This is a genomic window from Sphingobacterium olei (genome assembly GCF_005048855.1).
GTDB classification, from domain to species: Bacteria; Bacteroidota; Bacteroidia; order Sphingobacteriales; family Sphingobacteriaceae; genus Sphingobacterium; species Sphingobacterium olei.
This window is the reverse complement of sequence record NZ_SUME01000002.1, coordinates 230,687-346,029: the sequence shown is the minus strand read 5'-3', so window position 1 is coordinate 346,029 and position 115,343 is coordinate 230,687. Positions and strand designations below refer to the sequence as shown.

The following is a 115,343-nucleotide window of genomic DNA, read 5'->3' as shown; positions in this document are numbered from 1 at the left end:
GCACGTCCATATTCTGAGTAGAGTCGATACGTATTCTGAACTGGGATCGGACACTATGAGACTGATTGTTGCTCATGGATCGAGAAGTACGGGTCGTTTCCCTCACTTCTCCATTCGACTGGATCTGTTTATTAAAGCTGTCTCTCTCGTTGCGGTTGCTGTTATCATTTAAATTATAGTTCGCATTTACATTCAGCTTTCTGTCAAAAAATTGATTTTCATAGTTCGCGCCTATTGAGGTGAAGACAGGTTCGCCCTGTATCTGATTATTCATGCGTAGGTTTCCTTCTCTGCCCGATGCACCCATATTGTTCGTGTTGGCGGTTACGCCCATGCGTTCTGTTCGGTTGAATTTGGCTGCAAAAAGATTGCCTGCATAAAGATTATCAGTGCCATATAAAGCCTCCAGATTACCAAATACACCCTCTCTGGCCTCTTCTTTGAGCACTACATTGACCGTTTGTAATCGTACACCGTCGTCAATGCCCGTAAGCTCCGCCTGTTCTGATTTTCGCTCATAGACCTGTACTTTGTCTACTGCATCTGCTCGCACATTTCGGATAGCAATCTTAGGATCATAGCCAAAGAATTCCTCCCCATCAATCAGTACTTTCGAAACAGACTTTCCTTGAGCAGTGATAGCGCCATCCGCAGATACAGTAAGTCCGGGTAACCTTCGGAGTAAATCTTCCAGCTTTGCGTTCTTTTCCGTTTCAAAACTTCCCGCATCGTATTCAATCGTATCTCCTTTTAAGGTAATAGGTAATTTCTGCCTAACGATTACCTCTTCGATAAGATTCGCCTGTGAACTGATTTTAATACTTTCGAGATTAAGATCTTTATTTTCTAACTCTATTTTTTGAGAATAGACTTCAAATTTAGGATAAGAAACCAAGAGCAAGTAAGATCCGGGTGCTACATTCTTTATTTGGAATTTCCCGTTTTCATCCGCCCGTACGAAGTACTTCATGATTGAATCTTGATTTAACAGAACGACCGACGCATTGGCTAACGGGCCATCATCAGCTTGGTCGGCGATCTTTCCTGAAATGGCCACCTGACTTATGGCAACGTGCCCTAAGAATAGAAATATGAAAAATGCGAAAATTCTTTTCATTGAATTGGTTGATATCTTTCCAAAGATAGAAGGAGAAGTATTAAATAGTGTTAAATGAATTGCAACATTTTCATGATTTTTACTTCGGTAAATTACGAATTATGTGTATTCTATTGGGTATTCGTGAATGCTAAGCATTTTATCTAAGTTTGCATCAAAATTGAAATAATGACATTTGAAGAATACCTTACTTACTTTGAGGCTATATTGACAAATCCGGCAGATCACCCTACTTATGCTGATCCTGAATATCTAAGCTATACAAAGTTGAACTGGTCCAGAATGAACCGTTGGTTGAAAAAGTTTGAAGCAAATACACATGCGAAATCTATTATCCATACTATTCAACAGCCACAGCACTGGATTTTAATTACAGAGCCGTGGTGCGGCGACGCAGCACATTCCGTCCCTCAAATTTATAACATGGTAAAGGATAATCCACATATACAATTGGATCTCCAATTGCGGGATTCTCCACCATTATTGATTAATGATTACTTGACGAATGGAGGGAAATCTATTCCAAAGCTTGTGATCCGTAATGCAGCAGACGAAGATTTAGCCACTTGGGGACCAAGACCCGAAAAAGCGGATGTCCTTTTTCAGTCTATGAAATCTGAGGAAAAATCTTTTAATGAAATAAAAGAAGCCTTACAACGCTGGTATAATGAAGATAAAGGACAGGAAATTCAGAATGAGCTCGTAGCGTTATTGGTAACCGGTAACTAGTTATTGGTGACTTGTTTTTTGTCGTGTTTTATTACTAAATTGGTCTCATATTAGATCAAGGGTTATGCATATAGAAGAGCTTCACCAATATTGTTTGGGAAAAAAGGGTGTTACCGAGGAGTTACCTTTTGGTCCGGATACGTTAGTGTTCAAAGTCGTGGGAAAAGTATTCTTATTGGTGGGACTGGATCAGATCAATCAGTTGTCTTTTAATGTCAAATGCGATCCAGAATATGCTATAGGACTGCGACAGCAATATGAACAGACTGTTGTACCGGGGTATCATATGAATAAAAAGCATTGGAATACAGTATATGCAAACCGCGAGCTTGATGATGAATTCTTAAAAAAATTGATCGATCACAGTTATGATTTGGTTGTAAAAGCACTACCTAAAAAATTGAAGACTGAAGTTGAAAAATCTAATTAAGTTTAAGGATGAAATTAATTGTAACTTTTATGCTCATTGCCTGCATCGTACACGTAAAAGGGCAAACCCCTGGCGAACTTATTTTGATCAGCGATCAATTTTCGTTTACGGAAGGACCGGCCGTTGATTCCAAAGGAGATATCTATTTCACGGATCAACCAAATAATAGAATTTGGAAGTATACTACTGAAGGCGAGCTAGCTGTTTTTCTAGAACCAGCTGGACGGTCAAATGGATTATATATCGACAAAGAAGATCATATTATAGCTTGTGCTGATGAGAAAAACGAATTGTGGAAGATAGCTCCCACGGGCAGCGTAGAAGTGTTACTGGAGCAATACAACGGAAGAAAATTCAATGGGCCCAACGATGTATGGATTTCTCCCGCCGGAGAGTATTATTTCACCGATCCCCATTATCAACGCGAGTATTGGATCCGTAAGGGGAAAGAAATTGAAGAAGAAGCTTTATACTTATTGAAGGAAGGAGTACTGACCCAGGTGGATACAGATTTCATTAAACCTAACGGAATCGTAGGCACGCCGGATGGAAGACTTCTTTATGTATCCGATATCCGAGCAGATAAGACGTATGTGTACGATATAGATGAAAAAGGAACCCTTGTTAATAAGAAACTGTTTTGCAGTCAAGGTTCCGATGGGATGACCATTGACCGTAAAGGCAATGTCTATTTAACAGGTAAAGGCGTAACAGTTTATAATGTCCAAGGCCAAAAAATACACGATATCGACATACCGGCAAATTGGACGGCTAATGTATGTTTTGGGGGGAAAGAAAAAGAATATCTGTTTATAACTGCATCGGAAAAAATATTTAAGATTTATCCCGATTGGTTATAATAGGGACTGTCCCGAATATTATGTGTTTAATATATTAGTCCCCAAAAGATATTGGTATCTGCACATTGTCGTTATATCATGTTTAGCAGGTCAAGTGGGTGATGTATGATATGGTCTGCGCCATTTTCTCTGAGTTCTACTTCTGATCTAAAACCCCAAGTTGCCCCCACAGCAGTCACACCTGCACATTTTGCTGTTATCATATCTACTGAAGAGTCTCCAATATAATAACAGTCTTCTTTACCGACATTTAATACTCGGAGCGTGTCGAAAACAATGTCAGGATCAGGTTTGGCCGGATGATTATCTCGATGACCTAAGACAAGGTCAAATTGAATTGTTGAAAAATAATGGTCGACGAGGTGTACTACAGCCTCGTGATATTTGTTGGATGCCACGCTGATCTTAAATCCGTGGTTTTTTAAGGCATGCAATAATGGCACAATATCATCGTAGGGCTGTGTCATGTCTTTAGCGTGCAGGTTATAATATCTTGTAAATTCCACTTTCAACCTGTCGATTGTTTCATCATTTCTAGACGCTATTGGTAAAGCCCGTTCGACTAGTGTCCGTATTCCGTTACCTACAAACATTTTATAATCTGAAGTAGGGTGTGTTGGAAAATCATGTGCTTTTAAGGTGTGATTGCAACTTGCAGCCAGATCGTCTAGCGTATTGATCAGTGTTCCATCTAAATCAAAAATGATAAGTTTCATATGTATATATAAAGTCACTTCGTCAACTTAAAAGCATAGCAATTCCAACATTGCATCTAGCAATGCGATGAGCGTATGCATAGAAAGCACGTAAAAATAATCGTCTTTACAATCACACACGCGAAAAGGACCGATATTTAGGGATGTTATTCTATCCGGTCGATCAATCCCGTAATGGTGTTAAGTACACGAGTCCTATCGGCTTCTGTATTCATGTCAATTCCACAGAATGTGCTCCCGTTTATTGACGAATGTATAGTGAGGTAATAAATTCCACTTACAATCAATGCCAATAATGGAGGGACATCCGTCTTGAAATCCTGTTGGCCAATAAAATCATCGATCATTTTGTTTCCGATGTCTTCCCGGTCCCGGGCAATTTTTTTCAACGTTTCATTGCCTTCACTTAATTCCCAGATCAATAGCTGCTTTAATAGATCACTGTCATAAATAGATGAAAATTGTTGGGTCAAGATATCTTTGACCGTCTCTTTGTTCATCTCTTTCGGAACTTCCATTTTTGATAGCCAAAAATCGTTTCTGCGGAGAAATTCTGTAAGCAATCCTTCTAGATCTCCAAAATGGAAATAGATTAATTTTTTATCTACATTCGAAGCTTCACATATCGGAAGCACCTTTAACTCCGTAAAACCTTTTTCCGTAAGTACTTTTTCTACTGCGTTTAGTAGCTTTGATTTAGTGATTAAAGATTTTTTTGTTTTCTTGTTCTCAATCATGTGTTAAAGATATATTAAATTTCTGTTTTAGCATATCAAAACTGTTAAGAGTTTTGTCTAATTGTTCTTTGGTATGGGTAGCCAATACGCTCATCCGGATACGGCAATCTTTCATGGAGACGGCCGGGTACATAATTGGATTGGTGTATACACCCATTTTTAATAATTCAGAACCTACCTTACAGGTTTGTTCCGGGGCCCCTATTTTTACGGGTATGATGGCTGATTCGGTATTGCCGATGTTAAATCCAAGAGAAGTCAGTCCATTTTTGAAATACCGGATATTAGCCCAGAGTTGGTCTCTCCATTGCGGTTCTTCATCGATCAGTTCTAAACATTTTACCACCCCCGTTATGGCAGGAGTAGCTGCGGCCGAGAATGCGTACTGCCGTGATTGAAACTGTAAATATTGAATCACTTCAGGCTGTGCGATTACAAACCCACCGACGTTTGCCAACGATTTGCTGAAGGTGCCGGAGATAATGTCGATCTTTTCCAAGAGTTCATGATTTTCGGCGATCCCTCTTCCAGTACGTCCAAATACGCCTATGCCATGGGCATCATCCATCATCAGGAGTGCCCCGTACATTTTACATAGTGCATATATCTCGCTTAGTGGAGCAATGTCGCCATCTTGTGAGTACACACCATCGATAATAACCATTTTTGTTCTGTATTTGTCTTTTGATAACTTAAGAGCAAGTTCTAACGATTCTAGGTTATTGTGCATAAAGCGTTTTGTATTGGTACCCATAAGCCCTTCATAAACGCTGGAGTGTACTGCCATATCTACGATAGCAATATCTTCTTTTTTTAACAAAGCTAGTAAACTGGCGCTGTTTGCGGTAAAGCCCGTGGTAAAGGCGAGTGCTGAACCTGTCGATCTGTTAAAAAAACGACAGAGCTTTTCCTCTAATTCTCGGTGGAAGGAATAGTAGCCACCAATCAAGGGTGAAGCGCCTGAACCCACCCCATATTTGTCTATCTGCTGGATGACATGGGCTTTCACTTTCGGATGCTGTGTGAAGCCTAGGTAATCGTTGCATACAAAACTAATGTAATTCCCCTGTTCTATATGGTTTCCCCCCCGGAGCACCACTTCTGAATGACACGCTGAAGCGATTTCGAGCCTGTAGTTCATGGCTTCGGTTTTCCCCAGATAATTTAAGAATTGTTGGTGCATGAGCATTCTTTCATGAAAACTCGAACCTTGAGGATTTTCAAAAGTCTTGAAGGAGTGTTCTTTAAGGGATATGTTCATAATATATGTGGTTATTGAGATCGTCCTCTAAAATAAGATATTTTTATTTAATTTCAAATGGGTTTGAAAGTAAAATAAAAATAACGAGGAGAAAGAGCGTACAGCGCACAAACTGAAATTCATATTAATTGTTCATCATTGGCTTCATTACAAAAAAATAACTATTCCAATGGGAAAACAGTAGGACCGTAGCTATATAACCGAATTCGGTTCCAGTCGGACTCATCCAATTCGTCGCGGTGTGCTAGTACAATCTCCTCTGGTATCTCATAATCCATGCCTTCCGTATACGCAATGTATCGGAATGCGTGGTGTTTCCAGGCCTGAAAAAGTATTCCAGCCGTTAGCTTTGCATAGAAGTGGCAATAGAGTGTCTGTTCCAGCATTTCGCGGTCGTCTGTTTTTATTAACGGAATTGCTATTTGTTCAAGATATGTACAAAATTGTATAAATTTTGCTTCTTCCAGCTGTTTGTCAAAATAATGAATTACGGTATCTATAAAACTTCTTTCGGGTCTACCGTTGAAAAGTTGTAGGGTTCCGTGTTTAAGAAGACAATAGTGTTCCTCGTCGTGTTCAGAAGCTTTATTTCCTTTTCCCGCTCTAATGTCGACCATCGTGTTCTGTCCTAATAAGGTCATTAAAATCCCAAAGTCTGCCGACGTTTCTAAAAGTTTACATCCTGTTGCCCGTGATTCACCTAGATCTGTTGTAGTCTTTTTTTTAAAGGCAACGATTTGTTTTCTTTTGAGTTCGTCTATAGGTCTTCGGTAGAAACTATTGATATGTAAAAAGACCGTTCCAGAGCAGGCTGTTTGTATCGTGCCGAAGCCTTTTTCATTATTAAACCAATTTATAGCTCCGAGTATCATCTTTTGTTTTCTATTTTATTTACGTGTTTTCTTAAAGCACACTGCGAATGAAGTGTATTCGACGCTGTTGTACAAGTCTTTCTGTCGGATGCAGGCGCAACCCATTTACTTACAAAAGTCTTAAATTGTACAACAATCAGACCAACAGATATTTTTTGATCTTGGCCGATTCCGAAGATAGAAAGCCTTAGCTTTGTGATAAAAGCATGATACGGAGGACTAGTTGTCCTTATCAAGGAAGTTTGCCATAGTGTTGTCCGAGGATTCATTTCTAATAATTGCGGATTATCCGCCTGTTAATAATTGCAGGCTAATTATGCTAACCTTTGATTTCCAAGAAATTTTGAGTCAAGGTACAGAAAATTTCCGTTTTCACCAATTATTTTATGTGCAAGTGATTAGTTCGTAATAATTACTCATATTTTTTTATTCAAGAGTAGTTATTGTAACGGGCATTTTGGAATGCATTGTATTTATGCCGATCTATCGGTAGTTGTTTTTTAAAGCAAAAAATCTCCGGTTTTCGCCAGAGATTTTTATCTAACCAGAAGAACACACTTATTTTTTAAGTGCTTCTTCGTATCTTTTGCTTACTTCCTTCCAATTAATTACTGTCCATATTGTACTTAAGTAATCCGGTCTTTTGTTTTGGTATTTTAGGTAATAAGCGTGTTCCCATACATCTATACCTAGGATCGGAGTTCCTTTTTCTTCGACTACATCCATTAAAGGGTTGTCTTGGTTTGGTGTAGAGGAGACGAAAAGCTCGCCGCCTTTGCTTACGGATAACCAAGCCCATCCCGAACCAAATCTGTCTGCACCAGCTTTGCTTATTTGTTCCTTCAAGGCATCCAACGAACCGAATGTGGCAGTAATCGCTTTAGCCAATTTTTCAGAAGGCTGCGTGTTCTTCTCTGGCGTTAGTATGGTCCAAAAAAGCTCATGGTTATAATGACCGCCGGCATTATTTCTTACCGCCGGGCTGTTCGTAGAAATCTTGGATAATATAGCGGTCAGGTTTTCTTTTTCCAAAGGGCTACCCGTTAATGCTTTGTTGAGATTAGCCGTATAAGCAGCGCCGTGTTTCGAATAATGAATTTCCATGGTCTGCGCGTCGATTGCGCCCTCTAAGGCGTTGTATGAATAAGGTAAGGGAGCTTGTTTAAATTGTGCTAGAGCAATCTGTCCAGAAAGGAGGGTAGCAAATAAAATGGTGGTTTTAACTAATTTCATGTTTCTAATTATATTTTATATGATAAAGATAAGGATACTTAAATCAAAAATTCAAGAACATTTTCCCTTACTTCCAGAGCAAGCGGGTTTTTCAATGGCAGTACTAGTTCGTCATCTACATGCATATGTTTACTCTCGCTATCGATTGATAAGGTTTTAGCTTTAAAAGTTTTCCAGTCAAATGTTGCCTTTTCGTTGGTTATCAGCTCTTTGATATAGCGAGCAAAGTCTTCACGCTGTTCTTCGTTTACAATTACCACATCAAAAACTCCATCATCGGTTTTAGCGTCGGGGGATAGAATCAGATTTGGTCCTATCGATTGTATATTCATCACTTCCAATAGAAGAGATTTACCTTGGTACACGCTATCATCTGCCTTTATCCAATAGCGGGTTGCTTTTGCGGATAAAATGATGTCATGCAGCACCTCGAGAGCAAGCTGTAGTTCGTCTCTTGCCGTTTTAACATGGCTCATGTCGATAGTTTCCATTTTTTTGATCAGTTTCGGAAAAACACCATATCCGGCGCCTTCCAAAAAGAAATCCGTTGTGTCGGCATTTTTAATGACGCCGATATCAAATTTTTGGAGCTTAGCTTTCTTCCAGTTTTCAATATGATGTTTCGAATCGAGCCCCCGGTTAATGCCCAAAGTTTTGCATAAGTTGTTGGCGGTACCCATCGGGAGCAAGGCTATAGGTATTTTTTTGTCGAGCGCATTTCTTTTCACAAGTTCTTTTACAACTCTTCTTACGGTGCCATCTCCACCGGCTACCACGGCAAGATCGGCTTGGTCTAGCTGTTTTTTCCAGTTATCTTCCTTTTTGACAGAAAAATAAACGCACCCAAAACCTGCCGCTTCAATAGATTTAACAAGATCCGATTTCAAATGATCCTCTTCTCCGGCTCCCGGGTTATGTAATAAAATTGCCTGTTGCATAGATAGAATTTATACATAAACAATTACCTGGGGTCATTTGTTGTTAGTTATATAAAATATTTATCTGCTTAAAAACTATGAGGATCTTAATAACAAACGATGATGGTATTTATAGCCCAGGAATTGCGTCCCTCGCAAAAGTGGCTAAAAAATTTGGGGAAGTACGGGTAGTCGCGCCGGATGTTGAGCAATCTTCCATGGGGCATGCCGTTACACACTCACGCCCATTGAGCTATAAAAAATCACCGATAGAATTTAAAGATATCGAAGCGTATCGGGTAAATGGCACACCGGCCGATTGTGTAGCCATGGGCATGCATCTGTGGAGCAATGTTGATATAGTACTTTCTGGAATAAATATGGGCCCGAATCTTGGAAATTCCATGTGGCACTCCGGTACATTGGCCGCCGCTAAGCAGGCCGTACTTTTTGGAATCAAAGGTATTGCATTGAGTACACCTGTGGGTAAAACTGAGCCCGACTTCGAGTCGTTAGAACCTTACGTCGAAAAAACATTGGCGCTTTTACTACAAGACAAAGCACTGGCTTTGTATAATGTTAATTTCCCGCCAAATCCAACGGATATTGTGTGGACTAGGCAATCTGTCCGGTTGTATGATGGTACGATCGTGCCAGGTACCGATCCTATGGGGCGGAAACATTATTGGTTTACCGTTTCACCATTAGAGCCAGCGGATGAAGGCACCGATCGCTGGGCTGTCGAAAATGATATGGTTTCCATTACCCCGTTGCGTCTTGATCTTACCCATGAAGCAACCCTGAGAGAGAAATTAGCGAATAGGTAGTGTCTTTTTTTGATGAAAAATAGCTACCTGTCTCTGTTAAACGGTATCGACAGATACCGCGAATACAAATTGAGACAATTAATCAATTTATTGATACATATATGCAATTTTTTGTAGCAACTGAGCTATAAATTTGAGTATCGTATTTTGTAACAGCCAAATTACAAAAAAGTAAACCTAGTGCATATTTAAAGGAATTATTAATAATATTTATTACCGAAATTACTATAAACCAACAATTATTATAAACCAAAACTAAACCAATTTTTTATGGAAAGACTTAAAGAAAAGTTGCTGTTTTTTACACTTTTTCTACTTGCTCCTGCTCTTGCATTTTCTCAGAAGCAGATCACTGGCGTTGTCAAGAGTGCAACCAATGGAGCGCTTATGCAAGGTGTAAGTGTCCTGAAAAATAAAGTCCCATCTGTGGTAACAAATGCCAATGGGGAATTCGTCATTACAGCCAATGTTGGCGACAGCCTGACGTTCACCTCTGTTGGTATGACGCCGATAAGTCAGATCGTCGATCAACGAAACATCTTGGAAATAACGATGTACGAAGATGGTAGTAATATTGACGAGGTAACGGTCGTTGCTTTTGGAACACAAAAGAAATCTTCAGTTGTAGGGGCAATTACGACGGTGAAAGCCGCCGACTTACGAATTCCAGCCTCCAATCTGACTGGATCTTTTGCAGGAAGGATACCCGGTGTAATATCTTATCAAACATCTGGAGAACCCGGGGCCGATAATGCGCAATTTTTTATACGCGGTGTCACTACATTTGGATACCAAACTTCTCCACTAATCCTTATCGACGGATTCGAATCAACTACAGATGTCCTTTCTAGACTACTACCCGATGATATTGAGAGCTTTTCCATCTTAAAAGATGCTTCTGCGACAGTACTTTATGGGGCCCGCGGAGCAAACGGTATCATTATGATTACAACCAAGGCGGGTAGAGAAGGGCCTGTACGAATGAATGCCCGGGTAGATGTGAATACGGCTTCTCCGACGAAGATGGTTGATATGATCGGGGGAATAGACTACATGAGGTTGTATAACGAAGCCCGTGTGACCCGGAGCCCCGTTTTAGGACCCTACTATACGCAACAGAAAATCCAGTCGACTATAGACGGCGAAAATCCGATGATTTTTCCCAACGTGGATTGGTTTAATACCTTGTTCAAAACGTCTACTACGAATACCAAGGCCAATGTAAATCTTTCTGGCGGCGGTCAGGTAGCGACTTACTACGTGTCAACGGGTTTCGATAAAGAAACAGGCTTGTTAAAGGTAGATAACAGAAATAACTTTAATAACAACATTGACATCAACAGGCTATTTATCCGGTCGAACGTGATTCTAAAGCTGACCAAAACAACTACCTTAGATACCCGGATCCAGGGAAGATTTGATCGGTATACCGGTCCTTACCAATCGGCAAGTAATATTTTCAGGATGATTATGAACAGTAATCCGGTCGATTTTCCAGCTGTTTATGAGCCTGATCCGGCCAATGAATTTACCGATCATATTCTTTTTGGAAGTACTTCTGTAGCGGGGAACGTGAAAGTGAATCCCTATGCCGAAATGGTGCGTGGTTATGAAGATCGAAATGAAAGCAGCATCGTTGCGCAGGCAACACTATCCCAAGACCTTGGATTTCTTACCGAAGGCTTGAAAATTCAGGGTAAGGCTTCCGTTAGCACCTGGAGTAGATACGCCAGTACCCGTACCTACTTTCCATTTTTCTATGACTTAGAAAATTATAATCAGATTACTGGAGCCTATACGCTATATCCATTGAATCCTACTACAGGCCAAGCTTATTTAGGCGACGTCATTCCGGGAAGAGATGCAAATGGACATTATTATTTCGAAGCCCGATTGAATTGGAACCGAACCTTTGGATCGCATAATGTGGGGGTCATGACAGTAGGGATGATGGAAGAAAAGTTACTGACAGCAGGAAACAGTACATCGATTTACGAAACCTTGCCAGAGCGTAATATGGGTAATTCCGGGCGCTTAACATATGACTACGACAATCGGTATTTTGCTGAAATAGCCTATGGCTTTAATGGCTCAGAGAAATTTACCGGTGAGAAAAGATATGGGTTCTTCCCTTCCTTCGGCGGTAGCTGGATGATCTCTAACGAAAAGTTCTGGGAGCCGTTGAAAAGTGCCATCAGTACATTCAAAATTAGAGGAACCTGGGGGTTGGTGGGTAATGATGCTATTGCGCAACGTTCGGGCCGCTTCTTTTACCTCTCCGATATTGCCCTTGGTGGCGGGGCATACCGCTGGGGCACGAGCTTCATGAATGCCTATACGGGTTTTAATGTCAATAGATACGCTAACCCGGACATTACTTGGGAGCAATCTGAAAAATGGAACCTCGGATTAGAGATGAATTTTATGAATGAATCGCTTAAGTTTACGGGTGATTTCTTCAAAGATATCCGGAGCAAGATCTACATGAATAGAGAGAACTTTCCTGCTTCCGCGGGTTTAGAAGCCAGCGTGAGTGGAAACGTTGGGAAGGTTAGTTCACAAGGTTTCGACGGGTCCATTGATTACCAGAAATTCTTTGGGACGGATTTATGGATCTCCGGACGTGCAAATTTCACCTATGCCGTTAATAAATTATTAGAATTGGATGAGCGTGACTATCCAGATACCTACCTGAAAAGACAAGGACAAAACATTAACCAACAATGGGGGTTATTGGCCGAACGTCTTTTCGTAGACGAATATGAAATCTTAAACTCACCTAAACAAGATTTTGGCGAATACATGGCAGGCGACATTAAGTATAAGGATATCAATGGCGATGGTATCGTTAACGACAATGACCGTGTAGCGATGGGGTATCCTACTGTGCCAGAGATTCAATATGGCTTTGGTATGTCCATGGGTTATAAGAGTTTTGACTTTTCCTTTTTCTTCCAAGGAAATAGAAATGTCTCCTTCTTCATCAATGCTACAGACGAATCGAATTCCGGTACAGGATCTTATGGTATTGCACCTTTTGCATTTAGAAGAAATGCATTATCCATTATTGCCGATGATTACTGGAGTGAGACCAATCCAAATATTCACGCCTTTTGGCCTCGGTTATCGACAGAACCGCTCGCCAATAATACGAGGCAATCGTCGTGGTGGTTAAGAGATGGGTCATTTTTAAGGATGAAATCCTTAGAGATAGGTTTTAGTCCCAAAACACTTAAGCGAATTGGTATAAATCCTGGAAGCCGTATCTATTTCAGTACGGAGAATCTTTTTGTGATCAGCCCCTTTAAGCTTTGGGACCCTGAAGTGGGACGAAATGGATTAGGTTATCCACCAAATAGGAGATTCAATGTAGGGATTCAATTAACGTATTAATAATAAAGAACCAAAAAGATGAAAGCAATTACATACATACTACTGGCTACCATGATAACATTGGGTTCTTGTACAAAGTACCTCGATGTGGTGCCCGATAATACATTAAAACTAGAAGATATTTTCAATATCAAGATTGATGCGTACAATGCACTGGCAAAAGTGTACAGTTACCTGCCAAACGATGAGCGCACACATGTTACGTCATGGACCCTCGGAGATGAATGGGTGGGGCGGTTAGATCTGAACAACAATAATGGCGACCTCCGGGCGATGCGGATCATGCGTGGTCTACAGTCTCAGTCCTCTCCACAACTTGGATATTGGTCTGGTACACAGGGCGGTAAACCCCTTTATGAAGGGATGCGACAAGCAGATGTGTTTTTAATGCACATCGACAAGGTTCGCGATATGTCCGATGGCGAAAAAGCCGATTGGAAAGCCCAGGTGAAATTTCTGAAAGCCTATTATGCTTTTTTATTGGTACAGCGATATGGTCCTATTGTTATCCCAAAAACCATGGCCTCTCCAGAATCTACAAAAGAAGAATTGTTTCTCCCCAGAACGAAGGTTGAAGAGTGCTTTAATTTTATCTTAGATTTAATGAATGAGGCCATCCCCAGTTTAGTGGAAAGAGCCACTTCGAATAACCTAGGTCAAATTGATCAAGTTGCCGCAAAAGCTATTAAAGCACGTGTGTTGGTTTTTCGTGCGAGCCCTTTTTTCAACGGTAATCAGGAATACTTTGGCGACTTTATGGACAAGGATGGGCAACCCTTCTTTCCTTTACAGGAAGACAAGGAGAAATGGAAAGATGCCATCGATGCCCTCAATGAATCTATTTCGCTATGTGAAGAAAACGGATTGGGATTGTACCATTACGAAAGAGAGCCCTTTATTTACGACAGAGCTGCATTTGAAGCTAATAACCAGCGGATGAAGACCCTCTATGATCTGCGAATGCTCATTGTAGATCCCTGGAATAGAGAGTTGGTCTGGGGCAATTCGAACCTGGATTATTACAATTCGGGAGAGCTTGCACATTCTAGCAATATCCGTTTACCGGAAGGCTACGGTGACGGGGTTGTAAATTCCTCCAGTTTCTCCTGGCAATGGATGGCTGCCACGTATAAAATGGCCGAGCGCTACTACACCGAGAATGGGTTGCCGATTGAAGAAGATCTCACTTACGATGTCGATAATAAACATGAAATTACCCGAACTCCGGGTCAACTGGAGCCTAATTACCCGCATTGGAATGGTTATATGCAGCCGGGAGCCGAAACGATAAAACTCTATATGAACAGAGAGCCTAGGTTCTATGCAAACTTGGGCATCACGGCGGGATATTGGCGGTCTCATGCTGTACGGATAAATACAATGATGTTTGGCAATTCCCATGGCGGTTATAATTCGTCACAGCATACAACCGACTTCATGACCACTGGTATCGGTACGCAGAAGTTGGTACATCCCGAGTCGCAATCCGGTGCTTGGCAACGTACGATCAAATTCCCTTATCCCATTATCCGGATGGCAGATCTGTATCTGATGAAAGCGGAGGCACTGAATGAATTTTCCGGGCCATCTCAGCAGGTGTATGATGAGATAAACAAAGTGAGGACTAGAGCTGGCATACCCAATATCGAAACTGTTTGGTCTGACGGATCATTAGCTAGAACAGTTAATAAGCATATCACTAGAGAGGGTTTGCGAGATATTATTCTACAGGAAAGAAGTATCGAGTTTGCGTTTGAGGGAATACACTTCTGGGACATGTGGCGCCATAAAAAGGCGACCTCGGCATTCTCTTCGCCGGTATGGGGATGGACGCATACTGGCACCACAGCTGTAACATTTTTTGTGCTGGAAGTGAAGCAAGAACGTCGATTCACCATTACCGATTGCCTGTGGCCGATAAGCCTTAATGAGATGAATACCAACGGGCAACTGATTCAGAACCCAGGGTGGTAAACTTAACCAAAGAAATATTTTAATTACGCAGTTATGAAAAGTACGAATCTTAAACTCTTATATATAACACTCGCCTCGCTATTGTTGTTTTCTTGTGAAGAACTTGAGCGCTTTAAACCCAATAGCGACGACGGGAACGCACCTGGGAAGGTTACATTAAAAACGTATAAAGCCCTTTTTGGGGGGGCTAGATTTTTTTATACACTGCCGGATGATGAAGATCTAATGAGTGTAGAGGCGGTTTATAAAAATCCAAAGGGTAAGGCATTTACATTCGCGGCCTCCTACTTTGTCGACTCATTGGATGTATATGGGTTCCCGAGTAGCGACGAATACACCGTTCAGCTTTTTGCAGTAGATCGAGCTGGCAATAGATCGGAGGCATTGGATGTTCGTGTTACGCCGTTAGAGCCGGCCTTTAGTCGCGTCGCGAATTCTATGGAAGTGAAGCCTGGGTTTAGCTCTTTCTTTTTAGATTGGACCAATGAGCTCAAACAAAATATCAATGTGTATGTAGATTTTACCTTTAATCAGGATGGTGCTACACGTACACTAACTTCTGTTTTTTCTTCCAATTTGGAAGAGGATCGGCGATTTGTCAACGATTTATTTTTACCACCTACAGAAAAAGTAGGTGTGAAAGTGCGCGTAGAAGATATGTACGGTAACATCACCGAAACTATTGATAAAGGTAGCATTTCCTTATTTGAGGACAATAAAATCCCAAAATCAGAATGGGTACTGCCTAACCCGAATGACTCGGTCGGTGGTGTCCCGATGGTATTTGGCAATGGATTGGAGGGGCGTAACCGATATGTCATAGACGATCTGATTGACCGGGGAGACAACCTGAATTTTATGCATACCAATAGCCGTGGAAAAACAGGAAGAACAGCAGATGGGAATATGCCTTGGAATTTTATCATCGATCTGGGTGGTTATTACGAATTGAGTCGTATTATCACAGTACAGCGCCACTCAGGTGGACTGGCAAATATTGCGAGAGGCCAATATTACCGCAACGAAAATGTGGGTATGTACAATATGTACATTTGGGACGACGCTACTAGTTCCTGGGAGTTTGTGTCGCAAAACAAAATTATCGTTCCACAAGGTTTGACAGAGCTGGAGTTCGTAAAGAAAGGGGAGGCCGGAGATATGGCTTATATGTACCCTGACGAGCCCGCATATACCAAACCAACACGATGGTTCAGGTATGAAGCGGTGAAGAGCTTTAACGGAAACTATACCCTAGAAGACGGCAATTGCTTGTCAGAAATAACCCTGTATGGTAAAAAAAGAAATTAATTTTCAATTATGAAAAATTTATCAAAGAATGCGATCATCTACCTGTCTTTCGTAGGTGTCCTGAACTTAATATTCGCCTGTAAGGGAATGTATGATAACGTTGAACCCTACTCAACAGAGGTGATATACCCCGCAAAATACGACACCATATCCGCTAAAATAGGCTTTGAGCGCGTGGAACTAGATTTGATGAAAGCAGGTAGGATTCCCTCGAAGCAGATTTCGATGGGGAAGTCTACGAAAACCGTTATTGAGTACGATGGCAAACAAGTGGTTATTGATTCTCTCGTGTCTTGGATCAATGTTCCTGATCTGAAGCAGCCAAAGCTGTATCGGATTAAAGTTTATACTGTGGATCAATACGATAATAAATCTGTACCGCAAGAAATTGCGGTTATCCCATTCACCTCGGGCGATTGGGACAATCTTGTCGTTGCATCTCCCCGGGTATTGACCTCGCCGAATGCTGCTGTGATCGATTGGCCTAGTGCATTATCATCTATTCTTTTGGAGTATCGAAGTGTAGATTACGAATACACGGATAAAGATGGGAAAAAAATAACCGGAAATAAAGGCGCTAATCCACGGATTTTTGCTGCGAATTTGAATGCCGGTGAGCAGTTTAACATACAGCTAAGTTATAATGTCATTCCCAAAGTTAATGGCACGACAATCTTGGACTCCTTAAAGATTGAAACCTCGCTGAATATAAATATGCCGACGAGTTCTACCGTTTTTAATCCCGCAGAGCAAGATATTTTAGCGGCCAATGGTGTTACGGTTTTCACCTCCGAGGGCGTATCGTCTTACAGGAAGCTGGTTTTTCCAGTGCATACCAATACGCTTCAAGACTTGTTTTATTTTCCTAATATAGAAGAACTTGATCTAACAGGAGGCGACATCTTCGATCTAAAAACGATTAGCTATAACCGTAACAACATCAGCAAAGTCATTGGTGGCGGTGATTATCTGCCCTTCATCCGAAAAGTTTCTCCGATTTCAGATGCAAACGCTCAAACCATGGTCGATTTGTTAAACTTAGGTATTATCAAGAAGGTTAAATACGTGCCTAATTCATTGGGAATAGATCACCTCTTACGACCGTTTGATGAAGCTGGAGTTATCGAGTGGGTGACAACACCAGATGAATCGCTGATCCCTATGAACTTTTTCTTAGACGGAAAAATACAGGATGCTACGGCCTGGGCACTGGACTTGGTCAATCCCGCCACCTCGTACCCGGCGGGAACGAATATCGTGAATCCCATTAAGGCCACCCTGAAAGGGAAAAATGGATCTTTTATTTTTGTGCTTCCGAAAGAGTATCGTTTTAATATCGCTGAGTACAAATATCTTAAATTTAAAGTGTATATGCCAGCTAAATCAACGTATAATGGCATTTATGGTCCTTATCAGCGAATATGGCCCAGATTTATGAACTACACCTGGGCATTCAATACAGAAAGCTCTTTTGGTCAAGAATATTGGGCTCCCGATGCCAACGCCTTCAGGATTAGCGATGAGAATTTGGAGAAATGGACAGATGTCACTGTTGATTTATCAAACCTGATAGATAGACACAATAGGGTTGTTGTCATTAACATTGGTGGAGAGCCTACATTAACTTTCAGCCTGCCTGCAACAGATATGGTCTACTATTTTTCAAACTTCAGATTTGCAAAATAAGTAAGATCGCGAGATAAATGGAAAAGAGCCTGTGTCAGTTTATGATTTCAGGCTCTTTTTTATTAGAGGATACCCGTGTAAAACGGATAGAAAGATTCTTGCGAAACTATCCCTGAAAAAATGCGTTTTATTTCGATTTTGTTCTGTTTTTTTGTTGCAGAAAGATGCTAATAGGTGCAATCAGGCATGATTGTAAATGTTTTTATAACACTTTTGTGCAGTTGTTTAAAAAAAATAAAGGAAATCATGCATAATTGAAAAATTAATTGTTATACTTGTATAGACCAAATGTAAATCTCTGCCATTTAAGGGGATAACTACGACAACAATATTTATTATTAGAATCTAGCTTATGAAAAGATGGCTTGCCTCTATTTCCATATTAATTACCAATGCGAAAGACTGTGACAACGTATCGCTACGTTGCAAGATACTTATGAAGTTACGGTATCAAGTCCCAACGACCCTTTCGTCCGAACAAGGGGGCTGAAGCTGTGGCTGATAAGCGCGGAGATGATAGTGCTGCCGGTATTGATAACAGCATTATACTTAATAAACTATCAGTAGGCGATAGCTGGTATACAGATAAAGAACCAAATACTATGGAGACAACAACATTCATTAAACAGGTTGGACGGTTGATCATCATCGGCCTGACAATAGGTAATTACAGCTGTACAAATACTGCCCGGAACGATGAGGATCCACTTACACCCATTGAACAGGCTATTTTAGTTGATACCGGGAGTTTCTATTATGTGGATTTCCATAGATACCAGGCCGATGGCGCCCAATTGCCCATTGGTGTGTTTGATTCGGGAACTGGCGGGCTGACCGTCTTGGATGCTATCGTACGGTTTGATGCCTATGGTAACACCGATCAAACCACGGGAAGTGATGGTCAGGTCGATTTTGGAAAGGAACGATTTATTTATCTGGCTGACCAGGCTAACATGCCCTACGGTAACTACCATAGTGAGCATAAAACCGATCTGCTGATCGAGCACATCTTAAAGGATGTACAGTTTTTACTGTCGGATCGGTATTATTCCGATGCAAAAGCAGAGTCCCCTCTCGGTAAGAAACAACAAATCAAAGCGCTGGTCGTCGCCTGCAATACGGCTACTGCCTATGGAAAAGAGAGCATCGAAGCCTTTCTACAGAAAGCGGGAATAGATATACCGGTTATTGGAGTCATCGATGCGGGAGCTAGAGGAGCCTTAGATGTATTCGATCCAACGGAGGATGGTTCTATTGGTGTCTTTGCTACCGTAGGTACCATCGCTTCTAAGGGATACGAGCGTACGATTCTGCGCATTAAGAATGAGCGGGGGTACTCCGGCGATATTCAGGTCTATAGCCAAGGCGGGCATGGCGTGGCCGAAGCCGTAGATGAAGAACCCGATTTTATCAACCACCAATCCACATCACCCCGCTCAAACTACCGTGGGCCAGGCTTAAAGCATCCCGAATACGCCATTGACAAAGCGTTAATGGATGTTTATTCGTTCGATTTTAGTGATGGAGATATGTTATGTGATGACGAATCAGCTATGGATTGCAACATTCTTCAGTTGAATTCTACCGAAAACTATATACGTTACCATCTAGTGTCTCTGATGGAACAATTACGGAACCAACCTAGTGCAAGACCGCTAAAGGCCTTGCTGTTAGGCTGCACACACTACCCTTATCTCACCGATGAAATTCATAAAGTTCTTGGTGAGCTTTATAGTTATCAACGAGATGGTAAGTATATCTACCGACCCTTAATGGACAAAAACGTCGTTCTGATTGATCCCGCCGAAAACGTATCCCATGAGCTCCATGCCTATTTGAAAGATAAGCGTTTATTCAACCCATCGGGTAATCTAAGGGGAAGTGAATTTTTTATCAGTGTGCCTAACCCCGATAATACAGCTGTCAAAACGGACAGTCTGGGACGTTTTACGTACGATTATAAATATGGACGGAATGCCGGCGACATCCAGGAATATGTGAAAGTAGTACCATTCAGTCATGCCAATATCCCTAACGAAGTTGTACATCGTATGGAATCTGCTATCCCTGAAACATTTAAACTAATTAATGCTTTGCACCGACCTAGTGAATCCCAAAATGCAAAAACCATTAAATAATATAAAAAATACCGATATGAAGTATAGGCCCGTAATAGGAATATCTATGTTGTGGTTATTTTTTCTCAGCATTCCATCTATTGTTTCTGCTCAATCGTTGTCGGATCAGGTTATCATCCGGCGTACAGCATTTGGTGTACCACACATTTATGCGGACAACCTGCGAGCGGCGGGTTATGCAATGGGCTACCTTCAATTAGAAGATTACGGAACGCAGGTGGTTGATGGTTTAGTGCAAGCACGGGGCGAGTGGGGGCGTTACCATACCGCTCGCAACCCAGAAATGCAAATTGACGAGGATGCAGCCGCACTTCAGAGACATGCACGTGCTTCCGAAACGTTTATGTTGTTACACGTCGATACACGCGATATGTTGGAAGGGTTTGCCGAGGGCGTAAACCGTTACATAACGCTACATCCGAAAGAATTCCCTACCTGGATGAAACCCAATTTCTCGGGAACTGATGTGCACGCCAAGGGGATAGGGGGACACAGTAACGCAGCTGTCAAGCGTTATATCGAACGGCAGAAACAGCGGCATACGTTGGAAAGCGAAACAAATTACGCAGTTTGGGCCCGGTTGCCGTTAGGAGATGAAAAAAGTCATCCCGATGATGGCTCCAATGCCTGGGCACTGGCACCAAGCCGTACCACCTCCGGAAAGGCGATTTTACTTCGTAATCCACATTTATCCTGGGGTGCCGGTTATTACGAAGCCCATCTGATTGTACCCGGAAAGCTAAATTTTTACGGTGATTTTCGCATCGGTAGTCCCATCGGTATTATTGGTGGATTCAACGAACACTTAGGGTGGTCGACGACCAATAATTATCCGGATATTGATGAAATTTATGCATTGGAAATCGTTTCTGGCCGTCCAGATCATTTTCGGTTAGACGGTATAGCACATCCCCTTGAAAAGAAGGAAGTAACTGTTGCATACAAGGATGGAGATACTGTGGCGAAGGCGAAGCGGGAATTTGTTTCCACCCCTTTCGGTCCTGTCATCCATCGTGACGAACGTCATATCTATATCATCCGAACTGCCGGAGATGGTGAATACCGAACCAGCGAGCAGTTTTTACGGATGATGATGGCCCGTAATCTCGAAGAGTGGAAGGAAGCGATGCGATTACACGCCAAGACAACTTCTAACTTTACCTATGCAGATGCGAAGGGTAATATTTTTTATGTATGGAATGCAATGGTGCCAAATTTACCTCATCTGTCAGGTGGAGATACCGTAGCCGTTTTGGCAACACGTACCGATCAGATCTGGAAAACAATAGTCCCGTGGGATGCATTACCTCAATTGACCAACCCTGAAGGTGGATATCTTCGTAACGAAAATGATCCCTTCCACTATACCAATCTGAATGCCATATTTGATCCTGCGGACTTTCCGGTTAATTTCCCTGAACCGAAGCTGCGTTTACGGAGTCAGCATTCGCTTGAATTAATTGCCAACGAGCGTAAGTTTTCTTTGGAAGATGTTATCCGGCAGAAACATAGCAAGCGTATGTTGCTTGCTGATCGGGTAAAGGACGATTTGGTCGCTGCGGTAAAGCGAGTCGGAGCGGCAGGAGAAGTGGCCAAAGCAATAGACCTTTTGGATGGCTGGGATAATACATCAGCAGCGGATAGCCGTGGAGGTCTGTTGTTCGAGATTTGGTGGCACCGTTATTTAAGGCTTTCAAACGGTGGAAACACGGTGCCTTCAACACCTGTCTCAGCTGGATATTCTGCCGAAGCAGATTCGTTGTTTGCCGAGCCTTGGTCTCCAGAGCGTCCTACAACTACACCGAATGGACTGGCCAGTCCATCCCGTGCTGTTGATGCATTCGAATGGGCGGTAGACAACTGTAAAAGGCAATTTGGATCGTGGGACGTTCGTTGGGGGGATGTTCATCGGGCGCGTATGGGATCCAAGGAATATCCTGTAGGTGGCGGTTCCGGCGATATGGGTAATTTCAGGGTATTGAACTTCGAAACACATCAAGAGCACAAACAGAAACGTCAAGTGAGCGGAGGCGACTGCTGGATACTAGCCATTGAATTCGGTGATACGCCCCGTGCATATTCGGTGTTGGCTTACGGACAAAGTAACCAAACGGATTCCCCTCATTATAACGATCAGCTGGAGTTGTTTGTTAATGACAAATTGAAGCCGGTGGCGTTTACGGAGGAAGCCGTCAAGCAACAGCTTCTTAAAGAATACCGCCCGGGTATGGCAGAATATATTAATTAACAACATAACTTATGAAATATTTGATTTTACTCCTTCTTTGGATTTGCACAAATAGCCTCCTTTGGGCTCAGGAGCTTACCATGGAACAATTTACCTCCTATCCATTCCCTTCCGAGTTAGTCTCTGCGGCTACAGGCAAGCGCATAGCGGTGGCTATTAACGAACAGGGACGCCGCAACATTTATGTGGCCGAAGGACCCAAATTCGAACTCCGTAAACTAACTGCTTATGATGAGGATCTGGGCGATGAAATCACGAGTCTACAGCTTTCCCCCGATGGGCAGTGGGCGGTCTTTGTTAAAGGAGGAGACCACGGCGGCTCCAATTCGAGTACGCCGCGTAATCCCGCCTCCCTGCCCGTTGCTACGAAAGTACAGATCTGGAGTGTACCCTTTATGGGAGGTGAACCCAAGTTGTTGGCGGATGCAGACAACCCCGAAATTTTGCCTGATGGTAAGCGGGTGTCGTTTTCACGCCAAGGGCAGGTGTGGGTATGTCCGATCGATGGTTCGGGCAAAGCCGAACAGCTGTTCTATGCACGTGGATCCATTGGTTCTCTGGATTGGTCGCCCGACGGTAGAAGTTTAGCATTTATTTCGTCACGTGGTGGCCATTCATTGCTTGGTGTATATCGTGATAAGAAAACACCTATTCAGTGGATCTCCCCAACTTTTGCCCGTTATGGATCGCCAAAATGGTCGCCAGATGGGAAGGAAATCGTTTTTATTAAAAGAGAGGCAGGTGGCGGAGCGCCCGATTCGATTTTGGCTCCGACGATCAGTCCCTGGTCCATTTGGAAGGCAAATGTAGCTGATGGGCATGTCAAGCAGTTGTGGAGTTCTCCGAAAACGCCGGAAGGTTCTGCGTCAGGTGGCAACCTGTTTTGGTCAAGCAAAGGACGGATCACTTTTCTGTCGTATCATGATGGCTGGCAACATCTATATTCGATCCCAGAAGGCGGTGGAGAGGCTCTGTTACTAACACCTGGTAATTTCATGGTAGAACATGTTAAGCCTTCACCGGATGGGAACTGGCTTTTGGCCAGTGCAAATACAGGGCCGGATGCAGACGACATTGACCGCCGACATCTCATCCGTACAGCAGTAGATAAAGCTGATATGCAGGTCGTCACCCCAGGAACTGGTATAGAAACGTATCCTACCATTACGGGGGACGGGAAGCATCTTATATTCCTTAGCGCGACGGCCACGCGTCCATCTGTACCTGCAGTACTTCCCTGGCCTAATTCCAAAGGAGATATACGACTACTCGGCGAACACTTAATCCCGGCCTCTTTAGCAAGCGCCACTTTAGTGGTCCCAAAACGTGTCGAGTTTAAAGCCGCGGATGGTGTGACGGTTTATGCGCAACTGTTCGAGCCGAAAGGGGGGATTAGCAAGAAGCCCGCAGTCGTGTTTATCCATGGCGGTCCCCAACGGCAAATGCTGCTGGGTTGGCATTATGGCGACTACTATTCCAATACCTATGCCTTGAACCAATATTTGGCCAGTCGCGGCTTTATCGTCCTCTCGGTAAACTACCGCTTAGGGATAGGCTATGGCTTTGATTTTCATAGGCCCCCATTTGCGGGAAGATATGGAGCTTCCGAATATCAGGATATAAAAGCAGCTGGCGAGTGGCTAGCGGCCTTGCCTCAAGTTGATCATAAGCGGATAGGTGTGTATGGTGGTTCTTACGGCGGGTTCCTCACGGCGCTAGCTTTGGGTAAAGATTCGGATCTGTTTGCCGCAGGGGTAGACATCCACGGCGTACACAATTATATCGGTCGCACCCCGTTGGTTAGTGCGGAACCTGCCCCTGATGCGGCAAAAGCGATTGAATTGGCCATCACATCTTCACCGGTGTCCTACGTGGATAGTTGGACATCACCGGTGCTTTTCATTCATGGTGATGATGATGCCAATGTCGATTTCGGTCAAACAACTGATCTCATTAGACGGTTCGAGCAAAAAGGAAAACCCTTTGAAGCCATTGTTGTACCCGATGATACACACCATTGGATGTTGTACAAAAATCAGGTGTTAGTGGATCAAGCGATAGCCGATTTTCTTCAAAAACATTTAAAACCTTAATAGATACTAAATTATGAATACCAGTAGACTAAGAAAAAGTTTAATGCTGCTTTTTTGTAGTATTTCGGTAAGTTTTGCGATGGCACAAGACCCAGATCTTCCTCCAGATTTGGATGAATATATTAATCGTGTGCTGGAGGAGTTTAATGTGCCAGGAGTTGGTGTGGGTATCGTAAAGGATGGTAAAGTATTGATGACCAAGGGATATGGCGTAAAGCGGATGGGTAGTCCGGATCCGGTTGATGAAAATACCTTATTTACTATCGCCTCTAATAGTAAGGCATTCACGGCGACAGCATTGGCTATGCTCGTGGAAGAAGGCAAGCTCGGTTGGGAGGATCCGGTTACGAAATACCTTCCTTATCTCAAATTTTCGGATGATTACGTAACGACACATTTGACCGTGCGGGATTTGCTTGTACATCACAGTGGGCTACCTGCTTATGCAAATGATTTTCTCCTATTCCCGCCTTCTACCTTCAGTCGCAGAGAATTGTTGGAGAAGCTCAAAGATGTACCGTTGGCTCATGATTTCCGATCGGTATATGCGTATGATAATATTTTATACGTGGCAGCGGGCGAATTGGTTGAGGCTGTCTCTGGTATGTCTTGGGAAGATTTTGTTAAGGTTCGAATTTTTGACAAAGTTGGTATGCACAATAGTATTAACCGATATTCGACGTTGAAGAAACAACCTAATATAGCCTATGCGCACACGCGGCGGAATGGGAAGTTGCGTGTCGTTGAAAACTACTTTGAAAGTAATATCGGTGACAACGGCAATCCTGCGGGCGGCATTGCATCTTCGGCCGTCGATATGTCCAATTGGTTGATTACACAGCTGGATTCAGGGCGTACACCTAATAATGGTCGGATTTTCAAGCCTACCGCTACCCGCGAACTTTGGAAAATTGTGCGTACCATGCCCATTAGTAAAGAACCGGAATGGCTAAAACCTAATCAAAAGCATTTTTATGGATATGCGCTGGGGTTCCGTACGTATGATTACCGTGGCGAGCAAGTCGTAGGCCACGGTGGGTTACTCACCGGTTTTGTGTCGCAGATCGCTATGGTACCCGAAAAGAGGCTCGGCGTGGTGGTATTGACGAATCAGCTTTCTTCGGGGGCGTATTGGGCGATCATCAACCAGGTGCTCGATTATTACCTAGGGGCCGAATCCTTTGACTGGATAGCCGGCTACAAAAAACAGCTAGACCGTTCACAGGGACGAGCAGACTCGACGGAGCATGCCGATAAAAAAGTAGTTCCCGACCCTATGCTCAAGCGCTCACTGCCTTTGGCAGATTATGTAGGTGTTTACCGTGACGATCTTTTTGGACGTGTGACGGTGAGTATGGTGAGCGATTCGGCACTGCGTCTCGATTTTGTCAAATCACCGCAGTATTGCGGGACTTTACATTATTTCCACGGAGACATGTTCCGATTGGTTTATGACAATCCAGATCGAGGAGAGGGGCCTTTCCTCACGTTTGTACTGAATGCCGACAAGTCCATTCGCGAAGGCCGGTTTGTAGGGGAGCGGTCCGGTGGGCAAGGTACGCTGGGACGCGTAGCACTAACTCCTGATAAGCGAGCTATATTGGATACGGCCGATTTGAAATCACGCATCCAAAAAACACTGGCAAAACAACCTGAAGGCCGATTTGCCTATGCATTTATGGATTTGCAGACCGGAGAGCAGCTGTCGCTCAATGCGCATGAGTTATTTCATGCCGCTAGCACAATGAAAACACCTGTCATGGTGGAAACTTTCAAACAAGCTGCAGAGGGGAAATTTTCTTTATCGGATTCGATTACGGTGTACAACCAGTTCAAAAGTATTGTCGATAAGAGCAAATTCTCGTTGCCGGCAAATACCGATAGTGAAGGAGACCTGTATGTGCGAGTGGGTACAAAAATAACGCGACATGATCTTATATTCCGTATGATTACGGAGAGTAGCAACCTTGCGACTAATATTGTCATTGATCAGGTTGGGGCTAAGAATGTGATGAAGACGATGAAGAGTATCGGGGCGAATGATATTCAGGTATTGCGCGGCGTCGAAGATACCAAAGCCTTTCAGAAAGGCATGAACAATCAGGTTACAGCATATGATCTGATGCTGATTTTCGAACGTATTGCTAAAGGTACGATGGTTAACACAGAGGCAAGTAAAGCGATGATTGACATCCTGAAGAAGCAAAAGTTTAATAGTGTTATTCCGGCACAGCTGCCCAAAGATGTTCAAGTGGCACATAAGACCGGGTCGATAGCAGGGATATTTCACGACTCAGGAATTGTGTACTTGCCTAATGGACGGGCTTATGTACTCGTGCTGCTGTCTGCAGATGTGAAAGATAACGCGGTGAAGAAGACATTGGCAAATGTGTCGCTGCAATTTTATGATTATATGAAGAATAAGGAGTAAAATCTACTAATGTTTTATTTTAATATTATTTAACCAAAAAAAAGGATTGCTATGAGAAAAGTTACACTTAACAAGTTCTGTGGGCTTATTTTTGCCCTATGCTGGCTGTTCCAGATCGGTTTTGCGCAGCAGCGGACGGTTAGCGGCCGCGTAGTCGATGAAAATGGGCAATCGCTGGAAGGCGTTACGGTCTCCGTTCGAGGTTCCGCGGTTAGCACACAGACTGATAATGAAGGGCGTTATGCCATCCGGGTCCCGGGTACTACCAGTGCGTTGGTATTCCGTTCTGTGGGTATGAAAGCTCACGAGGCTTCTGCGGGTAGTTCTGCAACATTGGATGTGGTACTCGAAGCGAGTTCAGCGGGACTCGATGAAGTTGTCGTCACAGCTTTTGGTATTGCGCGTTCGCAACGTTCGCTGGGGTATGCGGCGCAATCAGTAAATTCAGAAGACCTTACCTATAACCGACAGCCGAATCTATTGAACGCATTGCAAGGTAAAGTGGCGGGGGTCACAATTTCCAGTACCGGTGGTGGACCGGGGCAAGGTGCCAATCTGCGTATACGAGGCGTAAATTCTATTGATCCTAATATACCTAGTGATCCGCTATACATCATTGATGGTGTACAGATCGACAACTCCACATCAACCTTAGGGGCGGGGGGATCTGGATCTGGTGCACGAGGTGTGACCAATCGGGTTTCCGATCTTAATCCCCAGGATATTGAAAGTGTGAATATTTTGAAAGGGGGCGCGGCCACAGCGCTTTATGGTCTCCGTGGATCAAATGGTGTGGTCGTCATTACGACAAAAAAAGGTAAGACAGGTGGATTCTCTGTAAATTTTTCAAGTACATACGGATTTGATCAAGTATTGCGAAAACCGGCTGTACAGACAACGTACACCCAAGGCGTATTAGGAATTTACACGCATCCGGCAACAGGAATTGGTCCGGCATGGGGGCCAACAATCGCGGAAGCCAAGGAGATTGATCCAACCCATCCCGACAAGTTGTTCAACAACTTTGATCGAGCATTCCGTACGGGGCAGCAGACTAACAATTCGCTTTCGGTATCCGGTGGTAATGATGTGGTTCGCGTGTTTTCCTCGGTGTCCCATTTTTTTCAGCAGGGGATGATGCCCAATACAGATTATAACAATTTTTCGGGGCGGTTAAATACAGATTTTACGATCAGTCCTAAATTTAAAACCATGGTAAACATGAGTTTCAGTAATGCAGGAGGGTATACTTACAGTTCCGATCGCTTTGGAGAGGGATTAGCCTATTGGTCTCCTCGGTATGATGTGCGCGATTATCTTAATGAAGATGGAACACAAAATTGGATCGGGACTAATAATCCAATATATGGTACCGCGACGAATAAATTAAAGGGTGTGACCAACCGCTATATTGGAGGTGCTACCTTAACATACGACCCCGCAAGTTGGTTGAACATCATGTACCGCTTCGGTTTAGACACCTATTCTGATAATCGTTTGCGTACAGCGCCTGGTCCGATGGGCATTCCCGGTGAGCGCACTTATGATAATCAACTCGGTTTTGTGGGTGAATATAATACGACTTTCCGTTCGCTTAATAGTACGTTTGTGGCCAGCTTGAATACCAATTTTACAGACGACCTCAAGGGTACACTGCGTTTAGGACATGAGGTGTTTGATCGGCGGGTAAACGAGGTCGGGGTGTTAGGTAGCGAGCTCACCATATATAATTTTTTTAGGTTAGGTAACGCAGCTGTGTTATCAACAGCCCATAATGCACGGGAATACCGGTTGATGGGCTTTTTTGGAGAGGCGACATTGGATTACAAGAACTACCTCTACCTTACGCTAACGGGGCGTACGGATGTTACTTCTACACTTTCGAAGGAAAATCGGTCGTTTTTTTATCCTTCGGCGAGCTTGAGTTACGTATTCGCCGATCATGTGCCCCTGCCGTCTGTCATTTCAAACGGCCGTTTACGCCTTTCGTATGCACGGATAGGTAAAGATGCTTCAGAATATGCTATTTCTTCGGGATTTGGCACCTACAGTTCCCTTCCTGCCGGGTATACCGGATTGACGCTTTCCTCCAACCTTGGCAATCCCGGTCTTCGTCCGGAGTTCACCGACACCTACGAGGCCGGTTTGGAAATGGGCTGGTTCAACAATCGCTTAGGATTGGACTTTACCTATTATTATTCCTTAAGCAAAGACCAGATCGTGCGTCAGCAGATTACTCCTGCTACCGGATATGTAACCACGTCGGTCAATGCGGGTGATATGCGTAACCGAGGAGTGGAACTGGTGATTAATGGTAAGCCTATCACAAACAAGGTGTTTACCTGGGATGCCAATATCAATGTATCGGCCAACCGCAATAAAATACTTTCGCTAGAGTCGCCCATAACATATGGCTCTGCTAGGGGTTATGGTAACGCAGCAGTCACGCAGATCTTGATGGAAGGAGAACAATATGGTAATATCTACGGCAGTTACTTCTTGCGCTATACAGGTGATCAGCCGCATGATGAGGAATTTCTTGACCGGTCTTTACCACTATTAATTGGTGCCGACGGGTTTCCACAGTTATCTGGTTCTAGACAAAAAGTGCTCGGAAATTCACAGCCAGACTGGATTTTGGGATTGGGAAATACGTTTACTTACAAAGAGTTTAGCTTAAACGCCCTGTTTGACGCGCGCTTAGGTTTTGACAGGTACAATTGGTTGGAGAACTTCTATACCGCCTTCGGTATGCCGGATTACACTGTTGACCGAAATGAAACTAAGATCATTGACGGGGTACTTGCTGATGGTACTCCCAATACCAAAGAAGTTTGGTTGGGTCAAAAAATGGGCCCTGATGGAGTTGACTATGGAGAGGGGTACTACCGCCGATTTTATCGAAATGTATCCGAGCCATTTGTCACCGATGCTTCCTGGGTTAGGTTAAGATCTGCAAGCCTTACCTATAATCTACCCTCAGCTTGGCTTCCCAAAAGAGGGTTGAGATCAGCTGCTTTCACGGTGACTGGTAACAACCTGTGGCTATGGACCAAGTACTATGGAGTGGATCCCGAATCGAGTTCATATGAAAGTGGAAGTAATGTAGATAGTTCGGCAGGTTTCACCTACCCCACCGCCCGATCAATCATGTTTACGCTTAGTGTAGGATTATAAAACAAAATTGACATGAAAAAAGTAATAAAATATTCCTTCTATTCCGTGCTATTGACGGTTGGCCTTCAAAGTTGTTCAGGCTATTTTGATGATTTAGCCGATAATCCGAATCAGGTAGTGCAGCCGACTCTTCCCTCGTTACTATCCACGTCGACCTATAAGATCGGTATCAACAGTTATTCGGCAGCGAGTGCAATCGTTCCTTTTGTGCAATATACGGCGAGTCCTGCTGCAAATGGTGCCGGCGACACCTATCAAACACAGAATTTCACCTCGTTGTGGGATGCCCTGTATTTTGCTATGGCAGATGCAAACGAAATGAAGAAGGTTGCGGTAACCCTCGGTGCCAGCGAATACCTTGGTGTAGCAAATTTAATGATCGCTTATAATCTGGCCATAGTAAACGATTACTGGGGATCAGCACCGTTCTCGCAGGCGTTTGATATCAATAATTTTTACCCGCAGTACGATTCGGAGGAAGCTGTGTACGAAAGTACCTTGGGGCTGATCGATGAAGCCATCGCCGAATTGTCCAAAACGGGAGCTACGATGCCGCTTGCAGCAGCTAATGACCTCGTGTACAACGGACCTTCTCTCAATGCAACCACTAGAAGAGAGCTTTGGTTAAAGTTTGCCTATGCAATAAAAGCACGATTAGTGAATAAACTCAGTAAGCAGAGTAACTACGATCCGACAGCGGTTTTGGATGCCGTGGATAATTCATTTACTTCAAATGACGAAGATGCGGGTATGGGCATTTTTAATACGCGCAACAATTGGGCTGGTGTATCGCTGAGTAATATCAATCAATCGCTTGGAGGGTGGTTGTCGGAGCAATTGATCGAGCATCTGGACGGTACCACGTATGGGATTTTTGATCCACGATTGCCAAAGATTACGGATCTAACGGTCGATGGTATCTATATCGGCACAGTAAATGGCGCGGGAAATAGGGGGACACAAGGAAACACCCGACATGATGAGAATTATATTTCACGTAATTCGCCATGGACATCAGACGAAGCGCCTTTATGGATAGTGACTTATGCGGAGCTTAAATTTATTGAAGCCGAGGCTGCGCTCGCCGCCGGAAACCGTCCACGTGCTTATGCTGCCTATTTGACGGGAATAGGTGCTAACATGGATAAGTTGGAGGTTGCTGCTGCGGATAAAGCTACCTATTTGGCTAGTCCTTTAGTAGCTGTGGGCGAATCTGGATTGACCTTGGAGCTTATTTTCAAAGAAAAATATATTGCTACTTATTTAAATGCAGAAGCTTGGAATGATGCTCGTCGGCATGACTATCAATACAAAGATTTTACGATGCCCGAAAACGCTGCTTTGGAGACGTTTATCCGTAGATTGGATTATCCACAAGGAGAGGCGAATAAAAACGGACAAAACGTGCCTACAGAAGTGCCCCGTTCTACGCGGCTGTGGTGGGATTAGTATTGCAGTTCGGTTTAAACAGCAAGGAATAATTGATTTTCTTGCTGTTCAAACTGAATGATTGACTTCACTTTATTTTATATATTCGTATTAACTTCGGTGTAGCCGCTACATAGCACCTACGCAACTTATATAACGCCTGCGGAAAGTGCACAACTTCCCATTCGGCAGGTTTTGAATGCGTTTTGTTTCATTTTTCTATATTTTCTATTGCATAAAGATGCTGTTGTGTGCAATCAAGCACAATTATGGCTTTCCGTTTTGTTTTTATAACGCTTTTGTGCGTTTTTAAAAAATAATTTACAAAATAATGCAATATTGAAAAATTAATTACTATACTTGTGTTAACCAAATGTAAATCTCTGTCTTTTAAGGGAAAAACACTGATAACCATATTTATTAATTTAAAATCTAGCTTATGAAAAAATGGCTTTTTTTATTGCTGCTTGCGTTAACTCTCAGTTTTCACTCCACCTCCATGGCGACGGAGAAAGATGTTAGCAGTATATCGATTGCATTGCAAGATCCTTTAGAGATTACGGGACAAATTACCGACACGCTAGGTGCTCCACTGCCGGGGGTAACCATACGGCTTCGCTCTGGGATTGAAACCACAACAGACCAAAATGGTCGATATGTTTTGGCGATACCTAATGAATTTGTCAAAGATGCGGTTTTGACGTTTAGTATGGTAGGTTTCACCCAACAGCAGATTACCGTGGCTGGCCAAACCAAGATCGATGTTCGGCTTGCCGAAGCATCGAACCTGATCGGAGAAACCGTTGTCACAGCCTTTGGTCAACGCGCCAGAAAGGAGGATGTCGTTGGTGCAATTACCACGGTCAACCCTTCAGATCTAAAAATTCCTTCCAGTAACCTTACCACGGCTCTTGCCGGTAGGGTGGCAGGGATTATCGGTTTTCAGCGTACGGGTGAACCGGGCGCAGACAATGCCGAGTTTTTTATCCGCGGTGTGACGAGCTTTGGCTATAATCAAGGTCCGCTCGTCCTGATCGACAATATTGAATCGACGACTACCGACCTGGCCCGGATGCAAGTGGATGATATCGAGAGCTTCTCTGTGTTAAAGGATGCCTCTGCGGCGGCGCTATATGGTGCTCGTGGAGCGAATGGCGTTATATTAATTACGACCAAAGAAGGTCGACGTGAAAGCATGAACCTGTTTGTTCGTGTGGAGAACTCTCTTTCGACACCGACCCGCGAGGTAGACGTAGTAGATCCGATTACTTATATGAAGCTCGCTAATGACGCGATATTAAGCAGGATGCCAGGACAAGGTACCGTATATAGCCAGAGAAAAATCGAATATACCCCTCCCGGAGGCTCGCTGGAATACCCTGCGGTAAACTGGCGGGATGAACTGATCAATGATTTTGCGATGAATCAGCGGGTAAATATGAATATTCGAGGGGGAGGTTCTATTGCGCAATACTTTGTCTCTGGTGCTTTTAACCAGGATAATGGTATCCTTAAGGTGCCTAAAGTATCCAACTTCAACAATAATGTTAATCTCCGGACGTATAACCTACTGAGCAATGTCAGTATCAACCTAACAGACCGTACACAGATGAAAGTCCGGTTGAGCGGTACCTTTGATGATTACAACGGGCCGTTGCAGAGTGCGACTAAGGTATACCGGGATGTAATGCGGGCGGTGCCAACCTCATTTATGCCCTACTATCCTCCCGGCGAAAACTATAAGTTTTTGAATCATATTATGTTCGGTAACTCCTATACTTCAGATGAGCCGAGCTATTTGAATCCATATGCAGAGATGGTCAAGGGTTATCGGGAGTATTTCAGGTCTAGAATGCAAGCACAGGTCGAGTTAAATCAAAAGCTTGATTTTCTTACGGAAGGCCTTTCTTTTACCGGACGTGTGACCACGACACGCTACGCGTATAATGAACTCAGAAGGTCTTATGTACCGTTTTGGTATCAATATATGGGAGTAGATCAAAATGGAAATAATCTATACAATCCGTTAAATGCGGATTCAGGTAACGAAACTCTGGGATATACCCAAGGAACTAAAGATATAACTTCTATATTCTTTTTGCAGGGTATAGCCAATTACAACCGTAAGTTTGGGGAGCACTCACTCACCGGGATGTTGGTGGGGACGATGAACAGTGAACAGGAAGGGAATGCGGGAAGCCTGCAATTATCCTTGCCACACCGTAACATAGGTTTGGCCGGACGATTAGCGTACGGCTATTTAGGCAAGTACCATCTTGAAGCCAACTTTGGGTATAATGGCTCGGAAAGATTCTCGACAGTACATCGCTTTGGGTTCTTCCCGTCTGCCGGCGCCGCTTGGCATGTGTCGAAGGAGAACTTTTTCGAGCCTTTGACACCCGTTGTCTCTAATCTCCGGCTGAGGGCTACATACGGCCTAGTGGGTAATGATGCTATCGGTTCGGCGAGTCAACGTTTTTATTATCTTTCCGAAGTCAATACTGATGCTGCTAGAGGTTGGACATTTGGCCCCAGCATGGATGAAAACTTAGCCGGTATCAATGTATCCCGCTATCCAAACGCGGAAATCTCTTGGGAGACAGCTTCTAAAACCAACCTGGCTTTAGAACTGGGTTTATTTAATAATGCATTTGAGCTCCAAGCTGATTGGTTTACCGAAAAACGAAAAAGTATTTTTATGGAACGTGCCGATATCCCGGCAACGATGGGTCTCTCAGCTCTTATCCATGCCAATATCGGAGAAGCGTCTGCGTCTGGTATTGATTTGCAAGGTACCTATAAGAAAAGCTGGTATAATGGTCTGTGGCTACAGGGTATGATGAATTTTACCTATTCGACCAATAAATATATAGTCTATGAGGAGCCGGCGTATCCACATCCTTGGCTATTCCGTGCAGGCTATCCGATACGTGTGCAAAGAGGATATATCGCAGAGAAATTGTTTAGTGACGAAGCGGAGATACGCAATTCGCCCGAGCAACAGTTAGGAGGTGAGGTCATACCTGGTGATATCAAATATATGGATGTCAATGGCGACGGCATCATCAGTACCTTGGATCAAGTGCCTTTGGGCTATCCAACTGTTCCGGAGATCAACTACGGATTTGCGCTTTCTGGAGGATTTAAGGGTTTTGATTTCAATGTCTTGTTTACCGGTCTAGCAAGAGAGACGTTCTTCATCGATCCTGCAGCTACCGGACCTTTTAGAAACTATGTATATGTTGACAATGGTGTGGTGGAAACTGTAAATGGGCGGATGAGGAATAATGTTTTACAAGTCTATGCAGACGATCATTGGTCTTTGGACAATCGGGATCCCTATGCGCTCTTTCCAAGATTGGGCTGGGAATCGGGAGCTCCTAACAATGAGGTGACTAGCACCTGGTGGATGCGCGACGGCTCGTTTATGCGTCTGAAGTCGGCGGAGATCGGCTACACCTTTAACAAAGACAAAGGCATATTGGCAAACATAGGAGTTAAAAACCTCCGCGCGTATGTCAGTGGGTCTAACCTGCTGACATTCAGTAAGTTCAAGCTGTGGGATGTGGAAATGGCAGACAGAGGTATGAATTATCCCATTCAGCGTGTGTTTAACTTAGGAGTAAAGGTTGATTTTTAAAGAAAACGTTTATGAAAAAAATTAGAAAAATAGCACTGGCTTTCTTAACCCTACAGCTGTGTATGTCCGGGTGCAGCTACCTGGATGTTGTGCCTGATAATGTGCGGACAATCGAGCATTCGTTTGCACTGCGGATTGAAGCAAGAAGGTATCTGTACACCTGTTATTCTTACCTGCCCCAGCATGGGGAACTCACTTCGTCCAGTCCGTCTTACGCAGGGTTCGAAATGTGGCCCTTGGCATACAACGAGAGCAATACATCCCGGTTTGTGATGGGGCAACAAAATGTATCAAATCCCCTGCTGAATTATTGGGAAGGACGAGCAGGAGGAAAGGATTTGTGGCAAGGTATTCGAGATTGTAATATTTTCCTGGAAAATATTCGTAACGTGCCTGATATGCAACCCGCTGAGCGTGAAGTATGGACGGCTGAAGTCAAGTTTCTAAAAGCCTATTATCATTTCTTCCTGATGCAGCTGTACGGACCTGTCCCTTTGATCCGTGAAAATATGCCGATTGATGCCCCTGTTGCTTCCGTAAGGATCAAACGGGAGCCGGTGGATGTCTGTGTGGACTATATTGTCGGGCTTTTGGATGAAGCATTGGTTTTTCTGCCTAATCTTCCTTTGAATCAGATTGATCGGGCAAATTACGGACGGGTCACGGCCATGATGGCATTAGGATTGAAAGCCAAGTTGCTGGCGACTGCCGCCAGCCCATTGTTCAACGGCAATCCGGATTATGCCGATTACATCGATCCGGAGTTGGGGCAATTGTTTAACCAGACCTATTCAGCCGAAAAGTGGCAACGCGCCATGGAGGCTGCTAAAGCAGCAATTGACAATGCTACGAGTATCGGTATGCCGCTTTTTGTGTTCGACCCTGGGCTCCTACCACTATCCGATACGACACAATACGAGATGAATATACGGGAGGCTTTTGCCTCGCGCGACGCGAATATCCGTGGTGAGGTCATCTGGCCGAATACCAATGCGTGGGCACTCCAAAGTGCACTAACACCGAGATCATGGGATCCCAATTCGACCAGTACGGGCCCGACAGGTGCGTATGGTCCGCCATTGCAGATTGCGGAGATGTTCTATACCGATAAGGGCTTGCCAATCGATCAGGACAACACCTGGGCCTATGACAATAGGTATCAGTTCAGAACAGGAGATATCGCAAATAAGCAACATGTCCAACAAGGGTACGAAACAATAGAGCTACACTTTCATCGGGAACCACGTTTTTACGCCAATATCGGTTTCGATGGCGGGATATGGTATGGGCAAGGTGTATACACGGAAGGTAATAACTGGCATTTGCAAATCAGGGGAGGTCGGTATACGTCCGTAAGGGAAACATCTGCACACTCGCCGACTGGTTATTATCCAAAGAAACCGATCAACTATACAAATGTTATAGATGTCGCTACCTATCGCGTGAGTAGCTATTTGTTTCCAAATATGCGTTTAACCGACATTTATTTGTTATATGCTGAGGCTATCAACGAATTCGAAGGTCCGAACGGACCGAACAGCAGTGCACTGTTTAGCCATTTAAATGCTGTACGTGCCAGGGCCGGCGTGCCGACGGTGCAAGAGTCTTGGGATGGTTCTTGGTCAAGGTCACCGGGCCGGTACAATACCAAAGAAGGAATGCGTGGCATCATTCGGCAGGAGCGTCGTATTGAGCTGAACAGCGAGTCGCAGGTCTATTGGGATTTATTGCGTTGGAAGATGGCGGAAACCGTGCTCAGCCAACCTGTATTGGGATGGAACAAACGAGGCGTGACTTCCGAGGAATTTTACACGCAGACGGTGATATACCAACGTCAATTTAGGAAACGGGATTATTTTATGCCAATCCGCGAATACGAATTGTTGCGTAATGAAAACCTGTTGCAAAGTCCAGGATGGTAAGTTTTTTGAAGAAAGGAATTACTTTAGTATTCATTAAGGTATAAATAGCAATATTATGAAAATTTTGAAATTATCGATTATTTTATGTTCACTCTTTGTGTTGTTCGCGTGTGAAGAGGAGAAGCATGCTCCTCTATTCTCCGGAGGAGCACCAAGCCCCGTGTCTCAATATGACATTGAAAACCTGCCTGGCGCAGCGGCTATTCGCTTTAAGCTGGACGATCCGAATACAGCATACGTTAAGGCTGTATATACGATAGAGCATGGGTTGACAAGAACGACCAGGGTGTCTAAGTTTGACAATAAACTACTGGTGGACGGTTTTGCGCAATCAAAGGAGTACTCCATAGCTATCTATGCTGTCGGGAAAGACGAGCAAGAATCGGCACCTATCCATGTTACGATACATCCAGAGACTCCTCCTTATCAGCAGGTAGTGGCCGATATTAACGTCGAAGCTGACTGGGGAGGTGGCAAGATAACAGGTATGAATCCTACGAAAGCAGTGCTTTTGATTGGCGTGGTAAAGAAAGATCCTGCTACAGGACAATGGGTGGATGTGTTCGCCAGAACAGGTGTTAATGACGTTATGCAAGTCTTTTTTACCGAAAGCCAGGACATCAAGTTTAATTTTCGCGGGCAGGCCCCTGTCGAGACCGAATTCGGTATCTATACCCGGGACAGATGGCAGAATTTTAGCGATACGGTCAGTTTTACTTTTGAACCTTGGGAAGAAATTCAATTGCCTATCTCGCATCAAAATCCTGCGCACTTCTCCGTTGATCTAACGGGGGATGCAGTACCTACATCAACTACATATCCGAAGTCGCGGATGTTCGATGGCCTGAAAGCTACCTGGGCAGACGGATACTATTCTGTTGCCAATAATAACTGGCCGAAGACCGTTACCATCGACCTGCTCAAACCTTATCAGCTCAGCCGGTTCAAATATTGGCAAAACAATAACCTCTACTACCAATCTGCCAATGCAAAGCATATTCGGATATGGGGAAGTAATACGCCTAGTACGGATTATAGCACCTGGATCTTGTTGGGTGAATGGGATGATTGGCGACCATCGGGCTTACCGCCTACTACCTTAAACGCTGGCTTGACAGCTGAGGATTTGGAGGCTGCGCGAGCAGGTAATGATTTCGACTTCCCGTTAGAGATACCGGGCGTACGCTATATCCGTATCGAAACGGTCAGCACCTGGGAGCCTCGTACGCAGGTATATTTTCCCGAGCTGGAGTTTTGGGGAAGGCCGACAGAATAAAAAACAAAATGATAAAAGCGAAGCGTTAAGAAACTAACATGTTATGAGAAAGAATAGTATTTCATTGATTGCCGGTATTTTTTGTGCAGGGGTCTTGTTTTTGATCTCCTGTACAAAGCAGGATCACTTCTATAAGGATTTTGTCGTTGATCGAAATTATATCGGAAAGCCTGACTCGATTTGGGTTCAACCCGGAGAATACCGCGCGCTGGTGGGGTGGGTCACACCGACAGACAGCGAGGCCAAGGATATCATCATCCGCTGGAGCCAAACAGACTCGGTGGTGAAGGCCATAGACCACAATGTGGCTGAACAGTCTGTTATTATTGATAATCTGGAGGAGCGGGACTATATATTCAATGCCTATACCACCGACCGAAAGGGAAACCGTTCGTTGCTGATGGAATTGAGTATTCCGGTGTATGGTGATGTGTATAGAGCCACATTGAAAGAGCGAGAGCTGAGTCACAGCGTGTTCTTTCCCTCCGACTCTATAGCACTTGTGTGGAATGGAAAGGGGTTATTGGAGACGCTGTATGGGTCTGAAATCGAATATACAGACCATGCCGGCGTGAAGCAGAAAGTTGTTTCCGAATCCACATCTACGATCGGTGCGCTGCATGGTGTTGATCCAGATGAACCGATCACTATACGGACGACATATCGCCCGCATCCCAATGCGCTGGATTACTTCTATCTGGAGCCGGAGGTTGTGGATCTGAATGCCATAAAACGGACGAGCTTGACTTTCAGCAGTGTCAGTTATACAGATGCTATATATGTCGATTTTAAGTACGCCCGGGGATTCCTTATCGGTGATGTGCCGCGGCGGGTTGGCAAGGATATTGATATGGCCTATGCATTGGGTGCCGGGTCAAGGGGCAACTTGTTCACCATTGATGGTGATGGATTTGCGGTCTTTGCATCCGCGTGGCAGTCGCAGATTGCCCAATGGCCGATTCGGAATGTTGGCAAATTCAAGAGATTGCCTTCTAATGCAGAATCAGTTGCCCTATATGAGAGTTTGGACGAGATGGATAGGGAGCAAATGGCTGCAGCGTATAACAATTCTACTGTTGCGGAGTCAAACCGATTGTTTGGAACGATTGCCGCTAATACCATATTGAAGCCTAATGATGTTGCCCTTTTGTGGTCTGCGGACAGGGATCTGTATATAGCGATAAAGGTCACCGGCACACCACCACCTGTTTCCGGTGCTTTGGGAGACTTTTCCATAGAGTTTAAGGTTTCCAAACCTTAATGATTTAAGGTTGCAAAAGAGTCCAGTTGTCTAACGCAACTGGACTCTTTTTTCAAACTTCGGGAAACGCTGCAGAGCTTAAAATCTTTCTTTCGAGATTATACCATATTCAATAACGTGAACCCGGGATACGATGAATATTTCAGCCCTACGGGGTTTAACCTGTGTCATGAATGATTTCAGGCTCTTAATTAATGAAATTACATAATCTTAACATTCTAACAACTGGTGTTTTCTATTTTTGGACTTATCTGATATAAATTTATAAAAACATATGATAACTACATTAAAAGGGAAAAAAGCAATAGTTACCGGCGGAGGTAGAGGTCTAGGAAAAGCTGTTGCTTTGTATCTTGCCAGAGAAGGAGTACATGTTGGAATTACGGGGCGTAATGAAGAGAACTTGAAAGTCACGCTCGCCGAACTACACGATATTGGCGTTAATGCAGCCTATGCCGTATTTGATGTAACAGAGGAAGCTGCTGTTCAGCAAGGTGTCAAGAGGTTGGTCGAAAAGTTAGGAAGTGTAGATATACTGATCAATAATGCCGGGGTAGGCGATTTTGGTAAGATCGCAGATATGTCTTCTAAACAGTGGGAAGATGTTATTCGTGTAAATCTTTTTGGTGTCTATTACGTTGCAAAAGCAGTTTATCCTTTTTTGAAAGATAAAGGTGAGGGTGATATCGTGAATGTAGCTTCTACAGCAGGCTTGAAAGGAGGCGGTAACATGTCTGCCTATGCCGCATCGAAAGCAGCTGTTGTTTCCCTGTCACAGTCTATGATGGCCGAATGGCGTAAAGAAAATATCCGCGTCATTACATTGACGCCAAGTACCATTGCCTCTGATATGAGTATCCAGGGTGGACTTACAGATGGTAATCCGGAAAGCGTTTTACAACCAGAGGACTTTGCGCAATGGGTATGCGATATGCTTAAAATGAATAGGAGAGCTTTAGTGGCTAGTGCCTCTCTATTTTCAACTAATCCGTAGTTCTTGAGAAATAAAAGTAAGAGCGCACTACTTGATATTCTCAAGCAGGGTGCTCTTAACTTTTTTAAGCTATAAGTCAAACATGGCGTAGGGGATACGTACACCTTTTACCCGGTAATAATAAGGGTCGTAATTGCCGTCGCTTTCTTTAATTGCCCCATCTCCAGTGTCCACGCAGGCACCGAAGTTCATGCTGTAGGTAACCAATAGTTCATCTTTCCCATTATCAGAAGATGTATGAATCAAGGGGGTGTAAACTCTCGCATTTTGTCCTTTGTAGAACTCGGTAAATGTATGGACCAATTTCTTTGGCGTGAATGGCCCTATTGGGCTACTAGCCGTGGAAATATACATATTAATAGAAGATATCCCACAATAGAACCCCTGATCCATAGTAAGGTGTATATATTTCCCATTAAGGTAACTGACATAGTTGGTCCCCATTCCCGTATTTACGTGGGCCGTCGACACTGTACTTGCTGTCGCTACCCATGCACTTCCGTTCCAGAAAGTCCAATTCTGTGGATCATCTTGTGGGAACCGGCTAACATGGAGATATGTATTGTATCCAAAGCTCTCCGGGATGGAGCGGCTACCATACACATATACATAACCATCATTTGCCTTCACCATTCCGTTGGCAAACCGCATTAACTTTTCCGAAGCAGTCAAGCCCGCAGGTGTCGTCCGCTCGGTCTGCCAGTGGGTGGAACTAATAGGAGTCAGTTTATAAAGCGATTGGTGATCGTTTTCCGATCCCAGACCCTCGCCCTCCGTATTGTGTATATACACCACATTATCGATTTCAACTCCGGCTCCTGGCCAGCTCCAGGTTTTACCGGGGTATTTAGGAATTAAATTGCCAACCCCTCCATTGGACCGCCCGTCGGCCGTCATCATTGGAGCAGCCGGATTCCAATCGTCATTAGAAGGCTGAATAATAATCGAGTTGGTATAGGATATAAAATGGTTACCATACAAGTTGCCGTTAGGAGCCATTGAACCGTGGTGCCACGCATCTTGTGTTACCCATAGCACCCTACCGTCAGAAAGCGGAATACTGTTTCCCTGATCGAACGCAACCGAACCCGTTGTGCGTTCAAAGAAATGACATACATCATCGTCCCTGTAGCTATCTTTTGATAGTTTTACGATATCCCATTTCTGCCGATCATCATCCGCTTTCGGCTCCTGCGTAATATATACCTTATCTGGTGTACTGGTCATGGAAACATACAGCCCATTAGTTTTATTCGATATTTCATATTTTCCGGTTTGATTGATTTCCGCTATCTTCCACAGTTGTGCGTCCAAGGAAGTTGCGGGCGCTCTTTTCTGTTTCAGTTGCTCCCCAGCGGCAGCACCTGCAGTTAAGAACTTTCCACTATGGAGGTTCCTGAATTTATAATATTTTATGTCTTCTTCTGTAGCATGATAAATAATATCCCACTCCTGCCATCTTTGAAGATTTTTTCCATTGGTTATGTCAGAATTTCCGACATCTACCCCCGCATCCTCTACATATTTTTCATTGAAGTTGTTATCGCCCGCTATCTGCATTACCCTGCCGTTTAGTATGCTTGAAATGCTATACGTGTCGTATTCGCTGATTTCAGAATCATAGACGGCAAATTCCACTTTCCATTCCCTGCGTTGCCCCGATGCCGAAGTGACCGTATAGGTTACGGTTTTATTTGCCGAAACGTCGATTATTTCACCAGATGCAGGTCGGATTGTGGCATCGTCCGAAATTTCAATAATCGGTTTTAGCGCGCCCAGGTTGGCATCGGATGTTACTTTCACCAAGACCTGATCCAAGTCTTTCAATAAGGAATTTATCTCCATATTGGCGTGCATAGCAAGGCAAGAAGATAATAAACAGATAATGGTTAATAAAATTCTTGTAACTGTCAACACGCGTATCTATAATTTTGGTCCTTTACCCACAAACCTACGAAATATACTTTTATTCATCCGTTCTTTCCCATAATTTGATCTCCTGGTTTATCAAGCATTAGGCGGTATAAGCGTCGATGAAAAAAAGCCCGGTTATCGGCACGTACGCATCTCGCCACAGATACCGAAAGGCATAACCTGGGTAAAATCGACTATAGATAGCCCTTACGGCCCCGTCGGCGTTGACTGGACATTGGAACAAGATAAGCTCCGGATGCAAGTTGCGATACCAGTTGGCAGTAGCGCGACCGTTGTTGCGCCAGACAATATGCAACTTTCAAAAGTTAATGGCAAAGTACGTCACGGCCAATCCATTAAAATGGAAAATGGCATACACCATATCGAAATGACCTTGCATTCGGTAAATCATTAGCCGCATGAAGATTACTATCTGGCAAGACCGGACGTTCTATCCACGGCATGGCTACAGAAGTTGGTACATCTCGGGGCAATCAGGTCTACAAGACTGTCATTTTTGATGCATCAAGTGTAATGTAGGTAGACACAAGTATGCGTTGGGATGCTACAAGTTTGCATCTTGACGGATCAAGTTTCAAACTTGATGGACAAAGTTTGAAACTTGTAGCGATATCTTTGTGTCAAGGCGCATCAAGTTTGTATGTTGCTGCAGTAAGTTTCTTGCCGGTTAACGCCTATTAGAAACTTGATGCATCATGTTTAAATGTTGGCTTAGCCTGCCGTAAACTTGATGCGACATCTTTTAATCTTGATGGACAAAGTTTGAAACTTGGTGTATAAAGTTCTTTGCTTGGTGCATCAAGATTGACGCCAGATTAGTCATACCCCTCTCCATCCGAAGCTTCTTTCCAACTTTTTACGGTGTAGTTTGTACGGGATTGGGAAGTGTCTCCACCATAGATTAGTGGAATATGCGGATATGGAAGTCCTTCTACACATCTACAATCCCGCTATGCAGAAATGGAAAGCCCAACCGCTTGCCATTGGCATTACATCAGCCTTCTCGATTTCACTCTTAACGAATGGTGACAAACTGTATATTGCTAAAGCGCTAATGAACGCGGCTACGGTGGAGTATCACGAAGTGGCTGTTTCTTATTGAAGGTGAAGGCTCGACTTCTAGATAGGATGATTTAGAAAATGCAATCTAAATCGAAGGATAGCTTCCGACAAGAGGTATACGGGACGGGCTTACAGATCTTATTTAAAATTAATCCATAAATTTTAAATAAGGTTTTTTTATTTAAATTAGCTTGCTAAATTTTAAATAGCTGTATATCCTATTTAAAATGAGAGCAGTACACGAAGTCATCATTTACTCAATATATTAGATCATTTGTATCAGCGTCCGATCATTAACGCACAACAGGTAGTAGAATTTACAGGTGTATCAATGCCAACCGCCTACAAAATTATTGATGAAATGGAGCAATATGATATATTAAAAGAAATGACTGGCGGTAAAAGAGGATGCGTGTCGCGAAGTTGGCCTCGTTCGTCGAGCACTATGTGGATAAAGGAGTCTATTTATTAAGGTTTCTGATCCTATTTTAACGATAAGTTCAAACTTCATCCATTTGAAGCTCGAATACTCAACTTTTTGAGCCTCAAATTGCCCGATATTGAGCTTATTATTTGCTCCATTACAAAGATTCACATCCGCAGGGGCTGGTTTCCAAATTATCCTTCTCGCTATTTAGCTTCTCGCTGCATTACTATTTCAGGACTTAACGTTCCAGTAACCTCTTTTCCCGCCTTCCCTTTCGATCATTTTCTTCACCCTAAGCGTATCAATGTGCTTCTGTACAGCAGACTCATTTATCCCCACTTTAGATGCCAGTTGACTACGGGAAATAGCCGGATTTTCTTTTATCAGTTCCAATACTTGTTGCTGCCTTTTGGTAAGGAATATTTTATTCACTTGACCACCTATTTGACCACCCATAAATTTAGGAAATGTCATGCGAATAAAGTTGGGAAAGAACCTAAAACAACTTTTGTCATAAGATTTCAAAATACGCGGTACCCCGGATCCCAGCGGCTCTACCAGTTCTAAATCCCGGTATATGCGCATGAGTTCTTTATTGCGAGGGGCTGATATCCCTTCGAAGAATTCTTTTTCGCTAAATCCGTCAGGTAAAGAACCTGCCGAAGTGATTTCAATCCGGTCATCAAAGATTTCAAATTTCGGCGGGATTTCTTTTGTGTAGTCATTATGTACGAAAGCGTATTTTAATGGTTTAGGCTTTTTTATAGATAAATTGGAGCGATATCATCTATATTCAAGAGGTTTAGATGCGATAGATAGCTGAAATTGTGATAATTAAGACTAAAATTCTTGTTTTTTATTTTTATTTCATATATTAGAAGTATCGAACTTATTATTATTGCTATTTACTCTCGGGTAGTGCTGTTTGTCCTTATTGTGTAGGTTGAATCCCTCTTATTTTCCGTTTCTTTTTTTACGTTAGTTGTAATAGACTATTTTTTTTATGAAAAACTACCGGTGATAGATGCGCTGTAAGCCTGTTGCCGTAGGTTTTCATAAAGGAAGTAGTGTCTTTTATCGATATTAACTTAAAAATTACTTAAATATGAAGCAGCACGATTGTTTTACTTCCATGACCGGCATATCCTTTCAATGCCGGGGACATCAAATCACGACACTGGAGCGTTATTTTTCCTATAATGACAAGAACATAAAGCCAAATAGCCATTCGAAATGAAAAAATATATTCTGCACACATTATTGGTACTTGCTGTCTGTACGAAGCTGCTTATCGCACAACCGAATAACATTGTTCCCGTATCGCCTGAGGCGGCCGCACTGACAAAGATGGTAAACTATCCTATCAACCTGAACACCGGGCTCCCCGATATCAGCATCCCGTTCTACGAGATCAACGTAGGCGGATTAAAGCTACCTATCGCGCTGGAGTACCATGCCGGGGGCTTTAAGATCAACGAGCAGTCGACGCGTTCGGGCATGGGCTGGTCGCTGAGTTCGGATCTGCAGATCGCCCGGACGGTCAACGGGCTGGACGATTTTTTTTCAGGTGGCCATAGCGGCTATATCAACAATTCCCTGATAAGGGCCTTCTATCCCAACCCCACCAATTGCCCGGGCTGCGACTTTCCGTTCAGTAACCAATACCATATGTACCAGCTGGCCTCGGGCTGGAACGATGGCGCTCCGGACCGGTTCAGCTACAAGCTATTGGGCAAGTCGGGCTCGTTCTATTTCCAGAAGAACGACACCGGGACGGGCTACACGATTGTCCCGGTACCGTTCGACAACATCAAGATCCAGTATAATGACGGGGCCTTCATTATCACGGACACGGACGGGACGATTTATTACTTTGGCGATCCCGGTCCGGGCGAGCCCTTGACCAAGGGCATCGAGATGTCCGACGTAGATGAGCCTCACGGAGGGGGTGGCGTGCGTTCGGCCTGGAAATGCCGACGTATCGTCAGCAGCAACGGTACCGATGAGGTCACATTCAGCTACACCGCCAAGACCGTGGCGCGGTACCGGACCTACCACGACCTGATCGAGTACTATTACAACGATGACCCCTGTAGCCTGGAGCCGGGCAACCACTTTACCTCCGGCACCTCTCCCATGAACAACCCGCTCTGGAACTATCAGGACCTGACGGCCAATATCCCTTTCTACAAGATATCTTCGCCCAAGTACATGGTATCCCCTGCGGGTGCCAGCAAGGCCTACTTCCACGTGCCACATCTGAACAGCGGAGACGAGGTGGTTGACAGGATCTATGAAAAGAACGAGGGCACCGGCGTGCAGGGCACGAACGTGGCCGGGCTGTCGGTCAGTGATATCAGCTTCCGTGGCGGCAAGGTGCAGTTCAGTGGCGGGGACAAGCTGAACTATATCCGGGTGCTGGACCAGAACAATACCGAGGTGAAGTCGCTGCATCTTTTCCATTCGTACACCGCTCCATATTATGTCGAGGCGGCCAAGTTCTACAACGGTACGAACTTCCAGGGCACGATGTACCTGGACTCGCTGCACGTACGAAACGGCACGGATACCTACGAACGGTACGCACTCTACTATACGAATAAGTTCTGTTACGGCAACCACCTGAAAGGGCACGATGCCTGGGGCTACCCGAACGCATCTACCGAGGACATAGACTATGTCAATGTCGACGAAAACGTGCCTGTGTCGCTCCCGACCATAAGCTTCGAACTGGCCAGGTTTTACCGCGATATATATGGCTGGTGCAACAATTTTGCAGTCAATATCCCCTTCAAGATCGGGGATGACGACTGGGCGGAGGCCCCGGACGAGAATGCCATGAAGCGGGGCGTGCTGCGCCGGATCGTGTACCCCACCGGCGGGATCACGGATTTCGACTTTGAGGCCAACAGGTACACCGAGGAGTTCCGCCGTGTGGATCCCATTCCTAGCTACGGCATCCACAGCTTCCTGCCCCAGCTGTCCGGCGGGCTCCGTATCCGGGCCATCAACCACTACGATGCTGACGGGACACATCAGGGACAGCGGTACTACCGCTACGGTATGTACGAGGAGGGCACCGGCCTGCTGATGCACCGGCCGGTCAGGGAGACGCAGAACGGCAGGTTCCACTACAGCGCTACAAGCTACGAACAGAAGGTAGCCTATCTGCAGGGGTCTATGATACCTCCCTTTCCTTGCGAGACCGCGGAATGCCTGGCAGTGCTGGCGACAGAGACCAAGACCACCTACCGGCCGGCGTCCGCACTTAGCTACAACTACTCCGATGGGGCGCCCATCTACTACCAGAAGGTGACCGAGTACCGGCAGGACCAGGAGCAGACCGGCAGGACCGTGCACGAGTACTTCCCACCCGATCATTTTTACGACCCCCTCGATGTGCCGATGTACGCGTCTGCCCGCATACCGGAGACGAATATACCGTATATTCGGACGGGCGGGCTGATGGGCCTGCAGAAGTCGGTCACGGCCTATAGGGGGCGGGGGCAGGGCGTCCCGGGGTACGAACGTGTTTCCAAAACGGAATACGAATACCAGCGTTACCTGCGGCCGGAGCAGATCCGTGTGGTCTATAGCTTCACGCGCGTACTTTACGTGATAGCAGAAGGGTACTATACGGGCACGATGGAGAACATCTACAGTGCCTGGTTCGACCCGTCCCCAAACTATGTGTACGGACAGTACGGGATCGCCTCGGCAAGGGTACTTGCCCAACAAGGTAACCGAGACGGTGTACGAGGGAGTGGACAGCCTGCGGACGGTCAGCCAGTACAGTTATGCCAGCTTGCCCTATCTGCAGCCCACGAGCATCAGCACCACGGACAGCAAGGGCCAGACAACCCTGAAGACAATCAAATATGCCTATCATTTTACTGGCACACCGGTGTATGCCGACATGGTCGCGGCCAACAGGATTAGCCAGCCCGTAGAGGAGATCGAGTCGAGGAGTGGCGAGGTATCCCGAACAAAGACCAACTATGCCACTTTCCCTGTGGGAGCGGGACTGATCGCGCCGTCCTCGGTACAGCGTTCGGTAGGGGGGGCGCCGCTACGCACGGAGATGACTTTTCACGCATACGACCAGTACGGTAACGTGCTGCAACAGACGGGTCTCGACGGTAAGCCTGTTTCGTACCTATGGGGATACCGGCACTGCTATCCGGTAGCGGTGCTCGAAGGCGTGCAGTACAGCGAGGTCCCCGCGTCGTACAAGAACAACAGTGCCGTTGTCAACCCTGCTGGCGACGCGCCCCTGCAGACGCTGCTGGAGGGGCTTCGCACGGCCCTGCCCTCAGACCGTACGGTTACGACCTACACCTATAAGCCACAGGTGGGGATGAGCCGGCAGGCGGACGCCAATGGGCTGACGACTTATTATGAGTACGATGGCATCGGCAGGCTCCATCTGCAAAAGGACAGCGACGGCAAGCTGGCGCACCGCTACGAGTACCGGATGAAAGGGCCCGCGCAGCCCTGGGCAAGCACCATGCTCTACGCCAATATCCCCCTCATGCGCTCGTACACCCGCGAGATCTCACCTGGCGTACGGCAGTTCTACAATAGGTCCGTTCCCGGTGGGAAGTATATAACGACCTACGGCCAGGCGACTGCGGAAATGGCCGCAAGGGAGGAAGGGAATTGGTACGAACCTGTACTTCACCCACCGGAAGTTCCGCCGGTGCCGACATCGGGCATGGCCGCGGTAAGGCTGTACCAGTACCTTGGCTTCAGTACAGGCTTTGGCGATCCAGATCTGTTGTCCATAGATTTTATCCAGGACGGATCCATCGTGGCCAGCCAGCGTTTCAGCTCGTCATCCTTGCATCCGGACTATGCCACGATATACCTTCCGCCGGGAGAATACCGGGTCAGCATGCGCACCAATGCTGACGTGAACTACCAGGGCGGGTGTCCGCACTTCATCTTTTACGGTGGCCAGCCCCCGTACCAGTACGGTAGCAATGATTTCGTGAAGACGGGCACTTCTTTTGTGCTGCAGGCGGGGGAGACCTACGACGGCGAAGTCTTCATAAAGTTTGCCTATTGAACCCTGTCATGACCAAGAAAATGAAAAGACACCTGACAACAATCCTGATCCTCCTGTGCTGCACCGCAGCACAGGAGATCCTTGCCCAGTCGCCGAGCAGCGGGCAGAACCATATCGTGCAGAGCACCCCCCGCCGGGCCTATGGCTCGGTTGCCGAGTTACAGGGCAAGCCGGTAGACTCGGTGAACCGCAGGGTGCAGTACTTCGACGGCCTGGGCCGGCCGTTGCAGACGGTAGACTGGCAGGCCAGCCCTGGCAAGAAGGACATCGTTCAGCATACCGAATACGACCAGTTTGGCCGGGAAATCAAAAAATACCTGCCCTATGCCGAGCAGACGGGCAGCGACGGGAGCTACAAGCCCGGGGCCAAGGCCAGCCAGCTGGACTACTACAAGCCGACTGGATGGGACAGCCACGTAAAGAAGACCGCCCACCCCTACGCGGTGTCGGTGTTCGACCGGAGCCCGCAGGACCGTGTGCTTGAGCAGGGATCTCCGGGAGAGGTCTGGCAGCCGATTGCCAGCCGTGGCACGGCCACGGCTACGGGACGTACCGTGGTTACCGGATACGGGCTGAACACGGCGAACGATGTTCGTCTGTGGGACGTGGTTGCCGGAGGGGCTACAGGTACGGGCTTTTACCCGGCGGGCCGATTGTACAGGACCACGGTAAAGGATGAGAACTGGGTAGCAGCCATTGGTAACGGCGGCACGGTAGACGAGTACAAGGACACCGACGGACGCGTGGTACTGAAACGTATATGGGAGACGGGCAGCAAGGCGCTAAATACCTACTACGTGTACGACAACCTCGGAAACCTGCGCTACGTGATACCCCCCGGCTACACGGCTACGACCGTGACGGACAACAGTGGCGACTTCAACGAACTGCTGTACGCCTACCGGTATGACAACAGGGGGAGGTTGGTGGAAAAGAAGGTGCCGGGCAAGGGCTGGGAGTGGACGGTGTACAACCAAGGCGACCTGCCCGTGCTGACGCAGGATGCCATCTATCGCGCACAGGGAAAGTGGGTCTACACCAAGTATGACATGTACGGCCGGGTAACCGAGACGGGTATCCATACATCCAGTTATGCAAACCAGACCGCAGCACAAGTGGCCGCTACGGCTTTCTTTGACCTGCATGGCGTGCGCTGGGAAAGCCGGCTGGATTCGCTGTACAGCAACCATACCTTCCCGAACACGAACCTACAGCCCCTGGTCGTGAACTACTACGATAACTACCTGTTTGCCGGCAGCTACCTGCTTCCTGAGAAATCGATTATAAAGAGTACCAAGACAAAAGGGCTGCAGACGGGTACAAAAGTTTACAAAGATGACGGTAGCCTGCCGTTGCTAACGGTCAGTTATTACGACGACAAGGCACGGGTTATCCAGACGGGAAGCCAGAACCACTTGGGCGGTACGGATTATATCACCAACACGTACAATTTCCCTGGCGAACTGCTGACCAGCAAGCGAGAGCATAAGGCCTCAGCTTCGGGAGCGGTGACAACAGTACTGACAACCAATAGCTACGACCATGGCGGCAGGCTGCTTACAACGAAACACAAAATCAACAGCCAGGCCGAAGTGACGCTGTCAAAAAACGAATACAACGAGATTGGGCAGCTAAAGAGCAAAAAGCTGCACAGTGAAAACGGAACAAGCTTTATCAGCAGCATTGGCTATGCGTACAACGAGCGGGGGTGGGCGACCAGGATCGGCTCGGCGCAGTTTACCGAGGAACTGAAATACGAACTTCCCGGAATTGGCGGTACGGCCCAGTACAACGGTAATATCTCGCAGCAGCTCTGGGGGCATGGAGCGACCACCGGCAGTACGTTCAGCTATAGCTACGACAGGCTCAACCGCTTAACGAACGGTACGAGTACCGGCACGGTCATGAGCGAGGTGCTTACCTATGACGATATGGGCAATATCAAGACTCTGAAGCGTGATAATGGCACGACGGTGACCTACAGCTACAGCAACAGCCAGAAGAGCAATCGTTTGGCCAGCCTGTCGGGCGGACTCACGGGAAGCTACACGTACGACCTGAACGGCAATGCGACCAGCGAGCGAACCGGTATGGCCTTTACCTATAACCATCTTAACCTGCCAAAGACAGCGACCAAGACGGGTACAAGTGTGGCTTACCTTTACGACGCACTGGGCGTGAAACTGCGGAAAACCGCTACGGTAAGCAGTACGACGACACAGCGCGATTACATAGGTGGTATCGAATACAGCAAGGTGGGCAGTGGCTCAAGTGCCATTGAGATGATCCATACCGGGGAAGGTTACCTGCAGAATGCCGCAGGTATCTATACCTACCACTACAATCTGCCCGATCATCTGGGCAATGTGCGTGCCGTGCTTCAGCGCACGACGGCCACTACAGGTACAGTGGTACAGAAACAGGACTTTTACCCGTTTGGAAAGACAAAGGCTATACTGACCGGTGGAATAAATCGTTATCTTTACAACGGCAAGGAGGCACAGCCTGAACTGGGAAACCAGCTCGACTATGGAGCGCGCTTTTACGATGCGGAGATAGGAAGGTGGAATGTAATAGATCCACTTGCGGAGAAGATGCGCAGGCATAGTCCGTATAATTATGCATTTAACAACCCGATCAGGTTTATCGATCCGGATGGGATGGCTCCCGAAGGGGTGGAATCATTGCTAATGTGGGCCCGGATGTCTGCAGCCATGGAAGCAGGCAGTGAACGGCTTGAGGACATGATGTATGGAGAAGAGGATCAAGAAGATCCTCCAAAGAAAAAGCTATCCGCAGAAGAAATTGCTAAACTTAATCAAGAATCTATTGATTGGCAATATGATGTTTTGACCAAGTTTAATAAAGGTTTACTGGCGGTTAGGACTTTATTCTCTGGATTCGGTGGAGAAAAATCTTTGAAGGCGGTAAAAGGCCTAAAGGGAGGATGGCTTCCTAACAATTGGGGCACAGGTAGTTTAATTATTGAAGCGGGAGGAAATTTCTCGGCAAGCGAGATTGCTGCTGCAAATTATATGAAGAGTCAAGGTTATCGAGTTTTTTTGAGAAAGCCTGTTGGTACTAGAGCGGGAGGACAAACATCCGATTTAGTCGTGAATGGAGTAAACTATGATGTTTATACACCAGTAACGAATAGTGTAAACGCGATCGTCTCTGCCGTAGCAAGAAAGAATTCTCAAACCGTGGGTGTTATTATAGACCTTTCCAAAACAAATGTTACTGGAACACAATTAAATAATATTTTGCAGAGAGTGCAGGGGGCGGGAGCAACTAATATTAAAAATATCATAACAATTCCAAAATAATTTTACCATGCCAAAAATAAGATGTGTTTGTGAATATGTAATTGGTTTGGGGGAAATACCAAGTCCTAACCAATATCTAATGATTTCGGATGTGTCATTTGAGAAATACTTTGATGTAGAAATAAAGGCCGAAGAGCTGTACCGTGAGATGGCAATTGTTGTACATTGCCCAAATTGTAGTAGATTACACGTGTTTTATGATGGTTTTGACAAGGAACCAGTTGTTTATAAAATAGATAGTTAGATGCCACTACAGGTACAGTGGTACAGAAACAGGACTTCTACCCGTTTGGAAAGACGAAGGCTGTACTGACCGGAGGAATAAATCGTTATCTTTACAACGGCAAGGAGGCACAGCCTGAACTGGGAAACCAGCTCGACTATGGAGCGCGCTTTTACGATGCGGAGATAGGAAGGTGGAATGTAATAGATCCACTTGCGGAGAAGATGCGCAGGCATAGTCCGTACAACTATGCCTTCGATAACCCTATACGGTTTATCGACCCGGATGGTATGGCTCCTGAGGGTGTGGGATCACTGCTAATGTGGGCGCGGATGTCTGCGGCAATGTCTGAGGGTCGGGATCGGCTTGAAGCCATGATGTATGGAGAAGAAGAGGGAGAGGATCCGCCTAACGAATACAGATATAATAAAGAGACTGGGGGATATGATTTCGTCAGTACGGAAGGCGGAAATGAATATGATATATTACATCACGAATATGCATCTTTTACGGTGCATAACTATAGTGGTAGACAGCGTTTAGGGCCTGGGATCTGGTGGGAACCAGACTCCAAGGGCTTGGAGGTAGTTTATCCCGAAACGTACTTCATCGGCGGGGCTGCAATGGCGAGGACGGTTTCTTATTTTGGACTGAAGCTCTTAGGATCTCGATTTCTTCAGGGAGGATATAGCTTTGCAAAATATAAGAGACTGCACGGGGGGGACAGAAACACTAAAAATATTAGAAACAGCTACAGGCAGTCAAAGAATAAGCACTGAGTTCAGTCATATGTTTATTACACAACGCATGCAAAGGGCTTATAATCTACCAAATTGGCTAGTAAATAATCCTATAAATGTTTGGAAATTGAATACAGTACAACATTCATTGATCGATTCATATCGATATAATTTTCTGAGAGCAGGTTTTAAAAGCGAGGTTGGGTGGTTTAACAAGTATAATTGGTTTACAACTTTCAAATAATATGTATGTTCGGTTTTTTTAATCATAAAAGAAAGAAAGTCAGAAGTTGGGAAACTCTTTTTTTTAAATCTTTTTTCCATTTGATGGGAGAAAATTTTAAAGGATATGAACAGCAGCTTGATTTCATATCGGGAGTGACTTTTAATGAAACGGATATTCCTAATCTAGTTAGTTTTAGTTTTACTTCTGGTTTTTATAAAAAATTTGAAGATCGTTTAGGTGAGGCATTTAAGCTGATAAATATTAGAGTCAAAGATTTATATTCTGGGAAGATGTTGACGGTGTCAGCTTATTTTTCGTACGGTATTTTCAATGCTTATGTGGTGGATGAAAACATCTCGAATTATGAATTTGATCCAAATACGATTATCTTTAGTGATGTAAAAAAGGTCTTAAGAGGTGATAAAGTTAGATTTGAAATTTTATCACTTTTAACAAAAAAAGAAGTACAGCACATAAATTCATCCGACATATATAGTACATTCATAAATGGTACTGAATATTTCCATATACGAGAATTAGAAGATGGCGATTTTATTGGTATTACCAGAAGCAATGAGGTTTATAAAATTACCCATGATCCTTTTGAAATTGTGAGTATAAAAAGAGGTGAATTAATTAAATATTTAGAGGTTTGACCCCGCCCTTGGGCTAGGGCGGAACCGACCGAAGGGAAGCTCTACATAGCAAATGTTTCCGGTACTTTCCCAGACCATCTAGGCAATGTGCGTGCCGTGCTGCAGTGCACCGCGGCCACGACGGGAACGGTGATCCAGAAACAGGACTTTTATACGTTCTGAAAGACAAAGGCTATACTTACCGGTGGAATAAACCGTTATCTTTACAACGGAAAGGAAGTACAGGGCGAGCTTGGAAACCAGCTTGATTATGGAGTGCGCTTTTATGATGCGGAGATCGGGCGTTGGAACGTGCCGGATCCATTGGCGGAACAGATGCGCAGGCATTCTCCGTACAACTATGCCTTCGATAACCCTATACGGTTTATCGACCCGGATGGCATGGCTCCGGAGGGAGTAGAATCACTGCTAATGTGGGCGCGGATGTCTGCGGCCATGTCTGAAGGTCGTGATCGGCTTGAAGCTATGATGTATGGGGAAGATGACGATCAGGAAGATCCTCCGAAGCCGAGCACAAAATTTTGGCAGGACAAAAAGTTTATAAAAAATTAGATGATCCTGTGGAAATGCTATTTCGACTGATTTCGCCAAGGACTTATACGGACTCAGAAACTGGTGAAGTTTATGATGTAGATAATGATGGGTATATTGTTCAGCCACTTAGAACTGGAATAGCTGGAGAGTGGATAGGGGGGGAAGGATTTGTAAAAGCTGCTAAGGCGGTACAGACGCAATGGGGATGGACGGGAACAAAAGTGTGGAAAAACTTAGTAGGCAGGGTTAAAAGCGGTGGTACAATAGAGAACCTATCAGGAAAGATTCCTACGAAGAGTGAAGCTATAAAGCTGATAGAAGAAGCTGGCGGTAAAATACAAAGAATAGAAGGCCCGCATCTGTCTCCAAATCCACATAGTTATCCACATATCAATTACACTATTCCAAGCGGAACAAAAGTTACTATAAAAATTGAAAATTTATGATCGTAAATAAGGAACACATACTTAAAGCAAGAGAAAATTGGCAAAAAGCAGCATATAATTTCAAATTTGAAATTATTACTCCTTATTTTATATCTGTAAAAGGTTCAGAAAAGGAAGTTTTTGCATTTGTTCCTGCGTATGGCTCGTCAAATGGCACAATTATAGAATTAACATCTCCTCCCGAATATAACACGGATAAGGAAATTATAGAATGGGCGTCTGACAATGATCTTTTTTGTAGTTTTATAAATGTGGACAACCTTTTAGATTATGACGAGGGATATTTTGTAGAAATACTCGATGATTGGATAAAATACAAAAACAGCTAGGGTTTTAAGGATAGTTACGGTGATCAATACCCAGATCTATAAGAATCAACGGGGTAATGTTGAAAAAGTCACTAGCGGATAAGTACCATTTACAACGGCAAGGAGGCACAGCCGGAGCTGGGAAACCAACTCGACTACGGGGCGCGTTTTTACGACGCTGAAATAGGCCGGTGGAACGTACCTGATCCGCTGGCGGAGCAGATGCGCAGGCATTCTCCGTATAATTATGCATTTAACAACCCGATCCGGTTTATAGATCCGGATGGTATGGCGCCGGAAGGTGTGGAAGCGTTACTGATGTGGGCACGGATGTCTGCGGCAATGTCTGAGGGTCGTGAACGGCTTGAGGGCATGATGTATGGGGAAGAAGATGGAGAGGATCCGCCTAACGAATACAGATATAATAAAGAGACTGGGGGATATGATTTCGTCAGTACGGAAGGCGGAAATGAATATGATATATTACATCATGAATATGCATCTTTTACGGTGCATAACTATAATGGTAGACAGCGTTTAGGGCCTGGGATCTGGTGGGAACCAGACTCCAAGGGCTTGGAGGTAGTTTATCCCGAAACGTACTTCATCGGCGGGGCTGCAATGGCGAAGACTACCTCGTTGGTGGTGGGCAAAATATTAGGAAGATTTGCCACTAAGGGGGGAATGAAGCTTTTACCAGAGGCATATAGTAGATTTTCCAGATTTGAATACCATTTTGGAAAGCATGCTGGTGAATGGGGGGCAGTTACAAAAAATGCTTATTATAAACGAGCACTTTCATTATTAGATGGGTCTGTGGGTGGGAATATTCAAGGGTTTACAAATACAGCTGGATATACTTTCAGAATGAATATGAGGACAGGTGAATTTGGAATAATGAGGCCTAATGGTGTTGTAGAAACTTTTTATAGAAGACTTAATGACCCTGCTAAATACTGGGCAGAACAGGTTGCTAAATGGAATAAATAATATGGACAAAACTAATAAAACTAAGTGTGCCTGTTGTGGCTTTTTAACACTTGATATTGATGTGATTTCTGACATTTGTCCAGTTTGTTTTTGGCAAAAAGATTTTTATCAAGAAGAACATATTGATGATAGTGGCGGACCAAACTTAGTCTCTTTACGAGAAGCAAGAGAGAATTTTAAATCCTTTGGGGCAATTGAGGAGAGATTTGTAAACCTTGTGCGACCACCTAAAAAAGATGAAATTAAGGAGTAGAATATATTTGGCACTAAGACGGGAACAACAGTTTTTAGAGCAGTTGATGCAACGGAAGCAGCCATTATAAAAAACACAGGTAAGTTTTCTTTATTGTTGTATTTTGGTAAAATATCAGTTGTAGCGGAATTGGAAGTAAATCCATTGGTGATGGAATTTTCGAAGCCCGATCCCGAGGTGGGGCACGTGTCTATTTTAAAAATACAGGTAATGGTGGTATAGAGATTGTGGGGGTATTCTAATAAGGTCTAATCAAGAAGCTGTAATAAACCGATTAATAGAATTACATAAAAACTTAAAAAAGTAATACATGGATTTCAAGATATTATTTCCAGCTCCGTATCAGGTGTCAGATATATATGACGATAATCTTGATATAAATATTATATTAGATGATGGAAGTGTGTACTTTGGTACACTGTTTACGTTAGCTAATATTAATAAATTGATGGTGGGTAGTAGGGATAGATATTTTTGGTCTACTGATATGCTTATTGTAGAAGATTTATCTCATGAGGGAATTAACTCATCCATAGAAGCTGTGTTGAGCGACGGATATTTTGAAAACGTGTTCTCCAAGATAGGTACGATTAAAACGGTTTTCCCAGACTTCGGATGGGAAAACTATTCAGATGTAAGTAAAATTGATTATGAGGCTTTTTAAAGAAAGTAATTAGATATAGCGGATAGATCTGTGGGGACTGCAATTTTAATTGTAAATCGTATACTAAATTGTAGTGTGTTTTCGGAACGTCGGATACCCGAAACATCTCGCCGAAGAAACTCTATTTAACTAGGTGTTCGATTCTTCCTTGTTTCCTATCACTGGTCGGAGCGGACGCTATAAAAGTATTCAAAAAGAATTACAACAGGCTCAAGACCAAAGAAAATTGCGCGTGCAAATACTTCTTAAGAATAGCTGCCTTCAAACATGTTTTTAAAGAGTTCATTTACCGCCTTTCCTTGAGTTCTCAATATGTTAAATGCGGCTTCGAAAGGAGACTGGATGAAGGTTTATGAAGCGGGTTTAAAAAATGAAGATTCATTTTAGGAATATAATACAGGACAGGTTTTTGATGTAAAAACAAAATATAATTATTGGCATCAGAAAGCGTTTAAAAAATTATAAAGAAGATGAAATACTCTATAGAATCACTGATGTCTCTTACAGATTCAGACAAGATATCTATTTCGTTAAGCAACGATATTCAGGTTATACTAGACACTATTAATGATTGGCCTGATCCGGTTGAAAGTGTAGATATTTTTGTTGAGCTGTTATCAAAATCTGTTGGCAATCGTTTAACACAAATCAATATTGAAAAATATATTTTAGGATTAGATCCAAAGATCGACGCATGGAAAAAAGAGGCTTTAACACAATTGATGTTTCTGTTTCCTCATCATCATAGTGGGGTAACACTTGACGAGATATTTTTTGAGATTCAAAAAGAGTTGTCAGCTTTTTATGAAAGCACGAAGCCCGGTCATTAGATTGTGTTTCGTGATTTATTGCACATTAGCTTTTCTTGCTTTGTAGTCCCTTATGAGAGCATCAAGTACTGGGACAATCTGTTGCTTATCATCTTCGGGCACTGTATAAAAATTTGAAATTCTTGTTTTTATAATTTTTTTAACTCGTCAAGTGCAATACTCACTTTTTCTACCATTTGCTGTTGTAATGAGATATGTTCTTTTTGTGTGGCTATCGTAGCTTCCTGCGCAGCGAGTGTTTTATTAAGACGTTCGTCTTTTCATTATTGCTGTTAGTGTTTTTTGCTTTCCCGAAGTGATTTGTAGTATCGGGAAGCATGTCGGTTCATTTCAGTTACTTCTTTATTCCAACCTCATATCCAATCCGTTTACGTTCAGTTTCGGGTTGTTGTTTCTTGTCGGCCAGTTCGTCGAGGTAATGGAAGACTACTTCCATATTTTTATCTTGGTTATTGAGTTTCTTTTTTATGTGTTCAATTTCTAGTCTTAACTCTGAGTAGGAGTTAAGGCTCCTCCGCAATTGCACAAATATCTCAATCAGCTTGATGCTCATCTTCGTAGCCAGATCGCTCTTCAATACGTTGGACAGCATGAGTACCCCGTGTTCTGTAAATGCATATGGCAATGCCCCACCGAGATGCTGACGTGAAGGTATCGCATTTTGCGATACCATGATTTCAACTTCTTCTTTAGTGAGCTGAAACATGAAATGTTCCGGGAATTTCTCGATATTACGTCGAACCTGCTCTCGTAGACGCCTTGCGGTCACATCATATAAATCCGCCAAATCTCTGTCTAACATGACATTTTCGCGCCGTAGCAGATATATCTTATTAGCTAAGATACCATCAGGATGTATAATTTGTTGTTCTTTTTTAGCCATGCTGTGGTTTTTTTGTTGCTATAAGGTGTCGCATTTTGCGACACCTTAAAAATATTATGCTTATAACATGTTGTGATTGGAAGCTACGATCGGTGCCTTTCAAATTTTACTTCTTATTGTGTTTATTCACCTCCGCCTTTGTATCAGCATCGGCAACAACAATCTCAACCACCTCATTTTCCATCAGCTTGGACGGAGTACCGTCAGCCTTCTTCTTGGGTACTTTTTTATATCGGATTACAATTTGCTCATCTTTAGGTATACCGTCCGGAAAAAGTTCATCTAAACTTTTGAGGCTTAAAACTTTTTGAAATATCCCGACATGTCGGAGATTGTATTTCTCGGGCTGGTCTAATGATTCACATTTGCCCACAAAATTTATTGCAAACCCCATTTTACTACTTAAAAATTCTTGTGACCATCCTCTGTCATCGCGGAATGTTTTTATATTTTTTATCAACTCGTATTCGATTCGGAAGATAGCCTTTGTCTGATAAATTTCACCCATGGTTATAAATTAAACCACCAAATGTTTGGTGGTATTGATTATTGTTTTTATATTTGTGTCAGCGATACGAAAGTCATGGCAACAAGCCTTGATGAACGATGTTTTCTCGAGTCACGAACGACCAAATTCCATCGAGAGAATCGTGATATCGCCCCATGCTTAAAAAAGTTTCTTACTTTTGTCAACGGCATGGTGGTGGTTCACGTATGCTTTAGGTGGAAGTACTTCATGAGTCTCTTGCAGGCTTTTAAGCTACTGGGTTGGTCACCCGTGACTCTAAAGTGTGAGCCACCCCTTGCTGTTTTTAAGGGGAACCATATACACATCAGAGAGGGCTTCGTTCTACATCATAAACTTTTAAATTATGAGAGCGAAACAAACAAACACCCCAAAAGACCCCACCAGAATCCAGGATTCTAGGTCGTGGTTTTCCATTAAACAATCTTTAAAGAACGTGTACTGCGCACCCGAATAGCTAGAAAAAATAACATTCTTCAACAGAAAAAGGGAGAAGTAGGCTTGATATTCAAGCATACCTACGCCGTGAGGCGTTTCCTTTTCCGAGAAGTTTGTTAACCGACCTCTTACATATTATAAGGCAAATAAATGCTTGTTCATAGGTTAAAAGTCAGTCTTCACTTTTTTATTCACAAACTAAAGGTAGGGTTTTATTTAATCAGAACAAACTAAGTTTCTAAAATTTGTATAGTTTTTCTATAAAAAACAAGGCCGGTTCTTTTATTTTTATTCTGGAAAGAGCGTAAATCAATACCGATTAACCTATGATGAAACAGCTTCAAACGCGTTCCGAATAGCATCAATTTATTTTTGAACTGTAGAGACTCTGTAAGGGGGATAGGGGCTAGAAATTAGAGCCGGACTGTTTTCTACTAAGCTTTACACCAACCATTAAAAGAATGCGAAAATTACGCAAAGGGGAGAGGTATGCCCTTTTCTCAAACACAAAAGACAACATATTAGAAGGACGAGAATCCTTTAATATTAAAGAAGTCCCGAATACTCGCCAGTTAAAAGAGAGCTTGGCAACAAAATCGAACGGTAAAAAGGAAATGGAACGCAAACACAAACGTGGCATTTGCAAACCTAAATACGGCGTTAGCAATTTCGTTAGCCGCATTGGCAAACGCGTTAACCGCATATGCAGTTGGAACAGCGTGATTAGCAATTACAAAAGCGGCATATGGGTTTTCAAAAACGTGGCTTGCAAACCAAAGTGCCGCAAAAGCAAACGCAAACACGGCATTCGTGAACACGTTAGCGATATTCGCAATTGCGAGCTGCGTAAAAGCAAACGCATTCCGGGAGAAAGCAATGACAAAAAAGCTCAGGTTCCTACCAAGCTTGTACCATCTAGGGACTTTGTTCGCTATTCCTTTGCTATTTGTTTGGTATTTCTTTGCCTATTCTCTGCTTATCCTTTGCCGTTTCTCTGCCTTTTGTTTGGTATTTCTTTGCTTATTCTTTGCCTCTATGCCAAAGGATCGACAGACAATAAGGCTATATTAACCATAGGAACCAGCCAACTAGGCGAGGAGCAGTCTCGGGACAACACCCTACCTGATACCTACCAAGTTCGCCCTGCCTTCGATCGCCACGGCTTCAGTACGGCTTCCCGCCGGCTTCGTGCTCCGATGGCGATCGGAGCGCGATCAGACAATGATCAGAGCGCCAAGCCGGAAATGCAGAACAAAGGTGGGAGAAAGGAGGACGCAAGGCAGAACTTGGTTAGAACAAAGCTCAAAAAAAATACGGTTTACCTATGGTCGACATACCAAAAAGCTACTGTTAGTATACGGGTTACTTACCAAAAGTATACCCTAGACTTACTAAAGACTTACCAAAGACTTACTAAAAAGCTACCAACCCGATATCAGGAAGCCAGTACAAAGTTAGTATCCCCCTATCGGGAAGCCACCGGAAAGGTACAAGCTTTTAGTAGCTCTACGGTGGTTTTATCGTGGCGCAGCGGAATGTTATTAAGCAAGGGATCAGCAATCTGCTGTGTATTTATATTATGTTTCCATGTGTTGTTTAGTGATGTCCAGGCGCAGTCCGCTGGAGAGCGGGCTGTGGAGGGGCCACCAACTGAATATCAAGGTCGTGTCCTCTCGGATGCAGCCTTTACGCCAATAGAAGGAGCAAAGATTGAACGGTTAACAAGTAAGACTAGAGAACTGGTCTTTTCGGATACCGCGGGCTATTTTGTGATACCCCCGCACTGGGGCGATGATAGCATCCGTGTCAGTTTCCACAGTTTTGGTGCGGTAACGAAGGCCTTATACGACGGGAAACTGATCCGGGGAAAGTCAACTGTTTTCCTTAAGAAGGATACCTCGTTCATAGATAAGCCATTCTTGGGTGATAGTATTCCGGACAGTATCTGGGAGCTTCCATTGCAGGTCGTTAATGAAAAGAGCGGACGCCGGATCGTCACGTTGAGGGAATATCAGCACAAAGATCTCATTGTTCTCGATTTTTGGGCAACATGGTGCTCTCCCTGTGTAAAGGCGCTTGACCACTGGAACGAGCTACAACAGGACTACGGACAACAATTAATGGTGTTACCGGTTCATAACAGCAACCATACAAAGGTAGCAGCTTTTATTAAAAACCGAGGCTGGGATATGCCCTGCGTGGTGGGCGAAAATTACTTTATCCTCCAGTCACATTTCTTCAAACGTCCTGTAGTTGGTAATCCCATATTTATATATAAGGGCAGATATCTGGCCTGTCCCAGTGTACGCGGCTATGACGATGCTGCGATACGAGGAATTTTAGAAGGTAGACCTGTAGATATCGTAAATAGATTTGAAGCTACACATATGGAAGGATTGGAGGGGAGAAGATGAAACATTTAATTCTTTTTTTCTTATTCCTATTAGCACTTGTTCGGGTTGGATCGGGGCAGACCCTCACCGGAACTGTAAAAGATGCCGCCACAGGGGATCTCTTAGAAAATGCTACGCTTTCCCTGATAAAATCTGGCCGTACTACGTTTACTGATAAGCAAGGTCAATTTGCCCTAATCCTAACAGCGGACGATTCTTTAAAAGTATCACACATCGGATTTATTGATACCACTATTGCAGTTAAACCAAATGCAAAGATGGGAACCATGGTGCTTTTACATAAAGAAGGGAACATGTTGGAAGAGGTACAGATAAATACAGGTTATTACACCCTAGATAAGGAAAGAGCGACGGGCTCATACGTGCATGTAGATAATAAACTGTTCAATAGAGCGATGGGAGGAAATGTCTTGCAGCGTATGGAAGGCTTATTGCCGGGTGTACAGTTTGTAAATCCGGAGGGTACTTCTGCATCGGACATCCGCGTGAGGGGGATAAGTACCATCGAATCGGATGAAACACCTTTGATTATTTTGGACAACTTTCCCTATGAAGGTAGTATAGATAATATCGACCCAAATGATGTGGAGAGTATAACAGTACTCAAAGATGCGTCGGCAGCTTCTATATGGGGGGCACGTGCAGGAAACGGGGTGATTGTCATCAGTTCGAAAAAAGGTGGCAAGAACGAACGAATGCGGCTCGACTTTACTGTCAATAAGCGGCTGTCCCAGGCTCCGGATTTAACGTACGGTACCGCTTGGTTGCCCAGCTCCTTAGTGATGGACATTGAAAAAGAAAGGTATGACAAAGGACTATTTACCTTTGGAAACCATATAGCGGTCCCGTTATATGTAGATTACCTGAAAATGTTGGAGGAGGGTCTGATAGACGAGGCTGAATTGGAGAAAAGACGTAACATAATGTCCGTTACCGATACCCGAAGGGAGGCAATGACGCACCTTTACCGTCCGGGAATTTTGGATCAATACAATTTACGCATGAACGGTGGGAGCGCGAGGTCCAGTTATCTATTCACCACCTCGTATCAAAGCGATCGGCAGGACGTGGTTGGTAATCATAGTAACCGCTTCAATGCCCGTCTACAAAATAATTTTACAGTATTTCCCTGGTTAGACCTGATGGTGGATGCCGCCTTTGTAAATCAAAATGCTGAACGCAACGGTGTGGAATATAACGACCTTGCTATATTGCAGGGCGGAACGTCGATGGTATCTCCATATCTTCAGTTACGTAATGAATATGGTGATCTGATGTCGATCCCAAAAGACTTTAGGTATGCATATACCCTGTACGCCGCAAACGAGGGATTGCTTGACTGGACCTATAGTCCGCTAGAGGATCGGGGTAAGGTGATTAATAAATCCTTTTCTAAAGAACTAAGAACAGGTATCGGACTTGACTTTAAGCTGTATAAAGATCTGAAATTAAGCATGCTATATCAGGGCATTTTAGGAAATAGCGGAGGTGGGACGCTGAGCGATAAAGACAGCTATTACGTACGTAGTCTCGTCAATTCTTTCACGCAGTCCAATGGAACACGGATCATTCCCCACAACAGTATTTTCCGTACATCGAGTCCGCAAGAACGCTTATCTCACTACGGACGGGTACAGGCGAACTACTCAAAAAAATGGACATATACTGAATTGACTACGTTAGGAGGGGCCGAAATTAGGCATGCCCAGACGGAGATGCTGCCGTCTTCGGTGCTCTATAATTACGACAGTGAGTACTGGACGGGCAGCGCACAATATAATTTCAACCAGAGCTATGCCACGCGTCCTACAGGAACGGTATTTCAACGAATACCAAGTGCTTCACAATTGCACAGGCAGTACATAAATCGAGATCTTTCGTATTATTTCAATGGTAGTTATCGCGTGCTGGACAAATATACCCTTACGTCTAGTCTCCGTTGGGACGGCAGTAATCTTTTTGGTGTAAAAGCAAATCAAAAAGGGGTGCCACTCTGGTCTATAGGAGGGATGTGGGATATGAACAGGGAAAAGTTTATGTCGAAGGTCGACTTTGTCGATTCGTGGAAATGGAGGGTAACCTACGGCGTAGCAGGTAACGTCAACAAAACCATCACCCACTATCCGACCATATCGCACGGACAGTCTTTGATAAACCTTGCTACGGCGTCACTGAACTCGATCGGAAATCCGTCGCTTAGATGGGAAAAGGTCAGCACAGTTAATATGGGTACGGATCTGTCATTTTTTAACGGCAGGATAAAGACCAATCTGGATTACTACGTCAAAAATGGGAGAGATCTGATCGGGGATACATTTTTAGACCCGACTACCGGGGTTAACGGAGCCTATAAAATAAACTATGCGGATATACGGACGAAAGGGATGGATCTAAATGTAAGTACCAGAAACATCGATCGTAAATTTTTATGGTCTACAAATGTTATGGTCAGTTATTCGAGTAATCGGGTGATGAACTTTTACGATCAGGGTAACCTGGCACTGTATCATTATTTTTATCCAGCTCCGCCACCCCGAACCGGAATTTCCCGCGATGTTATTTACAGTATTCCTTGGAATGGCTTAAATAACGATGGCCTGCCTGTTTTGGAGTATAACGGTGAGGCCGTTACGGATTATAATGTTTATTATAACCAGCAGCTTACCCGCGAAGATTTGAAAAATGCCGGTGTCGGTGTACCGACATGGTACGGCTCGCTGATGAATACATTTAGATTTGAAAAGCTTGAAATCAGTTTTCTGTTATCGTGGAAGGCAGGTTACGTGGTACGTAGGAAATCAATGGAGCCTGATGGTGAATTCTATGCACGATATCACAGCGATTATTTTGATAGATGGCAACAACCCGGCGATGAGCTGATAACCGCTGTCCCCCGGAAAATCGAGGTCGGAGAAATGCCGGCTACGAATGCGGCTGCTATATCCAATATTTATGGTAACTCCGAGGTGTTGGTACGCGAAGGGACACACTTACGATTACAGGATGTCAGTTTTAATTATCAGTTACCGCTAAAATGGAGTCAAAAATTTAGATCGAGGGACTTGGCAATCTACGGCTATGTTCGTAACCTCGGACTCATCTGGAAAAAAGATGCCGGTCTCGGTAATGAGGATCCAGATTTTATCAATCGGATGTACACCAATCCATTGAGCTTCTCCTTCGGAGCTCGGATCGGGTTTTAACAGAAAGGTTTTTAGTAAAAGATAAGTTGTTTACATATGAAATGTTTGGTAATAACACTATATACAATATCCATTTTCTTGATCAGTTGTCAGGAAGATTTTCTAGACGTAAAATCAGATAGAAGCATAGGGACAATGCGCTCTTTAGACGATTATCAGGCGCTGATGGACAACTCAACGGCCAAAATGAATTCAAATGCCGCACATGTGCTCGGACTGATCGGCTCCGATGAATATTATCTCACTACAGCCGTATGGGAGGCGCTCACTAACATTCCGCGGAAAGAAGCATACCTGTGGAATCTTAATTATTATAAAGGATCGGACGGCGATGACTGGAACGATGCCTATTCAAGGATACTGCACACCAATTTGGTACTGGATAATATAGATTCCTTTGATGCCTCAGAAAAGACAGGCGAAAAATGGAAAAATGTTAAGGGCTCGGCTTTGTTTTTTCGCGCTTTGAATTTTTACCAGCTCGCTCAGGTGTTCTGTAAACCGTTTTCGGCAGATACAGATGATCCATTGGGATTACCGCTGCGGCTGGAAGCGGATATTACCCTAAGAAGTAAAAGAAATAGCGTGAAGGAGACATATGCTCGTGTCATACAGGATCTGAAGGAATCCGCAGATCTATTGCCTGTTACACCGCTAGCGAAGATGCGGCCATCAAAGCCTGCTGCCTATGCGCTGTTGGCACGAGTGTACCTATTGATGAGAGATTATCAATCTGCATTAACATACGCAGACCTGGCGTTGTCTTATTCAGACGAGTTGATTGATTATAATACATTGAATACCGCAAAGCCCTTTGAAGCGGATTATGGACAGAGTAACCCAGAGGTGCTGTTCTTTTGTTATGCGCCCGCTGTTAATTTGTTGGGCAGAGCCAGGATGCACATTGATCCCGAGCTATATGATCTATATGAAGAAGCCGATCTCCGTAAAGTAGTTTTTTATGACAAGGGAAGTATCAATAATATCTTTTTTAAAGGATCTTATCACGGATCAACGCCGTTTTTTGTAGGCCTGAGCACGTCGGAACTCTATTTGATCCGGTCGGAAACATATGTTCGGCTAAACAAGTTGGATCAGGGGCTCGCAGATTTAAATGTATTGCGAAGTAAACGGTTTGAGACCGGATCTTACATCCCTTTGTTGATAGACGAGCCATCTTCGCTATTATACGAGATTATCAGGGAACGGCGGCGGGAGCTTGCTTTTCGAGGCCTCCGATGGGAAGACCTAAGAAGATTAAACCAAGAACCAGCTTTTGCAAGAAAGGTTTCAAAAGAGGTAAACGGGACAACTTACGAATTGCTCCCCAATTCAGGGAAGTATATCTGGCGGATTCCGGACGATGTTATTGAGTTGTCGGGAATTGAACAAAATTGACTTATTGTTAAAGAACATAGCCAACCTGCTTACGCGGGTTGGCTACATCCTTAAAACACCCTAGTTATTTACTCTTCTTCTTGTCTTGCATAGCCATCCGAAGATTGGCTCATATCCAATGCACCATTGTAGGTAGATGGATTTGTTGCGTCACTGACCGATAGCCCTGCTGGAGTTGCGGCTCCGGAGAAATTCGTCAGATTTAAATGAACTTGACAAGGAGGTGTTTCCTCAGACTCGAGGTTACAGTTTTCTTCATTGGGAGCAGTTTCGCTCTCAAATCCTCCTATTATCTGCTGAGATTTGTCATCTGGTGCAGACGGATTGACTGATATTTGATACCAACCACTTTGCGGTTGAGTAAATTTCTCTGCAACTTTAAATGCCGAGAATCCTAATATTACAGCTACGGCCACTATGGCTGTTATGTAGCTTTTTAAACTTTCCATATTACTGGTTTTGAGTAACAGCTGATCTCCCTTCAATCTTTAACGGGGTGGAGTGATCACTAAAGCCCCGGATATACTTTTTACGGGGTATATCGGCACGTATCATAATTTATACCCATACCGGCCTACCCGGGAAGGGAGCAAACTTTCTTGGGAACCTCTTATGAACAACTAAAACAATATGGTAGACCGGTATCGAGACAAACAATAGGAAGGTGCAAAACAGCTTGATGGATTTTTTATAGCGTATAGCTGTATCGATTGGGTTGGTTGGGCCACTCAAGTACCAACCGAGGGTCGATAGCCCCAATAACACTATATTCACCAGCAGGTGCCATTCCCATGATAGCCCAGAAAATACCGAAGCGCATCCACAGGGCTTTTTGGCGTAAAGACCGGCTACACCTAAAGCGATGTATATGGTAAAGATCAATAGGAGTAGGGCGGAAAGGAGGTAGGGATTAAAAACCACGTCATTGCGATGAGCGAAGCGAGGAAGCAATCTTTGTTTATTTAAAAGATCGCGTCGGTCATTCTTTCCTCGCGATGACGACGCGAATACAAACAATAACGCTATTCCCAGTTCGAATAGTGGAAGATTCCAATACAGTATATCCGCCCACCAATTTGGAAAGGGTTGCCGCAGTAATGAAATGTGGAAAGCTTTTAGTCCCCACAGTTTATCCAGTGCAACGTACAGCCAAAAGATCAGCAGAAAAATCTGCAGGCTGTAACCAATTATATGTCTTTTTCTTGTTTTCATTTTTGCTATATCTTTATTTCTAGATACGGTTACTTAATTAGTACCGATTGTCTAAAACAAAGGTATAGCACACATCATATGTGGACTTGTCCAGTTCCGATTTCTTGATTTAACAGGTTTTGGAAGTTAAAGAGAAAGGTGTGTCAGTCCCCCTCGTCGCTGTATTCGGTTTTGGTTGAAATGACAGTTCAATCGATCTTTACATTAGCTAGATGATTTTGAGAGAAAGAAGTTGGATGGATGTTACAAAAAGTGGTCTTCTGAATAAACACGTCTTTAGTTAATTTGCGGATAAAAATTGAAAAGAAGCATAATCACGGTGTTAAATGTGAATTTTAAGCAGTTTTAATTTGTAATTGTTCCAAATTCCTTAATGATTATAAATAATCTTGCAAAATAATGCAGGATTATTTTTTTTTCAGTAGTATTGTACACGTTAAGCTTATGATAAATCCAGTTATTTTGATTGTAACAGTACAAATTAATTATTTTTTAACAAACAAACTATCAAACGTATGAAACAAAAATTACTCTTAGTTTTTATCGGGTTGTTTATGATCACAACCTGTTTGATGGCCCAGCAAAAAGCGGTTTCAGGACGTGTTAGTTCTGCAACTGGTGAAGGATTGGGGAACGTAACGGTAACAGTGCAAGGGACGACACGTTCTACGCAAACTTCCGAAAACGGTTCCTTCTCGATTCAGGCTGCGCCAGGAGAAGTATTAGTATTCCGAGCTATAGGTTCCGAAGAAAAAAGGCAAACTGTCGGAGATGGTAGTGTATATAATATATCGCTTATGTCGACAGAAGAAGCATTGGACGAGGTGGTTGTGACGGCCCTCGGTATTAGAAGAGAGAAAAAAGCTTTGGGATACGCAGTCCAGGATATCAATGCAGAAGAATTGATGAAGAATAAGAGTCCTAATATGGTTAACTCGCTAGCCGGTAAAATAGCAGGAGTTAATGTTACACAAACTTCAGGAGCAGCTGGAGCTGGAGCTCAGATTATATTAAGAGGTGGGACTTCTCTAGAGCGAGATAATCAACCGCTTTTTGTTGTTGACGGAGTGATTTATGATAACTCTACTGTTATTGGAGGTAATAGCGCATTTGACGGGGCTACATCAACGGCTACCACGAACAGTAATAGGATCATGGATGTAAATCCAGAGGATATTGAGAATGTATCGGTATTAAAAGGGCCGGCAGCTGCTGCACTTTACGGCTCTAGAGCCGCAGCTGGAGCGATAATCATAACCACAAAGAAGGGAAAAGAGGGAAGGGCGGAAATTAACTTTTCTACCAGAGCTTCTACAAATTGGGTAAATAGGTTTCCAGAACAACAGAATAGATTCAAAAGAGGATACTATAATGCAGCTGGTGTAATGGATACATATACTACCCAGTCGTGGGGAGAAGAATTTGCTGCAGGGGAGACGATTTATAATAATATTGAGGATTTCTTTCAAAATGCAGCGGCCTACGATAATAATTTGAGTTTGGCCGGAGGAAATGCGAACGGGTCGTTCTATTTGTCTGCTTCTAGGTTTGATCAAACTGGTATTATACCAAATACTGGATTTGATAAGACTACTTTTCGTTTTAATGGAGATCAGAAGTACGGTAAATTAACAGTAGGTACTAACGTTGCTTACTCATTGGCAAATACCGACAAAACTTTAACGTCGGCAGGGTTATATGATTCGGGTGGTACCGGAGCTATGAATTCAATCTACCGATGGTCTCGCAGTGATGATATGACAAGATATCTAAACGAAGACGGTACAAAGTTCAGAATGTTTGAAGGTATCCAAGAACTTAGGGATGACATAGAAAATCCTTATTGGATTATAAATAAGAATAAGTTAACAGACCATACGGAACGTATTACCGGTAATATCAATGCAAATATTGATGTTTTTGATTGGTGGAATGTTTCTTACCGAGCGGGTATTGATAGCTATTTGACTAAAAACTCTACCATTATAGGTGCTCAGGGCGCTGTTAAAGATATTTGGCAGAACGGAATGATGTCAGAAAGTGACGTAAAGTTTAATTATTGGTCGTCAAACTTGATGTCTAATTTTAATAAGAAAGTCGGTGACTTTGATTTAGGTGCTTTGGTTGGATTTTTCTCAGAACAAACGAAGACAACTAATAACGGTAGAATGGGGTATGATTTTGGCGTCGAAGATTTCTTTAGTTTTGGTAATATTATTGACGCTAATAAATTTATGAGGGTTGTGAACTCGAATCGACGATTATTTGGTCTATATGGCGAGTTCCGTGCATCATATAAAGATATGTTATTCTTGAACGTAACAGGACGTAATGATTGGACATCTACACTTCCTGTTGCCGACAGGTCTTACTTCTATCCCTCGGTTGGAGGTAGTTTTGTTTTCACTGAATTAATTGACGATTTGAGTTGGTTAAATTTCGGTAAAATTAGAATGTCTTGGGCGAGAGTGGGTAAGGACGCAAGCCCCTATGTAACAAATACGTATTTATGGCCTCCAAGAGAATTCTTGGGCGGTTTAGTTGGAACTGGAAACAACTGGCAAAGAGGGAATCCTTATCTAAAGCCTGAAAATACAGATTCATTCGAGATCGGCGCAGAGCTTAGGTTTTTTGGAGGGCGATTGGGTATAGACTATGCGTATTACACGAATAACTCATATAATCAAATTTTATCTCCGAGGACAGGTCAGTCTACGGGCTATATTTTTGCCTCTGTGAACGCGGGAGATATTTACAACAAAGGTATGGAATTGTCTCTCACAGGAAAGCCAATTGCCAAGGAAAATTTTGTGTGGGAATCTACAATAAATATTTCAGGCAACCGAGGAAGGGTTGATAACTTGTTGCAGGGACTTGACGTGCTTTATGTCACGGACGTGCAAGTCGGAAATGCAAAAGCCGCATCGTTCAATGGTGGTAATTTTATGGCAATTTCTGGCTCAAAGTGGAATAGGACTGATGATGGACGTGTAATTTTAGACGCAAATAGCGGAATGCCTACCAGCGACAACTTAACCACTTATAATATTGGTAATCGTGAATCAAAGGCTTTTGGTGGTTTTAACAACAGTTTCCAGTATAAAAATTTGAACCTATCCTTTCTTTTTGACTTTAGAATTGGGGGAGATATTTATAATGGAACCGATTATTTTATGACTATCAACGGTATGAGTGCGAGATCAATGGATCGAGATGTGCTAAATTTAACTGGAGCTGTACGCACCGGTGGTACCGCAGAAGCTCCAATATTTGAAGATCGGACTTTTACGTATGAAGCTGGGGAATTTTATGATATCAGTGGCGTTCAGACTAGTGGTCGTAAGATTATTCAGGATTATTGGTCTGATTTTTACACGAGAGAAAGCTCGAATTTTATGACAAATACCAATTGGCTGAGATTGAGATCGCTTTCTTTATCTTATAATTTCTCTAACGAATTATTAAAGTCCGCTAGGGTGTCTAAAGCTATCAAAGGATTAACAGCTACATTTACCGGAACCAACCTTTGGTTGTTAACGAACTACAAGGGAATGGATCCGGAAACATCCGCTGCTGGTTCGGGTGTGGTAGGGTCGAGCTCTGTGGGTATCGACTTTAATGGTGTGCCTAATACTGCAGGGGTTGCTTTTGGTTTGAATTTGAAATTTTAATATGCTTAGTGATGAAAAGATTTAAAAATATTATATTAACATTATTTGTTGTATCTGCCTTAGTGTCGTGCAAGCAAAGCTGGTTGGATATTAATGAGGATCCGAATACGCCTTCAAATTCGGTAGCTACAGTCAAAAGTAGATTGCCTTGGATACAACACCATTTGCTATATGCCCAAGGAACTGCGGGCGCAAGGGCGGGATATGTGACGCAGCAGCTTACTTTTGTAAGTAGCACAGCACAACAGAGTATGGCTGCTGGATGGAATCCTATCGCAGGTATGTCTACAACTCCTTATCAGTTTTTTTTCGTAGCAGCAGCTTCTAACCTAAAAGATTTGGAGGAACGAGCAGAAAGAGAGAGTGCTTATCACTATTTGGGTGCTGCAAAGGTATTACGCGCTATGGGATTTATGCTAATGACGGACTGGTATGGGGAAATGCCATATACTGAAGCATTAGGAGAGTCTATAACGCCAAAGTTTGATGATGGTAAAACTATTTTCGAAGGCTGTTTAGCAGATATCGAACAAGCAATTGCTTATTTTGAAATGGAACAACCTTCTACTGCAACCGCGTTATCTGAAGGAGACAGTTGGAATGGCGGGGATGTAAGCAAGTGGCTGAAATTGTGTTATGGTTTAAAGGCAAGATGGTTAAATAACCTATCAAAAAAAACCGGTATATATAATCCTGACGAGGTCTTAGCTGCGCTGGAAAAGGCGCCGCAAACTACCGGTGAAAGCACTATCGTGAACCATGTAGACGTGGTTAGCGACAATGTTGGAGATATCTTGTTCGGTGATCCGCTCATGGCTTCTATTGTTTTTGATAATGTGGGAATGAATAGCAATATTCGCATTACTAAATGGTATGAAAATATATTGACAAATTTCGATAATAAAGGAATTGAGGATCCTCGCGCTGACAAGTTGATTCCTTGGGCGCAATACGACATACCTAAGCGCTTTATTCGGTCGAAAGGTGTTGATATGCAATCTGATATTAGAATGAATGCGGGGCCGATAAATCCATCTTATAATGCTACTGCGAACGAGATCCAGTCTAATAACAGAACGGTTACTCCCCATTCTTGGTACGTGAACTCTGCAAATCAAAATAGATGGGGTGACACCGTATACGTTTCTTTTCGCAGTAGTTCTTTAGGTTATAATCAAGATGTTAGTGATATATTTAGATGGGCAGATGGTACGGTTGTGTCAACTGGTACTTTCTATTCACGCCCAGATGCACCCACGCATTTGCTCATTTATCCAGAAATGTGTTTTATCAAGGCAGAAGTACTTTTGAAGAAGGGTGATAACGGTGGAGCGTTTACAGCATATCGAGAAGGCATAAAAGCGCATATTGAGCTGATGAATGCCAAATTGTCGACATACGGAAATATCAATCCAAGTAAATCGCCTATGGAACAAACTAAAATTGATAATTTCTTAGATAATGGTATCGGTACAGCTAGTAATATTACGTTAGGAAAGATTATGACGCAAAAGTTTATTGCACTTTCATTTTCTCAACAGAACTGGAACGATATGCGTAGACATGATTTTAGTGTAACATCTTATCCAGGTTGGGCGGTGCCATATGAATATACGGTAACAGCCGCTGCTCAAGTTAAAATCCCATTAGGAAAGCAGTTTAGACGTGTTCGCCAGGTTTCACATGAAATCAACTACAATTCGGAGAATCTTGCTAATTCTCATCCAAATGCGCTAAGCGATGATGTATGGTCATACCCTGTTTGGTGGGACATTGCTGAATAATACATTTTTTGAAATTTCAAAAGGCTTTCTTAACGGAAAGCCTTTTTTTTGTTACTAATATACTTTATATCTTTTATTGTAATTGAAAAGTTACGTAATTGTGTATTTTGTACACGAAGATCAATGCTAAAAGCTTTAATAAATTGGTTTTTCGGCTTGAAATATACATTTTTTAACACTTTTTAGCTTTTCCCTGTAAATACATATTGCATAGTGTTGCGTGTTTTAATGGTGTTTTGTGCGTTTTGTTGTTAAAAAATGTGATTATTTTGCTGTATTGTGCATGATTTGTATTATTTTAGTTTCAGTTTACTTCGATTATGCTGTTTTATAGCACGTTGAGTACAACTAATTAATGACTAACATAAATTGGAATTATGATCATACGCTTTTCTACGGCATTATTATTAGGATTCGTTGTATTGGCTTCGTGTACGACGAGACAACAGTCGAATGATTCTACAAATACTTCTTCACAAACAGATACGAGCGCAGAAGCTGTGCGCATTATTCCAGCTGCAGACCAACTTTCTGCTTATTTACCCTTGCTAAAAGGTAAGAAAGTAGGGCTTATGGGCAATCAAACCTCTATTGTAGGCGCTGAAAAGGAGCACTTGGTCGATGTATTATTGCGCGAAAAGGTGGATTTGAGATTTGGCTTTGCCCCTGAGCATGGATTTAGAGGTACGGTAGAACGTGGTGAAAAAGTAAGTAACGATGTTGACGATAAAACGGGTCTGCCATTGTATACCTTGTATGGCGGAAATGAGAAACAAGACTCCATTGTACAATCCATCGATGTGATGATATTTGACCTGCAGGATGTTGGGGCACGCTTTTATACCTATATCACTTCCATGCATCGTGTCATGGAATTATGTGTAAAGCATAATAAGGAGTTGATCGTATTAGATCGACCGAATCCATGTGGTGATCAGGTAGATGGGCCGGTGCGTAAAGACGATAAGTTTAAATCTAATGTTTCCTTTCATAAGATTGCCATGGTACATGGTCTGACCGTTGGTGAATTGGCAAAAATGATTAATGGTGAGAAATGGCTGGAGAATGGGAAGCAATGTAAATTAACGGTTGTGCCCGTCGAGAATTATACCCATTCATCGTTATATGAATTACCGGTTATTCCATCACCAAGTCTACCCAACCATTTGTCGGTGCGGTTGTATGCGTCACTTTGCCTGTTTGAGGGTACGGATATATCCGTAGGACGAGGGACTGATTGGCCGTTTCAGGTAGTGGGCCATAATGATCCGATCTATGGTGATTTCTCTTATACTCCAGGGGAGAAAGCTGGCATGGCAAAGCATGTAGAAGGGAAGGGTCAGAAATTGTACGGCGTAGATTTAAGAGGATTGGATGCAGATAGTCAGCAGTTCACACTGAAATACGTGCTCGATTTTTATAACAAGATGCCAGATAAATCCAAGTTTTTTGCACGCGCAGAATTCTTCGATAAACTAGCGGGTACAGATGAACTCCGCAAGCAGATTTTGGAGGGAAAAACGGAAGCTGAAATTAAGGAGTCGTGGAAACCTGAATTGACCGCATACAAACAGATGCGTAAGAAGTACCTGCTCTATCCAGATTTCGAATAGAGAAGTGAAACAATTTCGGTACTGATAGTGCGGTTTTGTTCGATATAAAAATTAAAAGGTGATAAAAAATGCATAATTTATTTTGTTTTTAACATTTATTAACTAAATTAGATTCGGTTTTGAGCGGTTTGTTTTTAGATCATTAGGAATACTGCATTTTTTTAAACCAAATTGTGATAGAAGTCAAACATTATTTAACAAACTAACAATGAGAAGATCTTTACTATTTTCTATTGCTTTGGGATTAGTTGTTTCTACCGATGCGTATGCCGCGAAAGTAGCGATATCTTCTAATCTTTCGGCAGCCGATGCCTATAGCCCGAATAGGCAAGTGCAAAATACTGTCCAGGGGACAGTCTCGGGAGCTAGTGGGCCACTTTCCGGAGTAACAGTTGCCCTTGTGGGAGGTACCACATCGGTGTCGACAGATGAGAATGGACGTTTCCGCATTTCTGCACCGCAGGGATCGATCTTACGTTTCACGTATGTCGGCTTTAAATCGCAGGATGTAAAAGTATCTTCTGACAATCTAAACGTTGTGCTTGCAGAAGAAGAAAACTCTTTAGAGCAGGTGGTTGTGGTAGGTTACGGTACACAAAAAAGAGCGCATTTAACGGGCGCAGTTTCTTCTGTCAATGCAGATGAAGTGTTTGGAAATAGGCCTATTCCCGATCCCGCTCGTGGTTTACAGGGCGTTATTCCGGGATTGAATATTCGGATACCATCTGGAGAAGTGGGGTCGGATCCATTGTTGCGTATTCGTGGTCAGGTCGGTTCTGTTCGGGGAAATAGTCAGCCATTAGTACTGGTTGATAATGTCGAAGTACCCAGTCTCCAGTATGTGAATGCAAATGATATTGAAACAGTGACGGTTCTTAAAGACGCTGCATCTACATCTATTTATGGCTCGAAGGCTGCTTTTGGGGTTGTATTAATTACAACAAAGAAAGGGTCGAAAACAGAAACAACCGAAGTGACGTATTCAAATAATTTCGTCATGCAGTCGCCGTTTAAAAAAATTGAATTGGCAGGTATTGAGGGTATAGAGTATTCACTGGATGCGCATGAGAATATGAGACAGGCCGGTCCTGCTGGCGGATTTTGGCGAATAGATCGGACAAGTCTGGAACGAATACGGGAATGGCAAGAGCTTTACGGAAGCACCGTCGGTCCCAACGACCCTGTCGTATATAATCGCGATTGGTACTGGGATGGTGTGCAAAAATTTGGTGTACGGATCTATGATCCTGTTAATGCCATGATCCGTAATAATGCGTTCTCGCAAATACACAATCTGAGCCTAAATGGACGGCGGGGCGAGACGTCCTATAATTTGGGATTGGGTTATGTGGGACAGCAAGGGATGATGAAAGCGGCGCAATATGATGATTATATGCGTTTGAACCCTTCCCTAAGAGTTTCTACTAAAGTAAATGACTTTCTGACAGTTCGCGGAGGGGCGATGTTTGCGGAGGCTAGAAAGCGCTACCCGACGTCCTTAAATACAGGTGGTTTTGGTGCCGATCCATGGTTATATTTATACCGCTGGAGTCGTTTATTTCCAATAGGGGTTCAAGAAAATGGTGAGGATATTATCGATCCAGCTTTTTCAGCGAGTGCCGCTCCACCATCTATAAAAAATGACAGATTTTTGAATTTAAATTTAGGAACTACAATTGACTTTACCAATAATTGGAACTTGGTGGCGGACTATTCATATAACTCCGAAAATACTTTCAATTCCGCTGCGGTACCTTACGTGCAAGCAAAATCAACGTGGTACGGAGTGAATGCCGCGCGGGATGCCGAGGGAAATCCTATATATGTAGATGAAGCCGGTAACGTTACCGAGGATGGCGGAGTCCCTGCCTACGAATTCCCAATTGCAGATCACACAACAAAAGATAACACGTATGTATCGCGAGGCTCTCTGCGTGCACAACGACATACTGTGAATGCTTTTTCGACCTATAACTTAAACTTAGGAAATTCGCACGAACTAAAGTTTATGGCGGGTACCAATATTGTGGCCTATGATATCGTAGGACATACTTCAAGGGTAAATAATTTTTTATTAAACCCGGACAATCCGCAGTTTCAGTTTGCTACTGGAGAGCAATTCGTCACGGGCAGTAATGAATGGGATTCGCAGGTTGGATTTTTCGGACGTTTTAACTATGCCTTCCAAGACAAGTACTTATTTGAAGCAAATTTAAGACGGGATGGTTCCTCGAGACTTTCTAAAAACCTGATATGGCAGTGGTTTCCTTCATTATCCGCCGGATGGGTATTGTCTAATGAAAGCTTTATGGAAAGCCTTAACCCAGTTTTGTCTTTTGCAAAGTTTCGGGCATCTTGGGGTTCTATTGGAGATCAATCTATCCCAAATGACGAATATGTTCCTGTTATGCCAATTACCCAAAATAGCTGGATAGGTAATACTGGTGATCGGGTTTATCAATTGGGAACGCCTGCTTCTGTACAACCGGATATTGCTTGGCAACGTATAGAGCACCTCAATATCGGAGGAGACTTCCGTTTTTTTAATAATAGGCTAGGGTTGTCTGCAGATTGGTTTCAACGCTATACTAAAAATATGATAATAGAAGGTTTGAGCGTTGCAAATACATTAGGAGCTGTCGTTCCGCGAGGCAATTATGGTGACTTAAGGACCCGAGGCTGGGAATTGGCAGCTGATTATTCGCATAGCTTCGAAAATGGTCTACGGTTAACGGTCAATGCTAATATCTCTGATGCAACAAGTATAACTACGCGAGGAGCCGATTGGAATATCGCGCCAGAGGACAGAACGTTAGGTAGTACTTTTTCCACAGGAAACAGGTACGGTGATGTATTTGGGTATGTAACAGATAGGTTATATCAAAAGGATGATTTTCTTTATGATGCCAACGGCGATTTTTTGACGACGACTATTATTCGAAACGGTACTGCAAAAACTGTAAACGTGCTAGCAGGGGACAATCCGGTTTATCAAACGCATTTTCAGGATGGTGGCGCCGTAATGATGATTTCTCCAGGCGATGTAAAATTTAAAGATCTTAATGGAGATGGTTTTATTGATGATGGTACTAATACGGTAGGAAACCCAGGGGACCGCGTGTTAATTGGAAATACCACACCACGTTACGAATATGGATTTAGACTAGGAGCTGACTTTAAAGGTTTCGATCTTTCGGTATTCTTGCAGGGAGTTGGTAAACGAAGTATCTGGGGATCTGGTCAATTGGCCATCCCGGGCTGGTCTGCGAAAGAAGGTGCGATGCCGCTGGCGATCGCTTCTGACTACTGGCGCGAGGATCGTACCGATGCATTCTATCCGAGAGCTTGGCATCTTGGTGAGTCTGATCAGGGCTACACGATGCGTCCACAGTCACGTTATATGTTGGATATGTCGTACTTAAGAGTGAAAAATATAACTTTCGGGTATAATGTTCCAGCAAACGTCCTGAGCCGTGCAAAGATGAAAAATGCACGGATATATGTCTCTTTGGAAAACTTTATCACTTTTGACAATTTAAGAGGCTTGCCTATTGATCCGGAGGCAATTTCCGGTTACTCGTCTTTAAGGGAAAGCAACTATAATCTAGGTCGTACAAGTACATCCAATCCGGCATTCAAATCGGCTTCAATGGGCTTACAGATTGGTTTTTAATTTTAAGTGGAAAAGATATGAAAATTATATATATAATACTATTAGCTACTATGATAATAGCCTCTAGTAGTTGCGACAAATTTTTGGACAGGCCTCAGCTTACCGGTGAAACTGACGGGACGGCTTGGAACTCAGAAGAAAATGTGAGATTGTACGCAAACCAATTCTACACGAATTTCTTTGTTGGATACGGAGTGAATTTTGATGCACAGGGTGGGGCAGCGCTATTGAGTTTTACAAACAGCGATGATGTACTTACATTTGGCAATCAAGCAAACGTGACCCGCGCGGTGCCAAACAGCAGTATTTGGAGTTATACTACGGTTAGATCAGTTAATATTATGATTGACCGAGTACAGAAGGCAAATTCGTCTGTTTTATCGGATGAGGCTAAAGCGCATTGGTTGGGTATAGGTCGGTTTTTTAGGGCAATGCGCTACTCTGAACTGGTCCTGCAGTACGCCGACGTCCCATATTATGACCGGGAGATATTTGCAAACGAATTGGATGAGCTGTATAAACCGCGTACCCCACGTAATGAAATAATGGATGCGGTATATGACGATTTGGTTTATGCGTATGAAAATGTTCGATTGAACGATGGACTCAGAACGGTTAATCGGTATATAGTAGCTGGGTTTATAACACGTCTTGCTTTATATGAAGCTTCTTGGCAGAAATACTATTATAACAATAATGAACGTGCAACGAAATTCTTTAATTTAGCGTTGGATGCCGGTAACTTTGTCATAAGTAGTGGGCGATACGATATTGTATTGGATTACAAATCATTGTTTACCTCTACAGATCTTGGCGCAAATGGTACCCGGGATGCACTACTATACCGGGCGTATGATGCTGCGATTGGTGTAACGCATTCGGTGGCGTCCTATAGCAATTTAGTGGAAACCAGAGCGGTTGGGCCGACAACGGATTTAATTAAGGCTTATATCTGTGCTGACGGCAGCCCATATCAAGTTTCAGGATTAACAGATGCAAATAAGTTTGATTTGACAAGTCTTATCAAAACTCGGGATTCGAGATTTGAAGCCACATTTTATAGCAAACCAGAGCCGCTAAATAGGGCGTCTTTAGTATACGCAACGAAGTTTCTGCCTAGAGAGTCTGAAAAAAGAGTAAAAGTGGATGGGTTAGCACCATTACCTCAGTTTACAAGTAGCAATAATGATACGGATTACCCTGTTTTGCGTTATGCGGAAGTACTGCTGAACTGGATTGAGGCGAAAGCGGAATTGGCCACAATCGGTGGCGAAGCGGTTACCCAAGCGGATATCGATAAAACTATTAATAAGATAAGGAGCAGACCAATTCATCAGGAAGCGGCTGACAGAGGTGTTCAACCAACAGCATCTTTGCAATTAAGTAATTTGCCCAATGACCCGAATCGTGATCCGGGAGTTTCAACTTTACTTTGGGAGATACGTCGTGAACGCCGTATGGAGTTTACTTTCGAACATTCACGATTAGTTGATTTAAGAAGGTGGTCTAAAATAGACTATTTAGATACAGATAATAACCTCGATTTATTATCCGGTGGCTGGGTTAATTTCCCAACAGAGTTACCTGGTGAGTTGAGACCTGCCAATGTTGGTATCCTTTCCGTCGTGAAATTAGATGGTACACAGACAACATATAATGGTTCAAATGCTTCCATGATGATGGGATTCTATAGGCATACCAATACTGGCGGAAGGTTGCCTTTTTTAAACCAGATTAATCTCAACCCATATCTACAGCCTGTAGGTTTAAATCAAATTAATGATTATGAAACCCGAGGATATGAATTGAAGCAAACTGAAGGATGGTATTAATTCACTACAGTGTGTTTCATATAGTTTGATCATATATAATTTTAATATTATGAAAATGTTGAATATAATTTTTAAATCAAGTACGGTGTTGGGCTTACTGTTGCTTTTTACGCTTAACTCTTGTAAGGATGATTTACCGTCTGAAATGGATACCAGCAGTAAGTTCACAAAATTGGAATCTATTCGATTAGTGAATGCTGGATCTAACGGCGATATCGCACTAGAAGGTACAATAGATCATGATAAGAAGGAAATCTCATTCCCTAGAATTGATCCGGATACTGATTTTAGCAATTTGAAATTTGAGATACAAGGTTCTGATGGTGCCCGATTAGAAAAGGACTTTTATGAGGTGGTGTTTCAGGAAGGCGAATCTGAGCGATCAATCGTATTAAAGGTAGTAAATAATCCAAGATCGAGTGAATACTTTGCGCGATTGCGCTTAAGGGTTCCGGTTTTTGGTGCAGAGTTCACTCAAGCTGTTACATACGATTATTCGAATAATCCAGGGGGCAATGCAAAGTATGATAAGTTTACAGGAGGATTGGTGAGGGGATCTGGTTTTAGCAAGAACTACGTGCTAGTAGTAGATAGAAGTGGGAATAATGCACATGTGTTAAGGGTGTCCGACCTTAGAAATAATGTGGTTACTCCTATTCCTTTGGGTGCGCCAGCAGGAGGCTACGCCGGAGGAACATTCACCATGCACTCAGGTGCTATTTCGGGCGATCATATTTATGTGGCAAGTTTATCCGGTAGCAATGCATCTCCGCTTAAAATTTATCATTGGACTGATCCGGCTCAACCTGCAGAAGTTATTTTGAATACTACTACGGCTGCAGCAACACCAGCAAGTTACCGCTTTGGAGACAATATGTCCGTAAACCTGGATGAAAATGGCAATGGAAATATATATTTTGTAGATAATGGTGGATTACGCATCCTAAAATACAATGTTACGAATTACACAACGATATCCGCTCCGGTTTTCTTTGAGACAGGTGTTGCTGCGTTAGGTTCTTGGGGTTCTTATAATAAGGTTCCAAATTCTTCGCAGTATATCTTTACGGGACATGACGGCCCTGTAAGACTAGTCGGTGAACAGGCTAACGTCGTTTATCAAGCAACCAAGTTCCCAGTTCGTCTAAGTGATGTTCGTGTTGTTAACTTTAATGGAGAAAGGTACATTATGGGTGTCACTGCTGCAAGAACTGGACAAGAAGGTACTGTTTTCCAGGTGTACAACATTACGAGGGGTGAAACAGTAGACGACGGTTTAAGGTTTTTAGATGCCTCTGCGGATGGGCCTCTACTGTCGTACAGTCTGGATGGGCCGGTAAATATTAACCCAGCTTCGCAAACGGGTTGGGCGGTTATTAAAGACGGAGAGGGTAATGATGACAAATTATTATTATATGCGGCGACACTCGATGCTGGATTTGTGTTCTTTGAAGTGCCTAAAAAAGTGCTCACTGAAGATTAGTAGATAAATATGGCATGAGGGAGTATTAAAAGTTACGACATCATCGTCATTGCGAACTGGAGGAACGATGGTGAGGCAATCTAACAAGATAAAACGAAGATTGCTTCGTCATTCTTCCTCGCAATGACGTGTTTTTTTTGATATCCTTAGATTGATGATACACCCTCATGTTTTAATATAGTATAATGATGAGAAGATTTTCGATTTATATATCAATGCTGCTATATGCAGCATTGATTTTCAACAGCTGTAGTAAAGACTCAGATGGGCCGGGTACGCCCGATCCGGATCCACCGGGACCCGAGCCTTCTACGCTGACACTGCCCAAGAAGGAGATGAGGGGTGCGTGGATTGCTACTGTATGGGCACTGGATTGGCCGAGAACATCTGATTTTGCAAATACAGCATATGATGCTGCTGTGCAAAAGAAGAGCTATACCGACATGCTGGATAATTTAAAGAGTTTAGGTTTTAACTCGGTTTTTGTACAGGTTCGGGGTATGGGGGATGCCTTTTACAACTCGGCTTATGAACCATGGAGTGGCAATATCACCGGAACGCGTGGAAAAGACCCAGGCTACGATGTGCTTAAATTTATGATAGATGAAACCCATGCAAGAGGAATTGAGTTCCATGCATGGATTAACCCATATCGTATTGCTACAAGAGCCGCATCGGGTACAGCTTATCCTGCCTTGCATTCTGCTGTAAAGCCAGAATGGGTGGTTGACCATGAGAAGATACAGATTTATAATCCGGCTTTGCCTGAGGTGAGACAGCGGTTGGCAGATATAGTAAAGGATCTCATCACCAAGTATGATGTCGACGGACTCCATATGGATGATTATTTTTATCCAGATCCTTCTTCAGCAGGTACGATGGTTTCCGATCAGCCACTTTATGAAACGATGGGGACTGGCTTTTCGACTATACAGGCATGGAGAAGAGATAATGTAGATAAAGCGATTGAGCTGATCCATAGTACTGTAGTAGCAAATAAACCTCAGGTCGTTTTTTCAATTTCGCCTGCAGCGAGTAAGACATATAACTTCAATACTTTGTACGCCGACTTGGAAAAATGGTGTAAACAAGGTTGGGTGGATATATTGATACCACAGTTGTATCAGGAAATAGGCAATTCATCTAATGATTTTCAATTGAACTTATCAACCTGGGCGCAATTTTCTTTTAGTGCGAAGTTGGTAATAGGTCATGCTTTGTATAGATTCGGCGCTGCAGGAAACCCCGCAGCTTTTCAATCTACTCAAGAGCTTGTCAGGCAGTTTGATATGACAAAAAGAAACGCTAAGGCCGTAGGTAGCGTGATGTATAGTGCACGGGATGTATATGCAAACAGGATAGGTGTTACGGACAAGCTTGCTGAGCTATATAGCCACAAGGCGGTGATGCCGTTTGCCGGTAGAGAAGTTGCTGCTCCAGCTGCGGTACCCGGAAATGTAAAGATCAACGGTAATGAATTAAGTTGGACGGCGGCCAGTGGCAATGTGCGCTCCGTTGTTTACCATTTCTCTGATTTAAAAGCCGTCGGTAAAGTGGTAGCAGTGACTACAGATTCGAAATTGAATGTTACCGAATCTGGACATTATTGTGTAACATCACTAAATTTAGATAATCTAGAAAGTAAGCCAACTAACACAGTTGAGAAAAAATAGAATCTTAGGGCAGTTCTTCTAGAGCTGCCCTAATGATGTTGTTCGTGTTTTTGAAGACTCAATTTTCCCCTATGATTAAGATCTTTATTTTTCTGACAGTTAGTTTATTCTGCGGAACCTCTTTTGCCCAATCCTTCAAGTTTGCCCAAGTAACCGATACGCATGTAGGCGGTAGTACGGGGGCAGACGATCTGAGAAGGACAGTAGAGGATTTGAATCAACTAAAGGATATTGACTTTGTCATCCTGTCTGGCGATGTGACCGAATTTGGATCGGATGAAGAATTGGCGATAGCGAAGCAGATCTTGGACAGCCTGAACCTACCCTTGTACGTTATTCCCGGCAACCACGATAGCAACTGGTCCGAGAGTGGTGCCAATAGTTTTCGAAAGGTATTTGGGGCTGAATCTTTCTTTTTTGAACACAAGGGGATCCAATTTATCGGGACCACATCGGGACCTAATATGCGGATGAGCCCCGGACAGATTCCACGTGAAAATCTGGTGTGGATGGATTCGGTATTCAAAGCAAATCCAGATAAAGAAACGCCATTGATAGCCATCAACCATTATCCTCTCGACTCTTCTCTAAATAATTGGTTTGAAAAAATAGACCGATTGAAACAACGGAATATTCAGGTGGCAACATGTGGTCATGGCCATCAAAACAGGCTGTACGACTGGGAAGGTATCCCCGGGGTCATGGTTCGTTCTAACCTACAGGCAAAGGAGAAAGTTGGGGGCTATAATATTATAACGATACAGCCGGATTCCATTTTTTTCCAAACGCGTAGACCACTGCTGTCCACAGAAGATTATTGGTTAAAGCTGCCACTGAAAAAATTCCAAGATGTTTCAGGGCAAGCTGTAAAACGTCCGGATTATTCGGTAAATTATAAGAGTAAAGCAAAATTACTCTGGGAATACCAAGATCACGGCGATATCGGTGCAGGGATCACGTCTAATGGCAAGTTATTGTTCACCGCGAATACTGTTGGGGAGGTATATGCGCTCCGTTTAGCTGATGGTAAAAAGATGTGGTCTTATAAAACGGGCGGTAAGGTCTATTCTACGCCTGCCGTAGATAAAGGAATCGTAGTTGTAGGCTCCTCAGACCATTTTATCTACGGATTAGATGCCAAAACGGGTACTGTGCGTTGGAAAACAGAAACTTCGAAAGCGGTATTGGGTTCTCCGCAGCTCTATAAAGGAAAGGCTTATATCGGTGGTTCGGACGGCGTGTTTCGTTGCCTGGATCTGCTTACGGGAAAGGTGGTTTGGACATTTGAAGGTGTGAAGAACTACGTGTCTACCCTTCCTACGATTGCAGATAATAAGGTGATTTTCGGAAGCTGGGGAAATGGCTTTTATGCGCTTGATGTAAATACGGGACAGCTGATGTGGGAGTGGAATAATGGACACGCCAACCGCATGTTTTCGGTAGCGGCATGCTATCCTGTGGTAGCGAACAATCGTGTCTTCGTCGTTGCACCGGATCGGTATATGACGGCCTTGGAGCTGCAGACCGGTAAAGTAATATGGCGGGAAAAGAAGGAGTTATACCGCGTAAGGGAATCGATGGGGCTGTCGCGGGATAAGAAATTCATATATGCGAAGACGATGGACGGGGAATTGGTGGGCATATCTGCAAAAGCGGATTCCATGACAATCGATTGGAAATCGTCCTTACAGCTGCCTTACGATATCGTGCCGACGGCTATATATAGTTCATCCTCGCTGGTGTTTGTACCAAGCAATTCGGGTCTACTATCTGCTGTAAACCCTAAATCTGGTGACGTAGCCTGGCAATATAAAATTTCAAATGCAATGATAAATCCGCCTTTGGTACTTAAAAATAAGGTAGTGGTAAGTACGATGGATGGTAAGATTGTGTTGCTGCAATATTAAAGGCATGAAGAGAATCCTGTTTCTAGCTATCTTTATCGGATTGTTGTCCTTAGCCAAGGGGCAGGAGAATGCTTGGATACGAATTAACCAGCTGGGCTACCTACCCGAATCTAAAAAGGTAGCTGTATGGGTATCTAAGGGAAATGAAAAGATAAAGGAATTCGAAATTATAGACAGCCAATCGAATAAAACGGTATTCAAAGGGAAAGCTGGAAAGGGGTTTGGACATTATGGGCCTTTTGCATCTGGTTACCGGTTGGATTTCTCGGGCTGGACACAATCCGGAACGTATTACGTGCGTGTTGAGAATATAAAATCTCCTGTTTTTAGGATTAATGAAGAAGTATACAAAGGTACCGCGGATTTTGCCTTGCGTTATATGCGGCAACAGCGTACACTATTCAATCCATTTCTTCAAGACAGCTGCCATACGCACGATGGTTTTACGCTTTATGCGCAGTCGGTAGGATTACCTGATAGTACCCATGTAGATGTAGGTGGCGGTTGGCACGATGCGTCGGACTACCTGCAGTACGCAACTACATCCGCAAATGCGACCTATCATCTCTTGGCAGCTTACCGGGATTTCCCAGACGTATTCTCAGACGAAAAGCAGGCTAATGGATTGGATGGAAGCAATGGACTGGCCGATGTCTTAGACGAAGCCAAATGGGGGTTGGATTGGTTGTTGAAGATGCACCCCAAGCCCAACATCATGTTTAATCAGATTGCAGACGATAGGGATCACACTAAATTACGTATGCCGGGCGAAGACCCCTATTATGGAAGGGGATTTGAAAGACCGGTATATTTTATTGATGGTAAGCCACAGCAAAGAGGTAAGTTTCTAAATAATACGACCGGCACGAGTTCTACGGCAGCCAAGTTTGTAAGTGCGTTTGCATTGGGACATCACTTATTCGATGCGGTAGATCGGAAGTATAGCACGCAGCTAAGGTCGAAAGCGCAGACTGCTTATGCGTACAGTTACATTAAACCGGGGGTGACGCAGACTGTTTCCGTTAAATCACCTTATATCTATGCTGAGGATAATTGGGTGGATGATATGGAACTGGCAGAAATCGAAATGTATTCCCTTTTTGGTGACAAAAAACATGTAGATGCTGCACTGTCGTATGCTGCGCAGGAAAAGATAACGCCTTGGATGATACGGGATACCGCTAATCACTATCAGTATTATCCATTTATTAATTTAGGGCATTATGAGCTTGCTAAGAAACTGCAGGGAGATGACCGAGCCAAAGTGCTTTCTTATTATAAGGCCGGGATTGATGCCGTTTGGGAACGGGCGCAGCAAAATGTATTTTTCAGGGGTGTTCCTTTTATTTGGTGCAGTAATAACCTGACCACTTCTTTTGCCATTCAATGTATGTGGTACCGTACGGTTTCTGGAGATGATAGCTACGATGAATTGGAGCAGGCGAATATCGACTGGCTCTTCGGTGTGAATCCATGGGGCACTTCTATGGTGTATGGATTGCCCGCTTGGGGAGATACACCTGTAGATCCGCATTCGGCATTTACGCATCTCCATCAGTACCCAATTGATGGTGGTTTGGTAGATGGTCCGGTATACGCTGCGACATACAACAGTCTGATCGGTATTAAATTACTGGAAGAAGATGAATACGCTGAATTTCAAAGTGATCTAGTTGTGTATCATGATGACTTTGGTGATTACAGTACCAACGAACCAACCATGGATGGTACGGCTTCGTTAATCTATCTGTTGTCTGCCCAGGAAAGTAAAAGTCAGTCGTTGAAAATAAAAGATAAATATGGGGCGATCGTCCGGGGCGATACGAGTAAAAAACAGATAAGTTTGGTCTTTACGGGGCACGAATTTCGGGATGGTATCGCAACTGTTGAAAAAGCATTGAATAAAAATGGGGTAAAGGGCTCTTTTTTTGTTACAGGGGAATTTGTTGAGAAAAATACTAAAACATTAAGACGGCTATTTAAAAACGGAAATTATATAGGACCGCATTCGGATGCACATTTGCTATATAGCCCTTGGGAAAATAGAGATAGTTTGCTGCTTAATGAAGTTGACTTTCAAAAGGACTTACAACGAAATGTAGATCGATTGACGAAAATTGGTGTCACGCAGATTGACAAGTTTATTCCGCCTTATGAATGGTACAACGACAAAATTGTGGACTGGGCGAATAGGCTGGGTATACAGACTTATAATTTTACGCCCGGGATACGGACGGTTGCGGATTATACGTATCCAGAAATGCAATCCCGTTATGTGACGACGGAGGCCATTATTAATCAACTGTATGCCTTAGAGGCCCAAAAAGGACTAAATGGAAATATTATTCTTATTCATCTCGGTACGGATAAGAGAAGAAAAGATAAACTATACAATCTTCTTGACGAATTAATACGTGAATTAAAGCTAAAAAATTATAATTTCGTGCTACTGGAAAAATTATAGAATAGTTCTGCGTGTTTTTGCATGTTTTATAATTATTTTGCATATTTACGAAATATTACCCACTACAGTAATCAGAATCTCTAATAAAATGATAAATACGACAGAGAAAGATTCGAACTACCAAGATCTGGACAAGATGTCTGTTCTTGAGTTATTGACGAATATAAATAAGGAGGACACTACAGTTCCGTTGGCGGTTGAAAAGTCGATTCCTCAGATAGAGTCTTTGGTAAAAATCGCAGTTGAAAAAATGCAATCGGGTGGAAGGTTGTTTTATATAGGTGCGGGTACGAGCGGACGATTGGGCGTATTAGATGCGTCGGAATGTCCTCCGACATATGGTGTGCCATTTGATTGGGTGATTGGACTGATAGCGGGTGGAGACGTTGCGATCCGTAAGGCAGTAGAATTTGCCGAAGATGATATGGAACAGGCTTGGAAAGATCTGGAAGAGTTTGCCATTAATTCAAATGATGTAGTGATTGGTATCGCCGCGTCGGGTACGACTCCATACGTAATAGGTGGGCTTCGGAAAGCGAATGCAAGCGGTGTGGTAACGGGTTGTATTGTTTGTAACGGTAATTCGCCTATAGCCAAAGAGGCACAATTTCCGGTGGAAGTGATTGTAGGACCTGAATTTGTAACAGGATCTACACGGATGAAAGCTGGTACAGCGCAAAAATTGGTTTTAAATATGATTAGCACGTCTGTGATGATACAATTGGGACGTGTAAAAGGTAATAAAATGGTTGATATGCAACTTTCTAATCATAAATTGGTAGGCCGTGGCGTGCGGATGGTGATGGCCGAAACGGGCGTCGATGAAGAAACTGCGACGGCTTTGATTGAAGAATTTGGAAATGTGCGCAAGGCCATAGAAAATTATCAACAGCTGACTAAACATTAACATATGTCTCCTATAACTCTTCTCGCATTCTTGGTGGTTTACTTTGGTGTGTTATTAAGCGTATCGCATTTTACAGCCAAGAAATCATCTGATAACGCTACGTTCTTCGTTGCAAACAAGAATTCGAAATGGTACATGGTCGCCTTCGGAATGATTGGAACAGCCCTATCTGGTGTAACCTTTATCTCTGTACCGGGAGCTGTAGGCCTCTCTAATTTTAGTTATTTTCAGTTCGTATTGGGAAATGCACTGGGTTTCTTGGTGATTGCCTACGTATTACTTCCACTATATTACCGTATGAATCTAACGTCTATCTACACCTATTTGGAAGAGCGACTTGGACATCGGAGCTATAAAACTGGAGCAATGATCTTTTTGATATCCCGTACGATTGGATCGGCATTTCGTTTATATCTGGTAGCAATTATCCTTCAGAAATTTATTTTTGATGCATGGAATGTGCCCTTCGCTGTGACGGTAGCGGTGTGCCTTTTATTAATTTGGCTTTATACGAATAAGGGGGGACTAAAGACCATAATTATTACGGATATGCTGCAGACGTTTTTCTTGTTATTAGCCGTAATACTTTCTATTTTCTTTATGGCAGATGGTTTGGGAATTTCGGTTTTTGAAGCGTTTGAAAAGGTAAAAGATAGCACCTATTCGCAGATTTTTATCTGGGAAAACCTATTGGGGGATAAAAACCATTTTTGGAAACATATGATCGGCGGAGCCTTCGTTACCATTGCGATGACCGGATTGGATCAGGACCTGATGCAGAAAAATTTAAGTATGAAAACCATCGGTGAAGCGCAAAAAAATATGCTGACCTTCACAGGGATTTTTGTAGTGATTAACTTGTTTTTCTTAGCAGTGGGGGCATTGCTCTATATTTACGTGGGCGAGAAAGGAATTGATATCAGCGCATTGCGCACACCGGATTACTTGTATCCTGAGATTGCATTGAATAATTTGACACTCGTAGCCGGGATCATCTTTATGATGGGATTGACGGCAGCGACTTTTGCTACAACAGATTCGGCACTTACGGCGTTAACAACCTCATTCTGTATTGATTTTCTTAATTTCAATAAAAAGGAGAATCCGAATGATCCTAAATTGGTGCGGTCTAGAAATATCGTGCATCTCGTGTTTTCCTTCATCATGCTATTGGTAATTTTGGGATTTCGGATCATAAACGATGACTCGGTCGTCACCGCTATATTCACTGCTGCTAGTTATACCTATGGCCCGCTTCTTGGGTTGTTTGCTTTTGGGATTTTGACCAAAATGCAGGTGAACGATAAACTGGTGCCTTTCTTTTGTGTGCTTTCTCCTGTTTTATTGTTTGTGCTGAATACCTATTATATTATACCTTATACAACATATCGTATTGGATTTGAACTGATCGTATATAATGCGGTAATAACCTGTGTGTTGTTATTGGTGACGTCCCCAGGACGGATGTCTTTGGAAAAGCAGGCTTCGCTTAGATAGGGGAAATGCTGACTTGTGTGTGCAAAAAATTAACGTTAAGTTTGAGTCTTAGTTTTTTGCACGCATGTATCATTTAATAAACGAAACTGTATCTTCTATACGCCGTAAAATAGGCGACTTTACACCCGAATTTGGAATTATATTAGGCACCGGCCTGGGGAAGCTGGTCAATGAAATTGAGGTTGAGTATCAACTCATGTATGCTAATATTCCCAATTTTCCGATTTCCACAGTCGAATTTCATTCCGGTAAACTTATATTTGGCACGTTGAATGGCCGGAGTGTGGTGGCTATGCAAGGCCGTCTTCATTATTATGAAGGGTACGACATGCAGGAAATTACCTTCCCGGTACGGATTATGAAAGCCCTTGGTGTGCAGAAACTATTTGTGTCGAATGCGTCGGGGTCCTTAAATCCGGCTATCCAAAAAGGACATATCGGAATTATTGACGATCATATTAATCTACTGCCGGATAATCCACTCCGCGGATCCAACGATGATGATTTTGGTCCCCGATTTCCGGATATGAGTGCACCGTATGACAAAACGATGTTGCAGCAGGGCTTAGAAATTGCCAAAAAACTGAACGTCACCGCACATAAAGTGGTGTATGTCGCTACTCCAGGGCCTAATTTAGAAACAAGAGCGGAATACCGGTACATGCGGATTATAGGCGGTGATATTGTAGGCATGAGTACGGTGCCCGAAGTAATTGTAGCGAATCATATGGGGCTTCCCGTTTTTGCTATATCCGTGATTACGGATGAAGGATATCATGCCGATTTAAAGCCGGTGTCGTTGACTGAAATTGTTGCTGTGGCCGCCGAAGCTGAACCAAAACTCACAGCGATACTAAAGGAGTTAATCGCTTGCATATAAACCGCAAGTTATCTAAGTTTGCTGGATAATAAATAGATTACATGAAGTATTTGATACGCATTCTTTTTAGTGTTATTGTGTTGGTGGGCGTAACTTCGCAAGGCTATGCCCAGGTAGATGAGGAGTTTAGCAGTGCGCTGGACTCCGCGCGTGCATTGGAGGATAACAAAAAGGATTCAGTGGTCTTTAGCGCAAAATACGTACGGTATGCTACGTTGAATATGTTGAAAAATGCGTCGCATACTAAGCAAATAGATACTACACACTATAATTTCCAATATTACAATCCGCAGAATCATCCCTGGAATCCCAGTATACATTTGGGGTCGTATGGATTAGCGACGAGAGACCTGCTTTTTAATCCGAATAAATCGATTGGTTTTCAGCCTGGTTTTCATGCATTGGAAAGGTACTTGCTGACGTCTGATTCGGTAATCTATTATAGGGCCAGAGCGAGGTATTCGGAACTCTATGCAGTTGGATTTCTCTTTGATGATCAGGTGTTTAAGGCAAAATTGGCGCAGAATATAAATCCGAATTGGAATGTTGGTGTGCAATACGAAGCTACCAATACGGATGGTTACTATTTTAATCAGGCGTATTCGGATCGCAAAGGAACAGTTTTTTCATGGTATGAGTCGCCCAATCGACGTTATAATATGTTGGTCAATGCGGCGTTTAACAAAATCGATGCGACCGAGAATGGTTCGATTATCAATGATAGTATTTTCAGGGATAACGACGTCTCATCGTTGTACGGCGTTACCACGCGTTTAAAGGGGCAGCAGGCTAGTAGACCATACAATAAATGGTTAGACAATGGACTCTTTCTACGTCAGTCGTTTTATATCGGAAGGTTGGATACCCTAAATGCGGGGCTACCTGAAATGGAGATTCACCCGACTAATGCATTTGCACACAATTCATCTATTCGGCAGCGAAAGTATATTTTCTTCAAAAATGAAGAGGATATGTATGGTGCCTTTCCGTTTGGAAATGCCGGTTTGGTGCACGATACGACCAAAATTACAACGATATCTAATGAGTTTACCTATTCTTTTTATTTACGGAATAAATCGTTGTTAAAAAATGAGGCGAAACTGAATCTTGGTTTTCAAAATGACTTAATCTGGTATGAAGATAGCCTGTCAAATGATTTTTTCCAAAATAGTGCTGTTAAAGGAGATCTGAGTTACCAATTCAGTAATAAAGTAAATTTGAAATTGGCTGTAAACCAAATTGTACTGGGAAGAAATGTGGGTGATTTTCTCTATGAAGCAAATGCCGATGTATTTGTAGGGGATAAAATAGGTCGGGTTTCCATCGGTGCGTATTCGCAAAATAAGTCGCCCGAAATGACATTTTCCAGGATGAACTACACCTACCACAGCTGGTCGAGCAGTCTGGATAAGGAAAAGACGCAAAATCTATCGTTCAAGTATCAGAATGATAAAATCGGATTCTCTGGAAAAGCGGAATATTTTTTAATTAGCAATTACCTCTATTTTAGGGAGATGGCTAATCCGAACGATGATGAACGGTTGGAGAAGTTGGTTGAACCGGCTCAATATGGTAATCTTAATTTGTTGAAATTAAGTGTAGGGCAAAACTTTAGATTTGGCAATTTCAGTTTGGATAACTTGGTGGTGTATCAGAAATCGGATGCAATGGATGTGCTGGCAACTCCCGAACTATATACCTGGCATAGTCTTTATTATGGTGATGTCGCCTACAAAGTGCTGGATTTTAGAATAGGGGTGGATGGAAAATTTAATACACCATTTAAAACACCTTCCTATGCCATCAATGCTGGACAGTTTTACAATGATAATGTGGGGCTGGAATTTTCTACTTATCCTATTGTAGATGTATGGGCTACGGCAAATCTTAAGCGTGTAAATTTGTTTATCAGTTATAATTTTGTCAACCAACATATCTACCCCAAAGGGTATTATACTGTGCGACGATATCCGATGAATCCCGCTAACTTGCGTTTCGGTGTTTCTTGGAAATTTTATGACTAAAATTTATGTAATTGTTTTTTAGTTGATTGTGTAGAGACTGTAAAAAATGTTTGTAAAATATTTTGAAACTAAAAATTAAGACCTATATTTGCACACGCTATTAGCAAAAGGAGAATTAGCTCAGCTGGTTCAGAGCACCTGCCTTACAAGCAGGGGGTCACTGGTTCGAACCCAGTATTCTCCACAAACAGCACTCGGGAGATTAGCTCAGCTGGTTCAGAGCACCTGCCTTACAAGCAGGGGGTCACTGGTTCGAACCCAGTATCTCCCACAAAAAGCATCCACTGGGTGCTTTTGTTATATATAAATGGGGGTTTAGCTCAGCTGGTTTAGAGCACTACCTCGACAAGGTAGGGGTCACTGGTTCGAACCCAGTAATCCCCACGTAAAAAGAGTTTCTGCAAAGAAGCTCTTTTTTTTATGATGCCGCCCTTCTTTATAAGGCATTGCCTAGGGTATGTTCAGGCATTTGAAGTTGTATAAAATAAACCTTCATTAAAAACAATCTATTCAAAAACTTGATGATTTTTTAACTATCTGAAAATGATGAGTTAACAGTTGTTTTGTTTTTTTGTATACATGAAGAGAGAAGTCGATTTAGTAATACTTTCTGATGTACATCTCGGAACCTATGGATGTCGGGCACAAGAGTTACTCCACTATTTGTATTCTATCAAACCTGCAAAACTGGTATTGAATGGCGATATCATGGATATCTGGCAGTTTAAAAAAAGCTATTTTCCTGATCAGCATCTGAAAGTGATTAAGTATCTGTTTGATATGGCATATCAAGGTTGTGAAGTAATCTATATCACGGGCAATCATGATGAGATGCTGCGAAAATTCACGAATATACATTTTGGTAATATCCAGTTGGTGGATAAATTGGTGCTGCATTTGGGCGATAAACGGGCTTGGATATTTCATGGTGATGTATTCGACGCTTCTATTCAACATTCCAAGTGGTTGGCAAAGTTAGGCGGATGGGGGTACGATAGGCTTATTGGGTTGAACAATTTGATGAACTGGATCCTTGTCCGATTTGGAAAGGAGAAATACTCGCTCTCAAAAAGAATTAAGAACTCGGTGAAAAAGGCAGTGAAATTTATTTCGGATTTCGAACAGACCGCCTCGGAGCTGGCTATTGAAAGTGAGTACGACTACGTGATATGCGGACATATCCATCAGCCACAAATCCGTACGGTGGTCACGAAGAAAGGTTCGTGTGTGTATATGAATTCGGGCGACTGGATCGAAAATCTTTCCGCATTAGAGTACCACAATGGTGAATGGGACATGTTTGGTTACGAGGAAAAAAAGGATACACTTGGGAAATATCCCATACACGATGTACTGCTTAATTATTCACTGGAAAATATATTGGAGCGCGTACGTGTACAGAGCTTCTAAAACCGAATAATTTCCTCAATTTGCTCCTCAATGAATTTGACCGTGATGCTGTCAATGAATTCATTGTTATTGTTAAGCTCGTTCTGGATATGTGGAATATGAATCTTAAGAGGTAGAACATGCATCCGCATATAATTACAGACACCTGTAAAATGGTCAACACCTCGGATATTTCCGTATTTTCCAGTTGCCACCCCCACGAGGATCGCTTTTTTTTGATAAAATGAAGCAGGAAATGCACAGGCATCCATGAACACTTTCAACACGCCTGGATAGCTGCCATTGTATTCCGGAATGACAAAAATAAATTTACGGGCGGCGGAAATCTTTTCCTGTATATGCGCAAAACCTTCACTTCTTTTGCCGTACAAATCAGAGAAAATGATGTCGTGGGGAAGGTCAATCAACGAAAATATTTCCCATTCTTCACCTCGTAGTTGTAGCTGTTCCTGATAATATCTGGCCACCTTTAACGAGTTGCTTCCCAATCTATTTGTTCCCGAAATAATTAAATTCATTGTGCTTTTGTAATTTATGTCTCTCAATGAATGACGATGTAAATGGTAAATCTATTTTTCGTATCTTAGCATGCTGAGTTATAAGCTCAGAAATGTTCTCAAAAATAGCAATTTTAACATCATTTAAGCATTTGGTAAGTTATTGAAATGTAAATTTGGTGCGAGAACATGAAGTATACATTTAATAGGTAAAGATTCAGTATCTTATGGGAAAAATAATATCCATTGCAAATCAAAAAGGTGGTGTAGGTAAAACAACGACTTCTATTAACTTAGCGGCTAGTTTAGCGGTTTTGGAGTATAAGACATTGTTGGTAGATGCAGATCCTCAGGCAAACTCGACGTCAGGTATCGGGTTTGATCCAAGAGCTATTAAAGCCAGTGTATATGAATGTTTGGTGAATGATTTAGATCCGAGAGAGGCTATCCATGGTACGGATACGCCTAATTTAGATTTGCTGCCTGCACATATTGACTTAGTAGGTGCTGAGATTGAAATGATCAACCTGAACGAACGCGAGTATAAAATGAAAAAAATGCTCCTGCAGATTAAAGATGACTATGATTTTATCATTATCGACTGCTCTCCTTCATTGGGATTGATCACGATTAATGCCTTGACAGCATCGGACTCGGTCATTATTCCGGTTCAATGTGAATATTTTGCATTAGAGGGATTGGGTAAATTATTAAATACGATAAAAATTGTCCAAAACCGTCTAAATACCGATTTAGCAATAGAAGGCATTCTACTAACCATGTACGATGTCCGCCTCCGTTTGTCTAATCAGGTGGTAGAGGAGGTGCGTACACATTTCCACGATTTGGTATTTGAGACAATTATACAGCGTAATACCAGATTAAGTGAGGCTCCTAGTTTTGGGATTTCCGTAATCATGCACGATGCATCCTGTAAAGGCGCCATCAATTACCTGAATCTCGCGCGTGAGATTTTGCAAAAGAATGGTTTAGTAGAAGAAAATAAAGAACAAGCGATAGTATAGTATGGCTGCATTACAACGAAAAACAGGTTTAGGAAAAGGATTAGGAGCATTATTGCAGGATGATGTTGTGATAAATCCTAAATCTGATCAAAAGGAAGCAACAGATACCAAAACTGGGGTGCCAGCAGCAGGAAGTATCAATTTTATTAAGGTTGAACAAATCGCTGTAAATCCCTTTCAGCCGAGAACTGATTTTGATCAGGAGGCGTTACAAGAATTAGCAGAGTCTATTAAGTTACAGGGGCTTATTCAGCCTATCACGGTAAGACAGGTCAGCAAAAACCAATATCAACTTATCAGTGGTGAACGAAGACTACGTGCTTCTAAACTTGCGGATATCACCGAAGTGCCTGCTTACGTTCGTACGGCCAACGACCAACAGATGTTGGAGATGGCACTTATCGAAAATATCCAGCGTGAAAACCTGAATGCCATCGAAGTGGCGCTGAGCTTTCAGCGCATGATCGAGGAGTGTAACCTAAAACAGGAAGAACTAGGTGATCGGGTGAGTAAAAACCGGTCGACCGTGACAAACTATTTACGCTTATTGAAGTTGCCTCCAGCGATACAAGCGGGTATACGTGATGGCCAGATTTCCATGGGACACGCACGTGCTTTGATCAACGTAGGGGAAGTGGACAAGCAATTATTCGTTTTCCAAGAGATCATTGATAAGGGGCTATCTGTGCGGATGACCGAAATATTGGTGCGTAATATACAGCAACAGACAAAACCGAAAAAGAATCAAAACGTAGGGAAGCAATTGGACTTTCAATATCAAAAAATCGAAGACGATTTAGCTTCCAAATTTTCAACACGTGTACGTTTGAATTTGAAAAATACGAGAGGAAAAGGTGCGATTGAAATTCCATTTGACTCGGAGGATGATTTGAGCCGCATCTTAGAATTGTTAGATTGGTAATGTATAAAATCTGTTTTCTCTTTTTTGTATTCGGTTGTGCCTGCTTTCCGGCAACGGCACAAAATGTGGATTCAACGGCACTAAAAGTGGATTCAGTGACTATGGCCGTGGATTCGGTTGCACAGGATACCGTTAAAAAAGAGACCAGGCAGGAGCGAAGGGCGAGAGAAAAGGCGGAAAAGGAACGTGCGAAGTTTTATTATAAAGATATTCTTAAAGATTCTACTCGTCTGGCTATCGAACAAGTGTCACGTGTAGCCTGGAAACGTTCATTGATGTTACCTGGTTGGGGACAGTATACCAATGGCGGTCTCTGGTGGATCAAGGTGCCGATTATTTACGGTGGTTTTGTGGGAGCATATTTTACATTCGATTATTGGCAATGGTACTATCTGAAATTTTTGAATGAAGCACAGTATAGGATTGACTTCAATGGAGATGTTAGTGATCCTGATTTAGAACGGTGGACTTTAGAAGGACTTATCCAGTCAAAAGATAATGCACGTCGTAACCGGGATCTGACGATCCTTGCTACGGTCGGGTTTTGGGGTTTAAATGTCGTGGAAGCGTATGTGAACTCCATGTTGAAAAATAGATACAATATGGGCGATAATTTGAGTGTAAAAGTGTCACCAACCTTTATGCCTTCAGGTTATGTCGGATATCAATCTCCACTTAAAAATCAATTTGTACCGGGAATTAAATTAACATTTAACATTCGATAGTTAATTGGTAGAATATATTCAGGATTAGTATATTAGCGGTGTAAAAATACTGGCGCACAAAAATAAAAGAACCAAAACACGCATCTACCATAAAAAACGAACAAAGAAAGATGAAGATAGTCTTATTAGGATATGGCAAAATGGGGCAACTTATTGAAAAGTTCGCCATGAAGAGAGGACACGAAGTGGTACTTATTGTGGATGAGAACAATCGACCATCTATTGGTATGGAAGATTTGGAAGAAGCGGATGTAGCGATTGATTTCAGTACGCCTCACGCAGCTTTGGAAAATATAAGCCTGTGTTTTGAGGCTAATTTGCCACTTGTGGTAGGCACGACAGGATGGTATGAGCATCTCCAAGAAGTAAAAGAGACGTGTCTCGAATCTAACCAATCATTGCTATACGGATCTAATTTTAGTATTGGTGTAAATATCTTTTTCCATATCAATAAACTATTGGCCAAAGCCGTTGACCCATATAAGCAATACGATGTGCAGGTAGAAGAAATACATCATATCCACAAATTGGATGCACCTAGTGGTACAGCGATTACAATAGCAGAGGGGATCTTAGAAAATAGTTCTACAAAGAATACGTGGGTGAATGATGTGGTTGGCGAAGGTGAAGAGATGATCGCAAAGGCAGACGAACTGTTGATTGAAAGTCTGCGAATAGAAGAGGTTCCCGGCACGCATACTGTTTTATACAGTTCGGAGGTCGATCAGATTGAGTTCAAACACACAGCGCATAATCGAGATGGTTTTGCCCTAGGGGCAGTTATTGCTGCGGAATGGCTGCAAGGAAAGAAGGGTTTCTTTCAGGTAACTGAAATTTTTGACTTTAATCAGGTATTAGGAGATAGGAGTTAGTGACTAGGGGTTAGGAGTTAGTAATTCGTAACTAGTGATTGGTAGATTTTTGACTTTTTAGTAATTTTAATGGGCTCGCCTATGCTGCGGGAGGCAGGCAAGCTTGGTTTTGACTTTTTAATTTTGACTTATTAATTATATGTGGTATATCATTTTTGGGGTATTAACAATAGTTGCTTTATATGGCCTATGGCTACTTTTCAGGAAGGCAGGGAAGCAAGGGTGGGAGGCTATCGTGCCTTTTTACAGAGAATATGTAATGGCTCAGTTGGTTGCTAGACCAACTTGGTGGGTGATTTTACTACTTGTTCCGATTGTTAATATCTTCATTTTTTATGGGCTATATTTAGATCTTATCAAAGCGTTTGGTAAAAAGCGTTTTTGGGAAAATGCAGCTGCTGTATTAATTCCCTTTATTGTATTACCAATGTGGGGACGGGATCCAAATGTTAAATATCTGGGCCAACCTAATACGGAAGAATTTAAGAAAAAATACCCATATAAGAAATCCACTACACGCGAATGGGCGGATGCAATTATCTTTGCCACAGTAGCGGCCTCTTTGATAAGAGGATTTTTGATTGAAGCTTATATGATTCCTACGGGATCTATGGAACGATCATTATTAGTAGGGGATTTTCTTTTCGTGAGTAAGTTGAACTATGGCCCGCGGATTCCCAACACACCACTTGCTTTTCCTTTTGCGCATCATACCATGCCCATTACCGGCGGTAAGGCTTATTCGGAACTAGTTCATGTTCCGTACAAACGTCTGCCCGGTTTTGAGGTAATTGAGCGTAATGATGTGGTTGTTTTCAACTATCCTATGGAAGCTGATGCGCCATTTAATCGACCTGTCGATAAACGGGAGAATTATATTAAACGGGCTGTAGCTATTTCAGGAGATGTTGTCGAAATGAAGAATGCTAAATTGATTGTAAACGGTGCGCCCGGATTTGGGTCTTCTGACGTGCAATCGGCTTATTTTATTTATACGGATGGAACGGGTCTTAACCCACAACGTCTAATTGATAAAAGATATGACTTTATACAGGGGATGGCTGAACCTTATGTCTTATATGTGACTGACGAAGAAATAGAAGATGTAAAATCGTGGACGAATGTAAAACAGGTTATTCCGTTTGAAAATGCCGAATCATCTTTTCCTCATGCAGAAGAATATAGTTGGAATTTCCATAATTTTGGTCCGTTAACGGTTCCTAAAAAAGGAGATGTAGTTAAATTAAATATGCAAACCTTGCCTTTGTATAGTCGACTAATTACAGTGTATGAAGGGAATACTTTAGAGCAACGAGCTGATGGTATCTACCTGAACGGGACCAAAGCAGATAGCTACACGATACAGATGGACTATTATTGGATGATGGGTGATAATAGAGACAATTCTATGGATTCAAGAGAATTTGGATTTGTTCCTGAAGATCATGTTGTGGGTAAAGCATTATTTACATGGCTAAGCTGGGATAAGGATGGTACTTTTTTATCTAAAATCCGTTGGAATAGAATTTTTAGAGGAATTCATTAAGAAGATAATGACCTCTATGAGGTCATTATCTTCTTAATTACCCAATACTTAATACTCAATACTATTTTAACGCCGCTAAATATCGTTTGATGGTCTCCTCTAGGCCGAGGTACAGCGCATCCGATATAAGTGCATGCCCTATGCTTACCTCCAATAATCCAGGAATGTGTTGATTGAAATACGCTAGATTGTTTAAATCCAGATCGTGACCCGCATTCAATCCTAAACCTACTTCACGTGCCTTTAAGGCAGCTTTAAAATATGGGTGAATTGCTCTGTCTTTATCAAACCCGTATTCTGCAGCATAGGCTTCGGTATACAATTCGATACGATCAGTTCCGGTTTCGGCTGCTGCCTCTACCATGTCTTCATCGGGATCTACAAAGATCGACACCCGAATACCCTGATCTTGAAAGAGTCTGACCATATCGGTAAGGTACGCCCGGTTTCTGATGGTATCCCAACCGTGGTTTGAGGTAATCTGACCTAATGCATCAGGCACCAACGTAACCTGTGTAGGTTTATTAGCGAGCACGAGGTCCACAAATTTCTGCTCTTGACAGTTCCCCTCAATATTAAATTCTGTCGTGATATCAGCTTTGAGATCGTATACATCCTGGTATCGGATATGTCTTTCATCAGGTCTAGGATGTACAGTGATGCCTTCTGCCCCGAATCGTTCGCACGCTAAAGCCGTAGTCAATACGTTTGGCGTGTTTCCGCCGCGAGAATTGCGAAGAGTGGCTATTTTATTGATGTTAACAGATAATTTCGTCATGATTCCTATTTCTAACTACAAACTTAGATATTTTTGCAGTTATTGTAGCAGCTAGATAACGAGAATCTTGTAGGAATTTTATAAATTGCGTAGGAATATGGATGGATTAGGCTTCAATTTATTAGAGGGCTTTCGGCTATTGGATATTATAGACATCCTTTTGGTTGCTGTGATTATTTATTATATCTACAGTTTGATCAAAGGGACTATCGCTGTGAATATCCTCTTAGGAGTTGGTCTTTTTTACGGTATTTTTCTCGTCGTAAAACAATTAGAAATGCGGTTGCTGACCGAGATTTTCGGTGGTTTTATATCCGTGGGCTCTATTGCACTAATTGTGGTATTCCAACAGGAAATCCGGAGGTTTTTGCTCCATATCGGTAAAAACATATCCCTGAGACGAAAGAAATTCTTTTGGAGTTTCTTGGCAAGTAAAAGGACAACACAACAGGATCGTTCGGAAGAAATCAAACCTATTATCGAGGCGTGTAAAAGTATGTCAAGGTCACGGACGGGAGCTTTGCTCGTGTTTTCTAAATATTTTGACGAGGAATATTACCAAACAAGTGGTGAATATGTTGATGCCCCAGTGTCTAAAAGATTATTAGAAAGTATATTTTTTAAGAACAGCCCCCTGCATGATGGGGCCGTTGTCATTGTTGATTTTAGGGTGATGACTGCGAGTTCAGTATTACCCCTTTCAGACAGTGAGGATCTTCCTCCTCAATTTGGATTACGGCACCGTGCAGCGATCGGTGTTACCGAAGTGTCGGAAGCTGTCGCGGTGATTGTTTCCGAAGAAACCGGAGAAATTTCATTTGCGAAAGATGGGAATATCAACATGAACCTTACTCCTGAAGAACTGGAAAAAATTCTGCGGGAGGAACTGTAATATTTTCTTCTGTGTCGACTATTCAGAATAAATTTTTGTAGTACCTTATTTTTTTCGAATAAAGTTCAATTTTTGTTATATTGTAATGTGAATAAGAAAGCTATTGCTTAGATTTACAGAAGATATAAACTAAATTTTTGTCCTATGCATTTTGATGAAAATAATCCGTTAGATATTGTCTTGAATGACCTGTTCGAGCATTATCGCCAAAATGTCGCTGATGTCGACAAAATTACGAAAGCCTTATTAGACAAGGGTGTTATCGCATCTCAAGATGATATTGTCAACGATCATATTGCTTTTAGAACATTAGGTGTTCCTCATCTGGGGATTCAGTCTTTTGAAAAAATATTCTTAAAATACGGATATACTAAAAGAGACTATTACTATTTCGAGGGTAAGAAGTTGGATGCATATTGGTACTCGCCTCCAGCAACACATTATCCACGTATTTTCGTGTCTGAGCTGAGGGTAGCAGATTTATCAGAAACTGCACAGGCTATTATTTACCGATATACAAAAGGCATTAAGTCTGATCCCATAGATGGATTGGACTTAAAAAATGGGAACGCAGTGGCTGAATTTTTGCAGACACCGTTGTGGGATTTGCCTACTTCGGAAGATTATCAGGCTTTACTTGCAGAAAGCGAATATGCGGCATGGGTGATATATAACCGTTATTACCTTAATCATTATACGATTAGTATTCATGAATTGAAAGATGGGTACAATACGCTGGAAGAATTTAATAGTTTCTTGACCAGTGTCGGAGTGAAGCTCAATACCTCGGGGGGAGTTATTAAAACAAGCGATGATGGGTTATTACGGCAAAGTAGTACGGTGTCGGCACTCTATGAAGCCGAATTTGCGGATGGAAAGTCGCTGGAAATTGCGGGTAGCTACGTCGAATTTGCCGAACGTAGTGTCCTACCTGCGCATAAAGATATACCGAAGGACCAGATTCAACCGCATCATCGCAGGGATGGTTTTGAGACAAATAATGCGGATAAAATTTTTGAAAGCACGTATACGACGCAGATCAAGGGTTCCTAAATTGACAGATTTTGGAAGAACTTTTATTACATCTTAAGGAATCACTCCAAGGAGATCTTTTTATGGATCAAACGATGCGTATTCTGTATGCGACGGATGCTTCTGCGTATCGGGAAATGCCTTTGGCCGTGGCTATTCCCCAGACTTCCGAAGATATTCAAAAGCTTATATTTTTTGCGCAAGAAAATAGAATTTCACTCATACCGCGTACTGCAGGTACTTCTCTTGCTGGACAGGTGGTGGGTTCTGGCATCGTGGTGGATGTGTCAAAACATTTTACGGAGATACTTGAAATCAATAAAGAGGAAAAATGGGTGAGGGTACAGCCAGGAGTAATTCGGGATGAACTGAATTTGTTTTTGAAACCGTATGGTCTTTTTTTCGGCCCGGAAACCTCTACGGCTAATCGCGCAATGATTGGCGGAATGGTAGGAAACAACTCCTGCGGATCCAACTCACTGATCTACAAAAGTACCCGGGAGCATGTATTGGAGATCGAAGCTTTTTTGAGCGACGGGTCCAAAGTGCTATTTAAAGATTTAAGCTTCGAAGAGTTTACGGAAAAATGCGTGGATACCACACTTGAAGGACGATTGTATACACAAATTCGAAGTATACTCGGTGACTATAAAAATCAGGCATGGATTAGATCGGAGTTTCCAAAACCGTCTATTGACCGAAGAAACACGGGATATGCGATAGATATTTTAGTCGATACGGATCCTTTCACCGCAGGAGGAGGTCGGTTTAATTTTTCGAAACTGATCTGCGGATCGGAAGGTACACTAGCATTTGTCACCTCGGTTAAATTGCACCTGAATGAGATTTCCAAGTATCCTTCTGGATTATTATGTGTACATTTCTATAGTATTGAAGAAGCGTTACGCGCAAACTTGGTTGCTCTTCGGCATGGGCCACTTGTTAGCGAACTTATGGATAATTATATTCTGTCGTGTACAAAGAGTAATCTCGAGCAAACTCAAAACCGATTTTTCGTACAGGGGGATCCTGCTGCAATCCTTATTGTGGAATACGACGGTAGTGATGAGCAAGAGATTCGACGCAAAGCCAATGAAGTGGAAACGCATATGCGGCGGGAAGGGCTAGGATATTATTTTCCACTGATCCTCGGTGAGGACAAGAAGAAGGTGTGGGATTTACGAAAAGCCGGACTTGGACTTTTGAGCAATACACCCGGAGACGAAAAACCAGTGGCTGTGATCGAAGATACTGCTGTCGATGTACAGGATTTGCCCGATTATATCGCTGAATTTAATCAGATTTTATCGCGTTATAACTTATATTCTGTTCACTACGCACATGCTGCGACCGGGGAGCTACATCTAAGACCGTTATTGAATCTGAAAACTAAAACGGGCAATCAATTATTTAAGGAGATCGCTTTCGAGATTGCAAAACTTGTAAAAAAATATAAAGGCTCATTGAGTGGAGAGCATGGGGATGGTAGGCTGAGAGGCGAATTTATCGCTTATATGGTAGGGGAGCAGAACTATCAATTACTGAAACAAATTAAATACACCTGGGATCCCTATGGCGTGTTTAATCCGGGGAAGATAGTGGATACTCCGGCAATGAACTCCTTCCTGCGCTATACTCCTGATCAACCGAACAGAACGATAAAAACTGTTTTTCGTTATGGGACACAACACGTTCTTCAGCATGCGGAGCAATGTAATGGTTCTGGAGATTGCCGCAAGTCTCATTTGTCTGGAGGAACTATGTGTCCGTCGTATATGGCTACGCGAGATGAGAAAGATACAACCCGTGCGCGGGCTAATATTTTACGGGAGTTTTTAACGCATTCGCCGAAAGAGAATCCCTTTGACCACCCTGAAATCAAAGAGGTGATGGATCTATGTCTAAGTTGTAAAGGCTGTAAGACGGAATGCCCTTCGAGTGTGGATATGGCTAAACTTAAAGCAGAATTCTTACAGGCTTATCACGATGCTAATGGTCTTCCGATGCGTACACGCTTAGTGGGATGGGTAGATAAGGTAACACAGATGGCTTCTTATATGCCTGCAGTGTACAACTGGTCTGTTCAAAACCGACTGGTCGGAAGGTTTATCAAGCGTATGGTTGGTTTTTCAGAAAAGCGGAATCTTCCTTTAGTAGGCGTTATATCTTTGCGAAAATGGTTCGAGCGCCGTGATAAACCTGCATATGACGTGTCCCAGATAAAAAGAACTGTTTATTTCTTTTGTGATGAATTCACGAATTATAACGATGTAGAAATTGGTAAAAAAGCCATCTTGTTGTTAGAGAAATTGAGATATAAAGTTTTAATAACAGATCACGCATTCAGTGGACGTGCGCTAATTTCAAAAGGTATGCTGCGTGCGGCCAAAAAACTGGCCAATAAAAATGTGAAGATTTTTGCTTCCCGGATTAATAGTGAAACACCGCTGGTTGGTGTCGAACCCTCGACTATTTTGTCTTTTCGGGATGAATATGTTGACCTGGTGGATGAACACCTCTTGGAAGATGCGGAAAAAATCGCACCACATGCCATGATTATAGAAGAGTTTCTTTGGAAGGAATTTGAGAAAGGGAATATATCATCCACAGACTTCAATATGTCTCAAAAAGCAATGCTTGTGCATGCTCATTGCCAGCAAAAGGCTTGGAAGCTACAACAGTTTACAGAAAAGGTTCTTTCCATACCGGAGAACTATATTGCGACTTCAATTGCGTCAGGTTGTTGCGGAATGGCGGGCTCTTTTGGATATGAGAAAGCGCATTTTGATATTTCCATGCAAATAGGTGGATTGGTTCTTTTCCCTGCTGTGAGAAAAAAGGAATCCGAACATGCGATTGTAGCGCCTGGAGCAAGTTGTCGGCATCAGATCAAGGATGGAACTTCGGAGCGGGCGTACCATCCCGTAGAGATTTTATATGATGCTTTGAACAAAGAAGAGGGAGGCTATAAAAAATAAACCAGATCCTCAGAGTCGTCATTTCGGCAAGGAAGTCCGCCTGGGGTAGACAGGCAACCTATTTGCGTATTAAGTTAAGAAAGACTGCTACGTCGTATTCCTCGTTCTGACGAACAACTAGCAACGTTATTTCTATTTCGACGAGGAAGCAATATTTAGGGCAAAAGCACAGATTGCCACGTCGCAGTGCTCCTCGCAAAGACGTGCTTTTGATCTATCATGTCATCGCAACAAGGCTTCATCTCCCCGTCATTGCGAGAAGGAAGAATGACGACGAAGCAATCTTAAAACACCAATTACTTAGCGATCTCGCTCAACACTTGATTGTTTAATTTAATGTATTCACCGTTATTTGTTTGCTCGGCGATGGCAACTCCTTCTTTAGCAGCTTGGGTTGCACCAGCTTTATCACCAGCTTTTAAAAGAATTCTAGCTTTCCAGTATTTGATGTATGGTGCTTTATCATTCCCTTTATCTGCCTCATTTACCCAATCAGTAGCTTTTTTGATGTCCAGTCCGTTATTGTAATAATACTGAGCAGCTTGAAAATATGGTTTTTTCTCTCCCTGCATAGCCTGTTCTAACGAGGCGATAATTTCAGTAGATTGGTCTACTTTGATGCTAAATGCGACCTGTGTATTCTCCCAAGCCAATGTGACGGTCGTGGAATTAGGAGTCACATCGCCGAAATTGATCGTAAATGTTTCTACTTTTTGAGATGTTGCCTGGGGTTTTACCTTAAAACGCAAAAAATCTTCCTCTTGTTTGTATTGGTATGCTCCCCATTGTTGTACATTTTTACTCAAAATAATGGTCCAATCACTTTTATTAGGGATGGTAAACAAACCATACGTACCAGCGGGTACTTTATTACCTTCAATGTTTACTTCTTCTTCGAAGGTAATGGCCGGAATGTTGTTCGCGCCCGTACGCCACACTTCTCCATAAGGTACCAGTTCCCCAAATACAACACGACCGTTGATATTTGGTCGTTGATAGGTCAAGGAAATTTTTTTGATCCCTACTCCTTGTGTAATGGTCTGTGTACTACTGGCAGGAGGTAATTTTACCTGCGCATCCGCAGTTTGTAGCATAAAAAATAGTGCTGAAGCAGCGAATATGCTCAATAATGTTCTCTTCATTGTGAATAATTTTACAGTGAATTTAAGAAAGATTTTCCGTTTTTAACGTGTTCTGGAATCAATTCTTGCTTAATATCTTTGTTATTGAAAGTCGAAATGAGTTCGTTTAGTTTTTCTAGATCATCTTTTTTCGCTGTTTCACGTAGATAGGCGCGTATTATTTTGATTTTTTCAGCGTCTTGGATGCCTTCTTTTAATCGTTCAAAGCGGATACTGGTTGTATTATCTGGATAGACCAAATAGGTGTCGCCACCAAGCCAGGTTCCGTAGCGTGTATCTTGATTGGGGTTTGCATTCCAACAATCGTATGCCCATCTTAAATATCCGTCAAAACCCCTTTCAACCGAGTTCCAAGCTAACCAAACCGATTCACTATAACCTGAGTTTGTAAAGGTATTTGGAAATATCTCCGAACAACAGGTGTAAGCTGTGGTGTTGTATCCCAAGGATTTGCGTTTTGCCAAAATGTCCGCGGGCATATTTTCGTTTAGTGTAATGCAATAATCAATGAGGTCGAGTGCTAATTCTTCGTGGTAGGCACCAGCTAACGAAATTTTAAAATCCTGATCGGCTTTTTTTATGATGTTAATAGCTGCTAACATATCCTTCATCGGACGCTCATCCATTGCAATGGTGGTTTTCCCAAACCATCCTTTTTGTTTTAAATGTGCTGCGAAATCTACTAAAAAGGGTAACCAATGCTGTTCATAAGCCTCTTCTCCTGGTTTGGCTTTTAGTACTTCCATTTTATCGGTCGACTCATCAAAATAGTAAAATGAAAGATTCCAGGGAATCATGCTGTAACAATTTATGAATTTATCGATCCCTTGATTTTGCATGAAATCGACCCATTTATCAAATACGGAGTAATCAAATCGCCATGATCCATCTTTTGCTTTTACCCATTTTACCATGGCATCGTATTTATCATAAGTTTGACCATTCCAGGGATCGTAAATCAATGTTGCGGTAATTGATTTTTGTCCTGCATCTGCTAACAGCTTAATATGAGGTGTTAATTTGTCAAAATGTGCTTTCGAGAAAGGTTCCACACCGTGGTATCGGGCTACAGAATATGGATTTTGCCACAGGTCTAGGTGATAAGACCAATCATTGGCATTAGGCAGCGTATGGTTGGCTACCTCTACGGAATAATCTAACGCTACCTCTTTGCTGCCGGTATTGACGTATACTTTGCCATTGTAAAGGCCTGCTGGTGTATTCTTCGGAATCGTAATACTTAACCAAATTGGACGGGTTTCTTTTCTTTCATAAATGAAGCTTTGGCTGTTGTCAATCCGATCTGCTACCAATATGGAATCCAATGTGATGTTGATCCCACATCCGTTTTTTAAATCTCCTGGCAAATCCGATAACACGTACGTAATGGGATTGATTTTAATATGATCAGCAGAAATTATAGCCTGATCGGAACGCAGTGCAGAAGCAGAAAGTCTGACGTTCTTAAAATCCTCCGTACTCCAAAATGCGAGTTGTGTGTGAATCGTTTCGTTTTTCCAGCCCTTTGCATTCCATGTTCGAATTTGATGTTCGTCAGCAGGAGGGGCGGTTTTTGATAAGCTAAATTCTGTATCTATAAAGGAGAAATTTATGGTTTCTTTAAGGGTATCCCACGTTTGCGGATCTATTGGCTTTGGATCTTTAGATTCTACGAATTGTGCTTTTGCAATTGAAATGCCAAATAGTAAGAAGAAGAAGAAATGCGCTTTCATTAGTAAGTTCATTATTTGGATTTTTTATCAGTTTTCACCTGATCGTATTGAAGTCTGCTGGCAATAGTTAGCGGGAGAGAAAGCCTAGAGATTTATTACATTAGATGATATCTCTAAAAGATATCATCTAATGTAATAATTTAACAGATGATTATGCTCTTTTCTGGCCGACTTTATGCCCAGCAGTGGCAAAATACAAAATGTATAAATACGCCGGAACCATAGCATATAAAAAGGCATGTTGAAAATCGATACCCAAATTGTCTTTCAGATAACCATATACCAAAGGCCAAATAGCTCCACCGGCGATACCCATGATCATTATGGCAGATCCTGTTTTAGTAAATCTTCCTAATCCCTTAATTCCTAATGGGAAAATAGCAGGCCACATTAGCGAGTTAGCTACACCTAATAACGCAACGAAAATGAAGGAAGTTGTTCCTGTGGTAAATACTGATATTAACGTAAATAATATACCTACTAAGGTACAGATTCGTAAAGCCATTTGTTGGGTAACAAATCTTGGAATGGTGATGATTCCAATAGCATACCCCAATAGCATACATCCAAGTGTAAAGGCAGTAGCATAGGTTACGAAAAAAGTGTTTACGTTCAATTCTCTTCCATATACACCAATAATATCTCCTGCCATTACTTCTACTGCAACACAGAAAAAGATTGCAAATGCACCTAAGAAAAGGTGAGGAAACTGAGTTACACTTGTTTTTTGTGAGGAATGAATCACTGTATCATCCTGAGATACTTCTTCTTCTGCATCCACATCTACCTCTGGCAGATAAGTGAATTTGATGAAGATGGCGAATAGTACAAAAATAATAGCTAACGCGATGTAAGGCGTATGCACACGTTGTAGTAAGTCATCTAGAATAACATTTTTAGCTACTAAATCTGTCGTAGCGTTCAATTTTTCTGTTACTTTCTCTGCGTCTTTCAGGAATAGAGATCCAAATACAATTGGTACGATGATACCAGCTGTTTTGTTGAAAACACCGGCGATTGAAATACGCTGTGCGGCGCTGTCAATGGGACCGATAATGCTTAAATATGGATTTACCGCCGTTTGCAATAGAGCCATTCCTGATCCTTGAATAAAAATACCTGTTAGAAACAAGCCGTAACTTCTTTGGTCAGCGGCAGGGATAAAAATCAACGAACCTAAGCCTAAAATGATTAAACTAACTACAAGTCCGTTTTTAAATCCTATCTTTTTGAGTATCCAAGAACTTGGAAGTGCTAAAAAAAAGTAGGCTATATAGGAGGCGAAGGTTACAAAAAAAGCTTGAAGATCAGTTTCTAGATTACAAGCAATCTTTAAAAATGGAATTAATGTGCCATTGGCCCATGTAATAAATCCTAAAATAAAAAATAATGCGCAACAAATTGCCATGGGGCGGAATGCGGTTTTTCCAGTGTTGATCGAACTCATCGTTTTGATTTATGTAAGTATTTTTTTCGAGGACACATAAGTAGGTCATAAGGTAATAAAGCTCACCCGGTCATAGTATGTTTCCTACCACAAGACTAATAAAATAAATTGAGAATAGAAATAGAATAAAGTAAACAATCGTTTGCATGCGTTTGTAAAAAAATAGAGAGACTCCGATGGGCGAAGTCTCTCTAAACCTAAACCGTATCATAAAACCAATGAATGGTATCTATATTAGTAGTACAATGTTGATGTAAAAATGTTTTCAAAAAATATTATTTTTTTTCTACAATCGCTACCGTAAGTCTAGATATACATAGTAATGCGTTTTGATCATTATGTATTTTAATATCCCAAACATGTGTAGATTTTCCAATATGAACAGCCGTACACGTCGCTGTTACTACCCCTGCTATTCCCGATTTTATATGATTGGCGTTTACTTCCAACCCTACAGCCACATATTTCGTGGTATCGATGATAAGGTTCGATGCTACACTTCCGACCGATTCTGCTAGTACCACTGAGGCTCCGCCATGAAGGATTCCGAAAGGTTGTTTTACCTTATCTGTAATGGGCATGGTGGCAATAACAGCATTATCTAAAATAGCCGTTGCTTTAATTTCAAGCAGTTGGGTCATGTATTTATCAAAAATACGGTTGACTTCTTCCAGAGAATAATTTTTAAGCCAGATCATTTGATTTTTTTAAATAGCGTTCTTGAAGAATGATACGATGATGGTTCAAATGGCCGGCGATAACATGAATAAATGCGCGCACGCTGATTAAGCGGTCTGACGCCATTCCTTTACGGTTGAGCTCGGTTTCGTTCAACGTGTTGAAGAAAATCAAATTCGCTTTTCTCAAGTGGATGAATTCTTCGATAATACTATCAAAAGAACGCTCGTTATGACGTCCGCTTGCTACAAATTCGTCTTGTTCGAAAGCCGCCAAAGCAGTCATATCATTCCTTGCAAACCGCAATGCTCTATAGGCCATCACACGCTCGGTGTCCAATATATGACATAACACTTCTTTTACAGTCCATTTGTCTTCCGCATAGGCATACTCTCCCATTTCTCCGGGTATGCTGCGGATAAATTCGGGAAAAGATTCAATCTGAAGGACAAGTTCTTCTTTTATATCGCCAACTATGGTTTCAATATAATCACTGTATATAGCTGGATATTCATCAGACTTGAGTTGGTTCATAGCGTAAGTTGCTTTTTAATATTATCCTAAATGTAGTTCCTTTACCGATTTCAGATTCCTTTACAAAGATCTGTCCTTTGTGGTAGCTCACCATTCGTTTGGTAAGACTTAAGCCAAGTCCCCATCCTCGTTTGCGTGTGGTAAATCCTGGTTGAAAGATGTTTTCAAAATTTGTACGAGCAATTCCCTTGCCATTATCGCTAATGTCTATAAAAATTTCCTCTTTTGCAATGTTTTCTGAAATGCTTATGGTAATTTTTCCCTCGGTTTCGATTGCATTGACGGCGTTCTTTAGTAAATTCTCAATAATCCAGTCAAATAATTGGATGTTTAACATCGCTTCCACATGTCTGTCGCCTTCAATAACAAATGTAATCTTATCACTGGTACGCACACGAAAATAATTTACGTAGTCGTTGATGACACGGTATACATTATGATTGGTGAGAGAAGGGGTGGAGCCAATTTTGGAAAATCGATCTGCCACTACTTCCAATCGTTGTACATCACGTTCCATTTCATTCAAGACACTATCATCCTCGGCTTCGTATTTTATGCGGATCAGTTCCAACCATCCCATCAATGAAGAGATCGGCGTTCCCAATTGATGAGCCGCTTCTTTCGCCATACCTACCCAAACGAGATTTTGTTCGGATCTCTTAATGGAGTTGAAAACAGAATAGGCAATGATAAGAAATACAGCGATAAGTGATATTTGCACGTAAGGATAAATACGAAGCTGCCGTAGTGCATCCGAATCGTGATAGTATACATACCACTTTTCTCCAGTGTCCAAATCAATCACAATAGGAGAATGCATCCTTTTCATTCCATTTAGCTGTTTTTCAAAATAAACCGGATCGTATGCTAAATCAGCTTGGATACTGTCTTCTGAGCGAATATTTGTCTTGTTCGAATCCAGATCCCGCCAAAAGATAATGGTTCCCTTTTGATCGGTAATGATAGCAGGTAGCGTAAGACTATCTCTTACGGCATAGATGAAACTGATAAATTGATCATCTACATCGGGCATAGTGACGATGCTCCTTGTACTCATGGCCCATACTTCAGCTTTCGTGCGCTCTGATTTAGATAAACTTTTCACAAGATAGTTTGTATACACGAGCGATGCGACCCCTATTATTACTGCGAATAACAATAGAAGGAATTTCCAAAGTTGTTTATTGTACCTGTATGGATTCATGATATATATATCGTACCGCAAAATAAAAATTTTATTGCATAGAAACTATTCTATTACAGCGATTGTTAAAGTAAATCCACGATAAATATGTAATTTTGCTGTATGAGTTCACAAAAGAAAGTTAGGGTGCGCTTTGCACCCAGCCCTACAGGGGGATTGCATTTAGGAGGAGTACGAACGGCTTTGTTCAATTATCTATTTGCTCGTCATCATAAAGGTGAATTTATTTTACGTATTGAAGATACAGACCAGACACGATTCGTATCTGGTGCGGAAGAATATATTACAGAATGTCTTGCTTGGTGCGGTATAGAGCCGGATGAGAGTCCAAATAAACCCGGTTCTTTTGGACCATATAGGCAAAGTGAAAGGAAACCTTCTTACCGTCAATACGCAGAACAATTGATAAAGGATGGGTATGCATACTATGCGTTCGACACTGCAGAGGAATTGGAAGAACAACGCAAAATCCATCCGAATTTCAGGTATAGTCACGAAAATAGAGCCGAACTACGAAATTCACTAAGCCTCTCAAATGAAGAAGTTCAAATGTTGCTTGGAGAGGGAGTTCCTTATACGGTACGTATTAAAATGCCTGAAAATGAAGTGCTATCTTTTGAAGATATGATTCGCGGTCGAGTTTCTTTCGAAACAAAACTAGTCGATGATAAGGTCCTGTTAAAAGCGGATGGGATGCCTACGTATCACTTAGCTGTCGTAGTGGATGATAAAGCCATGGAAATATCCCATATTTTTCGGGGTGAAGAGTGGTTACCATCTGCTCCTGTACACATTTTGTTGTGGGAATATCTGGGATGGAAACAGGAAATGCCAGAGTGGGCACATTTACCGCTAATCTTAAAGCCTGATGGCAATGGTAAATTGAGCAAACGCGATGGTGATCGATTAGGTTTTCCGGTATATGCAATGAATTGGGCTGATCCGAAGTCCGGTGACCTGACAAAAGGATTCCGGGAACTCGGATTTCTGCCTGAGGCGTTTCTTAACATGCTCGCATTGTTGGGGTGGAACGACGGAACAGAACAGGAAATCTTTACCAAAGACGAATTGATTGAAAAATTTGCAGTAGAACGTATCAGTAAGAGCGGTGCCAAATTTGATTTCGAAAAAGCAAAATGGTTCAACCACGAATGGATTAAACAAACCGATAATATTGCGCTAGTTGTGCAAATGCGGAATATATTGGTTGAACATGGAATAGAAAAAGTTGATCCGGTCTTTTTAGACGGGGTGCTGTCTGCTGTAAAAGAGCGTATGACATATATTTCAGACTTTTGGACGCAAACATCATTTTTCTTTCAGCGGCCTAATTCCTACGATGTGGAGGCGATTAAGCCGAAATGGAATGCGCAGAAAACCTCTTTTTTTGAAGAATTAATAGTCGAATTAATTGAGCTGCCTGTTTGGGAAGCATCGGCGTTAGAACTATTTTTTAAGGAAAAAGTCGCGTCATCTGGAATGAAAGTCGGTGAGTTAATGATGCCTTTTCGTATTATGCTCGTGGGTGGGAAATTTGGTCCGGATGTTTTTAAAATAGCAGAACTGTTAGAAGAAAATGAAGTAATTGGGCGAATCGAAGCAGCCTTGCCCCATTTTTCTGAATGAATTATCACATGATAAAAAACGCTAAGAAATTCCTATTTCTTAGCGTTTTTTATTACTTTAGAAGTTTTAATACTTAAACCCCAATCATGATAAAATCAACCTTTCTAAACCTATTGATCGTATGGTGTCTTGCCATCTCGACGACATCGTGCTCTTCTACTAAAAATTTTTCTAACGCAAATCCAGAGGAAAAACTAGATTGGAAATTAGGTTCGCAGGCCTACACATTCAAGCTTTTCACCTTTGCAGAAGCTTTGGACAAAATTGATAGTTGCGACTTACGTTATGTAGAAGCTTTTCCGGGTCAAATAATTGGTGCAGGAAGTACCGAACAAATGGGATATGGACTTTCGGAATCAGGAAGAAAATTGGTAAAGGATTTGTTAAAGAAAAAGAATATTACCCTACACGCTTTCGGGGTGGTAGGTGCTAAAAATGAGGAAGAGTGGGAAAAGGTTTTCCAA

Annotated in this window: 81 protein-coding genes, 3 tRNA genes and 1 pseudogene (2 of these 85 running past the window's edge); 64 read left to right on the top strand and 21 right to left on the bottom strand. The window is 42.8% G+C overall.

Annotated features, from left to right (window positions below; all coding sequences use genetic code 11):
* Positions 1 to 1,117, bottom strand: partial view of a TonB-dependent receptor gene (locus FAZ15_RS05805; RefSeq protein ID WP_136900370.1) — the 5' end (the start) only. The gene continues 1,574 nt to the left of window position 1, outside the view; 1,117 of the gene's 2,691 nt are visible here — the first part of the coding sequence; the start codon lies at positions 1,115 to 1,117; the stop codon falls past the left edge of the window.
* A 168-nt stretch (positions 1,118 to 1,285) separates the two neighbouring features.
* Between FAZ15_RS05805 and FAZ15_RS05800 the strand changes: the two genes are divergently transcribed.
* From FAZ15_RS05800 to FAZ15_RS05790, 3 genes are all read left to right on the top strand, one after another.
* Complete coding sequence (locus tag FAZ15_RS05800) at positions 1,286 to 1,846, top strand: thioredoxin family protein (RefSeq protein WP_136900369.1); 561 nt, start codon at positions 1,286 to 1,288, stop codon at positions 1,844 to 1,846.
* A 64-nt stretch (positions 1,847 to 1,910) separates the two neighbouring features.
* Entirely contained in the window at positions 1,911 to 2,276 is a 366-nt protein-coding gene (locus FAZ15_RS05795) for an MmcQ/YjbR family DNA-binding protein (RefSeq protein WP_136900368.1), read from the top strand.
* 8 nt (positions 2,277 to 2,284) lie between these two features.
* The gene (locus FAZ15_RS05790; protein ID WP_136900367.1) at positions 2,285 to 3,136 is read left to right on the top strand and encodes an SMP-30/gluconolactonase/LRE family protein; all 852 of its coding nucleotides are present in this window, start codon (positions 2,285 to 2,287) and stop codon (positions 3,134 to 3,136) included.
* A 71-nt stretch (positions 3,137 to 3,207) separates the two neighbouring features.
* On the opposite strand, the gene FAZ15_RS05785 is transcribed toward FAZ15_RS05790, so the two are convergent.
* The 6 genes from FAZ15_RS05785 to FAZ15_RS05760 all read right to left on the bottom strand — a co-directional run bounded on the left by FAZ15_RS05785 (position 3,208) and on the right by FAZ15_RS05760 (position 8,893).
* Positions 3,208 to 3,852 (bottom strand): HAD family hydrolase, encoded by a 645-nt coding sequence (locus tag FAZ15_RS05785; RefSeq protein ID WP_136900366.1) that lies wholly within the window; start codon positions 3,850 to 3,852, stop codon positions 3,208 to 3,210.
* A 146-nt stretch (positions 3,853 to 3,998) separates the two neighbouring features.
* A complete protein-coding gene (locus tag FAZ15_RS05780; protein ID WP_136900365.1) occupies positions 3,999 to 4,589 on the bottom strand; it encodes a TetR/AcrR family transcriptional regulator in 591 nt (196 codons plus the stop codon).
* A complete protein-coding gene (locus FAZ15_RS05775) occupies positions 4,582 to 5,850 on the bottom strand; it encodes an aminotransferase class I/II-fold pyridoxal phosphate-dependent enzyme (protein WP_136900364.1) in 1,269 nt (422 codons plus the stop codon). Before FAZ15_RS05775 ends, FAZ15_RS05780 begins: the two co-directional genes overlap by 8 nt.
* Before the next feature lie 161 nt (positions 5,851 to 6,011).
* Positions 6,012 to 6,722: a cold-shock protein gene (locus FAZ15_RS05770; RefSeq protein WP_136900363.1), complete on the bottom strand. Its 711-nt coding sequence runs from the start codon at positions 6,720 to 6,722 to the stop codon at positions 6,012 to 6,014.
* A 558-nt stretch (positions 6,723 to 7,280) separates the two neighbouring features.
* Positions 7,281 to 7,955, bottom strand: a complete 675-nt coding sequence (locus FAZ15_RS05765) for a superoxide dismutase (protein WP_136900362.1) — start codon at positions 7,953 to 7,955, stop codon at positions 7,281 to 7,283.
* Between the two features lie 38 nt (positions 7,956 to 7,993).
* Positions 7,994 to 8,893: a diacylglycerol/lipid kinase family protein gene (locus tag FAZ15_RS05760; protein ID WP_136900361.1), complete on the bottom strand. Its 900-nt coding sequence runs from the start codon at positions 8,891 to 8,893 to the stop codon at positions 7,994 to 7,996.
* Between the two features lie 77 nt (positions 8,894 to 8,970).
* Here FAZ15_RS05760 and surE point away from each other — a divergent pair, with 77 nt between their 5' ends.
* The 16 genes from surE to FAZ15_RS05680 all read left to right on the top strand — a co-directional run bounded on the left by surE (position 8,971) and on the right by FAZ15_RS05680 (position 40,668).
* The gene (gene surE, locus FAZ15_RS05755; protein ID WP_136900360.1) at positions 8,971 to 9,699 is read left to right on the top strand and encodes a 5'/3'-nucleotidase SurE; all 729 of its coding nucleotides are present in this window, start codon (positions 8,971 to 8,973) and stop codon (positions 9,697 to 9,699) included.
* Positions 9,700 to 9,969: 270 nt separating this feature from the next.
* On the top strand, positions 9,970 to 13,092 hold the full coding sequence (locus tag FAZ15_RS05750) for a SusC/RagA family TonB-linked outer membrane protein (RefSeq protein WP_136900359.1): 3,123 nt from the start codon (positions 9,970 to 9,972) through the stop codon (positions 13,090 to 13,092).
* A gap of 18 nt (positions 13,093 to 13,110) precedes the next feature.
* Entirely contained in the window at positions 13,111 to 15,066 is a 1,956-nt protein-coding gene (locus FAZ15_RS05745) for a RagB/SusD family nutrient uptake outer membrane protein (protein WP_136900358.1), read from the top strand.
* A gap of 33 nt (positions 15,067 to 15,099) precedes the next feature.
* Positions 15,100 to 16,374 (top strand): DUF4959 domain-containing protein, encoded by a 1,275-nt coding sequence (locus tag FAZ15_RS05740; RefSeq protein ID WP_136900357.1) that lies wholly within the window; start codon positions 15,100 to 15,102, stop codon positions 16,372 to 16,374.
* A gap of 9 nt (positions 16,375 to 16,383) precedes the next feature.
* Entirely contained in the window at positions 16,384 to 18,060 is a 1,677-nt protein-coding gene (locus FAZ15_RS05735; RefSeq protein WP_202912325.1) for a DUF4998 domain-containing protein, read from the top strand.
* 494 nt (positions 18,061 to 18,554) lie between these two features.
* The gene (locus FAZ15_RS05730; RefSeq protein ID WP_238387164.1) at positions 18,555 to 20,198 is read left to right on the top strand and encodes a glutamate racemase; all 1,644 of its coding nucleotides are present in this window, start codon (positions 18,555 to 18,557) and stop codon (positions 20,196 to 20,198) included.
* Between the two features lie 16 nt (positions 20,199 to 20,214).
* On the top strand, positions 20,215 to 22,446 hold the full coding sequence (locus tag FAZ15_RS05725) for a penicillin acylase family protein (protein WP_162304886.1): 2,232 nt from the start codon (positions 20,215 to 20,217) through the stop codon (positions 22,444 to 22,446).
* A gap of 11 nt (positions 22,447 to 22,457) precedes the next feature.
* Positions 22,458 to 24,539, top strand: coding sequence for a S9 family peptidase (locus FAZ15_RS05720; RefSeq protein WP_136900355.1), 2,082 nt, complete (start codon positions 22,458 to 22,460; stop codon positions 24,537 to 24,539).
* A gap of 13 nt (positions 24,540 to 24,552) precedes the next feature.
* A complete protein-coding gene (locus FAZ15_RS05715; protein ID WP_136900354.1) occupies positions 24,553 to 26,970 on the top strand; it encodes a serine hydrolase in 2,418 nt (805 codons plus the stop codon).
* Positions 26,971 to 27,021: 51 nt separating this feature from the next.
* Entirely contained in the window at positions 27,022 to 30,147 is a 3,126-nt protein-coding gene (locus FAZ15_RS05710; protein WP_136900353.1) for a SusC/RagA family TonB-linked outer membrane protein, read from the top strand.
* Between the two features lie 12 nt (positions 30,148 to 30,159).
* Complete coding sequence (locus FAZ15_RS05705; protein WP_136900352.1) at positions 30,160 to 31,596, top strand: SusD/RagB family nutrient-binding outer membrane lipoprotein; 1,437 nt, start codon at positions 30,160 to 30,162, stop codon at positions 31,594 to 31,596.
* A gap of 418 nt (positions 31,597 to 32,014) precedes the next feature.
* The gene (locus tag FAZ15_RS05700; protein ID WP_136900351.1) at positions 32,015 to 35,215 is read left to right on the top strand and encodes a SusC/RagA family TonB-linked outer membrane protein; all 3,201 of its coding nucleotides are present in this window, start codon (positions 32,015 to 32,017) and stop codon (positions 35,213 to 35,215) included.
* 11 nt (positions 35,216 to 35,226) lie between these two features.
* Positions 35,227 to 37,137 carry a RagB/SusD family nutrient uptake outer membrane protein gene (locus FAZ15_RS05695; RefSeq protein WP_136900350.1) on the top strand — a complete coding sequence of 637 codons (1,911 nt, stop codon included), beginning with the start codon at positions 35,227 to 35,229 and terminating at the stop codon, positions 37,135 to 37,137.
* Positions 37,138 to 37,192: 55 nt separating this feature from the next.
* Entirely contained in the window at positions 37,193 to 38,413 is a 1,221-nt protein-coding gene (locus tag FAZ15_RS05690; protein ID WP_136900349.1) for a DUF5000 domain-containing lipoprotein, read from the top strand.
* Positions 38,414 to 38,456: 43 nt separating this feature from the next.
* Complete coding sequence (locus tag FAZ15_RS05685) at positions 38,457 to 39,674, top strand: DUF4998 domain-containing protein (protein WP_136900348.1); 1,218 nt, start codon at positions 38,457 to 38,459, stop codon at positions 39,672 to 39,674.
* A gap of 274 nt (positions 39,675 to 39,948) precedes the next feature.
* Positions 39,949 to 40,668, top strand: coding sequence for a 3-ketoacyl-ACP reductase (locus FAZ15_RS05680; protein WP_136900347.1), 720 nt, complete (start codon positions 39,949 to 39,951; stop codon positions 40,666 to 40,668).
* Between the two features lie 69 nt (positions 40,669 to 40,737).
* On the opposite strand, the gene FAZ15_RS05675 is transcribed toward FAZ15_RS05680, so the two are convergent.
* Positions 40,738 to 42,513: an RICIN domain-containing protein gene (locus FAZ15_RS05675; protein WP_238387163.1), complete on the bottom strand. Its 1,776-nt coding sequence runs from the start codon at positions 42,511 to 42,513 to the stop codon at positions 40,738 to 40,740.
* A 154-nt stretch (positions 42,514 to 42,667) separates the two neighbouring features.
* Between FAZ15_RS05675 and FAZ15_RS05670 the strand changes: the two genes are divergently transcribed.
* Entirely contained in the window at positions 42,668 to 42,997 is a 330-nt protein-coding gene (locus FAZ15_RS05670; RefSeq protein WP_136900346.1) for an alpha-L-rhamnosidase C-terminal domain-containing protein, read from the top strand.
* 525 nt (positions 42,998 to 43,522) lie between these two features.
* Positions 43,523 to 43,705 carry a hypothetical protein gene (locus FAZ15_RS05665; protein WP_136900345.1) on the top strand — a complete coding sequence of 61 codons (183 nt, stop codon included), beginning with the start codon at positions 43,523 to 43,525 and terminating at the stop codon, positions 43,703 to 43,705.
* A gap of 618 nt (positions 43,706 to 44,323) precedes the next feature.
* On the opposite strand, the gene FAZ15_RS05660 is transcribed toward FAZ15_RS05665, so the two are convergent.
* Positions 44,324 to 44,782 (bottom strand): ATP-binding protein, encoded by a 459-nt coding sequence (locus FAZ15_RS05660; RefSeq protein WP_262709287.1) that lies wholly within the window; start codon positions 44,780 to 44,782, stop codon positions 44,324 to 44,326.
* A gap of 543 nt (positions 44,783 to 45,325) precedes the next feature.
* Here FAZ15_RS05660 and FAZ15_RS05655 point away from each other — a divergent pair.
* The 13 genes and pseudogenes from FAZ15_RS05655 (at position 45,326) to FAZ15_RS05595 (ending at position 58,356) form a co-directional block, all read left to right on the top strand.
* Complete coding sequence (locus FAZ15_RS05655) at positions 45,326 to 48,031, top strand: hypothetical protein (RefSeq protein ID WP_136900343.1); 2,706 nt, start codon at positions 45,326 to 45,328, stop codon at positions 48,029 to 48,031.
* Positions 48,032 to 48,173: 142 nt separating this feature from the next.
* Positions 48,174 to 49,160, top strand: coding sequence for a hypothetical protein (locus FAZ15_RS22460; RefSeq protein ID WP_162304885.1), 987 nt, complete (start codon positions 48,174 to 48,176; stop codon positions 49,158 to 49,160).
* 8 nt (positions 49,161 to 49,168) lie between these two features.
* Positions 49,169 to 52,486, top strand: a complete 3,318-nt coding sequence (locus FAZ15_RS22455) for a DUF6443 domain-containing protein (RefSeq protein ID WP_317130483.1) — start codon at positions 49,169 to 49,171, stop codon at positions 52,484 to 52,486.
* A gap of 7 nt (positions 52,487 to 52,493) precedes the next feature.
* The gene (locus tag FAZ15_RS05640) at positions 52,494 to 52,730 is read left to right on the top strand and encodes a hypothetical protein (protein ID WP_136900341.1); all 237 of its coding nucleotides are present in this window, start codon (positions 52,494 to 52,496) and stop codon (positions 52,728 to 52,730) included.
* A 17-nt stretch (positions 52,731 to 52,747) separates the two neighbouring features.
* Positions 52,748 to 53,488, top strand: a complete 741-nt coding sequence (locus FAZ15_RS23040; RefSeq protein WP_136900340.1) for an RHS repeat domain-containing protein — start codon at positions 52,748 to 52,750, stop codon at positions 53,486 to 53,488.
* A gap of 288 nt (positions 53,489 to 53,776) precedes the next feature.
* Positions 53,777 to 54,331: a hypothetical protein gene (locus FAZ15_RS05630; protein ID WP_136900339.1), complete on the top strand. Its 555-nt coding sequence runs from the start codon at positions 53,777 to 53,779 to the stop codon at positions 54,329 to 54,331.
* 174 nt (positions 54,332 to 54,505) lie between these two features.
* The gene (locus FAZ15_RS23035) at positions 54,506 to 54,883 is read left to right on the top strand and encodes an RHS repeat domain-containing protein (RefSeq protein ID WP_136900338.1); all 378 of its coding nucleotides are present in this window, start codon (positions 54,506 to 54,508) and stop codon (positions 54,881 to 54,883) included.
* Positions 54,853 to 55,311, top strand: a complete 459-nt coding sequence (locus FAZ15_RS05620) for a hypothetical protein (protein WP_162304883.1) — start codon at positions 54,853 to 54,855, stop codon at positions 55,309 to 55,311. Before FAZ15_RS23035 ends, FAZ15_RS05620 begins: the two co-directional genes overlap by 31 nt.
* The gene (locus tag FAZ15_RS05615; RefSeq protein ID WP_136900336.1) at positions 55,308 to 55,640 is read left to right on the top strand and encodes a hypothetical protein; all 333 of its coding nucleotides are present in this window, start codon (positions 55,308 to 55,310) and stop codon (positions 55,638 to 55,640) included. Before FAZ15_RS05620 ends, FAZ15_RS05615 begins: the two co-directional genes overlap by 4 nt.
* Before the next feature lie 87 nt (positions 55,641 to 55,727).
* Positions 55,728 to 55,919: pseudogene (locus tag FAZ15_RS23100) on the top strand (RHS repeat domain-containing protein); the annotation flags it as partial.
* A gap of 691 nt (positions 55,920 to 56,610) precedes the next feature.
* Positions 56,611 to 56,862 carry a CPCC family cysteine-rich protein gene (locus FAZ15_RS05605; protein ID WP_136900334.1) on the top strand — a complete coding sequence of 84 codons (252 nt, stop codon included), beginning with the start codon at positions 56,611 to 56,613 and terminating at the stop codon, positions 56,860 to 56,862.
* Between the two features lie 310 nt (positions 56,863 to 57,172).
* A complete protein-coding gene (locus tag FAZ15_RS05600) occupies positions 57,173 to 57,526 on the top strand; it encodes a hypothetical protein (RefSeq protein WP_136900333.1) in 354 nt (117 codons plus the stop codon).
* Between the two features lie 470 nt (positions 57,527 to 57,996).
* Complete coding sequence (locus FAZ15_RS05595; RefSeq protein WP_136900332.1) at positions 57,997 to 58,356, top strand: hypothetical protein; 360 nt, start codon at positions 57,997 to 57,999, stop codon at positions 58,354 to 58,356.
* Positions 58,357 to 58,690: 334 nt separating this feature from the next.
* On the opposite strand, the gene FAZ15_RS05590 is transcribed toward FAZ15_RS05595, so the two are convergent.
* Together FAZ15_RS05590 and FAZ15_RS05585 are read right to left on the bottom strand one after the other, a co-directional pair.
* On the bottom strand, positions 58,691 to 59,239 hold the full coding sequence (locus FAZ15_RS05590) for an ORF6N domain-containing protein (protein ID WP_136900331.1): 549 nt from the start codon (positions 59,237 to 59,239) through the stop codon (positions 58,691 to 58,693).
* 106 nt (positions 59,240 to 59,345) lie between these two features.
* Entirely contained in the window at positions 59,346 to 59,747 is a 402-nt protein-coding gene (locus FAZ15_RS05585; protein ID WP_136900330.1) for an XRE family transcriptional regulator, read from the bottom strand.
* A 917-nt stretch (positions 59,748 to 60,664) separates the two neighbouring features.
* Here FAZ15_RS05585 and FAZ15_RS05580 point away from each other — a divergent pair.
* Genes FAZ15_RS05580 through FAZ15_RS05570 form a run of 3 tightly spaced genes read left to right on the top strand, consistent with a single transcriptional unit; the run spans position 60,665 to position 67,218 of the window.
* Positions 60,665 to 62,617: a TlpA family protein disulfide reductase gene (locus FAZ15_RS05580; protein ID WP_136900329.1), complete on the top strand. Its 1,953-nt coding sequence runs from the start codon at positions 60,665 to 60,667 to the stop codon at positions 62,615 to 62,617.
* Positions 62,614 to 65,820 (top strand): SusC/RagA family TonB-linked outer membrane protein, encoded by a 3,207-nt coding sequence (locus FAZ15_RS05575; protein ID WP_136900328.1) that lies wholly within the window; start codon positions 62,614 to 62,616, stop codon positions 65,818 to 65,820. The genes FAZ15_RS05580 and FAZ15_RS05575 overlap by 4 nt, the downstream gene beginning before the upstream one ends.
* A gap of 36 nt (positions 65,821 to 65,856) precedes the next feature.
* On the top strand, positions 65,857 to 67,218 hold the full coding sequence (locus FAZ15_RS05570) for a RagB/SusD family nutrient uptake outer membrane protein (protein ID WP_136900327.1): 1,362 nt from the start codon (positions 65,857 to 65,859) through the stop codon (positions 67,216 to 67,218).
* Positions 67,219 to 67,286: 68 nt separating this feature from the next.
* Here the strand turns inward: FAZ15_RS05570 and FAZ15_RS05565 are convergent, their stop codons facing one another.
* Together FAZ15_RS05565 and FAZ15_RS05560 are read right to left on the bottom strand one after the other, a co-directional pair.
* Entirely contained in the window at positions 67,287 to 67,667 is a 381-nt protein-coding gene (locus FAZ15_RS05565; RefSeq protein WP_136819014.1) for a hypothetical protein, read from the bottom strand.
* 109 nt (positions 67,668 to 67,776) lie between these two features.
* On the bottom strand, positions 67,777 to 68,430 hold the full coding sequence (locus tag FAZ15_RS05560) for a MauE/DoxX family redox-associated membrane protein (protein WP_136900326.1): 654 nt from the start codon (positions 68,428 to 68,430) through the stop codon (positions 67,777 to 67,779).
* A gap of 515 nt (positions 68,431 to 68,945) precedes the next feature.
* On the opposite strand from FAZ15_RS05560, the gene FAZ15_RS05555 reads away from it, so the two are divergent.
* The 17 genes from FAZ15_RS05555 to FAZ15_RS05475 all read left to right on the top strand — a co-directional run bounded on the left by FAZ15_RS05555 (position 68,946) and on the right by FAZ15_RS05475 (position 95,248).
* The gene (locus FAZ15_RS05555; RefSeq protein ID WP_136900325.1) at positions 68,946 to 72,101 is read left to right on the top strand and encodes a SusC/RagA family TonB-linked outer membrane protein; all 3,156 of its coding nucleotides are present in this window, start codon (positions 68,946 to 68,948) and stop codon (positions 72,099 to 72,101) included.
* An 11-nt stretch (positions 72,102 to 72,112) separates the two neighbouring features.
* Positions 72,113 to 73,885, top strand: coding sequence for a SusD/RagB family nutrient-binding outer membrane lipoprotein (locus FAZ15_RS05550; RefSeq protein WP_136900324.1), 1,773 nt, complete (start codon positions 72,113 to 72,115; stop codon positions 73,883 to 73,885).
* Between the two features lie 377 nt (positions 73,886 to 74,262).
* Positions 74,263 to 75,498 (top strand): exo-beta-N-acetylmuramidase NamZ family protein, encoded by a 1,236-nt coding sequence (locus FAZ15_RS05545; protein ID WP_136900323.1) that lies wholly within the window; start codon positions 74,263 to 74,265, stop codon positions 75,496 to 75,498.
* A 208-nt stretch (positions 75,499 to 75,706) separates the two neighbouring features.
* Positions 75,707 to 79,171 (top strand): SusC/RagA family TonB-linked outer membrane protein, encoded by a 3,465-nt coding sequence (locus FAZ15_RS05540; protein ID WP_136900322.1) that lies wholly within the window; start codon positions 75,707 to 75,709, stop codon positions 79,169 to 79,171.
* A 50-nt stretch (positions 79,172 to 79,221) separates the two neighbouring features.
* Positions 79,222 to 81,003 carry a RagB/SusD family nutrient uptake outer membrane protein gene (locus FAZ15_RS05535; protein WP_238387162.1) on the top strand — a complete coding sequence of 594 codons (1,782 nt, stop codon included), beginning with the start codon at positions 79,222 to 79,224 and terminating at the stop codon, positions 81,001 to 81,003.
* A gap of 55 nt (positions 81,004 to 81,058) precedes the next feature.
* Positions 81,059 to 82,486, top strand: a complete 1,428-nt coding sequence (locus tag FAZ15_RS05530; RefSeq protein ID WP_238387161.1) for a DUF4623 domain-containing protein — start codon at positions 81,059 to 81,061, stop codon at positions 82,484 to 82,486.
* Positions 82,487 to 82,671: 185 nt separating this feature from the next.
* Complete coding sequence (locus FAZ15_RS05525) at positions 82,672 to 84,159, top strand: glycoside hydrolase family 10 protein (protein WP_238387160.1); 1,488 nt, start codon at positions 82,672 to 82,674, stop codon at positions 84,157 to 84,159.
* A 71-nt stretch (positions 84,160 to 84,230) separates the two neighbouring features.
* Positions 84,231 to 86,066 carry an outer membrane protein assembly factor BamB family protein gene (locus FAZ15_RS05520; RefSeq protein ID WP_136900319.1) on the top strand — a complete coding sequence of 612 codons (1,836 nt, stop codon included), beginning with the start codon at positions 84,231 to 84,233 and terminating at the stop codon, positions 86,064 to 86,066.
* Between the two features lie 4 nt (positions 86,067 to 86,070).
* On the top strand, positions 86,071 to 88,530 hold the full coding sequence (locus tag FAZ15_RS05515) for a glycoside hydrolase family 9 protein (protein WP_136900318.1): 2,460 nt from the start codon (positions 86,071 to 86,073) through the stop codon (positions 88,528 to 88,530).
* An 88-nt stretch (positions 88,531 to 88,618) separates the two neighbouring features.
* Positions 88,619 to 89,437 (top strand): N-acetylmuramic acid 6-phosphate etherase, encoded by an 819-nt coding sequence (murQ, locus tag FAZ15_RS05510; RefSeq protein ID WP_136900317.1) that lies wholly within the window; start codon positions 88,619 to 88,621, stop codon positions 89,435 to 89,437.
* Between the two features lie 3 nt (positions 89,438 to 89,440).
* Complete coding sequence (locus FAZ15_RS05505; protein ID WP_136900316.1) at positions 89,441 to 90,934, top strand: sodium:solute symporter; 1,494 nt, start codon at positions 89,441 to 89,443, stop codon at positions 90,932 to 90,934.
* A 64-nt stretch (positions 90,935 to 90,998) separates the two neighbouring features.
* A complete protein-coding gene (locus FAZ15_RS05500) occupies positions 90,999 to 91,814 on the top strand; it encodes a purine-nucleoside phosphorylase (protein WP_136900315.1) in 816 nt (271 codons plus the stop codon).
* Between the two features lie 41 nt (positions 91,815 to 91,855).
* Positions 91,856 to 93,838: a putative porin gene (locus FAZ15_RS05495; protein ID WP_136900314.1), complete on the top strand. Its 1,983-nt coding sequence runs from the start codon at positions 91,856 to 91,858 to the stop codon at positions 93,836 to 93,838.
* Between the two features lie 109 nt (positions 93,839 to 93,947).
* Positions 93,948 to 94,022: transfer RNA gene (locus FAZ15_RS05490), tRNA-Val, on the top strand.
* Between the two features lie 12 nt (positions 94,023 to 94,034).
* A tRNA-Val gene (locus FAZ15_RS05485) sits at positions 94,035 to 94,109 on the top strand.
* Between the two features lie 38 nt (positions 94,110 to 94,147).
* A tRNA-Val gene (locus FAZ15_RS05480) sits at positions 94,148 to 94,222 on the top strand.
* A gap of 195 nt (positions 94,223 to 94,417) precedes the next feature.
* A complete protein-coding gene (locus FAZ15_RS05475; protein WP_136900313.1) occupies positions 94,418 to 95,248 on the top strand; it encodes a UDP-2,3-diacylglucosamine diphosphatase in 831 nt (276 codons plus the stop codon).
* On the opposite strand, the gene FAZ15_RS05470 is transcribed toward FAZ15_RS05475, so the two are convergent.
* Entirely contained in the window at positions 95,245 to 95,766 is a 522-nt protein-coding gene (locus FAZ15_RS05470) for an NADPH-dependent FMN reductase (RefSeq protein WP_136900312.1), read from the bottom strand. The two genes, FAZ15_RS05475 and FAZ15_RS05470, sit on opposite strands and share 4 nt — an antisense overlap.
* 206 nt (positions 95,767 to 95,972) lie before the next feature.
* Between FAZ15_RS05470 and FAZ15_RS05465 the strand changes: the two genes are divergently transcribed.
* The 5 genes from FAZ15_RS05465 to lepB all read left to right on the top strand — a co-directional run bounded on the left by FAZ15_RS05465 (position 95,973) and on the right by lepB (position 100,835).
* The gene (locus FAZ15_RS05465) at positions 95,973 to 96,770 is read left to right on the top strand and encodes a ParA family protein (protein WP_136900311.1); all 798 of its coding nucleotides are present in this window, start codon (positions 95,973 to 95,975) and stop codon (positions 96,768 to 96,770) included.
* 1 nt (position 96,771) lies between these two features.
* Positions 96,772 to 97,692 (top strand): ParB/RepB/Spo0J family partition protein, encoded by a 921-nt coding sequence (locus tag FAZ15_RS05460; RefSeq protein ID WP_136900310.1) that lies wholly within the window; start codon positions 96,772 to 96,774, stop codon positions 97,690 to 97,692.
* Positions 97,692 to 98,417 carry a DUF5683 domain-containing protein gene (locus FAZ15_RS05455; RefSeq protein ID WP_136900309.1) on the top strand — a complete coding sequence of 242 codons (726 nt, stop codon included), beginning with the start codon at positions 97,692 to 97,694 and terminating at the stop codon, positions 98,415 to 98,417. Before FAZ15_RS05460 ends, FAZ15_RS05455 begins: the two co-directional genes overlap by 1 nt.
* Positions 98,418 to 98,527: 110 nt before the next feature.
* The gene (gene dapB / locus FAZ15_RS05450; RefSeq protein ID WP_136900308.1) at positions 98,528 to 99,289 is read left to right on the top strand and encodes a 4-hydroxy-tetrahydrodipicolinate reductase; all 762 of its coding nucleotides are present in this window, start codon (positions 98,528 to 98,530) and stop codon (positions 99,287 to 99,289) included.
* Positions 99,290 to 99,428: 139 nt separating this feature from the next.
* On the top strand, positions 99,429 to 100,835 hold the full coding sequence (lepB, locus tag FAZ15_RS05445) for a signal peptidase I (protein ID WP_136900307.1): 1,407 nt from the start codon (positions 99,429 to 99,431) through the stop codon (positions 100,833 to 100,835).
* A 61-nt stretch (positions 100,836 to 100,896) separates the two neighbouring features.
* Here lepB and FAZ15_RS05440 read toward each other — a convergent pair whose 3' ends face one another.
* A complete protein-coding gene (locus tag FAZ15_RS05440) occupies positions 100,897 to 101,613 on the bottom strand; it encodes a pyridoxine 5'-phosphate synthase (RefSeq protein ID WP_136900306.1) in 717 nt (238 codons plus the stop codon).
* Between the two features lie 97 nt (positions 101,614 to 101,710).
* Between FAZ15_RS05440 and cdaA the strand changes: the two genes are divergently transcribed.
* From cdaA to FAZ15_RS05425, 3 genes are all read left to right on the top strand, one after another.
* Entirely contained in the window at positions 101,711 to 102,505 is a 795-nt protein-coding gene (gene cdaA, locus FAZ15_RS05435; protein WP_136900305.1) for a diadenylate cyclase CdaA, read from the top strand.
* Positions 102,506 to 102,649: 144 nt separating this feature from the next.
* Positions 102,650 to 103,558: a DUF1338 domain-containing protein gene (locus FAZ15_RS05430; RefSeq protein WP_136900304.1), complete on the top strand. Its 909-nt coding sequence runs from the start codon at positions 102,650 to 102,652 to the stop codon at positions 103,556 to 103,558.
* A gap of 11 nt (positions 103,559 to 103,569) precedes the next feature.
* A complete protein-coding gene (locus FAZ15_RS05425; RefSeq protein WP_136900303.1) occupies positions 103,570 to 106,515 on the top strand; it encodes an FAD-binding and (Fe-S)-binding domain-containing protein in 2,946 nt (981 codons plus the stop codon).
* A gap of 296 nt (positions 106,516 to 106,811) precedes the next feature.
* On the opposite strand, the gene FAZ15_RS05420 is transcribed toward FAZ15_RS05425, so the two are convergent.
* The 6 genes from FAZ15_RS05420 to FAZ15_RS05395 form a co-directional block, all read right to left on the bottom strand.
* Entirely contained in the window at positions 106,812 to 107,657 is an 846-nt protein-coding gene (locus FAZ15_RS05420) for a DUF2911 domain-containing protein (RefSeq protein ID WP_136900302.1), read from the bottom strand.
* Between the two features lie 11 nt (positions 107,658 to 107,668).
* A complete protein-coding gene (locus FAZ15_RS05415; RefSeq protein ID WP_136900301.1) occupies positions 107,669 to 109,402 on the bottom strand; it encodes a DUF4091 domain-containing protein in 1,734 nt (577 codons plus the stop codon).
* A 139-nt stretch (positions 109,403 to 109,541) separates the two neighbouring features.
* Positions 109,542 to 110,837: a sugar MFS transporter gene (locus FAZ15_RS05410; protein WP_238387159.1), complete on the bottom strand. Its 1,296-nt coding sequence runs from the start codon at positions 110,835 to 110,837 to the stop codon at positions 109,542 to 109,544.
* 275 nt (positions 110,838 to 111,112) lie between these two features.
* The gene (locus tag FAZ15_RS05405; RefSeq protein WP_136900300.1) at positions 111,113 to 111,535 is read right to left on the bottom strand and encodes a hotdog fold thioesterase; all 423 of its coding nucleotides are present in this window, start codon (positions 111,533 to 111,535) and stop codon (positions 111,113 to 111,115) included.
* On the bottom strand, positions 111,522 to 112,049 hold the full coding sequence (locus FAZ15_RS05400) for a DinB family protein (protein ID WP_136900299.1): 528 nt from the start codon (positions 112,047 to 112,049) through the stop codon (positions 111,522 to 111,524). Before FAZ15_RS05400 ends, FAZ15_RS05405 begins: the two co-directional genes overlap by 14 nt.
* Positions 112,030 to 113,253: a sensor histidine kinase gene (locus FAZ15_RS05395; RefSeq protein WP_136900298.1), complete on the bottom strand. Its 1,224-nt coding sequence runs from the start codon at positions 113,251 to 113,253 to the stop codon at positions 112,030 to 112,032. Before FAZ15_RS05395 ends, FAZ15_RS05400 begins: the two co-directional genes overlap by 20 nt.
* Positions 113,254 to 113,355: 102 nt before the next feature.
* Here FAZ15_RS05395 and gltX point away from each other — a divergent pair, with 102 nt between their 5' ends.
* Both gltX and FAZ15_RS05385 read left to right on the top strand, forming a co-directional pair.
* On the top strand, positions 113,356 to 114,879 hold the full coding sequence (gltX, locus tag FAZ15_RS05390) for a glutamate--tRNA ligase (protein ID WP_136900297.1): 1,524 nt from the start codon (positions 113,356 to 113,358) through the stop codon (positions 114,877 to 114,879).
* Positions 114,880 to 114,965: 86 nt separating this feature from the next.
* A protein-coding gene (locus FAZ15_RS05385) for a sugar phosphate isomerase/epimerase family protein (RefSeq protein WP_136900296.1) crosses the window boundary here: on the top strand, positions 114,966 to 115,343 show its start. Its footprint extends 477 nt past the window's final position; only the first 378 of its 855 coding nucleotides appear in the window; its start codon is at positions 114,966 to 114,968; its stop codon lies beyond the right edge, outside the window.

Coding starts and splice junctions, on each gene's coding strand:
- FAZ15_RS05545 (WP_136900323.1), top strand. CDS start 74,263: ATGATCATACGCTTTTCTACGGCATTATTATTAGGATTCGTTGTATTG.
- FAZ15_RS05460 (WP_136900310.1), top strand. CDS start 96,772: ATGGCTGCATTACAACGAAAAACAGGTTTAGGAAAAGGATTAGGAGCA.
- FAZ15_RS05585 (WP_136900330.1), bottom strand. CDS start 59,747: ATGGGTGAAATTTATCAGACAAAGGCTATCTTCCGAATCGAATACGAG.
- FAZ15_RS05680 (WP_136900347.1), top strand. CDS start 39,949: ATGATAACTACATTAAAAGGGAAAAAAGCAATAGTTACCGGCGGAGGT.
- FAZ15_RS05605 (WP_136900334.1), top strand. CDS start 56,611: ATGGACAAAACTAATAAAACTAAGTGTGCCTGTTGTGGCTTTTTAACA.
- FAZ15_RS05475 (WP_136900313.1), top strand. CDS start 94,418: ATGAAGAGAGAAGTCGATTTAGTAATACTTTCTGATGTACATCTCGGA.
- FAZ15_RS05530 (WP_238387161.1), top strand. CDS start 81,059: ATGTTGAATATAATTTTTAAATCAAGTACGGTGTTGGGCTTACTGTTG.
- FAZ15_RS05395 (WP_136900298.1), bottom strand. CDS start 113,253: ATGAATCCATACAGGTACAATAAACAACTTTGGAAATTCCTTCTATTG.
- FAZ15_RS05520 (WP_136900319.1), top strand. CDS start 84,231: ATGATTAAGATCTTTATTTTTCTGACAGTTAGTTTATTCTGCGGAACC.
- FAZ15_RS05700 (WP_136900351.1), top strand. CDS start 32,015: ATGAAAAAATGGCTTTTTTTATTGCTGCTTGCGTTAACTCTCAGTTTT.
- FAZ15_RS05430 (WP_136900304.1), top strand. CDS start 102,650: ATGCATTTTGATGAAAATAATCCGTTAGATATTGTCTTGAATGACCTG.
- FAZ15_RS05565 (WP_136819014.1), bottom strand. CDS start 67,667: ATGGAAAGTTTAAAAAGCTACATAACAGCCATAGTGGCCGTAGCTGTA.
- FAZ15_RS05750 (WP_136900359.1), top strand. CDS start 9,970: ATGGAAAGACTTAAAGAAAAGTTGCTGTTTTTTACACTTTTTCTACTT.
- FAZ15_RS05535 (WP_238387162.1), top strand. CDS start 79,222: ATGATAATAGCCTCTAGTAGTTGCGACAAATTTTTGGACAGGCCTCAG.
- FAZ15_RS05525 (WP_238387160.1), top strand. CDS start 82,672: ATGATGAGAAGATTTTCGATTTATATATCAATGCTGCTATATGCAGCA.
- surE (WP_136900360.1), top strand. CDS start 8,971: ATGAGGATCTTAATAACAAACGATGATGGTATTTATAGCCCAGGAATT.
- FAZ15_RS05760 (WP_136900361.1), bottom strand. CDS start 8,893: ATGCAACAGGCAATTTTATTACATAACCCGGGAGCCGGAGAAGAGGAT.
- FAZ15_RS05420 (WP_136900302.1), bottom strand. CDS start 107,657: ATGAAGAGAACATTATTGAGCATATTCGCTGCTTCAGCACTATTTTTT.
- FAZ15_RS05765 (WP_136900362.1), bottom strand. CDS start 7,955: ATGAAATTAGTTAAAACCACCATTTTATTTGCTACCCTCCTTTCTGGA.
- FAZ15_RS22460 (WP_162304885.1), top strand. CDS start 48,174: ATGACTTTTCACGCATACGACCAGTACGGTAACGTGCTGCAACAGACG.
- FAZ15_RS05595 (WP_136900332.1), top strand. CDS start 57,997: ATGAAATACTCTATAGAATCACTGATGTCTCTTACAGATTCAGACAAG.
- FAZ15_RS05400 (WP_136900299.1), bottom strand. CDS start 112,049: ATGAACCAACTCAAGTCTGATGAATATCCAGCTATATACAGTGATTAT.
- FAZ15_RS05675 (WP_238387163.1), bottom strand. CDS start 42,513: ATGGAGATAAATTCCTTATTGAAAGACTTGGATCAGGTCTTGGTGAAA.
- FAZ15_RS05500 (WP_136900315.1), top strand. CDS start 90,999: ATGTATCATTTAATAAACGAAACTGTATCTTCTATACGCCGTAAAATA.
- FAZ15_RS05515 (WP_136900318.1), top strand. CDS start 86,071: ATGAAGAGAATCCTGTTTCTAGCTATCTTTATCGGATTGTTGTCCTTA.
- FAZ15_RS05705 (WP_136900352.1), top strand. CDS start 30,160: ATGAAAAAAGTAATAAAATATTCCTTCTATTCCGTGCTATTGACGGTT.
- FAZ15_RS05505 (WP_136900316.1), top strand. CDS start 89,441: ATGTCTCCTATAACTCTTCTCGCATTCTTGGTGGTTTACTTTGGTGTG.
- murQ (WP_136900317.1), top strand. CDS start 88,619: ATGATAAATACGACAGAGAAAGATTCGAACTACCAAGATCTGGACAAG.
- FAZ15_RS05770 (WP_136900363.1), bottom strand. CDS start 6,722: ATGATACTCGGAGCTATAAATTGGTTTAATAATGAAAAAGGCTTCGGC.
- FAZ15_RS05555 (WP_136900325.1), top strand. CDS start 68,946: ATGAAACAAAAATTACTCTTAGTTTTTATCGGGTTGTTTATGATCACA.
- FAZ15_RS05785 (WP_136900366.1), bottom strand. CDS start 3,852: ATGAAACTTATCATTTTTGATTTAGATGGAACACTGATCAATACGCTA.
- FAZ15_RS05725 (WP_162304886.1), top strand. CDS start 20,215: ATGAAGTATAGGCCCGTAATAGGAATATCTATGTTGTGGTTATTTTTT.
- FAZ15_RS05615 (WP_136900336.1), top strand. CDS start 55,308: ATGATCGTAAATAAGGAACACATACTTAAAGCAAGAGAAAATTGGCAA.
- FAZ15_RS05550 (WP_136900324.1), top strand. CDS start 72,113: ATGAAAAGATTTAAAAATATTATATTAACATTATTTGTTGTATCTGCC.
- FAZ15_RS05405 (WP_136900300.1), bottom strand. CDS start 111,535: ATGATCTGGCTTAAAAATTATTCTCTGGAAGAAGTCAACCGTATTTTT.
- FAZ15_RS05775 (WP_136900364.1), bottom strand. CDS start 5,850: ATGAACATATCCCTTAAAGAACACTCCTTCAAGACTTTTGAAAATCCT.
- FAZ15_RS05590 (WP_136900331.1), bottom strand. CDS start 59,239: ATGGCTAAAAAAGAACAACAAATTATACATCCTGATGGTATCTTAGCT.
- FAZ15_RS05600 (WP_136900333.1), top strand. CDS start 57,173: ATGGATTTCAAGATATTATTTCCAGCTCCGTATCAGGTGTCAGATATA.
- FAZ15_RS05720 (WP_136900355.1), top strand. CDS start 22,458: ATGAAATATTTGATTTTACTCCTTCTTTGGATTTGCACAAATAGCCTC.
- FAZ15_RS05710 (WP_136900353.1), top strand. CDS start 27,022: ATGAGAAAAGTTACACTTAACAAGTTCTGTGGGCTTATTTTTGCCCTA.
- FAZ15_RS05455 (WP_136900309.1), top strand. CDS start 97,692: ATGTATAAAATCTGTTTTCTCTTTTTTGTATTCGGTTGTGCCTGCTTT.
- FAZ15_RS05735 (WP_202912325.1), top strand. CDS start 16,384: ATGAAAAATTTATCAAAGAATGCGATCATCTACCTGTCTTTCGTAGGT.
- FAZ15_RS05470 (WP_136900312.1), bottom strand. CDS start 95,766: ATGAATTTAATTATTTCGGGAACAAATAGATTGGGAAGCAACTCGTTA.
- FAZ15_RS05540 (WP_136900322.1), top strand. CDS start 75,707: ATGAGAAGATCTTTACTATTTTCTATTGCTTTGGGATTAGTTGTTTCT.
- FAZ15_RS05570 (WP_136900327.1), top strand. CDS start 65,857: ATGAAATGTTTGGTAATAACACTATATACAATATCCATTTTCTTGATC.
- FAZ15_RS05740 (WP_136900357.1), top strand. CDS start 15,100: ATGAAAAGTACGAATCTTAAACTCTTATATATAACACTCGCCTCGCTA.
- FAZ15_RS05410 (WP_238387159.1), bottom strand. CDS start 110,837: ATGAGTTCGATCAACACTGGAAAAACCGCATTCCGCCCCATGGCAATT.
- dapB (WP_136900308.1), top strand. CDS start 98,528: ATGAAGATAGTCTTATTAGGATATGGCAAAATGGGGCAACTTATTGAA.
- FAZ15_RS05415 (WP_136900301.1), bottom strand. CDS start 109,402: ATGAACTTACTAATGAAAGCGCATTTCTTCTTCTTCTTACTATTTGGC.
- FAZ15_RS05640 (WP_136900341.1), top strand. CDS start 52,494: ATGCCAAAAATAAGATGTGTTTGTGAATATGTAATTGGTTTGGGGGAA.
- FAZ15_RS05465 (WP_136900311.1), top strand. CDS start 95,973: ATGGGAAAAATAATATCCATTGCAAATCAAAAAGGTGGTGTAGGTAAA.
- lepB (WP_136900307.1), top strand. CDS start 99,429: ATGTGGTATATCATTTTTGGGGTATTAACAATAGTTGCTTTATATGGC.
- FAZ15_RS05630 (WP_136900339.1), top strand. CDS start 53,777: ATGGGAGAAAATTTTAAAGGATATGAACAGCAGCTTGATTTCATATCG.
- gltX (WP_136900297.1), top strand. CDS start 113,356: ATGAGTTCACAAAAGAAAGTTAGGGTGCGCTTTGCACCCAGCCCTACA.
- FAZ15_RS05575 (WP_136900328.1), top strand. CDS start 62,614: ATGAAACATTTAATTCTTTTTTTCTTATTCCTATTAGCACTTGTTCGG.
- FAZ15_RS05790 (WP_136900367.1), top strand. CDS start 2,285: ATGAAATTAATTGTAACTTTTATGCTCATTGCCTGCATCGTACACGTA.
- FAZ15_RS05495 (WP_136900314.1), top strand. CDS start 91,856: ATGAAGTATTTGATACGCATTCTTTTTAGTGTTATTGTGTTGGTGGGC.
- FAZ15_RS22455 (WP_317130483.1), top strand. CDS start 49,169: ATGACCAAGAAAATGAAAAGACACCTGACAACAATCCTGATCCTCCTG.
- FAZ15_RS05715 (WP_136900354.1), top strand. CDS start 24,553: ATGAATACCAGTAGACTAAGAAAAAGTTTAATGCTGCTTTTTTGTAGT.
- FAZ15_RS05655 (WP_136900343.1), top strand. CDS start 45,326: ATGAAAAAATATATTCTGCACACATTATTGGTACTTGCTGTCTGTACG.
- cdaA (WP_136900305.1), top strand. CDS start 101,711: ATGGATGGATTAGGCTTCAATTTATTAGAGGGCTTTCGGCTATTGGAT.
- FAZ15_RS05745 (WP_136900358.1), top strand. CDS start 13,111: ATGAAAGCAATTACATACATACTACTGGCTACCATGATAACATTGGGT.
- FAZ15_RS05795 (WP_136900368.1), top strand. CDS start 1,911: ATGCATATAGAAGAGCTTCACCAATATTGTTTGGGAAAAAAGGGTGTT.
- FAZ15_RS05440 (WP_136900306.1), bottom strand. CDS start 101,613: ATGACGAAATTATCTGTTAACATCAATAAAATAGCCACTCTTCGCAAT.
- FAZ15_RS05780 (WP_136900365.1), bottom strand. CDS start 4,589: ATGATTGAGAACAAGAAAACAAAAAAATCTTTAATCACTAAATCAAAG.
- FAZ15_RS05800 (WP_136900369.1), top strand. CDS start 1,286: ATGACATTTGAAGAATACCTTACTTACTTTGAGGCTATATTGACAAAT.
- FAZ15_RS05690 (WP_136900349.1), top strand. CDS start 37,193: ATGAAAATTTTGAAATTATCGATTATTTTATGTTCACTCTTTGTGTTG.
- FAZ15_RS05695 (WP_136900350.1), top strand. CDS start 35,227: ATGAAAAAAATTAGAAAAATAGCACTGGCTTTCTTAACCCTACAGCTG.
- FAZ15_RS05665 (WP_136900345.1), top strand. CDS start 43,523: ATGGAAGTCCTTCTACACATCTACAATCCCGCTATGCAGAAATGGAAA.
- FAZ15_RS05685 (WP_136900348.1), top strand. CDS start 38,457: ATGAGAAAGAATAGTATTTCATTGATTGCCGGTATTTTTTGTGCAGGG.
- FAZ15_RS05580 (WP_136900329.1), top strand. CDS start 60,665: ATGCGAAAATTACGCAAAGGGGAGAGGTATGCCCTTTTCTCAAACACA.
- FAZ15_RS05560 (WP_136900326.1), bottom strand. CDS start 68,430: ATGAAAACAAGAAAAAGACATATAATTGGTTACAGCCTGCAGATTTTT.